The organism is Pseudomonas kulmbachensis (genome assembly GCF_963681935.1).
Classification (GTDB): domain Bacteria; phylum Pseudomonadota; class Gammaproteobacteria; order Pseudomonadales; family Pseudomonadaceae; genus Aquipseudomonas; species Aquipseudomonas kulmbachensis.
On record NZ_OY817088.1, the window covers coordinates 1820741 to 1936083 of the forward strand.

At 57.9% G+C, this 115343-nt stretch carries 84 protein-coding genes, 1 other RNA gene and 1 pseudogene (2 of these 86 running past the window's edge); 40 read left to right on the forward strand and 46 right to left on the reverse strand.

All coding sequences use genetic code 11. From position 1 onward, the window contains the following. The 12 genes from rfbA to U5A05_RS08475 form a co-directional block, all read left to right on the forward strand. Nucleotides 1-883: the 3' portion of a glucose-1-phosphate thymidylyltransferase RfbA gene (rfbA, locus tag U5A05_RS08420; RefSeq protein ID WP_321836098.1), read on the forward strand. The gene continues 14 nt to the left of window position 1, outside the view; the window shows 883 of its 897 coding nt (coding positions 15-897); its start codon lies off the left edge, out of view; it ends in the stop codon at nucleotides 881-883. Beyond that, nucleotides 880-1440 carry a dTDP-4-dehydrorhamnose 3,5-epimerase gene (gene rfbC, locus U5A05_RS08425; RefSeq protein ID WP_321836099.1) on the forward strand — a complete coding sequence of 187 codons (561 nt, stop codon included), beginning with the start codon at nucleotides 880-882 and terminating at the stop codon, nucleotides 1438-1440. Before rfbA ends, rfbC begins: the two co-directional genes overlap by 4 nt. 142 nt (nucleotides 1441-1582) lie before the next feature. Beyond that, nucleotides 1583-2146, forward strand: a complete 564-nt coding sequence (locus U5A05_RS08430; protein WP_321836100.1) for an acyltransferase — start codon at nucleotides 1583-1585, stop codon at nucleotides 2144-2146. A 219-nt stretch (nucleotides 2147-2365) separates the two neighbouring features. Further along, the gene (gene rffA, locus U5A05_RS08435) at nucleotides 2366-3514 is read left to right on the forward strand and encodes a dTDP-4-amino-4,6-dideoxygalactose transaminase (protein ID WP_321836101.1); all 1149 of its coding nucleotides are present in this window, start codon (nucleotides 2366-2368) and stop codon (nucleotides 3512-3514) included. A 4-nt stretch (nucleotides 3515-3518) separates the two neighbouring features. Further along, complete coding sequence (locus U5A05_RS08440; protein ID WP_321836102.1) at nucleotides 3519-4808, forward strand: O-antigen translocase; 1290 nt, start codon at nucleotides 3519-3521, stop codon at nucleotides 4806-4808. 11 nt (nucleotides 4809-4819) lie between these two features. Further along, nucleotides 4820-5707, forward strand: a complete 888-nt coding sequence (locus U5A05_RS08445) for a glycosyltransferase (RefSeq protein WP_321836495.1) — start codon at nucleotides 4820-4822, stop codon at nucleotides 5705-5707. Next, on the forward strand, nucleotides 5704-6924 hold the full coding sequence (locus tag U5A05_RS08450; protein WP_321836103.1) for a hypothetical protein: 1221 nt from the start codon (nucleotides 5704-5706) through the stop codon (nucleotides 6922-6924). Before U5A05_RS08445 ends, U5A05_RS08450 begins: the two co-directional genes overlap by 4 nt. A gap of 2 nt (nucleotides 6925-6926) precedes the next feature. After that, nucleotides 6927-8087 carry a glycosyltransferase family 4 protein gene (locus tag U5A05_RS08455; protein ID WP_321836104.1) on the forward strand — a complete coding sequence of 387 codons (1161 nt, stop codon included), beginning with the start codon at nucleotides 6927-6929 and terminating at the stop codon, nucleotides 8085-8087. Continuing rightward, nucleotides 8084-9073, forward strand: a complete 990-nt coding sequence (locus U5A05_RS08460) for a UDP-glucose 4-epimerase family protein (protein ID WP_321836105.1) — start codon at nucleotides 8084-8086, stop codon at nucleotides 9071-9073. The genes U5A05_RS08455 and U5A05_RS08460 overlap by 4 nt, the downstream gene beginning before the upstream one ends. After that, nucleotides 9067-10083 carry an MraY family glycosyltransferase gene (locus tag U5A05_RS08465; protein WP_321836106.1) on the forward strand — a complete coding sequence of 339 codons (1017 nt, stop codon included), beginning with the start codon at nucleotides 9067-9069 and terminating at the stop codon, nucleotides 10081-10083. The genes U5A05_RS08460 and U5A05_RS08465 overlap by 7 nt, the downstream gene beginning before the upstream one ends. Nucleotides 10084-10203: 120 nt before the next feature. After that, on the forward strand, nucleotides 10204-12195 hold the full coding sequence (locus tag U5A05_RS08470) for a polysaccharide biosynthesis protein (RefSeq protein ID WP_261741685.1): 1992 nt from the start codon (nucleotides 10204-10206) through the stop codon (nucleotides 12193-12195). Between the two features lie 109 nt (nucleotides 12196-12304). Beyond that, nucleotides 12305-12634 (forward strand): ComEA family DNA-binding protein, encoded by a 330-nt coding sequence (locus U5A05_RS08475; RefSeq protein WP_321836107.1) that lies wholly within the window; start codon nucleotides 12305-12307, stop codon nucleotides 12632-12634. A 67-nt stretch (nucleotides 12635-12701) separates the two neighbouring features. Here U5A05_RS08475 and U5A05_RS08480 read toward each other — a convergent pair whose 3' ends face one another. Beyond that, nucleotides 12702-13265, reverse strand: coding sequence for a TetR/AcrR family transcriptional regulator (locus tag U5A05_RS08480; protein ID WP_261741687.1), 564 nt, complete (start codon nucleotides 13263-13265; stop codon nucleotides 12702-12704). A gap of 139 nt (nucleotides 13266-13404) precedes the next feature. Beyond that, nucleotides 13405-13572: a DUF2897 family protein gene (locus tag U5A05_RS08485; RefSeq protein WP_019826736.1), complete on the reverse strand. Its 168-nt coding sequence runs from the start codon at nucleotides 13570-13572 to the stop codon at nucleotides 13405-13407. Between the two features lie 229 nt (nucleotides 13573-13801). Between U5A05_RS08485 and pyrF the strand changes: the two genes are divergently transcribed. Further along, the gene (gene pyrF, locus U5A05_RS08490; RefSeq protein WP_261742401.1) at nucleotides 13802-14500 is read left to right on the forward strand and encodes an orotidine-5'-phosphate decarboxylase; all 699 of its coding nucleotides are present in this window, start codon (nucleotides 13802-13804) and stop codon (nucleotides 14498-14500) included. A gap of 48 nt (nucleotides 14501-14548) precedes the next feature. Here the strand turns inward: pyrF and U5A05_RS08495 are convergent, their stop codons facing one another. Next, the gene (locus U5A05_RS08495; protein WP_261741688.1) at nucleotides 14549-15553 is read right to left on the reverse strand and encodes an NADP-dependent oxidoreductase; all 1005 of its coding nucleotides are present in this window, start codon (nucleotides 15551-15553) and stop codon (nucleotides 14549-14551) included. A gap of 195 nt (nucleotides 15554-15748) precedes the next feature. Here U5A05_RS08495 and U5A05_RS08500 point away from each other — a divergent pair, with 195 nt between their 5' ends. Beyond that, nucleotides 15749-16510, forward strand: a complete 762-nt coding sequence (locus tag U5A05_RS08500) for an SDR family oxidoreductase (protein ID WP_261741689.1) — start codon at nucleotides 15749-15751, stop codon at nucleotides 16508-16510. Nucleotides 16511-16514: 4 nt separating this feature from the next. Here U5A05_RS08500 and U5A05_RS08505 read toward each other — a convergent pair whose 3' ends face one another. Further along, nucleotides 16515-17705: a benzoate/H(+) symporter BenE family transporter gene (locus tag U5A05_RS08505; RefSeq protein ID WP_261741690.1), complete on the reverse strand. Its 1191-nt coding sequence runs from the start codon at nucleotides 17703-17705 to the stop codon at nucleotides 16515-16517. A 228-nt stretch (nucleotides 17706-17933) separates the two neighbouring features. On the opposite strand from U5A05_RS08505, the gene U5A05_RS08510 reads away from it, so the two are divergent. Further along, nucleotides 17934-18701 (forward strand): GntR family transcriptional regulator, encoded by a 768-nt coding sequence (locus tag U5A05_RS08510; protein WP_261741691.1) that lies wholly within the window; start codon nucleotides 17934-17936, stop codon nucleotides 18699-18701. Between the two features lie 197 nt (nucleotides 18702-18898). Here the strand turns inward: U5A05_RS08510 and guaD are convergent, their stop codons facing one another. The 4 genes from guaD to xdhA are packed head-to-tail and all read right to left on the reverse strand — an operon-like array spanning nucleotide 18899 to nucleotide 24957. Then, a complete protein-coding gene (gene guaD, locus U5A05_RS08515) occupies nucleotides 18899-20197 on the reverse strand; it encodes a guanine deaminase (protein ID WP_261741692.1) in 1299 nt (432 codons plus the stop codon). Nucleotides 20198-20205: 8 nt separating this feature from the next. Further along, a complete protein-coding gene (xdhC, locus tag U5A05_RS08520) occupies nucleotides 20206-21063 on the reverse strand; it encodes a xanthine dehydrogenase accessory protein XdhC (RefSeq protein WP_261741693.1) in 858 nt (285 codons plus the stop codon). Then, nucleotides 21060-23507 (reverse strand): xanthine dehydrogenase molybdopterin binding subunit, encoded by a 2448-nt coding sequence (gene xdhB / locus U5A05_RS08525; RefSeq protein WP_321836108.1) that lies wholly within the window; start codon nucleotides 23505-23507, stop codon nucleotides 21060-21062. The genes xdhC and xdhB overlap by 4 nt, the downstream gene beginning before the upstream one ends. After that, a complete protein-coding gene (xdhA, locus tag U5A05_RS08530) occupies nucleotides 23500-24957 on the reverse strand; it encodes a xanthine dehydrogenase small subunit (protein WP_321836109.1) in 1458 nt (485 codons plus the stop codon). The genes xdhB and xdhA overlap by 8 nt, the downstream gene beginning before the upstream one ends. Nucleotides 24958-25181: 224 nt before the next feature. Between xdhA and U5A05_RS08535 the strand changes: the two genes are divergently transcribed. The 8 genes from U5A05_RS08535 to recR all read left to right on the forward strand — a co-directional run bounded on the left by U5A05_RS08535 (nucleotide 25182) and on the right by recR (nucleotide 36691). Further along, on the forward strand, nucleotides 25182-25841 hold the full coding sequence (locus U5A05_RS08535; RefSeq protein ID WP_261741696.1) for a GntR family transcriptional regulator: 660 nt from the start codon (nucleotides 25182-25184) through the stop codon (nucleotides 25839-25841). Between the two features lie 2 nt (nucleotides 25842-25843). Next, a complete protein-coding gene (gene smc / locus U5A05_RS08540) occupies nucleotides 25844-29332 on the forward strand; it encodes a chromosome segregation protein SMC (RefSeq protein ID WP_321836110.1) in 3489 nt (1162 codons plus the stop codon). Between the two features lie 258 nt (nucleotides 29333-29590). Further along, complete coding sequence (zipA, locus tag U5A05_RS08545; protein WP_261741698.1) at nucleotides 29591-30469, forward strand: cell division protein ZipA; 879 nt, start codon at nucleotides 29591-29593, stop codon at nucleotides 30467-30469. A 94-nt stretch (nucleotides 30470-30563) separates the two neighbouring features. Continuing rightward, a complete protein-coding gene (ligA, locus tag U5A05_RS08550; RefSeq protein WP_261741699.1) occupies nucleotides 30564-32921 on the forward strand; it encodes an NAD-dependent DNA ligase LigA in 2358 nt (785 codons plus the stop codon). A gap of 257 nt (nucleotides 32922-33178) precedes the next feature. Next, nucleotides 33179-33275: signal recognition particle sRNA small type (ffs, locus tag U5A05_RS08555), an RNA gene on the forward strand. Nucleotides 33276-33499: 224 nt separating this feature from the next. Then, nucleotides 33500-35551 carry a DNA polymerase III subunit gamma/tau gene (gene dnaX, locus U5A05_RS08560; RefSeq protein WP_321836111.1) on the forward strand — a complete coding sequence of 684 codons (2052 nt, stop codon included), beginning with the start codon at nucleotides 33500-33502 and terminating at the stop codon, nucleotides 35549-35551. Nucleotides 35552-35631: 80 nt separating this feature from the next. Then, complete coding sequence (locus U5A05_RS08565) at nucleotides 35632-35970, forward strand: YbaB/EbfC family nucleoid-associated protein (RefSeq protein ID WP_019826710.1); 339 nt, start codon at nucleotides 35632-35634, stop codon at nucleotides 35968-35970. A 118-nt stretch (nucleotides 35971-36088) separates the two neighbouring features. After that, complete coding sequence (gene recR / locus U5A05_RS08570; RefSeq protein WP_261741701.1) at nucleotides 36089-36691, forward strand: recombination mediator RecR; 603 nt, start codon at nucleotides 36089-36091, stop codon at nucleotides 36689-36691. A 94-nt stretch (nucleotides 36692-36785) separates the two neighbouring features. Here the strand turns inward: recR and U5A05_RS08575 are convergent, their stop codons facing one another. The 18 genes from U5A05_RS08575 to ccoN (U5A05_RS08660) all read right to left on the reverse strand — a co-directional run bounded on the left by U5A05_RS08575 (nucleotide 36786) and on the right by ccoN (U5A05_RS08660) (nucleotide 53146). Further along, nucleotides 36786-37331, reverse strand: coding sequence for an adenine phosphoribosyltransferase (locus tag U5A05_RS08575; protein WP_261741702.1), 546 nt, complete (start codon nucleotides 37329-37331; stop codon nucleotides 36786-36788). Between the two features lie 53 nt (nucleotides 37332-37384). Next, complete coding sequence (gene fnr / locus U5A05_RS08580) at nucleotides 37385-38119, reverse strand: fumarate/nitrate reduction transcriptional regulator Fnr (protein WP_261741703.1); 735 nt, start codon at nucleotides 38117-38119, stop codon at nucleotides 37385-37387. A 119-nt stretch (nucleotides 38120-38238) separates the two neighbouring features. Next, a complete protein-coding gene (hemN, locus tag U5A05_RS08585; RefSeq protein WP_261741704.1) occupies nucleotides 38239-39621 on the reverse strand; it encodes an oxygen-independent coproporphyrinogen III oxidase in 1383 nt (460 codons plus the stop codon). Nucleotides 39622-39810: 189 nt separating this feature from the next. After that, on the reverse strand, nucleotides 39811-40494 hold the full coding sequence (locus tag U5A05_RS08590) for a sulfite exporter TauE/SafE family protein (protein ID WP_261741705.1): 684 nt from the start codon (nucleotides 40492-40494) through the stop codon (nucleotides 39811-39813). Next, entirely contained in the window at nucleotides 40487-40717 is a 231-nt protein-coding gene (gene ccoS, locus U5A05_RS08595) for a cbb3-type cytochrome oxidase assembly protein CcoS (protein ID WP_261741706.1), read from the reverse strand. Before ccoS ends, U5A05_RS08590 begins: the two co-directional genes overlap by 8 nt. Nucleotides 40718-40737: 20 nt before the next feature. Further along, complete coding sequence (locus U5A05_RS08600) at nucleotides 40738-43188, reverse strand: heavy metal translocating P-type ATPase (protein ID WP_321836112.1); 2451 nt, start codon at nucleotides 43186-43188, stop codon at nucleotides 40738-40740. An 80-nt stretch (nucleotides 43189-43268) separates the two neighbouring features. Then, nucleotides 43269-43811 (reverse strand): FixH family protein, encoded by a 543-nt coding sequence (locus tag U5A05_RS08605; RefSeq protein ID WP_261741708.1) that lies wholly within the window; start codon nucleotides 43809-43811, stop codon nucleotides 43269-43271. Nucleotides 43812-43822: 11 nt separating this feature from the next. Continuing rightward, on the reverse strand, nucleotides 43823-45238 hold the full coding sequence (ccoG, locus tag U5A05_RS08610; protein ID WP_321836113.1) for a cytochrome c oxidase accessory protein CcoG: 1416 nt from the start codon (nucleotides 45236-45238) through the stop codon (nucleotides 43823-43825). A gap of 215 nt (nucleotides 45239-45453) precedes the next feature. Then, the gene (locus U5A05_RS08615; RefSeq protein WP_261741710.1) at nucleotides 45454-45864 is read right to left on the reverse strand and encodes a type II toxin-antitoxin system VapC family toxin; all 411 of its coding nucleotides are present in this window, start codon (nucleotides 45862-45864) and stop codon (nucleotides 45454-45456) included. Next, on the reverse strand, nucleotides 45864-46115 hold the full coding sequence (locus U5A05_RS08620) for a type II toxin-antitoxin system Phd/YefM family antitoxin (RefSeq protein WP_321836114.1): 252 nt from the start codon (nucleotides 46113-46115) through the stop codon (nucleotides 45864-45866). Before U5A05_RS08620 ends, U5A05_RS08615 begins: the two co-directional genes overlap by 1 nt. A gap of 141 nt (nucleotides 46116-46256) precedes the next feature. After that, nucleotides 46257-47234 carry a cytochrome-c oxidase, cbb3-type subunit III gene (gene ccoP / locus U5A05_RS08625; protein WP_261741712.1) on the reverse strand — a complete coding sequence of 326 codons (978 nt, stop codon included), beginning with the start codon at nucleotides 47232-47234 and terminating at the stop codon, nucleotides 46257-46259. After that, nucleotides 47231-47422, reverse strand: coding sequence for a CcoQ/FixQ family Cbb3-type cytochrome c oxidase assembly chaperone (locus tag U5A05_RS08630; RefSeq protein WP_003447209.1), 192 nt, complete (start codon nucleotides 47420-47422; stop codon nucleotides 47231-47233). The genes ccoP (U5A05_RS08625) and U5A05_RS08630 overlap by 4 nt, the downstream gene beginning before the upstream one ends. A 5-nt stretch (nucleotides 47423-47427) precedes the next feature. Then, on the reverse strand, nucleotides 47428-48039 hold the full coding sequence (gene ccoO / locus U5A05_RS08635; RefSeq protein ID WP_261741713.1) for a cytochrome-c oxidase, cbb3-type subunit II: 612 nt from the start codon (nucleotides 48037-48039) through the stop codon (nucleotides 47428-47430). Continuing rightward, the gene (gene ccoN, locus U5A05_RS08640) at nucleotides 48039-49481 is read right to left on the reverse strand and encodes a cytochrome-c oxidase, cbb3-type subunit I (protein WP_261741714.1); all 1443 of its coding nucleotides are present in this window, start codon (nucleotides 49479-49481) and stop codon (nucleotides 48039-48041) included. The genes ccoO (U5A05_RS08635) and ccoN (U5A05_RS08640) overlap by 1 nt, the downstream gene beginning before the upstream one ends. Before the next feature lie 479 nt (nucleotides 49482-49960). Beyond that, nucleotides 49961-50899, reverse strand: coding sequence for a cytochrome-c oxidase, cbb3-type subunit III (ccoP, locus tag U5A05_RS08645; protein ID WP_261741715.1), 939 nt, complete (start codon nucleotides 50897-50899; stop codon nucleotides 49961-49963). Continuing rightward, entirely contained in the window at nucleotides 50896-51087 is a 192-nt protein-coding gene (locus tag U5A05_RS08650) for a cbb3-type cytochrome oxidase subunit 3 (protein ID WP_019826673.1), read from the reverse strand. The genes ccoP (U5A05_RS08645) and U5A05_RS08650 overlap by 4 nt, the downstream gene beginning before the upstream one ends. A 15-nt stretch (nucleotides 51088-51102) precedes the next feature. After that, the gene (gene ccoO / locus U5A05_RS08655; protein ID WP_261741716.1) at nucleotides 51103-51711 is read right to left on the reverse strand and encodes a cytochrome-c oxidase, cbb3-type subunit II; all 609 of its coding nucleotides are present in this window, start codon (nucleotides 51709-51711) and stop codon (nucleotides 51103-51105) included. A gap of 10 nt (nucleotides 51712-51721) precedes the next feature. Next, on the reverse strand, nucleotides 51722-53146 hold the full coding sequence (gene ccoN / locus U5A05_RS08660) for a cytochrome-c oxidase, cbb3-type subunit I (RefSeq protein WP_019826669.1): 1425 nt from the start codon (nucleotides 53144-53146) through the stop codon (nucleotides 51722-51724). A 73-nt stretch (nucleotides 53147-53219) separates the two neighbouring features. Here ccoN (U5A05_RS08660) and U5A05_RS08665 point away from each other — a divergent pair, with 73 nt between their 5' ends. Continuing rightward, nucleotides 53220-53915 carry an alpha/beta family hydrolase gene (locus U5A05_RS08665; protein WP_321836115.1) on the forward strand — a complete coding sequence of 232 codons (696 nt, stop codon included), beginning with the start codon at nucleotides 53220-53222 and terminating at the stop codon, nucleotides 53913-53915. A 364-nt stretch (nucleotides 53916-54279) separates the two neighbouring features. Further along, complete coding sequence (locus U5A05_RS08670) at nucleotides 54280-56613, forward strand: autotransporter outer membrane beta-barrel domain-containing protein (RefSeq protein ID WP_321836116.1); 2334 nt, start codon at nucleotides 54280-54282, stop codon at nucleotides 56611-56613. 46 nt (nucleotides 56614-56659) lie between these two features. Here the strand turns inward: U5A05_RS08670 and U5A05_RS08675 are convergent, their stop codons facing one another. The 3 genes from U5A05_RS08675 to acnA form a co-directional block, all read right to left on the reverse strand. Next, a complete protein-coding gene (locus U5A05_RS08675; RefSeq protein WP_261741719.1) occupies nucleotides 56660-58225 on the reverse strand; it encodes a methyl-accepting chemotaxis protein in 1566 nt (521 codons plus the stop codon). 113 nt (nucleotides 58226-58338) lie between these two features. Continuing rightward, a complete protein-coding gene (locus U5A05_RS08680; RefSeq protein WP_321836117.1) occupies nucleotides 58339-59130 on the reverse strand; it encodes a CPBP family intramembrane glutamic endopeptidase in 792 nt (263 codons plus the stop codon). Nucleotides 59131-59365: 235 nt separating this feature from the next. After that, nucleotides 59366-62110: an aconitate hydratase AcnA gene (gene acnA, locus U5A05_RS08685; RefSeq protein ID WP_321836118.1), complete on the reverse strand. Its 2745-nt coding sequence runs from the start codon at nucleotides 62108-62110 to the stop codon at nucleotides 59366-59368. 204 nt (nucleotides 62111-62314) lie between these two features. Here acnA and rlmM point away from each other — a divergent pair, with 204 nt between their 5' ends. After that, nucleotides 62315-63391 (forward strand): 23S rRNA (cytidine(2498)-2'-O)-methyltransferase RlmM, encoded by a 1077-nt coding sequence (gene rlmM / locus U5A05_RS08690; RefSeq protein ID WP_261741722.1) that lies wholly within the window; start codon nucleotides 62315-62317, stop codon nucleotides 63389-63391. Nucleotides 63392-63405: 14 nt separating this feature from the next. Next, nucleotides 63406-63654: a sulfurtransferase TusA gene (gene tusA / locus U5A05_RS08695; protein ID WP_261741723.1), complete on the forward strand. Its 249-nt coding sequence runs from the start codon at nucleotides 63406-63408 to the stop codon at nucleotides 63652-63654. 155 nt (nucleotides 63655-63809) lie between these two features. Here tusA and U5A05_RS08700 read toward each other — a convergent pair whose 3' ends face one another. Further along, nucleotides 63810-65210 (reverse strand): MATE family efflux transporter, encoded by a 1401-nt coding sequence (locus U5A05_RS08700; RefSeq protein ID WP_321836119.1) that lies wholly within the window; start codon nucleotides 65208-65210, stop codon nucleotides 63810-63812. A 175-nt stretch (nucleotides 65211-65385) separates the two neighbouring features. Between U5A05_RS08700 and pdxB the strand changes: the two genes are divergently transcribed. Beyond that, nucleotides 65386-66528 (forward strand): 4-phosphoerythronate dehydrogenase PdxB, encoded by a 1143-nt coding sequence (gene pdxB / locus U5A05_RS08705; protein WP_261741725.1) that lies wholly within the window; start codon nucleotides 65386-65388, stop codon nucleotides 66526-66528. A gap of 92 nt (nucleotides 66529-66620) precedes the next feature. Here pdxB and U5A05_RS08710 read toward each other — a convergent pair whose 3' ends face one another. Then, nucleotides 66621-66797 carry a PA1571 family protein gene (locus U5A05_RS08710; RefSeq protein ID WP_261741726.1) on the reverse strand — a complete coding sequence of 59 codons (177 nt, stop codon included), beginning with the start codon at nucleotides 66795-66797 and terminating at the stop codon, nucleotides 66621-66623. 249 nt (nucleotides 66798-67046) lie between these two features. On the opposite strand from U5A05_RS08710, the gene U5A05_RS08715 reads away from it, so the two are divergent. Further along, entirely contained in the window at nucleotides 67047-68804 is a 1758-nt protein-coding gene (locus tag U5A05_RS08715; protein WP_261741727.1) for an ABC transporter transmembrane domain-containing protein, read from the forward strand. 102 nt (nucleotides 68805-68906) lie between these two features. Here the strand turns inward: U5A05_RS08715 and ppnP are convergent, their stop codons facing one another. Both ppnP and U5A05_RS08725 read right to left on the reverse strand, forming a co-directional pair. Next, nucleotides 68907-69188, reverse strand: coding sequence for a pyrimidine/purine nucleoside phosphorylase (ppnP, locus tag U5A05_RS08720; protein ID WP_261741728.1), 282 nt, complete (start codon nucleotides 69186-69188; stop codon nucleotides 68907-68909). A gap of 79 nt (nucleotides 69189-69267) precedes the next feature. Further along, a complete protein-coding gene (locus tag U5A05_RS08725) occupies nucleotides 69268-69810 on the reverse strand; it encodes a 3'-5' exonuclease (RefSeq protein WP_261741729.1) in 543 nt (180 codons plus the stop codon). A gap of 189 nt (nucleotides 69811-69999) precedes the next feature. Here U5A05_RS08725 and U5A05_RS08730 point away from each other — a divergent pair, with 189 nt between their 5' ends. After that, entirely contained in the window at nucleotides 70000-70800 is an 801-nt protein-coding gene (locus tag U5A05_RS08730; protein ID WP_395247246.1) for a substrate-binding periplasmic protein, read from the forward strand. A 101-nt stretch (nucleotides 70801-70901) separates the two neighbouring features. Next, nucleotides 70902-71513: pseudogene (locus U5A05_RS08735) on the forward strand (GNAT family N-acetyltransferase); the annotation flags it as partial. 77 nt (nucleotides 71514-71590) lie between these two features. On the opposite strand, the gene U5A05_RS08740 reads toward U5A05_RS08735, so the two are convergent. Continuing rightward, nucleotides 71591-72139, reverse strand: a complete 549-nt coding sequence (locus U5A05_RS08740) for an RNA polymerase factor sigma-70 (protein ID WP_261741730.1) — start codon at nucleotides 72137-72139, stop codon at nucleotides 71591-71593. Nucleotides 72140-72465: 326 nt separating this feature from the next. On the opposite strand from U5A05_RS08740, the gene U5A05_RS08745 reads away from it, so the two are divergent. Further along, nucleotides 72466-73215, forward strand: a complete 750-nt coding sequence (locus tag U5A05_RS08745) for a thioesterase II family protein (RefSeq protein ID WP_321836120.1) — start codon at nucleotides 72466-72468, stop codon at nucleotides 73213-73215. Between the two features lie 71 nt (nucleotides 73216-73286). Then, a complete protein-coding gene (locus tag U5A05_RS08750; RefSeq protein ID WP_321836121.1) occupies nucleotides 73287-86261 on the forward strand; it encodes a non-ribosomal peptide synthetase in 12975 nt (4324 codons plus the stop codon). A gap of 121 nt (nucleotides 86262-86382) precedes the next feature. Here the strand turns inward: U5A05_RS08750 and dsbG are convergent, their stop codons facing one another. Genes dsbG through dsbD form a run of 3 tightly spaced genes read right to left on the reverse strand, consistent with a single transcriptional unit; the run spans nucleotide 86383 to nucleotide 89750 of the window. Next, nucleotides 86383-87156 carry a thiol:disulfide interchange protein DsbG gene (gene dsbG / locus U5A05_RS08755; RefSeq protein ID WP_321836122.1) on the reverse strand — a complete coding sequence of 258 codons (774 nt, stop codon included), beginning with the start codon at nucleotides 87154-87156 and terminating at the stop codon, nucleotides 86383-86385. Then, nucleotides 87135-88007 (reverse strand): TlpA disulfide reductase family protein, encoded by an 873-nt coding sequence (locus U5A05_RS08760; protein ID WP_321836123.1) that lies wholly within the window; start codon nucleotides 88005-88007, stop codon nucleotides 87135-87137. The genes dsbG and U5A05_RS08760 overlap by 22 nt, the downstream gene beginning before the upstream one ends. Then, on the reverse strand, nucleotides 88008-89750 hold the full coding sequence (gene dsbD, locus U5A05_RS08765) for a protein-disulfide reductase DsbD (protein ID WP_321836124.1): 1743 nt from the start codon (nucleotides 89748-89750) through the stop codon (nucleotides 88008-88010). A 146-nt stretch (nucleotides 89751-89896) separates the two neighbouring features. On the opposite strand from dsbD, the gene U5A05_RS08770 reads away from it, so the two are divergent. The 5 genes from U5A05_RS08770 (at nucleotide 89897) to U5A05_RS08790 (ending at nucleotide 95393) form a co-directional block, all read left to right on the forward strand. After that, nucleotides 89897-90577, forward strand: a complete 681-nt coding sequence (locus U5A05_RS08770) for a response regulator (protein ID WP_261741736.1) — start codon at nucleotides 89897-89899, stop codon at nucleotides 90575-90577. Beyond that, nucleotides 90577-91905, forward strand: coding sequence for an ATP-binding protein (locus U5A05_RS08775; RefSeq protein ID WP_261742403.1), 1329 nt, complete (start codon nucleotides 90577-90579; stop codon nucleotides 91903-91905). Before U5A05_RS08770 ends, U5A05_RS08775 begins: the two co-directional genes overlap by 1 nt. A 318-nt stretch (nucleotides 91906-92223) precedes the next feature. Next, entirely contained in the window at nucleotides 92224-93633 is a 1410-nt protein-coding gene (gene cycA, locus U5A05_RS08780; protein WP_261741737.1) for a D-serine/D-alanine/glycine transporter, read from the forward strand. A gap of 90 nt (nucleotides 93634-93723) precedes the next feature. Further along, the gene (locus U5A05_RS08785; protein WP_261741738.1) at nucleotides 93724-95112 is read left to right on the forward strand and encodes an aspartate aminotransferase family protein; all 1389 of its coding nucleotides are present in this window, start codon (nucleotides 93724-93726) and stop codon (nucleotides 95110-95112) included. A 59-nt stretch (nucleotides 95113-95171) separates the two neighbouring features. Further along, complete coding sequence (locus U5A05_RS08790) at nucleotides 95172-95393, forward strand: MbtH family protein (protein ID WP_261741739.1); 222 nt, start codon at nucleotides 95172-95174, stop codon at nucleotides 95391-95393. Nucleotides 95394-95454: 61 nt separating this feature from the next. Here U5A05_RS08790 and U5A05_RS08795 read toward each other — a convergent pair whose 3' ends face one another. The 9 genes from U5A05_RS08795 to U5A05_RS08835 form a co-directional block, all read right to left on the reverse strand. Next, nucleotides 95455-96366 (reverse strand): metal ABC transporter solute-binding protein, Zn/Mn family, encoded by a 912-nt coding sequence (locus tag U5A05_RS08795; protein WP_321836125.1) that lies wholly within the window; start codon nucleotides 96364-96366, stop codon nucleotides 95455-95457. Beyond that, complete coding sequence (locus U5A05_RS08800; RefSeq protein WP_321836126.1) at nucleotides 96367-97266, reverse strand: metal ABC transporter permease; 900 nt, start codon at nucleotides 97264-97266, stop codon at nucleotides 96367-96369. Further along, entirely contained in the window at nucleotides 97266-98018 is a 753-nt protein-coding gene (locus U5A05_RS08805; protein WP_321836127.1) for a metal ABC transporter ATP-binding protein, read from the reverse strand. The genes U5A05_RS08800 and U5A05_RS08805 overlap by 1 nt, the downstream gene beginning before the upstream one ends. Beyond that, on the reverse strand, nucleotides 98015-98953 hold the full coding sequence (locus U5A05_RS08810; protein WP_261741742.1) for a metal ABC transporter substrate-binding protein: 939 nt from the start codon (nucleotides 98951-98953) through the stop codon (nucleotides 98015-98017). Before U5A05_RS08810 ends, U5A05_RS08805 begins: the two co-directional genes overlap by 4 nt. Nucleotides 98954-98987: 34 nt before the next feature. After that, the gene (locus U5A05_RS08815; protein ID WP_321836128.1) at nucleotides 98988-99542 is read right to left on the reverse strand and encodes a DUF6162 family protein; all 555 of its coding nucleotides are present in this window, start codon (nucleotides 99540-99542) and stop codon (nucleotides 98988-98990) included. Continuing rightward, nucleotides 99539-99874 carry a hypothetical protein gene (locus U5A05_RS08820; protein WP_321836129.1) on the reverse strand — a complete coding sequence of 112 codons (336 nt, stop codon included), beginning with the start codon at nucleotides 99872-99874 and terminating at the stop codon, nucleotides 99539-99541. Before U5A05_RS08820 ends, U5A05_RS08815 begins: the two co-directional genes overlap by 4 nt. Next, a complete protein-coding gene (locus U5A05_RS08825) occupies nucleotides 99871-100413 on the reverse strand; it encodes a thiamine pyrophosphate-binding protein (RefSeq protein ID WP_321836130.1) in 543 nt (180 codons plus the stop codon). The genes U5A05_RS08820 and U5A05_RS08825 overlap by 4 nt, the downstream gene beginning before the upstream one ends. Beyond that, a complete protein-coding gene (locus tag U5A05_RS08830; RefSeq protein WP_261741746.1) occupies nucleotides 100410-101618 on the reverse strand; it encodes a PepSY-associated TM helix domain-containing protein in 1209 nt (402 codons plus the stop codon). The genes U5A05_RS08825 and U5A05_RS08830 overlap by 4 nt, the downstream gene beginning before the upstream one ends. A gap of 165 nt (nucleotides 101619-101783) precedes the next feature. Next, nucleotides 101784-102734, reverse strand: coding sequence for a siderophore-interacting protein (locus U5A05_RS08835; protein WP_321836131.1), 951 nt, complete (start codon nucleotides 102732-102734; stop codon nucleotides 101784-101786). Between the two features lie 385 nt (nucleotides 102735-103119). On the opposite strand from U5A05_RS08835, the gene U5A05_RS08840 reads away from it, so the two are divergent. Further along, complete coding sequence (locus tag U5A05_RS08840) at nucleotides 103120-114156, forward strand: non-ribosomal peptide synthase/polyketide synthase (RefSeq protein WP_321836132.1); 11037 nt, start codon at nucleotides 103120-103122, stop codon at nucleotides 114154-114156. Continuing rightward, a protein-coding gene (locus U5A05_RS08845) for a non-ribosomal peptide synthetase (RefSeq protein ID WP_321836133.1) crosses the window boundary here: on the forward strand, nucleotides 114156-115343 show its start. It continues 10524 nt past the right edge of the window; 1188 of the gene's 11712 nt are visible here — the first part of the coding sequence; its start codon is at nucleotides 114156-114158; the stop codon falls past the right edge of the window. The genes U5A05_RS08840 and U5A05_RS08845 overlap by 1 nt, the downstream gene beginning before the upstream one ends.

Sequence of the window (115343 nt, forward strand, 5' to 3'; positions counted from 1 at the left end):
ACGTAAAGGCATCATCCTCGCTGGCGGTTCGGGAACACGCTTGCATCCCCTCACGCTGGGCGTATCCAAGCAGATGCTGCCAATCTACGACAAGCCCATGATCTTCTACCCGCTGTCAGTATTGATGCTGGCGGGGATGCGCGAAATTTTGATTATCTCAACGCCAGAAGACTTGCCTTGCTTCAAAAAACTGCTGGGTGACGGCAGCCAGTACGGCATTGAGTTGAGCTACGCTGAACAGCCTAGCCCCGATGGACTGGCGCAAGCCTTTATCATTGGCGAAGAGTTCATTGGCAAAGACCCGGTCTGCCTGATCCTTGGCGACAACATCTTTTATGGTCAACACTTCTCGGACAACTTGCGCTCAGCCATGTCTCAAGAGATAGGTGCCACTGTTTTTGGTTATCACGTCTCAGACCCTGAGCGTTTTGGTGTGGTTGAGTTCGATGGCAGTGGGCGCGCGTTGAGTATTGAAGAAAAACCCGCAAAGCCAAAATCCAACTATGCAGTGACCGGTTTGTATTTCTATGACAATCAGGTGGTTGAAATTGCAAAAAATATCAAGCCATCCGATCGAGGAGAACTTGAAATCACCGATGTCAATCGAGCCTATCTTGAGCAAAAGACTCTAACTGTTGAAATGTTGGGCCGCGGTTTTGCCTGGCTGGACACAGGCACCCATGAGTCCTTGCTGGAAGCCAGTCATTTTGTGCATACCATCGAGCAGCGCCAAGGCTTGAAAGTGGCTTGCCTGGAAGAAATAGCTTTTAACAGCGGCTGGATTTCACCTGAGACCTTGGGAGAGCAGGCTGAAAAGTTGAAGAAAACAGGGTATGGGCAATACCTTGCCAAGCTGTTGTCGACTGAGCGAGTCGGACCATGAAATTTACTGAAGCTCAACTTCCAGGTGTCGTAATCATTGAGCCGGACGTTTATGAAGATGAACGTGGCTGGTTCATGGAAAGCTTTAATCAAAAGCGATTTGAGGAGGGATTACAGAGCCTTGGACAGCCCATTCCGAAGCCCTTTGTACAAGATAACCAGTCGTGTTCAAAAAAAGGGGTACTCCGGGGGTTGCACTATCAACTGGAGCCTTTCGCGCAAGGCAAGCTTGTCAGTGTGAGTCAGGGTGCAGCTTTTGATGTTGCGGTGGATCTCAGAACTGGCTCTCCTACATTTGGCAAATGGTTGGGTATTGAGTTAAACGCTACAAATAAAAAAATGTTGTGGATTCCTGCGGGGTTTGCGCATGGATTTCTTGCGTTGGAAGCTGGAACTTTATTTAGTTATAAAACAACAAATTTCTACAGTAAAGTCAGTGAAAGAAGTATTTGTTGGCAAGATGATTGTATCGGTATTGAGTGGCCGGAGTTAGAGAGTTATTTTATTAATGAAAAGGATCGGTCTGCACCTTTGCTGTCTCGTGCTGATTTATCGTGATGCAGCCTGCTCGTCCGGGGTGCGATAAAGTGTTAAGTTTGAGATTGCAGTGATGTGAGCTGGGCTTGAAACTTGGCATGTACCAATTGCTTTGTTCTTTTAAGTCTGTGCAGTCAGTACTTATTAAAAAGTTGAGGTTCCTTTGGCATATTACTCTTCAGAAGAACTCCAGTGTTTAGGGTTTAAAAAGGTCGGGTCAAACGTTAAGGTCAGTGATAAGGCAAGTCTCTATAATTTAAATGATATTGAGATTGGGGATAATTCCCGAATAGATGATTTTTGTGTAATTTCTGGCAAAATCAAGATTGGGAAAAATGTACACATAGCACCCTTCTGCTTGGTGGCAGGTGGTGAGTTAGGTATTACACTGGAAGATTTTTCCGGCCTTGCGTATGGGGTAAAGGTGTTTAGTCAGTCTGATGACTACTCTGGCGGCACCCTCACAAACCCGACAGTACCAGCTGAGTACAAAAAAGAAAAAAAATCTGCAGTTTATATAGGGAAGCACGTCATTATCGGTGCTGGTTCGATGGTGTTTCCTGGTGTCAAGGTGGCTGACGGATGTTCGGTTGGTGCTATGACCGTAGTTAATAAAGATACTGCGGAGTGGGGGATCTATTTAGGTAACCCGGCAAGAAGAATTAAAGAAAGAAAGAAGGACCTTCTTGAGCTAGAGTTACAATATATTAATACTCATCAAGTCTGATGTTGTTGCTGATTCTAAATAATGAATAGCTGGCTTTCGGTACGGTGCAGTCCTTAAAGTAACTGAGGGGCTCCCGTACATGTGCACCTTGGGCAGGATGAGTGTGGCGAAGGGTAGGCGCATCCAGATCCTTATAAATATGCAGGGGGCCACTGAGCGAGTCAGGGGCAAGAATGATACCCCAGCATTAGAAGCAAAATTCCGGGATAAGTTAAAATCATGATTCCATTCAACAAGCCTCCTTATACTGGCAATGAAGATAAGTACGTTATGGCTGCCATGCGCAGTCCTAAAATGTCAGGTGATGGTGAATTCACACTTAAGTGCCAAGCCTGGTTCGAGAATTATCTTGCATGCCCTAAAACACTGTTGACACCTTCTTGTACGCAGGCTTTGGAAATGGCTGCGATATTGCTGAATATAAAGGAAGGTGATGAAGTCATAATGCCGAGTTTTACATTTGTAAGCACGGCTAATGCATTTGTTTTAAGGGGGGCAAAGATTGTTTTTGTGGATGTTCGTCCGGATACCATGAATTTGGATGAGGCGCTCGTTGAGGCTGCCATTACAGAGAAAACGGTCGCTATTGTTGTAGTTCATTATGCAGGTATCTCCTGTGAGATGGACAAGATAATGGAAGTGTCAAAAAGAAGAAATATATTTGTCATTGAAGATGCTGCGCAAGGTATGCTTTCTACATACAAAGGTAGACCCTTGGGCTCTATTGGGCATATGGCAGCATATAGTTTTCATGAAACCAAAAACTATACCAGTGGGGGAGAAGGTGGCCTCTTGATAATCAATGATGCACAGTTTGTCAATCGTGCAGAGGTTATTAGGGAGAAAGGAACCAACAGAAGTCAATTCTTCAGAGGTATGATCGATAAATATACGTGGGTAGATATAGGTAGCAGCTATTTGCCGAGTGAACTTCAAGCCGCCTATCTATACGGCCAGCTGGAGCGCGTGGATGTTATTAATACGGCGAGAAATGACATCTGGAACACTTATTTTGACGGTTTGAAAGATCTAGCTCCAGATTTTATTGAGCTTCCATTCGTTCCGGAGTCCTGTGTCGGCAATGCACATATGTTTTATTTGAAATTACCTGACATAAAAGTGCGCAGCGCTGTCCTTGAATATCTGCGTGACGCAAAAGTTGGTGCGGTCTTTCATTATGTTCCCTTGCACTCGTCGCCTGCGGGCAAAGAACTGGGGCGCTTCAATGGTGTTGACATGTACACTACGAGAGACAGTGAGAGATTGATTAGGCTGCCCGTTTGGTTCGGTATGACGACAGAAGAAGTCCAGCATGTAATAGATTGTGTTCGATCCGCTATTCGCGAAACCGCTTGCAAGAAGGATTAAGCGCGTGGCTAGGGTTACCGGGCGTAATATATTTTACGGTGCTGTACTTACAACAGCAGCACAGTTATCTAAAATAGGTGGGGGTTTTTTACTTTTAAAGTTGATCGCGGTGTATTTAGGTCCTGAGGGTATGGGCCAGATTGGTAACTTTATGAGTGTGGTTACCATTCTTTCTCTGATTGCAGGAGGCGGCGTTGTAAACGGTGTAATAAAATATGTGGCTGCACTCAAGCATGAGAAAAAAGAACTGCTGATATTTGTCTCTTCGGTGAAGATATATTCATTTGTATTTAGTTTTATAATTGCGCTAGTGGGTTGTCTTTTATCTGAAAAAATAGCGTTCTACCTGTTTGGTGATTCTTCAAAATACTGGCTGATTATTGTGTTGGCATTGGCCCAGATAGGGTTTGGATTTACAAATCTGGTGACAGGTGTCGCCAATGGTTTGATGGACACTAGAAGCTATGCACTTATCCAGGTAAGCGGAAACTTGCTGGTACTTCCGGTGGCCTGGATACTGGTTTCAAATTTCCATTTTGCAGGGGCCGCGCTGTCAATTGTATTGTTTTATCTGTCGTATGCATTGCCCGCCTATTATTTTTATAGAAAATCTGTGTTTTTTAACAGAACACTGATCTTTGGTTCGTTACGTGCTAATGCGAGCCGATTGTCTGTATATACACTCATGGCTTGTATTGGGGCAATTAGTGTTCCGTTGGTTGAAATCATAGTCAGAGCACAGTTGATAAGCGGTGCAGGGCTGGATGCTGCGGGAATCTGGCAAGGCTCTATCAAGTTGTCCAGCGCTTACATGGGGTTCTTCACGGTATTCCTGGCGGTCTACTTTATGCCCCTTATTGTAAAGATGGAGGGGAAAAAAGAGATATCGTCTACGGTTGTCCGATTTATAGCAATTGTCATGGCAGTATTCCTGATTGGAGCTTCAGGGCTTTATTTGTTTCGGGGGATATTTATTCCCTTGTTATTGTCCAGTAATTTTTCCGCGCTTGAGGAACTGATTCAATATCAATTGATAGGGGATTTTTTCAGAGTCTCATCTTATGTCGTAGGCTTTATTGTTATTGCGCGATCTTCGCTAAAGATTTATATCTTTGGTGAGGTGGCTCAAGGGCTGTTATTTATGGGCTTGAGCACTTTTTTCCTGAGTCAGGGCATGGCATTGAAAGGCGTATATATGGCTCATATTATTATGAACATGATTTACTTTTTGGTGTCCATGGTGGGTTTTTGGGTGTATTTAAATTGTTATTTAGGTGAGAAAAAGTGCAGTTAGTTAGTGTGGTCGTGTCCTGCTATAATCAAAAGGATTACATTGTCGAGTGCCTCGATAGTATATTGTCTCAAGAGGTGGATTTTGATTATGAATTGATCATCTCAGATGATTGTTCAACGGATGGTACTCGGGAGATTTTACAAACCTACAGTTGTATCGCTGATCCTCGAATTAATCTTTTGTTAAGAGACGTCAATGTTGGCGCGGCGGCCAACTATCATGGGCTGCATAACATGGTCAAAGGTGATGTGGTTTTTCACTTTGATGGCGATGATGTCATGTTGCCTGGAAAGTTGCAGGCTCAGTATGACGTGTTTGTGGAATATGCAGATGTCAATATCGTGATGCATAAGGCTATCTATTTTTCGGATGACGATAAGTACCAATCCGAGACGCAATTTCCAGGTGCATCTGCAAAGGACTTACTTTTTTTTAGTCGTTCCGAATTAGCCCGTTGGGGAACGATTGCTGTCCATGGGTCGTATGCATACAGGCGGTCCTCTCGCAAGGCTAAAATCGATCATGAAGTGATGGAGTGGTTTTTTGCAATGGACTCATTGATGACGGGCGGTAGAGGGGTATTTCTGAATAAATCGTATGTAAAATACCGATGCAATTTTGAAAGTACATCGTACCTTTCAAGTAAAAAAGGGAAAATCAAAGCTTACAATCTGTATCTGGCAGACTTGTATGGTTATTTTGAAAGTAATAAAGATTTACAGATTGATTTGTACGCCAATTTTCTAGTGACTGCGCTTGCTATGTGCAAGTCAGTGCGTATGCTGCCTGCAAGTGCAGTTCACTTCTTGTTTAGTAATATCAAGTGCTTCAGGCCATCAGTATTTATAGAGACTTTTAAGGTTCGAAGAATGATTGGCCCTAAGCAAAGCATTAGATGAAAATGAAGAAAAATCGGTTCAAGGTCGATTTTTTGAATGCCAAAGTATGCGTGGAAAGCAGATCGCTGCTAGTAGCAGTTTTTGTATTGCTCGTCGTAATAGGTTTTCCGCGCATCTATGCGACTGAAGTACCGATGGCGATACTGCTTGTGCCATTTTACTTAATGGGGTTCTTGCGATTTCAAGCGAAGAATTTATTTTTTTCCTTGGTTTTTGTAACGCTGTTTAGTTGTTGGTTGCTAGGTGGAGTAGTTGCATTTTTGATGGGGGACGGGACAATAAAGGATCTTGCTTTCCATTTTATTGTTTCTGCTAAAATTTTGCTTAATGTTTTTTTTGGCTATGTGGTGTATGTGGTCGTAAGGGAGCAAAGTGCTGCATTGCTTCTATGGTTGTTGATCCAGCTTTTAATTATCTGCGCTTCAATGCTGAGTGCTGATATTTACAGTTTTTTACTTGGCTTTATCTCGCCACGATCAGCGGATGTGTTCCAGCATATTTTTGGACTCAGAGCTATAGGGTTTGGGCTGTTTCATGTTGGTGGTGCGCTGACGCTTGTCACTGCCACTTTTTATTATTTACTGATTGTGCAGAATTCGTTTTCTAGAATGTTACTGCTCTTGCTGATATTGCCCATATCAATGGCTGTGGCCAGAAGCGCCATTATTCCGTATTTGGTGTTGGGTGTGTTAAAGCAAGGAGTGAAGTCAAAAATATATCTTGCTATTTCGATGTTGGTTATGTGTGTGTTGAGTGTGCTTGTCAACAGTGGGCCACTCTATGAAGCAACTGAGATTTTTCGAAATTTTTTAAGTCGTGGCAGTTTTCATAGTGCCAGCGTCGACGCATTGGCAAGTATGTATGTGCTTCCTGATAGTCTGAAAGTCTATGTGCTGGGTGTGGGGCAGTATTTTGACTCTGGCGTATCCGGATTAAGGTATTATATGGGGACCGATGTAGGATACTTGCGGTTGCTGTATTATTCTGGTGTGGGATCTGTTTTTGTTTTTATGGCCCTTAATATATTTGGGCTTGTAGGGCTCATGATTTCTCATCGCTATCCCGGTAGCTATAATATAAGAGCCTTTGCCTTGGCGCTCGTCTGTATTTTTCTAGTGGTTAATTTTAAAGGTTTGCAAGTGATGCCGATTTTTGGGTTCGTGTTCTATTTTTATGCTTCCGCTCAAAAATCCAATACATGTCTTCAGGGAGATTGAGGGTGCAGATCGATAAGCTTAAAATTGCTCGAGTTTCAACTGTTCCGTTTTTTGTTTTGACTCAGTTGAAAGCGCAAATCGAAGCGCTGAGTTCGTCTGGTATGGCTGTGACTGTAATAACCAGCCTTGATGAGATGAGTGATAAATTAGCGTTGGATAAAAGTTTCACGTACCGCCCTGTTAATATTGAACGCGCCATCAACTTATCAAAAGATTTTTTCAGCTTGCTGGCGTTGAATCGTGTTTTTAAAAAATGCAAATTTGATATTGTCCATTCAACAACGCCCAAGGCCGGACTGCTTAGTGCAATAGCCGGTTGTGTTGCAAGGACACCTGTCAGGCTACACACATTTACGGGCCAGCCCTGGGTGACAACAACCGGGGTTAAACGCTCCATCTTGAAGTTCTGCGACAAAGTTATTGCCCGCTTGAACACGCATTGTTATGCAGACAGTGCGAGTCAGAGAGAGTTTTTGGTGTCCAGTGGGATTATCAAGGCTGAGAAGATATCCGTTATCGGTGCAGGTTCATTGGCGGGGATTGACCTTGAGCGATTCGATCCACAGCGATACAGCGCGGATGAGTTACAGACACTGCGGGCTGATTTGAATATTCCAGAGACTGGAAAAGTATTGTTATTTGTCGGGCGAATTACACCTGATAAAGGTGTCCACGAACTGATCTCGGCGTTCAGTGCCATCGTCAAGGAGAATCATGAGGTTTTTCTGGTTCTGGTCGGTCCCTTTGAGTCTGTAGGGGAAAGTATTGTCAATCAGGTCAATGATGCTCAAGTGCGTGACAGGATAAAAACAGTGGGTTTCTCCAGCGAGCCGGAGAAGTATATGGCACTTGCGGACTTGCTTTGCCTGCCCAGCTATCGCGAAGGATTCGGCACTGTAGTTATTGAAGCGGCGGCAATGGGAACCCCTGCGATAGGTACCGATATTTATGGGTTGTCCGATGCGATTGTGAATGGTGAAACGGGGGTTTTAGTACCCGTGAAAGATTCTGCCGCGCTTAAAGCAGGAATTCTTGCAGTGTTGAGCGACGCCCAACGGCTTTCTGCAATGGGTGTTGCTGCTCGAGATCGTGCAATTCGCGATTTTGGATCGAACATCTGTTCTGAATTGCTGATAAAAGAATACAAGAGGTTTTTTAATTGACTATCGAAACAAGTCCTGAGGCTCTGCGTGTCCTGATTACCGGAGCTACGGGTTTTGTAGGCTCTGCATTGGTCAAGGCCCTGGATAATGATGTGCGCTATGTCCCGCTTTCAGTGGTGCGGTCAAAAGCACAGAGCTGTGAGTCCAGTGCAGGGACTTTTTATATTTCGGATTTATCCTCTACAACCGACTGGCGTGATGGTTTAAAGGATTGTGCTGTGGTCGTCCACACTGCCGCACGAGTTCATGTCATGAACGAGGTTGCTTCGGATGCGTTGGCCGAATTCCGAAAGGTTAATGTTGCCGGCACTCTTCGCCTTGCGCGTCAGGCCGCTGAAGCCGGGGTCCGGCGTTTCGTATTTATCAGCTCTGTAAAAGTGAATGGTGAGAGCACTGACGGCGGCCGCCCTTTCACCGCGGAAGATTTGCCTGCTCCCTCTGACCCGTACGGTGTTTCCAAACAAGAGGCAGAAGAAGCCCTGCGAGTTGTTTCAGCTGAAACGGGGATGGAAGTCGTCATAATACGCCCGACGTTGGTATACGGACCCGGTGTGAAGGCAAATTTTCGAAGCATGATGGGCTGGATCAAGAAAGGTGTTCCCCTGCCTTTTGGAGCTATTCATAACAAGCGCAGTCTGGTAGCCATCGATAATCTTGTCAGTTTGATCACTGTTTGTTTGAGCCACCCCAAAGCGGCCGGTGAAGTTTTTCTGGCCAGCGACGGTGTTGATCTATCGACCACGGAACTGCTAAGGAAAACGGCTGCAGCGCTAGGTGTGAAAAGCCGTTTGATCCCCGTTCCTGCTCGATTATTGATTGCCTGTGCGATTATTACCGGGCGTCGCTCATTGTCACAAAGGCTGTGTGGTTCATTACAAGTTGACCCTCAAAAGACTCAGTCAGTTCTCGGTTGGTCTCCTCCAGTCTCAGTAGACGATGCTTTGAATAGAACCGCCGAAGAATTCCTGGGATGTCACTCATGTTGAGTTTGTATTGGTTTTTACCATTAGTTTTGCTGGGGGCTCTGATCGGCACTGCGGGATTGCGACGGTATGCTCTGTCCAATAGTTTGATTGATATTCCCAATGCTCGGAGCTCCCATGTACTTCCCACCCCAAGGGGGGGAGGCGTTGCCATTGTTTTTTCATACCTGTTTGGCGTGCTCATCTTGGCCTTGATGGGGTTTGTTGAATGGCGCGTAACCTGGGGTATTGTTGTTCCGGGTGCACTGGTGGCAGTAGTTGGCTTTCTCGATGATCATGGTCATATTCCCGCACGCTGGCGGTTATTAGGGCATTTTACTGCTGCGATAATCGCCATGAGCCTCCTCAATGGGTTACCGGCGATTCATTTCTTCGGTATGGCTGTCGATTTCGGCTGGGCGGGTTACTTGCTGGGCAGCGTGTATCTGGTCTGGTTGTTGAACTTGTATAATTTTATGGATGGGATCGACGGGCTTGCCAGTATGCAGGCAATTTTTGTTTGCCTTGGTGGTGCGCTTCTTTACGCTCTTTGCGGGTACACCAGTTTTGTATGGGGACCTGTCACTCTGGCCTTCGCAGTTGCTGGTTTCCTGTATTGGAACTTCCCGCCAGCCCGTATTTTTATGGGAGACGCAGGCAGTGGCTTTCTGGGCATCACTCTGGGTTTTCTGTCGTTACAAGCCGCGTGGGTCAGCCCTGAATTGCTCTGGGGCTGGTTGATTCTGTTGGGTGTGTTCATTGTCGACGCAACCTGTACCTTGCTTGTCCGATTGTTCAAAGGTGACAGGGTTTACGAGGCTCATCGCAGCCATGCATACCAGTTTGCGTCACGTCAATACCGTAGCCATTCAGTTGTCAGTTGGGCAGTGACGGGTATAAATGTGGTTTGGCTGTTACCGATTGCTGTCGTGGTGGCTTTGGGGAAAATCGATGGCTTTACCGGTTTATTGGTAGCCTATGTACCGCTGATTCTCTTGGCGTTGCGTTTCAAGGCCGGTCAACGCGAGAGTTAATCAGCGCGTTCTCACTCCATTTTTATGTTGCTATGGAGATAAATGCGTTCTTTAAGGTTTTTGGTATGCAACGCTTAAGTTTTGAACGCGTTGCTCGCTTTATTTGAAAAGGATATTTAAATGCTTCGCCAATGGTTACTCCAACTTCCTCGGCGGCAAAAAAGGCTGATACAGGTTGCAACGGATGTAGTGCTGGTCTGGGCTGCCCTGTGGCTGGCGTTCGTGGTGCGCCTGGGCATTGACGATGTGCTGGGCCTCGTTAAACAGCACTTTTGGCTATTTGTAGCAGCACCAATAGTAGCCATCCCCTTTTTCATCCGTTTCGGCATGTACCGCGCAGTGATGCGGTATTTTGGCAACGATGCGCTGATCGCAATTATCAAGGCCGTTAGCCTTTCTTCGTTGGTTTTGGCCGTGGTGATGTACTGGTACAGCACGCCTGCGAATGTCGTCCCGCGCTCGATCATTTTCAATTACTGGTGGTTGAGCCTGGTCATGCTCGGTGGTTTGCGGCTTGCCATGCGTCAATACTTTTTGGGCGACTGGTTTACCGCCGTTCAGCATGTGCCCTTCACCAGTCGCGACGATGGCTTGCCGCGCGTTGCCATATACGGTGCCGGCGCCGCAGGTAATCAGTTGGTCGCAGCCTTGCGCATGGGGCGCGTCATGCGGCCTGTGGCGTTTATTGATGATGATGAAAATATTTCTGATCGCATCATCTCTGGCTTGCAGGTATTCAAGCCCGAACACATTCAGCAGATGATTGGTCGTACGGGCGCGCAGGAAGTACTGTTGGCGATTCCTTCCTCGTCCCGTGGCCGTCGTCGTGAAATCCTGGGTTTGCTTGAAGGTTATCCGCTCCACGTTCGCAGTGTTCCAGGCTTTATGGATTTGGCCAGTGGCCGGGTCAAGGTTGACGATATTCAGGAAGTGGATATTGCCGATTTGTTAGGCCGTGATCCGGTACCTGCGCAAGGTGAGTTGCTGGAGCACTGCATTAAAGGCCAGTGTGTGCTGGTGACGGGGGCAGGTGGGTCTATTGGTTCAGAACTGTGCCGTCAGATCCTGGCTCTGAGACCGACTACGTTACTGCTGTTCGAACATAGCGAATTTAATCTTTACAACATTCTTGGTGAGCTGGAGCAGCGGGTTAATCGCGAGTCGCTTTCGGTGAAGGTCTTGCCGATTTTGGGTTCGGTGCGTAATTCACACAAATTGCTGGATGTGATGAAGACCTGGCATGTCAACACGGTGTACCACGCGGCAGCCTATAAGCACGTCCCCATGGTTGAGCACAATGTTGCCGAAGGTGTGCTGAACAACGTTATAGGCACGCTCAATACCGCTCAGGCCGCGTTGCAGGCGGGTGTCGCAAACTTCGTTCTGATTTCCACCGACAAGGCTGTGCGGCCGACCAATGTAATGGGCAGCACTAAACGTCTGGCCGAGATGACGCTTCAAGCTCTCAGTCGCGAAGTAGCGCCAGTACTGTTTGATGATGCAGCCAATGTGTCGCGGGTTAATAAAACCCGATTCACCATGGTTCGTTTTGGCAATGTACTGGGTTCTTCCGGGTCTGTGATTCCGTTGTTTCACAAACAGATCAAGGCCGGTGGGCCGCTGACAGTGACTCATCCCAAGATCACCCGTTACTTCATGACTATTCCTGAGGCGGCTCAGCTAGTGATTCAGGCCGGGTCGATGGGGCAGGGCGGCGATGTGTTTGTTCTCGATATGGGGGAGCCTGTGCGCATTGTCGAGTTGGCAGAGAAGATGATCCACCTCTCCGGCTTGAGTGTTCGCTCCGAAAAAAACCTGCATGGTGATATTGAGATCGAATTTACGGGCTTGCGGCCCGGCGAAAAGCTTTACGAAGAGTTGCTGATTGGTGACAACGTAGTGGCTACGCAACACCCGATGATCATGTGTGCGAATGAAGACATGTTGTCTTGGGATGAACTTAAGCAGCGGTTGTCGCAACTGCTTGATGCCGTTGATAAGGACGATTACGTCCGGGTTCGCCAATTGCTACGCGAGACGGTCAGTGGCTATGCCCCCGAGGGCGAAATTGTGGACTGGATCTATCAACAACGTCGTGCTGAGCCATCTTGACTACACACGCTGCAATGTACTGATTTTTGACACTCGATACCCATCGCCTACGTTTGGAATACAGCTCAGGAAAGCTGTTTCCACTTAACGATGTATTGGAGTGTCACTTATGCGTATTGCCTTTCTTTCTTCGATTTTTTTGGCTTTGATGGCAGGTGTTTCCAGCGTGGCTCACGCTGCGCCCTCAACCACAGCAGTTGCACCGGTGGTGGCTGCGCAGGTTGCGCCAGATGTGCCGGTGATGACAATCAACCTCAATACTGCAGATGAGGCGACGCTTCAGCGTGAACTCTCTGGAGTCGGTGCGGCTAAAGCCAAGGCGATTGTGGCGTACCGTGAAGCCAATGGTAGCTTCACTTCGGCCGATGAACTGCTTGAGGTCAAAGGCATAGGGAAAGTTATTTTTGAGAAAAATCGGAATAAGTTAGCGGTTAACTAAGCCGAGCAGTTGAGCGCAAAAAGCCAGTCATTGACTGGCTTTTTTGTTTTTTATCCAGCGGGAATATTCAAGCCTCTACTGCCGCTTGCTTTAAAACGTCACGCGTTGCGTTGAGTATTTTTTCTTTGAGTTCTGTGCTTTCTGCTGCACGCGCAAGAACCAGTGCCCCAACCAGGGTTGCGAATATCACAACACTTTGGTCGTCTGCGTCTGGCCCTTCTAGTGTGGCCTGGATCTGTTTCAGTCTGGCATCGATTACGTAGTCAGTGGTCGCGCTGGCTTGCCCTTGTTGTGCCATCTCGCTAGACATGGTCGGCAAGGGACAACCTTCATGGGGAGAATTGAGGTGCCAGTCAGATAAGTAGGCGTCAATAAAGGCATGCAGCGGTTGTGGCTGACTGAACAGTTCGGCGCAGAGGCCGTCAACTTCGCCTGCGGCGTGTTGCAGTGCCTTTTCTACCAAGTCGTTCTTGGATGAGAAATGAGCGTAGAAACCACCGTGTGTCAGGCCCAGGGATTTCATCAGGGGCTGTAGGCCCGTTGCGCCAATGCCATCCCGTCTAAACAGCCCGGATGCTTCTTTAACGATGCGCTGATGGGTATTGGCTTTATGATCTTGTGAGTAGCGCATGGCAGGTGTCTCTATGTGTAATGGGCCATCATAACGGTGAGTTCCAAGGATATGCATGGGGTGATTTGTTCAAAAACGTGTAGGCATTTACCCTTGGGAACTCATCCTTTCGGAACGCTGGCCCCAACTGCTGAGCTGATTACCTGTCCTTGGATTCCTTGGCGTCCATTTCTGCGTTGCGCTCGGCTACGCGTTTACGTTGTTCGTCGGTCAGCTCAACCTTGTTAGCCGTGTCGCGCAGGGTCATCAGCCCACCCACGATGGCGCCAATAGCGACGATAAGAATTAACCAGGCATACCAGGGCATAGTGTTCTCCTGAACTTGGAAACTCACGGGGCAGGATTTGCGTAGTGGGTTGCCGTGAATCATATTGAGTGAGTCTGTTTGCATTGCTTCCATTGTAGGACGGTTATCCCGTAGCGCGCGTTATTCCCTTGGGATTGACTAAAAACGTGAATTTACGATCATCGGGTGCCGGTGAGCGGCTGGTTCCGCTACAATGCGCGCCGATTTCGACCAGCCTGAGAACCCGCTAATGTCCGACTGCCAGACTCCTATTATCGTCGCCCTGGATTTCCCAACGCGTGACGCCGCACTGAAACTGGCTGATCAGTTGGACCCCAAGTTGTGCCGCGTGAAAGTGGGCAAAGAGCTGTTCACCAGCTGTGCTTCGGAAATTGTCGGCACTCTGCGTGACAAAGGCTTCGAGGTGTTCCTGGATCTCAAGTTCCACGATATTCCCAATACCACAGCAATGGCGGTTAAAGCTGCTGCTGAAATGGGCGTGTGGATGGTTAACGTTCACTGTTCGGGCGGTTTGCGCATGATGGCTGCCTGCCGCGAAGTGCTCGACAAGCGTAGTGGCCCGCAGCCGCTGCTGATTGGCGTCACTGTGTTGACCAGCATGGAGCGCGAAGACCTTGCCGCCATTGGCCTGGATATCGAGCCTCAGGAGCAGGTGTTGCGCCTGGCAGCCTTGGCGCAGAAGGCCGGGATGGATGGGTTAGTGTGTTCCGCTCTGGAGGCGCAAGCGCTGAAAGCGGCCCACCCGACTCTGAAATTGGTAACCCCGGGTATTCGTCCAGCCGGCAGCGCTCTGGATGACCAGCGCCGTATTTTGACTCCGCGCCAGGCGTTGGATGCGGGTTCTGATTATCTGGTGATCGGTCGTCCAATCAGCCAAGCGGCTGATCCGGCCAAAGCCCTGGCTGCTGTGGTCGCTGAGCTGGCTTAAAGCGATCTGTGGGAGCTGCTCTGTCAGCTCCCACAGAATGTTCAAGTGTTAGACCTTCAAAACCAGCTTGCCGTGGTTTTCCCCGTTAAACAGTTTCATCAAGCTTTCCGGGAAAGTTTCAAGCCCTTCGACAATATGCTCTTTGCTTTTGAGTTGGCCTTTGGCCAGCCATCCCGCCATTTCTTGACCTGCCGCTGCATAGCGATCGGCATAGTCCATCACTACAAAACCTTCCATACGTGCGCGATTGACCAGCAGTGACAAGTAGTTGGATGGGCCTTTCACGGCTTCCTTGTTGTTGTACTGGCTAATTGCACCGCAAATTATGACCCGGGCCTTAAAATTTAGACGGCTGAGGACTGCGTCGAGAATATCGCCGCCAACGTTGTCGAAAAACACATCCACGCCTTTAGGGCATTCACGTTTAAGCCCCGCGATTACATCCTCGCTCTTGTAGTCAATCGCGCCGTCAAAGCCCAGCTCTTCGGTGAGCAATGCGCACTTCTCTTTCCCGCCTGCAATACCGACAACACGACAACCTTTAAGCTTGGCAATTTGACCGGCAATGCTGCCCACCGCTCCGGCTGCACCCGAAATCACTACGGTATCACCGGCTTTCGGTGCGCCTACTTCCAGCAATGCGAAGTAGGCGGTCATGCCGGTCATGCCCAGCGCGGATAAATACACAGGCAAAGGCACCAGTTTCGGATCTACCTTGTAGAAACCGCGTGGTTCACCGACGAAGTAATCCTGTACACCCAGTGCACCGTTCACGTAATCACCGACAGCAAAGCCTGGGTGTGCAGACGCTATGACTTTGCCGACACCCAAGGCGCGCATCACCTCGCCAAGCGCCACTGGCGGGATGTAGGATTTGCCTTCATTCATCCAGCCACGCATAGCCGGGTCGAGGGACAGGTACTCGTTCTTGACCAGGATTTGGCCGTCTTCCGGTTGTACGACCGGGACTTGCTGAAAGGTAAAGGCGTCGCGGGTTGCTGCGCCGACTGGACGTTTAGCGAGCAGGAATTGGCGGTTTGTCTGGTCAGTCATTGCAGTAACTCTTTTCAAATGGATGACTGTTGATAGTCCTTCTTGCGTTTTAGAGCAAGTGAATGAGCCTTCACGAATAGGCTTTTATCATTTTTGGTGATGGTTGTAGGCGGTCTTTTATCACTACGATAAATAAGCAGAATGCCGCGCCTGAACTGTTCCGGGCGCAGTTGCACTCACCTGAGGGTTACAACAATGGGCATCACGTTTGCTGGGCAAGTGGCAGTGGTCACGGGTGCTGGAGCAGGGATCGGCCGGGCCACGGCTCTGGCGTTTGCTGGCGAGGGCTTGAAAGTGGTGGTGGCTGATCTGGATGTGACAAGTGGCGAAGGCACCGTTGAACAAATTGAAGCAGCAGGTGGATCCGCAGTTTTCGTACGCTGCGATGTCACTATTGAAACTCAGGTAAAACATCTGATGGAGATGACGATCAGCACCTACGGTCGTCTGGACTATGCCTTCAATAATGCAGGGATAGAAATCGAACAAGGTCGACTGGCTGACGGCACGCAAGACGAGTTTGACGCGATCATGGGGGTAAACGTCAAAGGCGTCTGGTTATGTATGAAGTATCAGTTGCCATTGATGCTGGCCCAGGGTGGCGGGGCGATCGTCAATACGGCGTCCGTAGCGGGGCTGGGCGCCGCGCCGAAGATGAGTATTTATTCGGCGTCCAAGCATGCGGTGATTGGACTGACTAAATCTGCTGCCATTGAATATGCCAAGAAGCATATTCGGGTGAATGCCGTATGCCCTGGGGTGATCGATACCGATATGTTTCGCCGAGCCTATGAGGCCGATCCGCGCAAGGCCGAGTTTGCCGCAGCGATGCACCCTGTGGGGCGTATCGGTAAGGTCGAAGAAGTAGCCAGCGCCGTCCTGTACCTGTGCTCGGACGGCGCCGCGTTTACCACCGGCCATGCGCTGGCTGTGGATGGAGGGGCGCTGGCGATTTGATCGGTTAGCGTGCTTTGAAATTCAAGATCATCAAGGTCAGCACGCCCGCCACAATTCCCCAAAAGGCCGAGCCAATCGAGAACAGGGTCATGCCCGATGCGGTGACCATAAAGGTGACCAAGGCTGCTTCACGCTCCTTGGCTTCGCTCATGGCAATGCTCAAGCCGTTCATGATCGAGCCGAACAGTGCCAGTGCCGCAATCGACAGCACCAGTTCTTTGGGCAAAGCTGCAAACAACGCGGCCAAGGTGGCGCCAAAAACCCCGGCAATACCATAGAAAATCCCGCACCACATGGCTGCGGTGTAGCGTTTCTTCGGATCTTCGTGAGCATGCGGGCCGGTGCAGATGGCGGCACTGATCGCGGCAAGGTTAATCCCGTGGGAGCCGAAAGGGGCGAGCAGCAATGAGGCCACGCCGGTGGTGGTGATCAGTGGCGAAGCCGGGACGTTATAGCCATCGGCGCGCAGTACGGCGATTCCTGGCATGTTCTGCGAGGTCATGGCGACCACAAACAGAGGGATGCCGATGCTGATGGTCGCAGCCAGTGAGAATGAAGGCGTAGTCCACACCGGGACGGCCAGTTCAAGGGCGAAACCGCTGAAGTCCAATAATCCGAGCATGCCTGAAAGCAGAGTGCCAATCAGTAACGCCGCCAGTACGGCATAGCGTGGCAACAGGCGTTTGACGATCAGGTAGGTGAAAAACATCCCGAGGACCAAGCCGGTACGATGCTGCGCGGCGACAAAGATTTCGCTGCCGATCTTGAACAGGATGCCCGCCAGCAAGGCGGCAGCCAGTGACGAGGGGATGCGTTTGACCAGACGTTCAAAACTGCCGGTCACGCCGCAGATAATCACCAGTACCGCACAGGTGATATAGGCACCAATGGCCTCGCCGTAGCTGACACCGCCCAGGCTTGTAATCAGCAGCGCGGCGCCAGGTGTTGACCAGGCGATGGTAATCGGTGTGCGGTAACGTAAAGACAAGCCTATGCTGCAAACAGCCATGCCGATCGACAGCGCCCAAATCCACGAAGAAATCTGCCCGTTGGTAAGCCCTGCAGCCTGGCCCGCCTGAAACATCAGGACCAGGGAGCTGGTATAGCCGGTCATCATGGCGATAAAGCCTGCGACTACAGCTGAGGGAGAGGTGTCTGCCAGTGGGTGCAAGCGCGTCTGCGTGGCGTCGGTCATGGAATGGTCTTCCTTGGTTTTGATAAGAGTTCGAGCAAGGCGCAAGCCTAAACGTAAAGGTTACATTTCATTGCGATACAGACGGGCTCGTATATGACCGTACAGTCGTACTGGCACTCTGGCTTGTGTACAATGCGACCTGTTTTTTTGCTTTAATTCCCAGTCAGCGACGCCCGTTTACGTATTTACGTAACGCCTTATTCGCCGCCGCTTCCCACACGAGTGCCCATGAACGAACAGTTGCAGCCTCTCAAGAAACAAACCCGCGCAGGCAAGGCCGGCCGCAGTGGGACCCAGGACGATATCGTCTACGCGCATATTTTTGAGGCGATCCTCGAACAGCGTCTGGCGCCGGGCACAAAGTTGAGTGAAGAGGCTCTGGGCGAAATTTTCGGTGTGAGTCGCACCATCATTCGTCGTGCATTGTCGCGCCTGGCCCACGAAGGGGTTGTGCTGTTGCGCCCCAATCGTGGTGCCGTGGTTGCGAGTCCGAGCGTAGAAGAAGCGCGCCAGGTATTCCTGGCCCGGCGATTGGTTGAAAAAGCCATTACCGAGTTGGCGGTGGTGCATGCCACGGCTGAAGACTTGCTGCAGTTGCGCAAGATGGTGCAGGACGAGCGCGACAGCTTTTCGCGCGGTGATCGTGGTGCCGGGATCCGGCTATCAGGCGAGTTCCACCTGAAGCTGGCTGAGGCGGCAAAAAATGCGCCGTTGATCAGTTTTCAGCGCAGTCTGGTGTCGCAAACTTCGTTGATCATTGCCCAGTACGAGAGCGGCAACCGTTCGCATTGCTCCTATGACGAACACATGCAGTTGATCGATGCCATTGAAGCGCGTGATGCGACCCAGGCGGTGCACTTGATGATGCATCACATGGATCACATCGACAGCAAGCTCAACCTCGACGAAGAAAGCGCCTCAGATGATTTGCACGCAGTGTTTTCGCACTTGCTGCAAACCAAAGGCAAAAGCACTCGGCCTTCAGCCAAGCTTTAACATTTGCGTGGTCATGTGGCTGCAAGGCGAGCCAAATCCCTGTAGCAGCTGAGGAGCAGCGCGAGGCTGCGTCCGGCTGCGCAGCAGTCGTAAAACCATTCAGCCTGGGTGTTTCAGATACAACACGCTTACCGGGTTTACGACGATTGCATCGTCGAACGCAGCCTCGTTCCTTCGGCAGCTGCTACGAGATTTTCTCAGCGCTGGTGCACCAGATTGCCCGCCGCATAGGTCTGCTGAACGGTGCGGTCATCGCCCAGAGTCATCAAAACAAACAACGTTTCGGCGATGTTTTTTGACTGTTTGAGGCGATAGCTCATCAGCGGTGTGGCGTTGTAATCAAGCACCAGGAAGTCTGCGTCGCTGCCCGGCTGCAGATTACCGATTTTGTCTTCCAGGCGCAGTGCCCGCGCGCCGCCCAATGTGGCCAGATACAACGACTTGAACGGATCAAGGCGTGCGCCTTGCAACTGCATGACCTTGTAGGCTTCGTTCAGGGTGTTAAGCAGCGAGAAGCTGGTCCCCGCGCCAACGTCCGTTCCCAGACCGACATTGAGTTTGTGTTTCTCGGCCATCGGCAGGTTAAACAGGCCGCTACCCAGGAACAGGTTGGAAGTCGGGCAGAATGCTACTGCCGAGCCTGTCTCAGCCAGTCGCGCACATTCCTCGTCACACAGATGCACACCGTGGGCAAACACTGAGCGTTCGCCCAGTAACTGGTAGTGGTCGTACACATCCAGATAGCCTTTGCGCTCTGGGAACAGCGACTTGACCCACTCGATTTCCTGAAGGTTCTCGCTGATATGGGTATGCAGATACACATCCGGGTATTCGCCCAGCAACTTGCCCGCCAGAGTCAATTGCTCCGGGGTGCTGGTCGGTGCGAAGCGCGGGGTGACGGCGTAATGCAAGCGACCTTTGCCGTGCCAGCGTTCAATCAGCGCCTTGCTCTCGCTGTAGCCGGTTTCGGCGGTGTCTGTCAGATAATCGGGTGCGTTGCGGTCCATCATTACCTTGCCGGCGATCAGGCGCAGGTCCAGGCGCTGTGCGGCTTCGAACAAGGCATCAACCGATTGCGGGTGTACGCTGCCAAATACCAGGGCAGTGGTGGTGCCATTGCGTAGCAGTTCTTTCAGAAAAATATCGGCGACTTCGTCCGCATGGGCCTTGTCGGCGAACTGGTTTTCACACGGGAAGGTGTAGGTGTTGAGCCAGTCGAGCAGTTGCTCGCCGTAGGCACCAATCATCCCGGTTTGCGGAAAGTGGATGTGCGTATCGATAAACCCGGGGGTGATCAGCGCATTCTGGTACTCGGTGACTTCAATGTCGGTGGCCAGTGTTGCGAGCAGTTCGCTGGCAGGCCCCACGGCTTTGATCTGGCCGTTGTCGACGACCAGCAAGCCGTCTTCGAAATACTCATAGGAAGCCTCGATCCCGACTTCGGCGGGGTCGGCGATGCTGTGCAAAATGGCGGCGCGATAGGCTTTACAGGTCATGGCAATTCTCAATGTGTGGCATGGCTGCGTCGTGAAGACGGCAGCAATTGTTTAATGGTGTCAGATGAGGCGCTTTCGGCACCGGCGATGTGCTGGCCGAAGTGGGTGTTGTAAGTGGCGATAATTTCGCCTGCGATGGAAATCGCGATTTCGACAGGCAGTTTGCCTTTTACTTCGCTCAAGCCCATCGGGCAGCGCATGCGCTGTAAATGTGACGCACTGATACCCCGCTCACGCAGACGATGTTCGAACTTCACGCGTTTGGTTTTTGAGCCAATCAAGCCGAAGTAAGTAAAGTCGTTGCGTTTGAGCAGGGCAGCGCTGAGTTCCAGGTCCAGGGCGTGATTATGCGTCATGACGATGCAGTAGCAACCCACGGGCAGTGCATCTACCTCGTCGACGGGCTCGTCGGTGACGATTTTTTGCACGCCTTGTGGCATGAGCGCGGGAAACTCCTGTTCCCGTGAGTCGATCCAGCGCACGCGACACGGCAGGCTGGCGAGCAGCGGCACCAGTGCCCGGGCCACATGCCCGGCGCCAAATACGGCGATTTGCGCCTGCACCTGGCCCATGGGTTCAAACAGCAACACGGCCACGCCGCCGCAGCACTGGCCCAGGCTGGCGCCGAGGCTGAAGCGTTGCAGATGAGTGTCGTGTTTGCCGCTGCTGAGCATCTGTCGGGCAATCTCCATCGCTTTGTATTCCAGGTGACCGCCGCCGATAGTGTCGAATATTTGGTCGGCGCAGATCACCATCTTTGAGCCAGCATTGCGTGGAGTTGAACCTTGCTCTTCGATGATGGTGACCAGCACGCAAGGTTGTCCTTGTTGCTGCAACTCGGCCAGGGCGCTGATCCAGTTATTCATGGCTGTGCCCCAGGTTTTTTTGTAACCGCGGCAAGGCCTTCAAATAACGGGTTGCTGCGCAATTCATCGCAGTCTGTGGCAACGGCTACAGAGAGTTTGCGCATTTGCTCACAGCCCCACAGCACTCGTTCCGGAGTGGCCGGTGCGTCGATGGCAGGTTGCACGCGGTAGTCGGCCAAACTCGCCACAGCGTCCTTGATCGCGCACCAGGCGGCAATGCCGAGCATAAACGGTGGCTCGCCGACTGCCTTGGAGTGGAACACGGTGTCTTCGGGGTTTTTGCGGTTTTCCACCAAGGTCACGCGCAGATCCAGTGGCATGTCAGCCACCGCCGGAATTTTGTAGCTGGCCGGGCCGTTGGTCATCAGCTTGCCTTTGGCATTCCACACCAGTTCTTCCATGGTCAGCCACCCGGCACCTTGGATATAACCGCCCTCGACCTGTCCGATATCAATGGCCGGGTTCAATGAGGCGCCGACGTCATGGAGGATGTCTGTGCGCAGCATCTTGTATTCACCGGTCAAGGTGTCGACGATGACCTCGGCGCAAGCAGCGCCAAAGGCAAAGTAGTAGAACGGCCGTCCGCGTGCCTGAGTGCGGTCATAAAAGATTTTCGGGGTTTTGTAGTAACCGGTACTCGACAGTGAAACCTGGCCGAAATACGCCTGCTGGATCAGGCTTTCAAAACTGATGATCTGTTCGCCCACCCGCACTTGGCCGTTATGGAAAACCACGCTCTGTGGTTCGACCTGATACTTGTCGGCAGCGAACTCCACAAGTCGTTGCTTGATGGTTTCAGCCGCGTTTTGTGCCGCCTTGCCATTCAGATCCGCTCCGCTGGAGGCCGCGGTAGGTGAGGTGTTGGGCACCTTGTCGGTGTTGGTGGCAGTGATCTGTACCCGGCTGATTTCAACCTGAAACACTTCGGCCACCACTTGCGCGACCTTGATGTTCAAGCCCTGGCCCATCTCGGTGCCGCCGTGGTTAAGGTGGATGCTGCCATCGGTGTAGATGTGAATCAGTGCTCCGGCCTGATTGAGGAAGCTGGCGGTAAAGGAAATACCGAATTTGACCGGGGTCAGCGCCAGGCCTTTCTTCAGGATCGGGCTCGTGGCGTTGAACACCTTGATCGCTTCGCGGCGCTCGGCGTACTGGCTGCTGAGTTCCAGGTCGGCAGTCATTTCTTCCAGCAGGTTGTGCTCCACGGTCTGGTAATAGTGGGTCACGTTGCGTTCGGTTTTGCCGTAGTAGTTGGCCTTGCGCACAGCCAGCGGGTCGAGGCCCAAGTGGCGGGCGATATGGTCCATGACTTCTTCGATGGCGACCATGCCTTGCGGGCCGCCGAAACCGCGATAGGCGGTATTCGACGCGGTGTTGGTTTTGCAGCGATAGCCATTGATCGTTGCATCGCTCAGGTAATAGGCGTTGTCGGCATGGAACATGGCTCGGTCGACGATGGAGTTGGACAAGTCCGGCGAGCAGCCGCAGTTGCCCGCCAGGTCCAACTGGATGCCCTGCAGTCGGCCACTGGCATCGAAGCCGACGTCGTACTCGATGTAAAACGGGTGGCGCTTGCCGGTCATCAACATGTCTTCGACCCGTGGCAGGCGCATCTTGGTCGGTTGCCCGGTCAGGCGCGCCACCACTGCACACATGCACGCGGGGCTTGCGGCCTGGGTCTCCTTGCCGCCAAAGCCACCCCCCATGCGACGCATATCGACGACGATTTTGTTCATCGACACATCGAGCACTTCAGCCACCAGTTTCTGCACTTCGGTGGGGTTCTGCGTGGAGCAGTAAACGATCATCCCGCCATCTTCGGTGGGCATTACCGATGAAATCTGGGTTTCCAGATAGAAGTGCTCTTGGCCGCCGATATGCAGGCTGCCTTGCAGGCGATGCTCGGCGCCGGCCAGCGCGCCGGTCGAGTCGCCGCGTTGATGGGTATGGGTGTCGAGCACAAAGTGTTTTTGGCGCAGTGCCTGAACCACGTCCAGCACCGGCTCCAGATCTTCGTATTCGATAATAGCGGCCATCGCCGCCTTGCGCGCGGTGTCCAGGTCACGGGCGGCAACGGCCAGCACCGGTTGGCCGACAAACTCGACCTTGTCGATGGCCAGCAGCGGGTCGCCGGGCAGCAATGGGCCGATATCCTTGAGGCCAGGAATGTCTTCGTGGGTGATGACCAGACGCACGCCCTCAAAGGCGTAGCAGGGCGCGGTGTCGACCCGGATGATTTTGGCATGGGCGCGGTCGGACAGGCGTGCATAAAGATGCAGCTGGTTGGGGAATTCCAGTCGGTCATCGATGTACTGCGCTTCGCCCGAGACGTGCTTTTCGGCACTGTCATGCTTGACGCTGCGACCCACTCCGGTCTTCAGGTCTTGCTGGAAGAGGGCGGTCAGCTCGGCCTGGGTCGGCTCAATCTTGTGATGGTTAGACATAAGCAGTTACCCGCGTCTCAAGGTGTGGCGTTTGCAGTTCAATGAAATATTTGCGCAGCAGGTTTTGCGCACTCAGCAGGCGGTATTCCTTGCTGGCACGAAAATCCGAGAGCGGTGTGAAGTCTGCCGCCAATGCCGCACAGGCACGCTCAATGCTGGCGCTGTTCCAATCGGCGCCGAGCAGGGCGGTTTCGCACGCCTTGGCGCGTTTGGAGGTAGCTGCCATGCCGCCGAATGCCACGCGTGCCTCGGTCACTACGGCGTTGTCGATGCGCAGATTGAACGCCGCGCATACGGCGCTGATGTCGTCATCCAGGCGCTTGGAGATTTTATAGGCGCGAAATAAATGCCTGGCGTCCGCGCGGGGGATGAGGATCTTTTCGATAAATTCGCCTTCCTGGCGAGCCGTCACCCGGTAATCGATGAAGTAGTCCTCAATCGCCAACGTACGGCGGGTTTCGCCCTTACGCAGGACCAGCTGTGCGCCGAGGGCAATCAGCAGCGGCGGCGAGTCACCGATTGGCGATGCATTGCCAATATTGCCGCCCAGGGTTCCCTGATTGCGGATTTGCAGCGAGGCGAAGCGTTGCAGCAATTCGCCGAAGTCCGGGTACTCAGCCTTGAGTGTGCCGTAGGCGTCTGTCAGCGAAACCGCTGCGCCTATTTCAAGTCGATCATCGAAGTGTTCTATACGCTTCATTTCGGCCACGTTGCCGACGTAGATCATGACCGGCAATGGGCGGTGAAACTGGGTGACTTCCAGCGCCAGGTCGGTGCCGCCAGCCAGCAGGCGGGCCTGGGGATGGGACTCATATATTTCGGCCAGATCGCTGATGGTCAAGGGCAGCAAGCAACGCTTGTCGCCGCTGTTGAGTTCACCGGTCTGCGTTGGAGCGATAGCTTTGAGCAGGGCGATGGTCTCACCCTGGAGCGCATCAAACTGATCTTGCCGGGGGGCGCCGCAAGCTTGTTCGGCGGCGGCCAGAATCGGTCGGTAACCGGTGCAACGACACAGGTTGCCCGCCAGCGCTTCATGGGCCTGATGGCCGTTATGCGACCCTGTGCTGTTTTTTTGCAAGGCAAACAGCGACATCACAAAACCCGGGGTGCAGAAGCCGCACTGTGAGCCGTGGCAATCGACCATTGCGCGCTGCACGCTGTGCAATTGGCCCTGGTGCTTCAAGTCTTCGATACTGATCAGCTGTTTGCCGTGCAGCGCAGAAACAAAGGTCAGGCACGAGTTGATGCTGCGATAGCGCAGGCGTTCAACGCCTTGATCGTCCGTGTGCAGTTCACCGACCACCACCGTGCAGGCGCCGCAGTCGCCACTGGCGCAACCTTCTTTGGTGCCGGGTTTGTGCAGGTGTTCGCGCAAATAATTGAGCACAGTCAAATTCGGGTCCAGCGTGTGCTCGCTGCGTAGCGTCTGATTGAGTAGAAACTGGATCACGGAAGGCCTCGCATAATCATTATTGTTGTAACGCGGGATGTACTGAATTTAGCTAAAGCTGACCTTGGGGTCAAGAAATAGAGATCAGCCATCCCTGTGATTGATCTTCGAGGGATTTATTTGCTTATTTCGTGCCATATTCAGCTCTCTGGGCTCTGCGCGAGCGCACATCAAGTGCGTTACACTGCGCCGCTTGTACTGATCAAAGATTTTGAAGGTAAAACATGACGTTCAAGGCGCCGGACAGCCTCGCCGAGCAAATCGCTCACCACCTCGCCGAACGCATCATTCGCGGCGAGCTAAAGCCTGGGGAACGCATTCAAGAACAGAAAGTGACGCTGGCGCTAAATGTCAGTCGCGGCTCTGTGCGCGAAGCGTTGTTGATCCTTGAGCGCCGACATCTGATCGCCATCCTGCCGCGCCGTGGCGCCCATGTGACCGAGCTCACGCCGCACAAGGTGCAGAGCCTGTGCACGCTGATGAGCGAGATGTACATCCTGCTTGGCAATGCGGTTGCGCAGCGTTGGGCTGTGCCGGCCGATCTGGGGCCGTTCCTGCAAATCCAGCAGCGCCTGATCGCAAGCTTCGAGCGACAGGACATCAGCACCTTCGTTGAAGACAGCTTCAATGTGATGCGTGCGGCGTACCCGTTTGCCGACAATCCGTATTTGCAGGAAACCGTCGAGAACCTGCATCCGTCCATGAGCCGTGCCTATTACCTGGCACTGGATCAGCGCAAGACTGAGATGAGCGAATTTCTGGCCCTGTTTGCGCAGTTGCTCGAAGCCGTGCTGGCGCGAGACCTGGCGCAAATTCGTGTAGTGCTGAGCAGTTATGCCCAGCGCAGTTGTGCTCTGGTGCTATCTGCCTTGACGGTTGCCTGAGCGTGCGCCTGACGTGCATCAAGCTGGCTGGCTTCAAGTCTTTCGTCGATCCGACCACGGTTAACTTTCCGAGCAATATGGCGGCGGTTGTAGGCCCTAACGGCTGCGGAAAGTCCAATATCATCGACGCCGTGCGCTGGGTAATGGGCGAAAGTTCGGCGAAAAACCTGCGCGGCGAATCGATGACAGACGTCATCTTTAATGGCTCCACCACGCGCAAGCCAGTGAGCCAGGCCAGCATCGAGCTGGTTTTCGACAACTCTGACGGCACGCTGCTGGGTGAGTACGCGGCTTACGCCGAGATCTCCATCCGCCGTAAAGTCACCCGTGACAGCCAGACCACCTATTACCTCAACGGCACCAAGTGCCGTCGGCGTGACATTACCGATATCTTCCTCGGCACTGGCCTTGGACCACGCAGCTACTCGATTATCGAGCAGGGCATGATCTCCAAGCTGATTGAATCCAAGCCTGAAGACCTGCGTAACTTTATCGAGGAAGCGGCGGGCATCTCCAAGTACAAGGAGCGGCGCCGCGAGACCGAAAACCGAATTCGCCGGACTCACGAAAACCTCGCCCGCCTGACGGACTTGCGAGACGAGTTGGGGCGCCAGCTTGAACGCTTGCACCGCCAGGCTCAGGCCGCTGAAAAGTATCAGGAATACAAGGCTGAGGAGCGTCAGCTCAAGGCCCAGCTGTCGGCCTTGCGCTGGCAGGCGCTGAACGAACAGGTGGGCCAGCGCGAAGCGGTCATTGGCAACCAGGAAGTCAGCTTCGAAGCCCTGGTGGCCGAGCAGCGAAACGCCGATGCCAGCATCGAACGCTTGCGTGACGGGCACCATGATCTGTCAGAACGCTTCAATTTGGTGCAAGGTCGTTTCTACTCCGTAGGCGGTGATATTGCCCGCGTCGAGCAGAGCATTCAGCACGGCCAGCAGCGTTTGCGGCAGTTGCAGGATGACCTGCGCGAGGCCGAGCGCTCGCGTCTCGAAACCGAGTCGCACCTGGGTCATGACCGCACCATGCTTGCGACCTTGGGCGAAGAGCTGCAAATGCTTGAGCCAGAGCAGGAGCTGGCCAGCGCCTCGGCCGAGGAGGCGGGCGCCGCGCTTGAGACTTCCGAGCACACCATGCACGGCTGGCAAGAGCAGTGGGACAGTTTCAACCAGCGCTCGGCCGAGCCGCAGCGCCAATCCGAAGTCTTGCAGGCCCGTATCCAACAGCTGGAAACCAGCATGGAACGCGTGGCCGAGCGTCAGCGGCGTTTGGCTGAAGAGCGCGCCTTGTTGGCGGCGGACCCTGAAGACGCGGCCATTCTCGAGCTGAGTGAGCAGTTGGCCACCAGCGAGTTGACCCAGGAAGAACTGCAGGCCAGCGAAGAACTACTGGTCGAGCGCCTGGAGCAGGTGCGTCATGACTTGCAACAGGCGACGCAGAACCAGCAGCAGGCTCAGGGTGAACTGCAGCGACTTAACGGTCGTCTGGCCTCGCTTGAGGCCTTGCAACAGGCTGCGCTCGATCCTGGCACCGGTGCAGGCGAATGGTTACGCGAACAGCAACTTGCCGAGCAGCCGCGGCTGGCCGAAGGCCTGCGCGTTGAAGCAGGCTGGGAGTTGGCCGTCGAGACCGTGCTGGGCGCCGATTTACAGGCGGTATTGGTCGACGATTTTTCACAGCTGGACCTGGCCGGTTTTGCCCAGGGCGATTTGCGCCTGTTCAGTGGCGCAGCCCAGGGATCCCGTTTGGCGGGCAGCCTGCTCGACAAGGTCGAGGCCGACTTTGACCTGGCGCCCTGGCTGGGTCAGGTCAAGCCGGTAGAGACTCTGGAGCAGGCGCTGGCCTTGCGCGGGCAACTGGTGGATGGCCAAAGCCTGATCAGCCGTGATGGCTATTGGGTCGGGCGCAACTTCTTGCGTGTTCGCCGCGCCAGTGAAGCTGAAAGTGGCGTTCTGGCCCGTGGTCAGGAAATCCAGCGCCTTGGGCTTGAGCGCGAAGAGCGTGAGGCCACCCTTGCGACGCTGGAAGAACAACTGCAACGTCTGCGCGAGCAACAGCTTACCCAAGAAGACTCGCGTGAGCAGGTTCGACGTCGCTTGCAAGACGAAGCCCGTCAGCAGGGCGAGATCAAGGCCAAACTATCTGCCAGCAAGGCCAAGGTCGAGCAATTGACCCTGCGCCGTCGGCGCCTGGATGAAGAGCTGGCCGAGTTGGGCGAACAGCGTGCGCTTGAGCATGAGCAAGTGGGCGAAGCACGCCTGCTCTTGCAAGATGCGCTGGACACCATGGCCACCGACACCGAGCAGCGTGAGTTGCTATTGGCTCGGCGCGACAATTTGCGTGAGCAACTGGACCGGGTCCGCCAGGATGCTCGCCAGCACAAGGATCACGCACACCAGTTGGCGGTTCGTCTGGGCTCGCTTAAAGCGCAGCACGACTCGACTCGTCAGGCGCTTGAGCGTCTTGAAATGCAGGCCGAGCGGCTGGCTGAAAAACGCGAGCAATTGAATCTCAATCTGGAGGAGGGTGAAGCCCCTCTTGAAGAGCTGCGCCTGAAGCTCGAAGAGCTGCTCGACAAGCGCCTGAGCGTGGACGAGGAGCTCAAGATTGCCCAGACCGCACTTGAAGATGCAGATCGCGAATTGCGTGAGGCTGAAAAGCGGCGTAATCAGGCTGAGCAACAATCGCAGCTGATTCGCGGTCAACTGGAACAGCAGCGCATGGAGTGGCAAGCGCTGACCGTGCGTCGTACGGCATTACAGGATCAATTGCTGGCAGACGGCTATGACTTGCACGGGGTGCTTGCCACCTTGAGCACCGAGGTCAATGAGCAGCAGGCCGAAGAGGAACTGGAGCGTATTGCGGCGCGGATTCAACGTCTGGGCGCGATCAACCTCGCGGCTATCGATGAGTATCAGCAGCAATCTGAGCGCAAGCGTTATCTGGATGCTCAGGATGCTGATCTGGTCGAAGCGCTCGATACCCTGGAAAACGTTATTCGCAAGATCGACAAAGAGACCCGCAGCCGCTTTAAAGACACCTTTGATCAGATAAATGGTGGATTACAGGCACTTTTCCCAAAAGTTTTCGGTGGAGGCAGCGCTTACCTGGAACTGACGGGCGAAGATTTACTCGATACAGGAGTAACAATTATGGCGCGGCCGCCGGGCAAGAAGAACAGCACCATTCATTTGCTGTCCGGTGGCGAGAAAGCATTGACGGCTCTGGCATTGGTTTTTGCCATTTTCAAACTCAATCCTGCGCCGTTTTGCATGCTCGATGAAGTCGATGCGCCGCTGGATGATGCCAACGTAGGCCGCTATGCGCGCCTGGTTAAAGAGATGTCGCAAACTGTGCAGTTTATCTATATCACCCACAACAAAATCGCCATGGAGATGGCGGATCAGTTGATGGGCGTGACGATGCATGAGCCCGGTTGTTCACGTCTGGTGGCGGTTGATGTTGAGGAGGCAATGGCAATGGTCGATGCTTGAGCTATAAGCATGTAGGGCTAGTTTTTTCTTCTTGTAAGAAAAATATCTAGGATTTGACCGATATCACACGTAGGTCGAAGGCTACATGGGCATAACTCAATGCGACAGACGGTGTAAAGTTATCTTTGGTCGTGTTAATTTAACGTCTAATTTTTTTGTACGTGGGTAAAACGCCATTCAGAACATAGAGTTGGCGCCACGTTTTAAAGGGCTTTAGGCTCTTCTTCATAGAATCATTTTTTAGGGGCACGGGATTACATGGAAATCGGTCTGCGCGAGTGGCTGATCGTCATCGGCATAGTGGTCATCGCCGGTATTCTTTTTGATGGCTGGCGCCGCATGCGCGGTGGTAAAGGCAAGCTCAAGTTTCGTCTTGATCGCAGCTTTTCCAACGCCCCTGACGACGAGAGCAGCCCTGAGTTGCTGGGCCCTTCACGGGTACTGGATACGCCAACCCATAAAGAGCCCCAGCTTGATGAGCAGGACCTGCCATCCGTGAGCATGCCGGCACGCGACAAGGGCTCCAAGCGCGGCAAACGTGGTGGTGAGCCAAGTCAGGGCGACCTGAATCTCAATCTTGATCTGGATGACGGCCCGAGCATCAGCGCCCGTGATGATGATTTTGTAGCGCAAGCCAAGCCGCGTGGGCGTTCAGCTGCGAGCGTGGCTGCGGTTGAGGTGAAAGAACAGCAACCACAGCCGGCCGCTGAAGAAGTCCTGGTGATCAGCGTAATTTGTCGTGACCCGGCCGGGTTCAAAGGCCCGGCACTGTTGCAGAACATCCTGGAAAGCGGTTTGCGTTTTGGCGAGATGGATATTTTCCATCGCCACGAAAGCATGGCCGGCAATGGCGAAGTCCTGTTTTCCATGGCCAACGCGGTCAAGCCGGGTGTGTTTGATCTGGACGATATTGACCTGTTCAGCACCCCTGCCGTCAGCTTCTTCCTTGGTTTGCCGGGCCCGCGTTATCCCAAGCAGGCTTTCGATGTGATGGTTGCCGCTGCACGCAAGCTGTCCCAGGAACTCAATGGCGAGCTCAAGGATGATCAGCGCAGTGTTTTGACGGCCCAGACCATCGAACACTACCGTCAGCGCATCGTTGAGTTCGAGCGTCGTGCCCTGACCCAAAAACGTTAAAAATGCCGGGAGCAGGCTTGCTCCCGCGCAGTGCAAAACGATTTAACACATTGAGCAGCCACGGCTGCTCTTTTGCTTTGTGAGAGAACACCCCATGACCGCCGCCAATACCCGCATTCTAGAGCTGCGCGCTGAACTGGATCAGCATAACTATCGCTACCACGTACTCGACGAGCCGAGTATTCCGGACGCCGAGTACGACCGCCTGTTTCACGAGTTGAAAGCGCTCGAAGCCGAACATCCAGAGCTGGTTACTGCTGATTCGCCGACCCAGCGCGTTGGTAGCGCGGCGTTGTCAGCCTTCACCCAGGTGCGTCACGAAGTACCCATGCTGAGCCTGGGTAATGCTTTCGACGAAACCGATATGCGCGAGTTTGATCGCCGTGTCAGTGAGGGTCTGGATTTGCCCGCAGGTGATCTGTTCGGTGGCGGCGCCGAAGTTGAATACAGCTGCGAGCCCAAGCTTGATGGGCTGGCGGTGAGTTTGCTGTATCAGGACGGTAATTTGGTGCGTGGCGCTACCCGAGGTGATGGCACCACGGGCGAAGACATCAGCGTCAACGTGCGCACCGTGCGCAATATCCCGCTCAAGCTGCATGGCAGCGGCTGGCCCGCCGTGCTGGAAGTGCGTGGCGAGGTGTTTATGTCCAAGGCCGGTTTTGAGCGTCTCAATGAGACTCAGCTTGCCGCCGGTGGCAAGACCTTTGCAAATCCGCGAAACGCGGCTGCGGGCAGCTTACGCCAGCTGGATTCGAAGATTACCGCCAGCCGCCCGCTGGAGTTTTGCTGCTACGGCCTGGGGCAGGTATCCGAGGAATTCTCGGATACCCATATCGGCAATCTCAAGCAGCTGCAGCAATGGGGCATGCCGATCAGTCACGAGCTGAAACTGGCCAAGGGGATTGCCGAATGCCTGGACTACTACCGTGATATTGGCGAGCGCCGAGCCTCGCTGCCGTATGAAATCGACGGCGTAGTGTTCAAGGTCAATAACCTGGCTTCGCAGCGCGAGTTGGGCTTTCGGGCTCGCGAGCCGCGCTGGGCCATCGCTCACAAGTTTCCGGCGATGGAAGAGCTGACCGAGCTGCTGGATGTCGAGTTTCAGGTCGGACGTACCGGTGCAGTAACCCCTGTGGCGCGCCTTAAGCCGGTCAAGGTAGCTGGTGTGACCGTGTCCAACGCGACCTTGCACAACATGGACGAAGTGGCGCGTCTGGGCCTGATGATTGGCGATACGGTGATTATTCGTCGTGCTGGCGATGTAATTCCGCAAGTGGTGCAAGTAGTGCTGGAGCGTCGTCCTGCAGATGCGCGCCCGGTGCAGATCCCGCAAAACTGTCCGGTGTGCGGCTCCCATGTCGAGCGCACACAACTGATCAAGCGCAGCAAGGGCCGCGAAACCATCACCGAAGGCGCGGTGTATCGCTGTGTCGGGCGTTTGGCCTGCGGAGCCCAGCTTAAACAGGCGATTATTCATTTTGTGTCGCGCCGAGCGATGGACATTGAAGGCCTGGGCGAGAAAAGCGTCGAACAGTTGGTGGATGAGGGCCTGGTGAGTTCACCAGCCGATCTTTATACCCTGGCGTTTGAGCAGATCGTCGACCTCGAAGGCTTTGCCGAACTGTCGAGCAAGAACCTGCTGCAGGCCATTGCCGACAGCAAGCGTCCGACCTTGGCCCGTTTTATCTATGCATTGGGGATTCCTGATGTAGGCGAAGAGACTGCCAAGGTGCTGGCGCGTTCCCTGGCCTCGCTGGAGCGCGTGCAGCGTGCCTTGCCGCAAGTGCTCACCTACTTGCCTGACGTCGGGCTGGAAGTGGCGCACGAGATTCACAGCTTCTTTAGTGATGCGCACAACCAGCAGGTGATTGCACAACTGCTGGAGCGTGGCCTGGAATTGCAGGATCAGGGCGAGCTGGGTGCCGAGTTTGCGGCCAGCACCACGTTGGGCGGGCTGATCGACAAGTTGCACATCCCGTCGGTAGGGCCGGGCGGGGCGCAGAAGCTGGCCGAGAAATTTGGCTCGCTTGCAGGCGTGATCGATGCAGACTGGCTCGATATGCGCCAGGCCTTGCCCGAGAAGCAGGCCAAGGCGGTGCGCGAATTTTTCGACAGTTCTGAAAATGCCCGTATAGCGCTGGAAATCGAAGCCCAGCTACGCGACTTCGGCATGCACTGGCAGAGCGAGAAAAAGGCTGTCGAAGGCTTGCCACTGGCTGGTCAGACCTGGGTGCTGACCGGGTCGCTGGAGTTGATGAGCCGCGACGTCGCCAAGGACAAGCTGGAGAGCCTGGGAGCCAAGGTCTCGGGCTCGGTTTCCGGCAAGACCCATTGCGTGGTGGCGGGGCCGGGAGCGGGTTCCAAGTTGGTCAAGGCCAATGAGCTGGGGCTCAAGGTGCTGGATGAAGAAGCCTTTGTGGTGTTTTTGAAAGAGCAGGGCATTTTGATCTAGTTCCCTGTAGATACTCTGTTCCAGGTCAGCCCCTGGTGGGAGCGAGCCTACTCGCGAATAATCTTCGCGAGCAGGCTCGCTCCCACGGCTGAAGTATCTCTGCAGCCCGCGGTAGCGGCTAGCGGGCGTTATTGTTCTTCTCAATCCAAGTGCTTGAGCCCATTCATTTTTTTATTCTTGCAACAGCGGTTGTAAGTTTTTCTCAGACAGGTACAATGGCGCCGTTCGCTGCTAGGCGGATGTTGTTATGGTGACCCTATCGGTCCCTCCGCAACGATTACCCGTTAACCTGGTCAGATCCGGAAGGAAGCAGCCACAGCGGGAACATTGTGTGCCGGGGTGTGGCTGGTGGGGTTGCCTCCATTTTTAAAACCCGCAGTTCTGTCGGGTTTGGTCAAAATCAAAATCCAGTGTTCAAATCGTTTTTCGGCGTTCAACTGAACTGTCGGCGTATCGCCGTGCCTGGATAAAACCTGGATTGCAGCGGTGCCGAGCAGTTTAAAGTGCGCATCGGATGCAATTTTGGCCTTGCTCCGCTAGCATTAGCCCCTTCCGCTTTTCAGACGCGACGGTTATCAATGAGTTATCAGGTTCTTGCACGTAAATGGCGTCCGCGCTCGTTCCGCGAAATGGTCGGCCAGACCCATGTGCTCAAGGCTCTGATCAATGCCCTGGACAGTCAGCGCCTGCACCACGCCTACCTGTTTACCGGTACTCGTGGCGTCGGCAAGACCACCATCGCGCGGATCATCGCCAAATGCCTGAACTGTGAAACAGGTATCACCTCGACCCCGTGCGGCGAGTGTTCGGTGTGTCGCGAAATCGATGAAGGGCGTTTTGTCGACCTGATCGAGATCGACGCCGCCAGCCGTACCAAGGTCGAGGACACCCGTGAACTGCTCGACAACGTGCAGTACGCCCCGAGCCGTGGGCGCTTCAAGGTCTACCTGATCGACGAAGTGCACATGCTCTCCAGCCATTCGTTCAATGCGCTGCTCAAGACCCTCGAAGAGCCGCCGCCCTACGTCAAATTCATCCTGGCAACCACTGATCCGCAGAAATTGCCGGCCACGATCCTGTCGCGCTGCCTGCAGTTTTCGCTGAAAAACATGACGCCTGAGCGTGTGGTCGAGCATTTGAGCCATGTGCTCAGTGTCGAGAACGTGCCGTTTGAAGACGACGCACTGTGGCTGTTGGGCCGTGCGGCCGATGGTTCGATGCGTGATGCCATGAGCCTCACCGATCAGGCGATCGCTTTCGGCGAAGGCAAGGTGCTGGCTGGCGACGTGCGGGCGATGCTCGGCACCCTCGACCATGGCCAGGTGTTTGACCTGTTGCACGCCTTGATCGAAGGCGATGCCCGGGCACTGCTTGAAGCGGTGCGCCATCTGGCCGAGCAAGGTCCGGACTGGAGCGGCGTGCTGTCCGAGATCCTCAATGTGTTTCACCGGGTTGCCATTGCCCAGGCGTTACCGGATGGCGTCGACAACGGTCACGGTGACCGCGACCGCGTGTTGGCCCTGGCCAAGGCGTTGCCCGCCGAAGACGTACAGTTTTATTACCAGATGGGCCTGATTGGCCGGCGCGACTTGCCGCTGGCGCCAGACCCGCGTGGTGGCTTTGAAATGGTCATGCTGCGAATGCTGGCCTTCCGCCCGGCAGATACCGTTAACGCGCCGAGTCAGCCGCTAAAGCCAGTGGGGATCAGCCAGGCCACAGTTGATTCCGCCCCAACCGTGGCTGACGCTGCTCCTGTAGCGCCAGTAGTAGTTGCACCTGTTGCCGTACCGGTTCCGGTTGTTGAAGAACCGGTAGTCGAGGCCGTTCCTGCGCCTGTAGAGGCCCCCAAGGCGCCTGCAGTGCCAGAAAAGGACTTGCCCTGGAATGCGCCGTCTGTCCCGGTAATCGAGGATGAGGCTGTACCTGAGCCGGTGCTGGATACCGTTGGCGAGCCGCCCGAGCTACCGCCGATGCCTTTGCCGACGCCAGACAGCGTTGTGCCGGATGCACCGCAGTGGGCAGCGGCGCCAATCCCCGAGCCTACCGTTGAACAGGTGGGTGCGGCTTTGTCCGGCATGGATCGCGATGACGAGCCGCCGCTGGATGAAGACTACATCGAACCGGACATGGACTCGGCGGCCTACAGCTACCTCGACGAGCTGGCCAGTGAGCATGCGGCCGAGCCTGCTCCGGAACCCGAGCCGTTGCCTGCTGCAATGCCGGCGACCGGGTTAGCCCTTGAATGGCTGAACATGTTCCCCAAATTACCGGTATCGGGCATGACCGCCAGTATTGGTGCCAACTGCACCTTGATTGCGGTTGACGGTGATGACTGGCTGTTGCACCTGGACCCGGCGCACAGCGCACTGTTTAACCTGACCCAGCAGCGCCGACTCAACGATGCACTGAACCAGTACACTCAGCGCACACTCAAAGTAACCATTGAGCTGGTCAAGCCGGAACAGGAAACCCCGGCCCAGGCTGCTTCGCGCTTTCGTGCAGAGCGCCAGCGGCTGGCCGAGGAGTCGATCCATGCTGATCCGCTGATCCAGCACATGATCGAGCAGTTCGGCGCGGCAGTCCGCGAAGATTCGATTCAACCTGTAGACGTTGTTGAAGCCCAGGCTTAGCAGCGCCAGGATAGAAACTTACAGCCCGGGGCCGTTTTGATCCCGGGAGCATTGTCCAAATAACGTTTGAGGTGATTCCCATGATGAAAGGTGGCATGGCCGGCCTGATGAAGCAGGCGCAGCAGATGCAGGAAAAAATGGCCAAGATGCAGGAAGAACTGGCCAATGCTGAAGTCACCGGCAAGGCGGGTGGCGATATGGTCACCGTGGTCATGACTGGCCGTCACGACATCAAGCGTGTGAGCATTGATCCGGCTCTGCTTGAAGGCGTCAGTGAAGATGACCGCGAAGTGCTGGAAGATCTGTTTGCCGCTGCTGTCAACGACGCCGTTCGCAAGATCGAAGCCAACAGCCAGGACAAAATGTCGGGCGTGACTGCCGGCATGCAACTGCCGCCGGGCATGAAGCTGCCGTTCTAAGGCGCTCAAAAATGCCAGGCCTTGAGCCTGGCATTTTTTTGCCTGTTTTACGGGCATTTGACGCCACCCCATACCGCGGGTATAAACCGCGTCTCGTTGTTTTGTCGGACCTTTCCCTATGAGCTTCAGCCCCCTGATTCGCCAACTGATCGATGCCTTGCGTACCTTGCCGGGTGTGGGTCAAAAGACCGCGCAGCGCATGGCTCTGCAACTGCTTGAACGTGATCGCAGTGGCGGTTCGCGCTTGGCTTTGGCCTTGACTCAGGCGATGGAGGGCGTGGGACATTGCCGTCTGTGCAGAACCCTGACGGAAGACGACTTGTGCCCGCAGTGTGCCGACGTGCGCCGTGATGACACCTTGCTCTGTGTGGTCGAGGGGCCGATGGATGTGTATGCCGTCGAGCAGACGGGCTATCGCGGGCGTTATTTCGTGCTCAAGGGGCATTTGTCGCCGCTTGATGGTCTGGGGCCGGAGGCGATTGGCATTCCGCAATTGATGACGCGTATTGCCGAACAGGGCACTTTTACAGAGGTGATTCTGGCGACCAACCCTACGGTTGAGGGTGAGGCCACTGCGCATTACATTGCTCAACTGCTCAGCAATAAAGGCCTGATCGCTTCACGGATCGCTCATGGTGTGCCGCTGGGGGGTGAGCTGGAGCTGGTCGATGGTGGCACTCTGGCTCATTCGTTCTCTGGGCGTCGGCCGATTATTTTGTAAGCCCAGTCTGTAGTCGCTGCCGCAGGTCTTTCAAAGTGGCGGGCCTGCTGCGCAGTCCATCGCAGCCTGCGGCAGCGGCTACACAATGAGATGATTACTCTGTCAGCGAAAACTCGGTCAGGCAGAAGGTAGGCACCCCCAAGTCTTGCAAGCGCTTTGAGCCACCCAGCTCGGGCAGGTCAATGATCGCAGCCGCTTCAAATACCTGGGCGCCCATGCGTCGTACCAGGTTGGCCGCGGCGATCAGCGTGCCGCCGGTGGCGATCAAGTCATCGACGATCAGCAATGAATCGCCTTCACACAGGCTGTCGGCGTGAACTTCCAGAAACGCTTCGCCATATTCCGTCTGATAGCCTTCGGCCAAAACGTCAGCGGGCAATTTGCCTTGTTTGCGAAACAGGATCAGTGGTTTGTTGAGCTGATGTGCCAGTACCGAACCAATCAAAAAGCCCCGGGCATCCATGGCACCGATGTGGCTGAAGTCGGCCTCGACATAGCGCTCGATAAAGCTGTCGGCGATCACGCGCATGGCGCGGGGCGATTGATACAGGGGGGTGATATCGCGAAAGATGACTCCCGGCTTGGGGAAGTCAATGACCGGGCGGATCAGGGATTTGAGGCAAAAATTGTCGGAGACCATATCGGGCTGTCCTGGCGTGCGTTAAGCGCGCCAGTATAACCCGGTAAGCCGTCTTAGACTTCCAGCGAACCACCGGCCAGGGCGCACAACTTGATGGGGTCAAGGATATGCACTTCCTTGCCTTCAGCTGTGATCAACTGGTTTTCCTGCAGGCGGGTAAAGACCCTGGACACCGTCTCAACGGCCAGGCCCAGATAATTGCCGATCTCGTTGCGCGACATGCTCAGGCGGTACTGATTGGCCGAAAAGCCACGAGCGCGAAAGCGTGCAGACAGGTTGACCAGAAAAGTTGCAATACGCTCGTCAGCCGTTTTTTTCGACAGCAGCAGCATCATTTGCTGGTCGTCACGAATTTCGCGGCTCATCACGCGCATCAGCTGGCGGCGAAGCTGTGGCAGTTGCACCGAGAGTTCGTCGAGACGCTCGAAAGGAATTTCGCACACAGGTGTAGTTTCCAGCGCTTGGGCTGACACCGGGTAAGTCTCTGTGTCCATCCCGGAGAGGCCGACCAGTTCGCTCGGCAGATGGAAACCGGTAATTTGCTCTTCACCGTTGTCGCTTAGGCTAAACGTTTTCAGCGCGCCAGAGCGTACGGCGTAAACCGAGCCAAAGGTGTCGCCCTGACGGAACAGGAACTCGCCTTTTTTCAGTGGGCGACCGCGCTTGACGATTTCTTCCAGCGCATCCATGTCTTCCAGGTTCAACGAAAGTGGCAAACAGAGAGGCGCCAGACTGCAATCCTTGCACTGCGCCTGATTGTGAGCGCGCACTTTTACTGGCTCGGACATTTCTTAAATCCTTGTGAGAAAACACACATAAGATGCAAGGGTAACCCAGCGCGGAGGGCTAGGCCAGCCGCACCACGCCGGTGCACGCATCTCATGCTCTAGAGGCCGTGTCTGAGGCCTTAAATTACCCGCGAATAACGCTGGCGGGTTTGTTGCTCCAGATAGGCATCGAACACCATGCACACAGAGCGCACCAGTAACCGTCCGGCAGGCAGTACGGTCAACTGCTGGTCGTCCAGGGCAATCAGGCCGTCGGCGGCCATGGTCTTGAGCATTGGCCACTGCGGGGCAAAATACCCGCAGAAGTCGATATTGAACGCCTGCTCTATGCATGCAAACGGCACATGTAAATTGCAAATAATCTGCTGGATAACCTCGCGGCGGATACGATCGTCCTGATTGCACAACAGGCCGCGGCCGGTGGCGAGCTGGCCGCTGGCCAGGGTGCGCTGGTAGCTCGCCAGGTCGCTGTCATTCTGGCAGTACAGGTCGCCAATCTGGCTGATGGCCGAGACGCCAAGACCGATCAGGTCGCAATGGCCGTGGGTGGTGTAGCCCTGAAAATTGCGTTGCAGGGTGGATTCTTCCTGGGCGATCGCCAGTTCGTCGTCCGGCAGTGCGAAGTGGTCCATGCCGATATAGCGATAGCCCGCGCCGGTCAGTTGTTCGATGGTGCGCTCCAGCATCTGCAATTTGGCGGCAGGCGAGGGGAGTTCGTTGGTGTTGATCCGGCGTTGAGGCATAAAGCGTTCAGGCAAGTGGGCGTAGTTGAACACTGACAACCGGTCCGGTTGCAAGCTGATCACTTCGTCAATGGTGCGCGCAAAGGCCTCCGGGGTTTGCTTGGGCAAGCCGTAGATCAGGTCGATATTGATCGAGCGAAATTGCAGGGTGCGTGCCGCGTCGATCACCGCCCGCGTTTCCTCCAGGCTTTGCATCCGATTGACCGCTCGCTGTACGTCTGGGTCGAGGTCCTGCAGGCCTATGCTGACACGGTTGAAACCCAGTTCACGTAATAGGCCCATAGTCGACCAGTCGGCTTCCCGCGGGTCGATTTCGATGCCGTAATCGCCTGAGTCGTCGTCCAACAGGTTGAAGTGCTGGCGCAGCTTGGCCATCAATTGGCGCAGTTCATCGTGACTGAGAAAAGTCGGTGTGCCGCCCCCGAAGTGCAGTTGCTCGACCTTTTGCTTCGGATCGAGGTGGCAGGCAATCATCTGGATTTCCTGCTCGAGCTTTTGCAAATAAGGCTGTGCTCGGCCACGGTCTTTGGTGATGACTTTGTTGCAGGCGCAGTAGTAGCAAATATTTGCGCAGAACGGCACGTGGACGTATAGCGACAACGGACGCTGCGCCTTGCGGCTTTCGCGCAGGGCGTGCAACAGGTCGAACGGGCTGACCTGACTGTTGAACTGCATCGCTGTGGGATACGAGGTGTAGCGTGGTCCGGCCAAGTCGTAGCGGCGGATCAAGTCTGGGTCCCAACGAATGGCGTCGAGCATGCGGGCATTCCCCTGGGATGGCTGGCAATGCGCAGGAGTCTAGGGGGTGGGGCGTTGTGGCATCTTGATTTGCATCAACGGCTATGATTGGCAGCATTTTGGTAGATACACTGTTCCCGCTCAAGCGGGGTCCGCAAATCCTCGTAGCAGCAGCCTCGTTCCTTCGGCAGCTGCTACGAAGTATTAAGTCTAATGCCCCATCAGCCAATGCTGATGCGGGCCGGGCAGGGTCCAGATGCCGAACAGGATCACCAGCAGTCCTCCGGCCATGCGCACGCTACGTTTGCGCAGCAGTGCAGTGACACGTTCGGCAGCGAGGCCGGTAGCCAGCAATACGGGCCAGGTGCCAAGACCAAACGCCAGCATCAGCAATGCGCTGTCGATGGCGCTGCCCTGGCTGGCGGACCAGATCAGCGTGCTGTACACCAACCCGCATGGCAGCCAGCCCCAGAGCGCGCCCAGCAGCAAGGCGCGGGGCAGGCTCGACACCGGCAGCAGGCGGTTGGCTACGGGCTGGATATGCCGCCACAGGCCGCGGCCCAGGCTTTCAATACGGGTCAGGCCGCTCCACCAGCCCGCCAGGTACAGGCCCATGCAAATCAGCAATAACCCGGCCAGAATGCGCATGTACATGGCGCCGGGGCTGTTGGCCACGGCCCAGCCTGCCAGCCCCAGCAGTAATCCCGCCGTGGCATAGCTGAGTATTCTGCCGAGGTTGTAAGCCAGCAGCAGCCTGAAGCGTCGGCTGCGTTGCTCTTTTGGGATGGCCAGAGTCAGCGCGCCCATCAGGCCACCACACATGCCCAGGCAATGCCCGCCTCCGAGCAGGCCTAAAATCACGGCGGAAACCAGCAGTGGCGCTAGCTCAAGCATGGGGAGGGTTTTTGGTGTCGGTGTCGGTAATCGACTCCGGGTGTTGGCTCTTGGCTTCTTCGACGGCAGCGGTGTGCTGTGGGTCTTGATCGTCGAACAGGATGCTGTGGGCAGGGCTGTCCAGGTCGTCGTACTGGCCACTGTCAACCGCCCAAAAGAAAATGAAAATGCAGATGGCGACAATCAGCAGGGCCGCAGGAATCATGACGTATAGCGCTGGCATATGGGCTCCAGGCGACCGGTTCAGACCGGCAGCGGGCGGGTGTGTGGCATGACTGGAGTATGCGCCTGATGGGGCATGCGAGTCAGGCGCAAGGCATTGAGCACCACAGTCAATGAGCTGATCGACATGCCGATGGCGGCCCAGATCGGCGTGATCCAGCCCAGCGCGGCAAATGGCAGCATAAGGCCATTGTACAGACCGGCCCACAGCAGATTTTCGATGATCACTCGCCGGGTTCGGCGTGCCAGGCCAAAGGCTTGTACCAGGGCATCCAGGCGATTGGACAGCAGCACGGCATCGGCACTGGTTTTCGCCAGGTCAGTGGCCGAGCCCATTGCCACGCTGATATCGGCGGCGGCGAGTACCGGGACATCGTTGACCCCGTCACCCAGCATCAGCACCTTGCGCCCCTGTGCGTGCAATTGTTGCAAGACCCGCAGTTTGTCATCCGGGCGCAAGCCACCCTGAGCTTCATCAATTCCCAGTTCGGCGGCCACGCTGGCGACCATTGGCGAGCTGTCGCCCGAGAGCAGCAGTGTGCGCCAGCCGCGAGCCCTGCAGGCGGCGAGCAACGCGGGAGCATCGTCGCGAAGGCAGTCATCCAGAACAAACCAGGCCAGTACGCCCGTGGTGTCGCCCAATAGCAGCCATTGGCCGGGTTCGTCCGGCATGTGGGGGATTTGACACTGGCTCAGCTCGCAGACAAATCCCGGCTGACCAATGCGCACACGTTGCGTGCCGACCAGGCCTTCAAGGCCCAGCCCCGGAGTACTGTGGACTTCCTCTGCGGCTTGTGGGGCGCGACCAAAGGCGCGGGCGATCGGGTGCTCGGAGCGGTTTTCGAGCGCCGCGGCGAGGGCCAGGCACTGATCGCTGTCCAGGTCGCGCAACGGGCGAATGGCGCGCAGGGCCAGACGACCTTCGGTCAAGGTGCCGGTCTTGTCGAAGATCACCGTGTCGATCTGGTTCAGGCCCTCGATCACGTGGCCGCGAGTCAGAAGCAAGCCCAGCTTGTGCAGGGTGCCGGTGGCGGCGGTGAGTGCGGTAGGCGTCGCCAGAGACAGTGCGCAAGGGCAGGTGGCCACCAACATCGCCAGGACAATCCAGAACGCCCGTGATGGGTCAAGTTGCCACCACAACAAGCCGATCCCGGCGGCCGCGATCAGCGAGAACAGCAAGAACCATTGCGCGGCCTTGTCGGCAATTTCTGCCAAGCGTGGCTTTTCAGTTTGCGCGCGGTCGAGCAAGCGCACGATGGCGGACAGGCGGGTATCCTGGCCCAGCGCCATGACTTCAATGGTCAGCGCGCCTTCGACATTCAGGGTGCCTGCCGTTACTGCGTCGCCGATGCGGCGTGGTTGTGGCAGATACTCGCCGGTCAAAAGGGACTCATCGATGCTTGACTGGCCATCAAGTATCTTGCCGTCCGCCGGAAGGATTGCACCGGGGTGGACCAACACGTGGTCGCCGACTTTAAGCTCGGTCAGCAGGATACGTTCGCTTTGGCCGTCGGCACTCAGGCGCAGGCAGGAGGCAGGCAGCAGATTGACCAACTGCGCGGTAGCGGCAGCCGTGCGCTCGCGGGCGCGGCGTTCGAGGTAGCGCCCGGCCAGCAAAAACAGGGCAAACATGCCGACAGCATCGAAGTACAGCTCGCCGATCCCGGTGATGGCAGTCCAGATCCCGGCAATATAAGCGCCGCCGATGGCCAGAGACACCGACACGTCCATGGTCAGGTGGCGGGTGCGCAGGTCGCGCATGGCGCCCTTGAAAAAGGGTGCGCAACTGTAGAACACGATTGGGGTGGTCAGGAACAGCGCGACCCAGCGCAGGATGGTGTGCATCTCGGGGCTGAGGTCGATATTGAATTCGGGCCAGGTGGCCATGGTTGCCATCATTGCCTGAAACCACAACAGCCCGGCAACTCCAAGCTGGCGCAAGGCCAGACGGTTTTCGCTGGCCAGTTGTTCGGTGGCGCGATCGGCCTGGTAGGGGTGCGCGGCATAACCGATGTGGCGCAGCTCACTGAGGATTTCGCTTAACGGTAACTGGCTGTCGTCCCAGCGCACGTGCAAGCGATGGTTGGACAGGTTGAGCCGTGCTTCGCTCACGGCAGGCAGGCGGCGCAGGTCTTTCTCAATCAGCCAGCCACAGGCCGCGCAACTGATGCCTTCTATCAACAGGGTGGTTTCGGCTTGTTCGCCTTCGTGTCGGACAAAGGGTTTTTGTACGTCGGGGCGGTCATACAGCGCCAACTCCTCAACCAGTTGCACGGGCAGTGCTTCAGGGTTGGCACAAGGTTCACTGCGATGCTGGTAATAGCTTTCGAGGCCGCCGGCCACGATGGCTTCGGCCACCGCTTGGCAGCCCGGGCAGCAGAACTCGCGAACCTCGCCCAGAACAACGGCGGTGAACCGGCTGCCAGGCGGGACGGGCAGGGCGCAGTGATAGCAGGGTACGGGAGAGGTCATGGAGATCTATCGCGATGGAAGTACGCCATCGCGAGCAAGCCCGCTCCCACGAATGAGGAGCGGGCTTGCTCGCGACAAGGTTACTTCTTGTTGTGGTCTTCAGCGCCTTGAATCGGCTCGTCGCCCAGTAGCAGGTCCTTGTCGTGGCCGACCAGTTCCTCTTCGAAAAGGCGCCAGGTCTTGCCGTCTTCAACGCCCAGCAATTCGACAAAGCGGCGGCCTTCGATCTTGTCATCCAGTTGGCCGATGTAGCGCCCTGGTTCCGATGCGCTTTGGCTCAGGCTGACTTTACGGTCTTTTTCAGGTTGGGTCGGGGAGATCAGGTTGAGCTCCAAAGCTTGCGGCTTGCTGTTGCCCTCCAGCAGCAGCACAACTTCGCCGGTCATCTCGTCCAGACGCAGCTTGGCTTTCAATTGCAGAGTCTGGCCCAGCAGCTCACGGTCCAGCGCGCGGTTGATACCTTTGCCAGCCTCGTAGTAGTTGTCGTTAACCAGGTTGTCCGGGTTCTTTACGGCAATGGTGACCATGGACAGGGTCAAGGTCACTGAGCAGGCCAGGATAGCAATGATGATCCATGGCCAAAGATGCTTGTACCAAGGGCTGGAGGCGTTTGCTGCGGGCATGGCTGGCTCTCTTATCTGATTTGTGGGCCGATGAATCGGCTCTTGGCTTTAACATTAATGTCGTTGTTGTCGGCATCCTTGAGGATAAAGAACACCTCGTTGGTGCTCGACGGCAGCTTCTCGGGGGCAATCGACAGCTCGACCGGCAGGCTGACGATATCGCCTGCTGCAACCTTGATTTCGCGTTTGCCCTGCAGCTTGAGGTCCGGCAGGCCAGTGGCGTCCAGCACGTAGGTGTGGTCTTGCTGGTCCTTGTTCATGATCTTCAGGCTGTAGACGTTTTCAATCCGGCCCTCAGCGTTTTCGCGGTAGAGCACGCGGTCTTTGCTGACGTCGAAACCGACCAGGGTACGGGTAAAGAATGCGGCTGCCAGCAGCCCCATCATGGTCAGCAACACCAGCGCATAGCCAATCAGGCGCGGGCGCAGTTTGTGGGTGACCTGGCCCGAGAGGTTGTGCTCGGTGGTGTAGCTGATCAGGCCGCGAGGGTAGTTCATCTTGTCCATGATGCTGTCGCAGGCATCGATACATGCGGCGCAGCCAATGCACTCGATCTGCAGGCCGTCGCGGATATCAATGCCGGTCGGGCACACCTGTACGCACATGGTGCAGTCAATGCAGTCGCCCAGGCCTTGAGCCTTGTAGTCTGCATCTTTTTTGCGCGGGCCACGGACTTCGCCGCGGCGCGGGTCGTACGACACGATCAGGGTGTCTTTATCAAACATCACGCTCTGGAAGCGCGCATACGGACACATGTAAATGCATACCTGTTCGCGCAGCCAGCCAGCGTTACCGTAAGTGGCGAGGGTGAAGAAGCCGACCCAGAAATAGGCCCAGCCATCAGCCTGGCCGGTAAAGAAGTCGATGACCAGTTCTCGAATCGGTGAAAAGTAGCCGACAAAGGTCATGCCGGTGACAAAGCCGATCAATAGCCACAAGGAGTGCTTGCTGAGTTTGCGCAGGAACTTGTTGGCGCTCATTGGCGCCTTGTCGAGCTTGATGCGCTGGTTGCGATCACCTTCAGTGACTTTTTCGCACCACATGAACACCCAGGTCCAGACGCTTTGCGGGCAGGTGTAGCCGCACCACACGCGCCCGGCATACACCGTAATAAAGAACAGGCCAAAAGCGGCGACGATCAGCAGCCCGGACAGCAGGATGAAGTCCTGTGGCCAGAAGGTGGCGCCAAAAATAAAGAATTTACGCTCGGGAAGATTCCACCAGACGGCCTGGTGCCCGCCCCAGTTGAGCCACACCGTACCGAAATACAGCAGGAACAACACAGCGCCGCCTGCGATACGCAGGTTGCGGAAAAGTCCGGTAAAGGCACGGGTGTAGATTTTTTCCCGGGCTGCGTACAAATCGGTACTTTCAGTGGGTTTTTTGGCAGGTGGCGTAACGTTGTGTACAGGAATCTGATTGCTCATTAGTGCGTCCCACGGCAGTGGAAAATGCCTCGGTCAGTACATGCCGACCGCGGTCAGAAGGTGTAGCAGTGGCGTAATGATACGCCTGTGACTCTAGCTCAAGGGTGCGACCTTTGGTCGCGTTCCGGAAAAGAAGAAGTTGGTATAAGAGTTGTAACAACTCATGACATGGATCAATTGACTTAAGCGCTCAAGTCAGTTGTGTTCTGCCTGAGTCAAAGCTCCCAGGGATTGAGCACAGGGGCGCCGCTAAAGGCAAAGTCCCGGGTATTGCGGGTAACCACGGTCATGTCATGCACCAGTGCGGTGGCTGCGATCAGTGCGTCGCATTCATTGCTGCGGTCAGGCACATGCAGGCGGGCACAGCGCCTGGCAACAGCGCCGTCAATTGACAGGACGCGCCCGGCAAAGGCGGGTATCACATGGGCTTCGAGCCAGTTGCGCAGTGGTGAGGCTTGCTCGGGGTCGCGGCGCTCAAGGCGCAGGATCCCGGTTTCGATTTCAAGCAGGGTAATGGCCGAGATATACAGCCTGTAGGCGGGGACGCTGCGGGCCCAGGCTACCACTGCAGGGTCGGCCTGGGCTTTGCGCAGTTCTGAAACCACGTTGGTATCGAGCAGGAACATTAGAAATCCACTGGGCGCGGCGTGATGACTGCGCGTTCGGGTTCGAATTCAACCGGCGTTGTTTCGGGCATGACGAGCAGGTCGACAATGCTGGTGTTCAGGCCGGTCAGCCGTTGGTACTCCTCCATGCATAGCAGTACATGGGCTGGGCGGCCACGGTCAGAGATGTAAACAGGCCCTTGTTGCGATGCTTTTTTGGCACCGCTTGTGTCCTGGTTGAATTCACGGCTGGAAATAGTGGTGATGGTCATAGGGATGATCCTCCCGATATTTAATGTAGAAACGTTACTACTTTTGGCTGACTCCCGGCAATTTAAAACACCGACTGAAACAAAATGGCCCCGCCAACTTTCGTTGGCGGGGCCATTTTTTGTAGCTTTCAGACGACTGCGTTACTCGTCTGCCTTGGCGTCATCGCCATGGGACAGGCTGTAAACGTAGGCGGCCAGCAAGTGAACCTTGTCGTTCCCTTGCAGGTCGGCCTGTGCAGGCATCTGGCCCTGACGGCCGTAGCGGATGGTCTGCTGCAGTTGAGCAAAGCTCGATCCGTAGATGAACGCTCCCGGGTGAGTCAGGTTCGGTGCGCCCATCAGCGGGTTACCCTTACCTTCAGGCCCGTGGCAAACCGCACAGTTGGTAGCGAAAAGCTCCTTGCCCTTGGCAGGGTCGGCCTTTGCGCCTTCCGGCAATTTACGGCCATCGAGACTGGTCAGTACGTAGGCAGCTACGTCGCTGACACCTTGCTCGCCGATCACTTCAGACCAGCCTGGCATGACGGCGTGACGGCCGGCCATGATGGTGGTCTTGATGTCTGCTGGCGTACCACCCCAGCGCCAGTCGGCGTCGGTCAGGTTCGGGAAGCCGTAAGCGCCCTTGGCGTCGGAACCGTGGCACACCGAACAGTTGGACGCGAACAGACGGCCACCCATTTTCAGTGCTTGCGGGTCCTTGGCTACTTCTTCAATCGGCATGGCTGCGAATTTGGCGAAGATCGGACCAAATTTGGCGTCCGATTTGGCCATTTCCTTTTCCCACTCGTGAACCCCGGTCCAGCCTGTCTGGCCATTGGCAAACGGGGTTTGCTCTTTGGTGTCCAGGTACTGGTAGCCCGGCAGCAGGCCTTTCCAGTTACCCAGGCCCGGGTACAGAACCAGGTAGCCGAGGGCGAAAATGACGGTGCCCACAAACAGCATGAACCACCATTTCGGCATTGGGTTGTCGTACTCTTCGATCCCGTCGAAAGCGTGACCGACTGTTTGGTCGGTCTGCTCGCTGCGCTGGCCCTTGCGGGTGGCCAGCAACAGCCAGGTCAAGGCGAAGATGGTACCCAGAGTGAGGACTGTAACGTACAGACTCCAGAACGTAGTCATTCTTTGTTACTCCTAGAAGCTTGCTCTTGCTCGACGTGCTTGATGGCTTCGGGATCATCCTTGAATGGCAACAAGGTAGCGTCGTCAAATTCTGACTTGCGTCGCGGGCTGAATACCCACAATGCCAAACCGATAAAAGCCACCATCACGACGACAGTGCCCAGGCCACGAATCATCCCGATATCCATCCAGATCACCGTTTGCTTTTGATGATGGTGCCCAAGCCCTGGAGGTAAGCCACCAGTGCGTCCATTTCAGTTTTGCCCTTCACAGCATCCTTGGCACCGGCGATGTCTTCGTCGGTATAAGGGACGCCGAGCACGCGCAAGACTTCCATTTTTTTCGCGGTGTCCTTGCCGTCCAGCTTGCGCTCTACAAGGAACGGGTACGCTGGCATGATCGACTCGGGAACCACGTTGCGCGGGTTGTATAGGTGCGCACGGTGCCAGTCATCAGAGTAACGGCCGCCAACACGGGCCAGGTCCGGGCCGGTACGCTTGGAACCCCATAGGAACGGGTGGTCCCACACGCTTTCACCGGCGACCGAGTAGTGGCCATAGCGTTCGGTTTCGGCGCGGAACGGACGGATCATCTGCGAGTGGCATTGCACACAGCCATTGGCGATGTAGATGTCACGGCCTTCCAGTTCCAGCGCGTTACGCGGCTTCATGCCTTCGACCGGGGTGTTGGTCACGTCCTGGAAGAACAGCGGAACGATTTGAGTCAGGCCGCCAATACTGACGGCGATCACCATGAAGAAGGCCATGAGGCCAATATTCTTCTCGATTGTTTCGTGCTTGATCATCAGTGGGCTCCAACTACAGCGATCTTGGTCGCCGCTTCAGCTTCTACCGGGTTCGAGGCACGCACGGTGCGGAACACGTTGTAGGCCATGAACAGCATGCCGCTGGCGAAAATTGCACCGCCAAGGGCGCGAACGATAAAGCCCGGGTGGCTGGCTTGCAGAGCTTCCACGAACGAGTAGGTCAGAGTGCCGTCGTCGTTGATTGCACGCCACATCAGGCCCTGGGTGATGCCGTTGACCCACATCGAAGCGATATAAAGCACAGTACCAATAGTCGCCAGCCAGAAGTGCACGTTGATCAGGCTGGTGCTGTACATCTGCTTTTGGCCATAGACTTTCGGGATCATGTGGTACATGGCGCCGATCGAAATCATCGCAACCCAACCCAGTGCACCGGCGTGTACGTGGCCGATGGTCCAGTCGGTGTAGTGCGACAGCGAGTTGACGGTCTTGATTGCCATCATCGGGCCTTCGAAGGTCGACATGCCGTAGAAGGCCAGAGACACAACGAGGAAGCGCAGGATCGGGTCGGTGCGCAATTTATGCCAGGCGCCCGACAGGGTCATCATGCCGTTGATCATGCCGCCCCAGCTTGGAGCCAGCAGGATGATCGACATTGCCATGCCCAGCGACTGAGCCCAGTCCGGCAGAGCGGTGTAGTGCAAGTGGTGCGGACCGGCCCAGATATACAGGGTGATCAGCGCCCAGAAGTGCACGATAGACAGGCGATACGAGTAGATCGGACGCTCGGCCTGCTTGGGCACGAAGTAGTACATCATGCCCAGGAAGCCAGTAGTCAGGAAGAAACCTACCGCGTTGTGGCCGTACCACCACTGAATCATGGCATCTGTCGCACCGGCGTAAGCCGAGTAGGACTTGAAGAAGCTCACCGGCAGGGACGCGTGGTTGACGATGTGCAGCATTGCCGTCACGACAATGAACGCACCGTAGAACCAGTTACCTACATAGATGTGCTTGGTTTTACGCTTGGTAATGGTCCCGAAGAACACAATGCCGTAGGTCACCCAGACGATGGCCAGCAGAATAGCCAAAGGCCATTCCAGCTCTGCGTATTCTTTGGTCGTGGTGTAGCCCAGCGGCAACGTGATGATCGCGCCGACGATGACGGCCTGCCAACCCCAAAAGGTAAACGAGGCCAACGTGTCGGAGATCAGTCGCGTTTGGCAGGTGCGCTGTACGACGTAATAAGAGGTGCCAAACAATGCACAGCCACCAAAGGCAAAGATCACAAGGTTGGTATGCAAGGGGCGCAGACGGCCGAAGGTCGTCCATTCAAGGCCAAGGTTCAATTCAGGCCACACAAGCTGTGACGCGATGAAAACCCCGAGCCCCATGCCAAGGATCCCCCAGACCACCGTCATGATGGCGAACTGGCGGACTACCTTATAGTTATAAGCAGTCGGACTGATTGCTGTGCTCATTCTAAGGTTCCACGGTTTAGGTGTTTTATTAGGATAAAAATCGGTCGCAAGTATGTATAAAGCGTAGGGCTATTGCAACGAAGCATGACCCCGGTCAATGCTTTCCAAGGCTTATTCTGCGGCCTTTCCATGCGGGAAGTAAGGTCAAAGTGACCTCGACAAAAATGCCGCATGGGGGGCAAAACCGGAGGGGGTGATGCGGGCAAATTCAGGTGGGGGCAAGGCGTGGCAAGAGCATGGCGAAGATCGCAATGGACGATAGCCGGTGTAAACCCACTAGTGTGGCCCGTAACAGTGCCCTTCAACTTACCGATTAATTTCACTTGACGTGAGCCCGGGAAAATCCGGATCGCGCAAGAGAAGAGCTTAGCCCTGAATAGCGGGAGAGCAATGAGGGACTAAAAAGAGGTGCGACACTTGGTCGCGCTTTGAGGCGGGAACTGCCGCACCAAAATGATGCGGCAGGAAATGTCCGGTAATTATTCGGTTGTGTTTTCCTCTTGATTACCGTGCGACAAGCTGAACACGTAGGCCGCAAGCAGTTGCACCTTGTCGTTGCCCAGCAACTCGTTTTGCGCAGGCATATGGCCCTGGCGACCATGGCGGATGGTTTGCTGCAATTGGGCCAGGCTGGTGCCGTAGATAAAGCCGGCAGGTTGCGTCAGATCCGGCGCGCCCATCATGGGCATGCCTTTACCTTCGGCGCCGTGGCACGCCACGCAGGTGGTATCAAAGGCTTGCTTGCCAGCAGCCAGATCCACCGTGGTGTCCTGTGGCAATGGCAGTCCCGCTAGGCCATGACGCACATAAGCCGCGACGTTTTTGACCCCGGCTTCGCCCAGCACCTCACCCCAGGCTGGCATTGCCGCGATGCGGCCGCCCATGATGGTGGTCTTGATGGTGTCGGCATCACCGCCCCAGCGCCAGGTGTTGTCGGCGAGGTTCGGGAAGCCGAAAGCACCCTTGGCATCCGAGCCGTGGCACACCGAGCAGTTGGAGGCAAACAGGCGACCGCCCATTTTCAGTGCGGCCGGGTCTTGCGCTACTTGTTCCACAGGCATGGCGGCATATTTGGCGAAGATCGGTCCGAACTTGGCGTCAGCCTTGTCCATCTCCTTTTCCCACTCATGAACCCCGGTCCAGCCATTTTCATAGCCGGGCAGCAGGCCTTTCCAGTTGCCCAAACCCGGGTAAAGGATCAAGTACCCCACCGAAAACACCAGCGTGCCAACGAACAGCATGAACCACCACTGCGGCAGCGGGTTGTCGTACTCCTCGATGCCATCGAAGCTGTGGCCCATGGTCTCGACGGTGTCGCTCTTGGTTTCACCCTTGCGCGTACCGACCAGCAGCCAGGTCAGGCCGATCAGCGTGCCAATGGTCAGCACGCATATATAGAGACTCCAGAAGGTGGTCATGCTTTGTTACTCCTAGACGCTTGTTCTTGCTCGACGTGTTGAATCGCCTCTGGATCGTCCTTGAATGGCAGTAAGGTCGCGTCTTCAAATTCCGACTTGCGCCGTGGGCTGAACACCCACAGCGCCAGACCGATAAACGCCACGGCCACCACCACGGTGCCCAGGCCGCGAATCATTCCACTACTCATCTCGAAGACCATGACTCACCTCTTGCTCTTGATGGCAGTGCCCAGCACTTGCAGGTAGGCCACCAGCGCGTCCATTTCGGTCTTGCCTTGTACCGACTGCTTGGCGTTGGCGATGTCTTCGTCGGTGTACGGCACGCCCAGGGTGCGCATCACCTCGAGTTTTTTCACGGTGTGGCTGTCATCTACCGGGGTTGCAACCAGCCATGGATACGCTGGCATTTTTGACTCGGGCACTACGTTGCGCGGGTTGTACAAGTGCGCACGGTGCCAGTCATCCGAGTAGCGACCACCGACGCGGGCCAGGTCTGGCCCGGTACGCTTGGAACCCCACAGAAACGGGTGATCCCACACGCTTTCACCGGCTACCGAGTAGTGACCATAACGCTCGGTCTCGGCGCGGAATGGGCGGATCATCTGCGAGTGACACTGCACGCAGCCTTCGCGAATGTAGATGTCGCGACCTTCCAGTTGCAGCGCGGTGTAAGGCTTCATGCCCTCCACCGGAGTGTTGGTCACGTCTTCAAAGAACAGCGGGACGATTTGCGTCAGGCCGCCAACACTCACGCACAGAATCATCAGCAACAGCATCAGGCCGATATTTTTTTCAACGACTTCGTGTTTCATTGCCAACTCCTCAGGCCATCTGCGCGGCGGCTACGACTTCAGCGGGCTCGGCGTTACGCACGGTGCGCCAAGTGTTGTAAGCCATCAGCAACATGCCGCTGAAGAAGATCGCACCACCAACCAGTCGCACGACATAGCCTGGATGGCTAGCCACCAAGGTTTCGACGAAGGAGTAGGTCAGCGTGCCGTCTTCGTTGACTGCGCGCCACATCAGGCCTTGAGCGATGCCGTTGACCCACATCGAGGCGATGTAAAGCACGGTGCCAATGGTGGCCAGCCAGAAGTGCGCGTTGATCAGGCCCAGGCTGTACATCTGCGGGCGGCCGAAAATTTTCGGGATCATGTGGTACAGCGCACCAATCGAAATCATCGCTACCCAACCCAGCGCCCCGGCGTGTACGTGGCCGATGGTCCAGTCGGTGTAGTGGGAGAGGGCGTTCACGGTCTTGATCGCCATCATCGGGCCTTCGAAGGTCGACATGCCGTAGAAAGCCAGGGACACCACGAGGAAGCGCAGAATCGGGTCGCTGCGCAACTTATGCCAGGCGCCCGAGAGCGTCATCATGCCGTTGATCATGCCGCCCCAGCTTGGCGCCAGCAGAATCAGTGACATCACCATGCCCAGCGACTGAGCCCAGTCCGGCAGTGCGGTGTAGTGCAAGTGGTGAGGGCCGGCCCAGATGTACAGGGTGATCAGCGCCCAGAAGTGCACGATGGACAGGCGATAGGAGTAGATCGGACGTTCGGCCTGTTTCGGCACGAAGTAGTACATCATCCCCAAAAAGCCCGCCGTCAGGAAAAAGCCCACAGCGTTATGTCCGTACCACCACTGGACCATGGCGTCAGTGGCGCCACCGTAGAGTGAGTACGACTTGGTGAAGCTGACCGGGATTTCCAGGTTGTTAACGATGTGCAAAATGGCCACGGTCACGATAAATGCGCCGAAGAACCAGTTGCCCACGTAAATGTGCTTGGTCTTGCGCTTCATGATCGTGCCGAAGAACACGATGGCGTATGCGACCCAGACGATGGTGATCAAAATGTCGATCGGCCACTCCAGCTCGGCGTACTCCTTGGAGCTGGTGTAGCCCAGCGGCAGGCTGATGGCCGCCAGCACAATCACCAGTTGCCAGCCCCAGAAGGTAAACGCCGCGATTTTCGGCGAAAACAGTGTGGCCTGGCAGGTGCGTTGCACCGAGTAGAACGAGGCGGCGAACAGAGCGCAGCCGCCGAAGGCGAAAATCACGGCGTTGGTGTGCAATGGGCGCAGGCGCCCGAAACTGGTCCAAGGCAAATTGAAGTTGAGTTCTGGCCAGACCAACTGCGCGGCGAGAAAAACGCCGAGCCCCATGCCGACGATGCCCCAAACCACCGTCATAATGGCAAATTGGCGGACCACCTTGTAGTTGTAGGCGGTACTTGTAGAAGTGTTCATGGTTCCCCATCCACGGTTCAGGCGCATACACATGCACGCCTGGAGTTATAGGCAGACTAAAAGCGAGGCAAGCATGGGTGTAACAGGCAGTGTCGGTATTGACAGGGATCAATGGGCGCAGTGCGTGCAGGCACGGGGCTGGCTGTGGAATCCTGCCACCAGCGGGGCCCAGGGCGATCAAGCGTGCACCCTGATACTGGCCCACGGTGCCGGTGCTCCCATGGACAGTCACTGGATGACAGGTATGGCTGAGCGCCTTGCGGCACGCGGGGTGAGCGTGTTGCGCTTCGAGTTCCCGTACATGGCTCAACGGCGACTGGATGGTGGCAAAAGGCCGCCAAGTCAGCAGGCCAAATTGCTCGATTGCTGGGGTGAAGTGTTTACTGAGGTGCGACGCTATGTCGCTGGGCCATTGGCCATTGGTGGCAAATCAATGGGTGGGCGCATGGCCAGCTTGCTGGCTGATGAACTGGGGGCTGATGCACTGGTGTGCCTGGGTTATCCGTTCTACGCGTCCGGTAAACCGGAAAAGCCCCGTGTGGCGCACTTGGCTGAACTGCAAACGCCGAGCTTGATCGTGCAAGGCGAACGCGATGCCCTGGGCAACCGCGAAGCGGTAGAAGCCTACACGCTGGCGCCGGGCATTGAGGTGTTCTGGCTGGTATCAGGGGATCATGACCTCAAGCCGCTCAAGGTATCGGGGTTTACCCATGAGCAGCATCTGGAGGCGGCGGCGGACAAAGTGGCGGGGTGGTTGTCAGAGCGCTAACTCCTTGTAGCCGCTGCCGAGGCACGAAGGCTGCGATGGGCTGCGCAGTGGCCCCGCGACGACTATGCGCTTAGCGGTTAAACCGCTCCACCAGCGAGTACTGGATATTCACGGTCTGGGTCAGTTCTTCGCTTAACTGCACTGTTCGTCACCAGAAAGCACCGGTAATTTTTCTGGCGTCAACGTAAGTTAATTCCTACATATACGGATGACTTTTTCGATATTTTCCTGTGATGGTTACTTTCAAGATGAGTGCCATTTTCCGTAGATGGGCTCAGCAATGGGGTTGAGTTCAGCTTCAGAATTCAACAGCAGAGTTCTCATCTTGATGCCACATTTCCCTTTATCGCGTCAGTCAGCTCTTATGCTGGCTGTCAGTCAGGCGTTGCTCTTCTCGTGCGTGCAAGTACAAGCGGCAGACGCAGATGCCGTGATCGCACAGAGCGCAAATATCACGATCAATGACAGACATATCGAAACCACCGGTGACGGTGTAGCGGCAATGAATGCTGATTCCGGCGGTAAAATCGAGGCCTCGGGGGTGAGTGCAACGACCTCCGGTAAACTTGCCCACGGGGTGTTGGTCTACGGTTTCGGTTCGCAGTTCAACGGTACCGATGAGCTAACTGTGACGACATCAGGCGAAGGCGCGGCCGGACTCAAGGTGCATATTGATGGCAAGGCCAGTGTGGAAAAAGTCAAGATTGCCACGAGTGGTCAAACGGCCCATGGGGTCGACGCGGATAGCCTGGTAACGATCAACCTGGGTGGAGGATCAATCACCACCACGGGAGATAAAAGCTATGGCATTCGAGGTTGGAATGGCATTGTCAACGGCAATGATCTGGCGATTCGAACCGAGGGCGCAGGCGCTATTGGTATCTTGGCCGTCAGTGGCTCGGCGATTGATCTGCGCGCCAGCTCGATTAACACTTACGGGGCAGGGGCGGCGGGGATACAGGCCGGAGGCAAGGGCCAAATCGAGCTTAAGGATTCCCACGTAAAAGCCCATGGCGCGGGTGCTGTCGGGGCGCTGCTTAGCGGCGGTAGACTGGCTATCACTGGTGGCTCAATACAATCTCACGATGCGGCGGCATTGAGTATCAGTGGCTCAGGCAACACAGTCGACATCGACGGCGCTTACATCGGGAGCACCAATGGACCCGCGATCAAGGTGGATGCCGGTGCCGAGGCAATCATTACCGTGAGCAACGGCTCTACCCTGTCAGCTGGCGACGGTAAGGGCGAGTTGCTTGATGTGCAGTCTGACAGCGTGCTGGATCTGGTGATTGATGGCAGTTTTCTGCACGGTAGCCTGACTGTTCCTGAGGGCGGTCTGGTGAATGTCCGCTTGCAAAATGGCACTTCCTTTACTGGCCAGATGACTGATATCGAGAAATTGCAGCTCGATTCGGACGTTAACTGGAACATCACTGGCGACAGCAGTGCCGGCTCACTGGTGCTCAATGGTGGCACGGTCGATTTCGCTGGTTCCGAAGACTTTCATCGGCTAGCCATGGGCGAGTTGTCGGGTAATGGTTCGTTTGGTTTGAAGCTCGACATAAACAACCGCCAGATCGACTTCCTGGATGTAAGCGGTCAAGCCAGTGGCAACCATATTGTTCGTGTTCAAAATACAGGCGCTGAGCCAGCGCCGGGTTTTGATCCTTTGCAGGTTATCCATACCGAAGGTGGCAATGCGAACTTTGCCCTGTTGGGAGGGCGTGTTGACCTTGGTGCGTTTTCTTATGCGATGGAACGCGAGGGCGACGACTGGTTCCTGACCAGCTCAAACCGTGAAGTAAGCCCGGCAACCCGAAGCGTTCAAGCTTTGTTCAATAGTGCGCCGACCGTATGGTATGGCGAGATGAGCACGTTGCGCAGCCGAATGGGCGAGGTACGTAGCAGTGGGCAGGGCGGAAGCTGGATGCGCAGTTACGGTAACAAATATCAGGTTTCGGGCAGCGACGGGCTGGGCTATCGGCAAAATCAAACAGGTCTGTCACTGGGCGTTGATGCGCCGCTGGTGAGTGCCGATGGCGTGCTTTTGGTCGGCCTGCTCGCGGGCTACAGCAAATCTGACTTGTCGCAGTCGCGAGGTTCGTCGGGCACTGTCGATAGCTTTTATGTCGGGACTTACGGCACCTGGATGCGTGACGACGGCTACCACGTCGATGGCGTGCTCAAACTTAACCAATTCCAGAACCGGGCGCACGTCGTGATGAGCGACTTCAGCAAGGCTAAAGGCAATTATCGCAATTATGGTGTGGGTGCTTCGCTGGAGGTGGGTCGCACTATTCAGCTGACAGAACACCTGTTCGTCGAGCCTTTCGCTCAAGCTTCCGTAGTCGCGGTGCAAGGCAAGTCTTTCAGTCTGGACTCCGAACTGCAGGCCGAAAATGCGATGACCCGCTCTTTGCTCGGCAAAGTGGGCATGACCCTTGAGCATCGTAACGAATGGGCGAGCCCTTACATCAAGGTTGCGCTGGCCCAGGAATTTGCCCGTGACAATGAAATCAAGGTCAATGGCAACCGCTTCAAGAATGACCTGCATGGTACTCGGGGTGAGTTGGGTGTTGGCCTGGCCCTGTCAGTTGCTAGTAATTTGCAATTACACGCTGACTTCGAATACATGAATGGTCAAAGTATTGAACAGCCTTGGGGCGCGAACGTTGGTCTTCGATACGCGTTTGACTGAAGGATAAAACTAAAAAGCCAGCGAGTTGCTCGCTGGCTTTTTTACATCAGCGGTTAAACCGCTCCACCAGCGAGTACTGGATATTCACGGTCTGGGTCAGTTCTTCGCTCAACTGCGCGGAATGCTGCGCCTGTTCCGAGGTTTGGTCCGCCAGGTCGGCGATGGTGCTGATGTTACGGCTGACTTCTTCTGCCACCGCACTTTGCTCTTCGGTCGCCGCTGCGATCTGGGTGGTCATGTCGGTGATGTTGGCCACCGCTTCGCTGATGCCCACCAGCGCCTGATCGGCTTCCAGTACGCGCGCCACACCTTCTTCGGCCTGACGGTGCCCGGCGTTCATGGTCTGCACGGCAGTGGCGGCAGTCTGTTGCAGCTTGGCAATCAGGCTGTGAATCTGCCCGGTCGAGGTGCTGGTGCGTTGTGCCAGTTGGCGCACTTCATCAGCCACCACAGCGAAGCCACGGCCCATTTCACCGGCCCGCGCCGCTTCGATCGCCGCGTTCAGGGCCAGAAGGTTGGTCTGATCGGCAATGCCCTTGATCACATCAACCACGCCGCCGATCTCATCACTGTCCTTGGCCAGTTGCGTGACCGTGGCCCCGGTTTCTCCTACCACCACCGACAGGCGTTCAATGGCTTCACGGGTTTCCCCGGCAATATCGCGACCACGGCTGGTCAGGCGATTGGCCTCTTGGGTGGCGTCCGCAGTGCGTTGCACATGGCTGGCAACTTCTTGAGTGGTCGCGGCCATCTGGTTGACCGCAGTTGCCACCTGCTCGGTTTCGACGCGCTGGCGTTCCAGCCCGGTAGAACTCTTGTGCGCCAGGATGTCCGATTGACGGGCCTGTTCACTCAGGTGCTCAGCGGTGTCCTGCAGGCGTGTCAGGCAGGTTTTCAGGCGGGCTTCCTGACTGAGGATGGACATTTCCAGACGCGCTTGCGGGCCACGACTGTCGGTGTACATCTGTGCGATCAACGGGTCGGAGGTGGTTTGCTCGGCCAGGCGCAACAGGCGCTTGATTCCGCGTTGTTGCCAGCTCAAGCCAAGCAGCCCCAGCGGAACCGACAGCAAGGCGGCGAGGGCAAAACCCCAGCTGGAATTGAGCAGGGCGCCAATGGTGAAGCTCAACTGGCTGACCAGAATAAAGGGCAGCCAATCCTGCATCACCGGCAGCCACTTGTCCCGCTGAGGCACTGGCGATTTGCCGCTATTGATGCGTGAGTACAGGGCTTCGGCACGGCGGATTTGTTCAGCGGTCGGTTTGACCCGTACCGACTCATACCCCACCACGCGCTCGTTCTCGAAGATCGGGGTTACGTACGCATTGACCCAATAATGGTCGCCGTTCTTGCAGCGGTTTTTCACGATACCCATCCATGGCGCGCCCTTTTTCAGGGTGCTCCACATGTGCTCAAACACTGCGGACGGCACATCAGGATGGCGCACAAGGTTGTGCGGTGCGCGTATCAGCTCCTCACCCGAGAACCCGCTGATTTCGATAAAAGCATCGTTGCAGTAGGAAATAACGCCTTTGGCATCGGTTGTGGAAATCAACCGTTGTTGCGCAGGAAATGTGCGTTCGCGTTGAGTGATGGGCTGGTTATTACGCATGTCGTTTCAATCCGCAAGACTTTGACAGGCTTTCGGCACACGTAAGGAATTGTTTAATTTATATTTCAGATGCCGGGCTGGCACTGCACAGCCCGGCGAAGAGATGCAGCGCTTTAGGGGGCGAGCATCGGATAGGTGAAGAACACGAAGTGCAGCACGTTGAGCCCAAAGTGTGTGGCAATTGCCGCACCTAGACCGCCAAAGCGGTACGCCAGGCCATAGCCGACCCCCGCCAACCCGGCCAGCAACATCCATTGCCAGCCCGCTGCGGCATGGGCCAGGCCGAACAGCAGCGAGGCGGTCACCAGCGCAATGGTCTGGCCATAGGGCAATAACTTGAGCCTGCGACTCAGGCCGCCCTGGATATAGCCGCGAAACAGTGCTTCTTCAACCAGGGTCACCAGCAGCAGATTATTCAACAACCAGATTGTGCTCTGGTGCGGCCATTTCGGCGCCCAGGCAATCATGCCCAGCAGCATCGCCCCGCCCAGCGCCACAATGGCGGCCAGTCCCAGCCCCATTACAGTGGCACCAAGCGATGCGCGCCAGGCAAACCGGGGGGCAATCCACGGGCACACCAGCAGCAGCCAAAAACCAATCAGCGGCTTGTCCAGGTTGAAGTACATAGAGAACGGCACGGCATCCGGTGTCAGCCAGGTAGGACTGATGGCTCGACCGTTATGGAAACCGGGTAGCCAATGCAGTGCAAGTGCGAGGGCCAGCAGTACAAACAATCCGTGGCCGGCATAACGCAGGTAATGGTTTTTACGCTGGAGTACGGCGAGCCCGCTGACAGTCAGCAGGGCGAGCGCGATCAGGGTTTGCAGGCCCAATTGCCCGTAACTCAGGGCAAGGCCGTAGCCGAGGGTCAGAAGTGCCAAATAAGGCCATGGCAAAGCAATCATGAAAATCCTTTGAATCGTTAAAAAGCACCCCGGATTCAGTCCAGGGTGCGCAAGTATAACGATTCGAATGAATCCACGGGTTCTTGTGGGAACGACGGTTGTCTTCATCCTGCAACCTGTAGCCGCTGCCGAAGGCTGCGATAAGGGCCGCAGGACCTTCGCTCCCGGTCAAGGTTCGGGGCTGCTTCGCACCCCATCGCAGCCTGCGGCAGCGGCTACAAAAAACAGCTTATGGCTAAGAAGCAATCAGCTGACGCAACACATAGTGCAAAATTCCCCCCGCCTTGAAGTATTCCACCTCGTTGAGAGTGTCGATCCTGCACAGCACCTCGATTTTCTCCTGGCTGCCATTCTCGCGAGTGATCACCAGTGTCAGATTCATCCGTGGTTGCAACTCGGCATCCGTTAACCCGAGGATATCCAGGGTTTCCTTGCCTGTAAGGTTCAGGCTTTTGCGGTTCTGATCCAGCTTGAACTGCAATGGCAGAACGCCCATGCCCACCAGGTTTGAACGGTGGATGCGCTCGAAGCTCTCGGCAATCACTGCCTTGACCCCCAGCAGATTGGTGCCTTTGGCCGCCCAGTCACGGCTTGAACCGGTGCCGTATTCCTGACCGGCAATCACCACCAGTGGCGTACCGGATGCCTGATAGCGCATGGCCGCATCGTAAATCGGCAGTTTTTCGCCACTAGGGATGTAGATCGTATTGCCGCCTTCTTCGCCGCCGAGCATTTCGTTGCGAATGCGGATATTGGCAAAGGTGCCCCGCATCATTACTTCATGGTTGCCGCGACGTGAGCCGTAAGAGTTGAAATCCCGTGGTTCGACGCCTTTTTCGCGCAGGTAGCGCCCGGCAGGGCTGTCGGCCTTGATGTTGCCGGCCGGGGAGATGTGGTCTGTGGTCACCGAGTCGCCCAACAGCGCCAGAATATTCGCGCCTTTAACGTCAGCAATCACCGGCAGCGGCCCGCTGATTTGATCAAAGAACGGCGGATGCTGGATGTAGGTCGAGTCTTCCTGCCAGACATAGGTTGCAGCTTGCGGCACCTCGATGGCTTGCCACTGTTCGTCACCGGCAAACACTTCGGCGTATTCCTTGTGGAACATTCCGGTGGTGACTTGTGCCACGGCGTCGGCGATCTCTTTCTGGCTTGGCCAGATATCACGCAGGTATACAGGCTGTCCGTCTTTACCTGTGCCCAGCGGATCTCGGCTGATATCAATGCGTACCGTGCCAGCCAAGGCATAGGCCACCACCAGCGGCGGGGAGGCCAGCCAGTTGGTTTTCACCAGGGGGTGTACGCGACCTTCAAAGTTGCGGTTGCCCGACAGCACTGAAGCCACGGTCAGGTCGGATTGGGTAATGGCCTTTTCAATCGGCTCAGGCAGTGGCCCCGAGTTACCGATGCACGTGGTGCAACCGTAGCCCACCAGGGCAAAGCCCAATTGGTCGAGGTACTGGGTCAGACCTGCGGCCTTGTAATATTCAGTCACCACCTTGGAGCCCGGTGCCAGTGAGGTCTTGACCCAAGGCTGGCGCGTCAGGCCCTTCTCGACGGCTTTTTTTGCCACCAGTCCGGCGGCCATCATCACGCTGGGGTTGGAAGTGTTGGTGCACGAGGTGATGGCAGCAATGACCACCGCACCGTTTTTCAGGCGATAGGTGTGGCCTTCAAAACTGTAGTCCGCTTCGCCGATCAAGTCCGCATTGCCCACGGCCACGCCGCCACCGCCTTCACTCTCAAGTCGGCCTACTTCTTTCTTGTTGCTCGGCTGGAACTGCAAACTGAGAAAGTCTTCGAAGGCTTGCGCCACGTTGGGCAGCGAAACTCGGTCCTGCGGACGTTTTGGTCCGGCCAGACTGGCTTCGACCGTGCCCATGTCGAGTGCCAGGGTTTCAGTAAAGATCGGCTCCTGGCCTGCGTTGCGCCACAGGCCCTGGGCTTTGCAATAGGCCTCGACCAGTTTCACGGTGGCGTCAGGGCGCCCGGACAAACGCAGGTAGTCCAGGGTGATGTCATCAACTGGGAAAAAGCCGCAGGTCGCGCCATATTCCGGTGCCATGTTGGCAATCGTGGCACGGTCTGCCAGCGGCAAATCCGCGAGGCCATCGCCATAAAACTCAACGAACTTGCCGACTACCCCCTTGCTGCGCAGCATTTGCGTGACCGTCAGCACCAGGTCTGTGGCGGTAATGCCTTCTTTAAGCTTGCCGCTGAGTTTGAACCCCACTACTTCCGGGATCAGCATCGACACCGGCTGGCCGAGCATTGCGGCTTCGGCTTCAATCCCACCCACGCCCCAGCCCAATACACCAAGACCATTGATCATGGTGGTGTGGGAGTCGGTGCCTACCAGAGTGTCGGGGAAGGCATAGGTGCGGCCGTCTTCATCCTTGGTCCAGACCGTACGGCCCAGGTATTCCAGGTTTACCTGATGGCAAATCCCGGTGCCGGGCGGTACGACGCTGAAGTTGTCGAAGGCATTCTGCCCCCAACGCAAGAACGCATAGCGTTCGCCGTTGCGTTCCATCTCGATATCGACGTTTTGTTCAAAAGCGCTGGCGCTGCCGAACCGGTCGACCATCACCGAGTGGTCAATCACCAGATCCACGGGGGACAGCGGGTTGATCCGCTGCGGGTCGCCGCCTGCCTTGGCCATCGCGGCGCGCATGGCCGCCAGGTCGACCACGGCCGGTACTCCGGTAAAATCCTGCATCAGCACCCGGGCCGGGCGGTACTGGATTTCCCGGTCGCTGCTCCGTTCCTTGAGCCAAGCGGCCAGGGCCTTTAGGTCGGGCTCGGTGACCGTTTTACCGTCCTCCCAGCGCAGCAGGTTTTCCAGCAGTACTTTGAGCGACATCGGCAACTTGCTCAAATCGCCCAGTGACTTGGCGGCGAGCGGCAGGCTGAAATAGTGATAAGTCTTATCGTCGACTTTTAGTGTGGCCAGGGTGTTCAGGCTATCGAGGGAGGACATGAAATGACTCCTTTAGACGGATCACGGGGTTAAAGCAGAGCTTCTAACCTAGCTCTGATTCCGGGCTGTGGCTAATAACTGGACTGTCTATGCGGGTTCAAGGTTCCGAAGTCAGTTATCATGCCCGCCTTTTCGTGACACGCCTTGCTCCAAAGCAAGGTTGCGCAGCAGGCCAATTCCCGCCAGTTGCCCAGGAGTAATTCAATGAACACCCTTTTTATGCACTGCCGCCCCGGTTTTGAAGGCGAAGTCTGCTCGGAAATCGCCGAGCATGCCGCTCGCCTTAACGTGTCTGGCTATGCCAAGGCCAAGCCGAGCACTGCCTGCGCCGAGTTTGTGTGCACCGAAGAAGGCGGCACTGCACGCCTTATGAACAATTTGCGATTTGCCGAGCTGATCTTTCCGCGCCAATGGGCCCGGGGCAGCTTTGTCGATCTGCCGGAAACCGACCGGATCAGCGTCATCCTTGAGCACATGGCCGATTTTCCGGTGTGTGGCAGCCTGTGGCTGGAAATCGTCGACACCAACGATGGCAAAGAGCTGTCCAACTTCTGCAAGAAGTTCGAAGCGCATTTGCGCAAGGCGTTGATCAAGGCTGGCAAACTGGTTGAAGACGACGCGCACAAGCCGCGTCTGCTGCTGACCTTTAAAAGCGGCCGCGAAGTGTTCCTCGGCCTGGCGGAGTCCGATAACTGTGCCATGTGGCCCATGGGCATCCCGCGCCTGAAGTTCCCGCGCGAAGCGCCGAGCCGCTCGACCCTCAAGCTCGAAGAAGCCTGGCATCACTTTATCCCCCGTGATCAATGGGATGAGCGCTTGCACAGTGACATGACCGGCGTTGACCTGGGCGCCGCCCCGGGTGGCTGGACCTGGCAGTTGGTCAATCGCGGCATGATCGTGACCGCCATCGACAACGGCCCGATGGCTGAAAGCCTGATGGATACTGGTCTGGTGCAGCACTTGATGGCCGACGGCTTTACCTTCAAGCCCAAGCAGCCAGTGGACTGGATGGTCTGCGATATCGTCGAGAAACCGGCGCGCAATGCGGCGATGCTGGAAGAGTGGATCGGCGAAGGCCATTGCCGTGAAGCGGTGGTTAACTTGAAATTGCCGATGAAACAGCGCTATGCCGAAGTGCGACGTTTGCTTGATCGCATCGCTGACGGCTTCAAGGCACGGGGCATCCAGGTTGAAATCGGCTGTAAACAGCTGTACCACGACCGTGAAGAAGTGACCTGTCATCTGCGTCGACTGGACGTTAAAAAACCTAAATCTCGCTGATTCGGGAGTTACTGATGAGTTTTACTGACCTGCCGGTTGACGGCACTCTGGACGCCACCGGCCTCAACTGCCCTGAGCCGGTGATGATGTTGCACCAGCACATTCGCGACCTGGCGCCGGGCGGCTTGCTGAAAGTCATTGCCACAGACCCTTCGACCCGCCGCGACATTCCCAAGTTCTGCGTGTTTCTGGACCATGAACTGGTGGGGCAGCAGGAAGAGGCGGGCAAGTACCTGTACTGGATCCGTAAAAAGCTGGATTGAGATTTGTGTAGCCGCTGCCGAAGGAGCGAGGCTGCGTTCGATTGCGAAGCGATCGTAAAACCTGAGTCCACGGTCTGTCAGTTAAACTGCGGACTCAGGTTTTACGACGGCTGCGCCGCCGAACGCAGCCTCGTTCCTTCGGCAGCTGTTACAGGTTACCCGGCGCGGCGAATATGCTTTTTCGCACTACGCGCCAGCCGTACGCCGAGCATCAGCGCGGCGCAGGTCAGGCCCACGATCAAACCTTGCCATAGCCCGCTCGGGCCATTGGCTGCGCCGAACCAGTCGGTCAGCCCCAAGGCATAACCCACCGGCAAACCAATCCCCCAGTAAGCAAACAAGGTCAGAATCATCGTCACCCGCGTGTCCTGATAGCCGCGCAGTGCACCGGCTGCAGTCACCTGGATCACATCCGAAAACTGATACAGCGCGGCAAACATCAGCAACATGGTCGCCACCTCGATCACCATTGGGTCTGCGGTGTAGACGGTCGCGATCTGCTCGCGCAGCAGCAGGATCAGGCTGGCGGAAATCGCCGCCCAAATCAGTGCGGTGCCCATCCCAACGCCCGCCACAAACCGCGCTTCCCTTGGTTGCTGACGGCCCAGTGCCTGCCCCACGCGTACGGTAATCGCCATACCCAGCGAATACGGGATCATGAACACCAGCGAGCTGAAGTTCAGGGCAATTTGATGGCCCGCCACCACGGTTGCGCCCAGGCTGCCAATCAACAGGGCAATCACCGCAAAAATGCTCGACTCGGCAAATACCGCGATCCCGATGGGCAAACCCACGCTGAGCAAGCGCTTGAGAATCGCCCATTGTGGCCATTCAAAATGGCTGTAGACCTTGCTTGACCGGTAGATCGCCCCGCGATAGGTCCAGACCACCATGCCGAGTGCCATAAACCACATCACAATCGCCGTGGCCCAGCCACAGCCCACGCCGCCCATGGCCGGAACGCCAAAGTGGCCGTAAATGAAGATGTAGTTGATCGGGATATTGAGCGCCAGGGCGCACAGCCCCAGCACCATGCTTGGCCGGGTTTTGCCCAGGCCATCGCTGAAATTGCGCAATACGCAATACAGCCCTACAGCAGGCATGCCACTGGCGATCCCGTGCAAGTACCCCATGCTCGGTTCGATCAGGTCAGGATCGACTTTCATCAAATACAGCAGCGGTTCGGCAGCGATCAGGATCAGGGCCGCACACAGGCCGGTTATCAGTGCCAGCCACAGCGCCTGGCGAACGATGGGGCCGATTTCGGCGTGAGCATCTGCGCCAAAGCGTTGTGCGACTTTGGGCGTGGTTGCCAACAAAATGCCTGACATCAGCAAAAACACCGGCACCCAGATCGAGTTGCCCAGCGCCACGGCAGCCAGGTCTCGCGGCCCGACGCGCCCAGCCATCACCGCATCGACAAAACCCATGGCCGTGGTGGCGATCTGCGAAATGATGATCGGAAACGCCAGCGTCAGCAGCGCGCGAACTTCTGTGCGAACCCGGGCCGGGCGGCTGACAGCGATAGGGGGAGAGTCATGAGTTACAGAGTTCACAGTCGTGCATCCACAGTGTTTAACGCGCAAAGCCGGAGATTGTACGCCTGACCAAATGGTCAGAAAACACTGAGTTGTAGGATGTTTGTAAGCGTGACTGTGAGTACCTTCCACACCCGGCTGGCCCATTCATCGCAACAACGCCTACACTGCCTCTCCGCGAAAGGAGCCTGCCATGTTGATTGTTGCTGACGAAAATATTCCGTTGATCGAAGAATTTTTTGCTGACTTCGGTGAAATACGCCGCTTGCCGGGGCGCCAGATCAACCGCGCAGACGTACATGACGCCGATATCCTGCTGGTACGCTCGGTGACCAAAGTAGACCGCGACTTGCTCGAGGGCAGCGCGGTGCGGTTTGTCGGTACATGCACCATCGGCACCGATCACCTGGCGCTGGACTACTTTCAGCAAGCCGGTATCCAGTGGTCCAGCGCCCCCGGCTGCAATGCCAGGGGTGTGGTCGATTACGTGCTCGGCAGCCTGCTGACCCTGGCCGAAATTGAAGGTGCCGATCTGACGCAGCGCACCTATGGCGTGATTGGCGCCGGTGAAGTGGGCGGGCGACTGATTAACGTGCTGCGCTCGCTGGGCTTCAATGTGCTGGTTTGCGACCCCGTGCGTGAAGCGTCAGAAGGTGGCGATTACGTCAGCCTCGAGCAGATCATCGAGCAGTGCGATGTACTCAGCCTGCACACCCCGCTGAGCAAGACCGGCGACTTCCCGACTTGGCACCTGCTCGATCAGCAGCGCCTGGAGCAACTGCAATCGGGCACCTGGCTGATCAACGCCAGCCGTGGCCCGGTGATCGACAATGCCGCACTGCGCGACGTGTTGACCCGTCGCGATGACCTGCAAGCAGTACTGGATGTGTGGGAAGGCGAGCCGCAAGTGGACGTCGAGCTGGCTGACTTGTGCGTGCTGGCCACCCCGCATATCGCTGGCTACAGCCTGGATGGCAAGCAGCGGGGCACCGCGCAGATTTATCAGGCGCTGTGTGATTTTCTTGGCCATACCCCGCAGGTGCAGCTCGCCGACCTGCTGCCGGCGCCTTGGCTGGCGAAGGTCGAATTGAGTGCCGACACCGATCCCGCCTGGGCCCTGGGCATGCTTTGTCGTGGTGTGTACGACCCGCGCCGTGACGATGCCGACTTTCGCCGCAGCCTGATTGGCAGTGTCCAGGAGCAGAAGCTGGCATTCGACGGTTTGCGCAAGCATTACCCGCTGCGCCGCGAAATCGAAGGTTTGCCGGTCCACATCGAAGGCGAGTCCGTGGCTTTGAAGCAACTGGTAAAGGCCCTGGGCGCTGTGCTGGTATAAGCCTGCGCAGATAAAAAAACCGGCCTTACGCAGTAAGGCCGGTCAGTGAAGCGAAAGCTGTTTGATCATCGGGAAAGTCTTGTATGCAGGGATCAGTCCTTGCGTGAAGGTTTGACCAGACGTTGCTCCAGCTCGTGGCAAGCGTCCTGAATCATCTCTTCGGTGATCGAAATTTCCTGACCATTTTCATCGATGATTGCGCACCCCAGAGACTGGTGTGTCTGGGTGCGAATTACGGGTACGGCTTGAGCGTTCTGTTGCAAATCCATGGCCTGTCTCCTCATCAGGGGGTAGCGCTACTGTAGATCCGTTTAATGACTGAGCTGTTACAAACACAGTGTCCATCCCAGTCCAACAGAAATATTCTGAAACTTCCAGCCTCACTTTAGAACTTTACAGCCTAGGCCTTGTAGATCTTGGTCATATTCAAAACGACTGAGAAAGGTTTACCGGTTTAAACCGAACTTCGTTGTAGGCTGGTGGCTTTTCACCCTTGTCCTCTTTCTGGATACCCTCGCATGCTTTCTTCCCGGCACCGTCGGGCCATTCGTTTGGCCACCCATTTTCTTGCGCCATATCGTTGGCAGGCCTTTGGTGCACTGCTGGCGCTGATTGTTACGGCGGGCATCACCTTGTCGATGGGGCAGGGCATTCGCCTGTTGGTCGACAAGGGCTTCATGACTCAGTCACCGCATTTGCTCAACCAGTCGATCGGTTTTTTTCTAGTGCTGGTGCTGGGATTGTCAGTGGGCACCTTTGTGCGTTTTTACCTGGTGTCATGGATCGGTGAGCGGGTGGTCGCCGACATTCGGCGCCAGGTGTTCAATCACCTGATCGGCTTGCATCCGGGGTTTTATGAAAACAACCGCAGCTCGGAAATCCAGTCACGCCTGACCACCGACACCACTTTGCTGCAATCGGTCATCGGCTCTTCGCTGTCCTTGTTCTTGCGCAACAGCCTGATGGTGATTGGCGGTGTGGTGTTGTTGTTTGTCACCAACCCCAAGCTCACCAGTATCGTGGTGGTTGCCCTGCCACTGGTGCTGGTGCCCATCCTGTTCTTTGGTCGCCGGGTGCGCAGTTTGTCGCGTCAGAGCCAGGACCGAATCGCCGATGTTGGCAGTTATGTCGCCGAAGCCTTGGGGCAGATCAAAACGGTTCAGGCCTACAACCATCAACAGCAAGATCAGCAGCGCTTTGCCAGCACTGTGGAGCAGGCCTTTGCTACCGCGCGCAAACGCATCCTGCAACGGGCCTGGCTGATTACCTTGGTTATCTTGCTGGTTCTAGGGGCAGTGGGGGTGATGCTGTGGGTTGGCGGCATGGACGTGATCGCAGGGCGTATCACCGGCGGCGAGTTGGCGGCGTTTGTGTTTTACAGCCTCGTCGTCGGCAGCGCGTTTGGCACCCTGAGTGAAGTGATTGGTGAGTTGCAACAGGCAGCGGGTGCGGCAGAGCGTATTGCCGAACTGCTGCAGGCGAAAAGCCTGATTTTGGCGCCGAGCACGGGGTTGCGCGTGTTGCCTACGCGGGTTGAGGGTAATTTGCAGCTTGAAAACCTGCATTTTTCCTACCCGTCACGGCCTGAAAGCTATGCAATTGACGGCCTGAGCCTGTCGGTCAAGGCGGGCGAGACCCTGGCCCTGGTGGGGCCATCAGGTGCGGGCAAGTCGACGTTGTTTGACTTGTTACTGCGCTTTTACGATCCGCAGCAAGGGCAGATTCTGCTTGAGGGGCAGCCGATCACTCAGCTTGACCCGCAAGACCTGCGTCGTTGCTTTGCCCTGGTGTCGCAAACCCCGGCACTGTTTTTCGGCACCATCGAAGACAACATCCGTTATGGCAATGCCCAGGCCAGTGATGCGCAAGTTGAAGCTGCGGCGCGCATTGCCCATGCCCACGACTTTATCCTGCAAATGCCCGAGGGCTATAAAACCCATTTGGGGGACGGCGGTCTGGGGTTATCGGGCGGTCAGCGCCAGCGTTTGGCGATTGCCCGGGCGTTACTGGTCGATGCGCCGATCCTGTTGCTGGATGAAGCCACCAGTGCGCTTGATGCCCAGAGCGAGTATTTGATCCAGCAAGCCTTGCCCAGCCTGATGCAAGGTCGCACGACGCTGGTGATTGCCCACCGCCTGGCCACCGTACAAAACGCCGATCGGATTGCGGTGATGGATCAGGGCAAGTTGGTTGCCATCGGCACCCACGCCCAGTTGATCGCCAGCAATCCGCTGTATGCGCGGTTGGCGGCGTTGCAGTTCAATGTGGGGGGGTGAGGTCTGATGTTCTGTAGCCGCTGATGAGGAACGAAGGCTGCGACTCAAACACCTCGCAGCCTCGCTCCGCTCCTCCGCGGCTACAGAGCAGGGGTGCCGGATTTAGCGGTACTCACACAGGTAAGCAGTATCTACTGCAACCTTGAGCTGGAACTTGCTGTTGGCCGGTACATTGAACTGGCTACCGGTCTTGAAGGTTTCATACTCGCTACTGCCCGGCAGTTTGACGCTCAGCTCACCCGACACCACGTGCATGATTTCACGCTCGGCCGTACCGAACTCGTATTCACCCGCAGCCATGACGCCAATGGTGGCCTTGCCTTCGGTTTGTGTGAAGGCAATCGACTTGACGGTGCCGTCGAAGTATTCGTTGACTTTAAACATGGCGATTCCTCGGAATGGGCTAAAAATGGCTGGCCAGTATGCAGAAGCGGTTTTATCCCGTCACGCCCTTTTATGGGCGCTAACCCTTCAACACCAGCGGCAATAAACGGGCTGTATTTCGCGCATCTTCCAGGGCCCGGTGTTGTTGCCCGTTGAACTGCATCCCGGCCAGTTGCAGCGCGCTGTTAAGCCCCAGCGGACGCTTTAGCTGGCGGGCCTGGGCGAATTGCTGCTTGAGGTTCATGTGCGGCAATTGCAGCAGGGCACTGTCCAGCTGGTTTTGGCGCCACTCCTGCTCCAGCTGTTTGCGGTCGTAGTCGCCCCAACTGGCCCAGCCTTCAAGCCTGGGCAGATGCTGGCCCAACCAGCGTTCGAACTGTTCCCAGACCTGCACCATGGGCGCCCCGGCATCAATATTGGCCTGGGTGATCCGGGTTAGTTGCCGACAAAAAGGCGTTAACAACGGGCGCCGTTGCGGGCGAATAAAACGCTGAAAATGGCCCACTTCGCGGCCCGTGCGGGTGACCACACTGGCGCCGATTTCAATCACTTCCATTTCTTCCAGAGGCCAGCCGCCATCATCGGTCGTGGCTTCCAGGTCAATTACCAGCCAGTGAGGCATGTGCAGCTTCCTTGAACAGCATCGGCGTTGAGGTTGCAGCGTAGCTAAAGCACAGGCCCTGAGACTAAATTTGTAGTGGGCCAGTCAACTGCTTGCTTGCTAGTCTATATACGCTTTAATTGTGTGCGTGCTCGATCTCAGGTCGTGTGTCGATCAATAAGTTCCAGCCATGGGCGCCGCCAGATGTGTATGGTTTTGAAGTGTTTGCCAATGCAGGTGGTCCACAGCCTGCTGCTGGTCCTTGGCATGGTCTGGTTGACACCGGTTTGGGCCGTCCAGGAAATCAGGGTCGGTGCCGCACACTTTCCGCCGTATACCGTGCGCCCGGAACGCGGCGCCGATATTGGCCTGTTGTCACAATTGCTCAACGCCCTCAACCAGTTGCAGAGCGACTACCGTTTTGTCCTCGTGCCTAGCTCCATACCGCGCCGGGTGCGCGATTTCGAGCGCGGGCGGGTGGACATGATGATGTTTGAAAACCCCGCCTGGGGTTGGCAGGGGCTCTCTTACATTGCTGTCGACATGGGCCTTGAAGACGCTGAAGTGTTTGTCGCCAAGCAGTACCCTGATCGCCAACAAAACTATTTCGACGACCTCAAGGGTAAACGTCTGGCGCTATTCAGCGGTTATCACTACGCCTTTGCCGGGTTCAACCCCACGCCCAAATTTCTCACCGAATCGTACAACGCAATGCTGACCTACTCCCACGAGAGCAACCTGTTGATGGTCTTGCGCGGGCGGGCAGATATTGCATTGATGACCCGCTCCAACCTGATCGACATGCTGCGCTACGCCCCGCAGGCCAAGTCGGAGCTGATCGTGTCCCAGCGTATCGATCAGACCTATCGTCACTACGCGCTGCTGCGCCCGCAAGCACCGATCCAGAGTCAGCATTTTGCCCAAATGATGCAAAAGCTTCGTGACAATGGTCAGTTGATGGCTATTTTTGCACCTTACAAAATTGCAGTAGTCGCGGTCGAGCCTTCCTAGGCTAAATTTTTCGCCACGGTTCACGTTCTCTGCGTAACTGTTGACGATAAACGTGAGCCCGAACCATGACTGCAATTACCCCGACTCCACCGGCGATGACCATCACCGCAGGCACTCGCCATCCGCTGCGAGCGCCAAAACCCCAAGGTGAAGTCTATCGACGTTTCGATGCGCAGCTTGGCGCCTGGATTTCATTGCGGGCGCTGGACATCGAAATCGACCTTGAGCGTTTCAGCCGCTGGCAAAACACCCCGCGGGTGATGGATTTCTGGGAAGAGGGCGGCACCCTGGAAAAGCATCGCCAGTACCTGGAGAAACTCGCGGCAGACCCGCATACCCTGACCCTGATCGGTTGCTTCGATGATCAGCCATTTGCCTATTTCGAGGCCTACTGGGCCAGGGAAGATCGAATTGCGCCGTTCTACGACGTGGATGACTACGATCGTGGGATTCACATGCTGGTGGGAGAGCAGGCGCATCGTGGGCCGCACAAGGTTGCCAGCTGGCTGGTAGCGCTGACCCATTACCTGTTTCTGGATGACCCGCGCACTCAGCGCGTAGTGGCTGAACCCCGGGCCGACAACGCGAAAATGATCGGCTACATGCAGAGTCAGGGCTATCACCGCTTGAAAGAGTTCGACTTTCCGCACAAGCGAGCGGCCCTGATGATGCAGAGCCGGGAGCAGTTTTTTGCAGGGCGGGAGTTGGTCTGACGCACGCTAAGCAGATCTTTGTGGGAGCGAGCCTGCTCGCGATGGCATCAGCGCCGCCCCCCAGAGGTCGTGCGAGCTTAGCGTCGGGCAAAGGTATCGGCTTGCGTTCCCGATACCTTGCGGCAATGCACCAGCGCATCGCGAATCATGAAGTTGACCAGGGTTGGCGAAACGCCCAACTCCTTGGCAATGTCCTTTTGCTGCACGCCGTGCAGGCGATACATCTCAAACGCATAGCGGGTACGGCTCGGCAGCTCAGTCAGCGCCGTAGCGATGTGTTCCAGGGTCGAGAAATTGATATGCGAGGTTTCCGGAGACGCGCCGTGAATGACCACATTCAAGCCTTCCTCTTCCGTGCCCGAGTACTTCTGCTCGAGCGCCTGCTTGCGGTAGTGATCGATTGCCAGGTTGCGCACGATCTGGAACAGATAACTCAGCTGCGCCTTGAATGAAGAGGTGATCTGCGGCGCGGACTGCAAGCGGAAGTAGGCATCCTGCACCACATCTTCAGCCCTGGATCGACAACCGGTGATGCGTGCTGCGATCTTGACCAGGATAAGTCGGTTATCGACGAAAGCTTGAAGTAAGGGTGAGTCGCACTTGCTTGTGGACATTTGTTCCGTCATGGAGATCACCTGATGCGATTGAATGAGTGAGGGCCACGGCAAGGGAGGCGACCTACACAGCTGGTCACAAATTAGGCTTAATGATAATGATTGTCAATTGAGAAACAGAATTAATACCGATTCAGGCGACAGACTGAGACATGTCTCACAACGCCCGCGAATGACTTTAAAAGGCCATCACTGCAATGGCTAATTAATTGCCTGGCTCAACCGTTTTCAATGCACGAACGCCGGATACAGAGGCCGGCAATGAATGGTTTGAGGCAGGAGGGCGAGATGTTTTTTGAGCGTAAACCGTCGTTATTTCTACGCAATGGCAGCCTGGCATGAGCGACGTGATCAAGTTGCGTCTGTTCTGCCTGCCTTACTCGGGCGCCAGTGCAATGAGCTATAGCCGCTGGCGCCGTTCCATGCCCGAGTGGTTGCAAGTGCGCCCACTGGAACTGCCGGGGCGCGGCATGCGGATGGACGAACCGCTGCAAAGCGATATACGCCGTCTGGCCTGCCAGTTGGCCGATGAAATCAGTGCCGAACTCGACCGTCCTTATGCCTTGTTTGGGCACAGCCTGGGCGGGCTGCTGGCTTTCGAGCTGGCCCATGCTCTGCGTGAGCGCGGCCTGCCTGCACCGCTCGCGTTATTTGCTTCGGCCACGGCCGGGCCTGCCCGGCGCGATGTCAGCGAATACACCGTGGCGAAAACCGATGAACAGTTGATTGCCCGTTTGCGCGAGCTTAAAGGCACCGGCGAAGAGCTGCTGGCCAATGCCGAACTGATGCAGTTGATGCTGCCGATCCTGCGCGCCGATTTCCTGTTATGTGGCAGTTTCAGCTATGGCCAGCGTTCGCCGTTGCCCATTCCCATCCACGTGTTCGGCGGCAAGCAGGACAGTGTGCGCACCGAACAACTGCTCGATTGGCAAACCGATACCTGCAACAGGTTTTCCCTCGACATGTTTGAGGGCCATCACTTCTTTCTGGTGCAGCAGGAAGTTGCGCTGTTGCGCAGCGTTCGTCGTTACGCCGAAGAGCATCTGACACGCTGGCGCAATCAGCAGGCCCGACAGCCTGGCGGGTAAAGCCGCGCGCTGTTGCCTCGTATTTCAAGCACACCGATTTTCTTTCAAGCCGACCCCAGGCAGGAAACCCCATGATGGACGCGTTCGAACTCCCCGGTAACTTGGCCCAAGCCCTTCAACTGCGTGCAGCAAAGACCCCGGATCGACTGGCGCTACGGTTCCTCGCCGACGACCCGCTGGACGCGGTGGTGCTCAGTTATGGTGAGCTGGATCTGCGTGCGCGCACCATTGCCGCCGCCTTGCAGGCCAATGCTGGCGTGGGCGAGCGAGCGGTCTTGCTGTTCCCCAGTGGCCCGGATTACGTCGCGGCATTTTTTGGCTGTTTGTATGCCGGGGTGATTGCCGTGCCGGCCTATCCACCGGAGTCGGCACGCCGTCATCATCAAGAACGCTTGTTGTCGATTCTGGCCGATGCCGAGCCGCGCCTGCTATTGACCAGCAGCGCTCTGCGCGAGCCCTTGCTGCAAATGAGCGAACTGGTTGGCGCTGATGCGCCGCAATTGCTCTGCGTCGACAGTCTCGACCCGCACCAGGCCAGCGCTTGGCAGCCGGTTGCCTTGCAGGCCGACGATATTGCCTTTTTGCAGTACACCTCAGGCTCCACTGCGTTGCCCAAAGGCGTGCAGGTGACCCACGGCAATCTGGTTGCCAATGAGATGTTGATCCGCCGCGGATTTGGTATCGACCTCAACCCGGATGACGTGATTGTCAGCTGGTTGCCGCTGTATCACGACATGGGCCTGATTGGTGGTTTGCTGCAACCGGTCTTCAGCGGCGTGCCCTGTGTGCTGATGTCACCGGCCTATTTTTTGACCCGACCGTTGCGTTGGCTGGAGGCCATCAGTGAGTACGGTGGCACCATCAGCGGCGGGCCGGACTTCGCCTATCGGCTATGCAGTGAGCGGGTCAGCGACACGGCCTTGGCTGCGCTGGACCTGAGCCGCTGGCGCGTCGCCTATTCGGGGTCCGAGCCGATTCGGCAAGACACCCTTGAGCACTTTGCGGATAAATTTGCGCCTTGTGGCTTCAGCCCAGACAGCTACTTTGCTTCCTACGGTTTGGCCGAAGCCACGCTGTTTGTCACTGGTAGTCAGCGCGGTCAAGGCATCCCGGCTCTGTGCCTGGATGACCTGGCATTGGCCAACAACCGGATCGTGGCGGGCGACGGTAGCCCGGTGATGAGTTGTGGCTTCAGTCAACCCGAACACTCAGTGCTTATTGTCGACCCGAAAAGCCTTGAGGTTCTGCCTGACAATTGCGTTGGTGAAGTCTGGGCCAACGGCCCGAGCATCGCCCACGGTTACTGGCGCAACCCCGAGGCCAGCGCCAGCACCTTTGTCGATTTTCAAGGCGGTATCTGGCTGCGTACTGGCGACCTGGGCTTTATGCGTGACGGCGAGCTGTTTATCACAGGTCGGCTGAAGGACCTGCTGATCGTCCGCGGCCACAACCTCTACCCACAGGACATCGAAAAAACCATCGAGCGTGAGGTCGAAGTGGTGCGCAAAGGCCGGGTCGCGGTATTCGCGGTCAACGCCAAAGGCGAGGAGGGGATAGGCGTTGCCGCTGAAATCAGCCGCAGCGTGCAAAAAATCCTGCCCCCGGAAACGTTGATCAACAGGATTCGCCAGGCGGTGGCTGAAGCTACTCAGCAAGCCCCGAGCCTGGTGGTACTGCTCAATCCTGGAGCACTGCCGAAAACCTCCAGTGGCAAACTGCAGCGTTCGGCCTGTCGTAGCCGGTTGGCCGCTGGCAGCCTCGACAGTTATGCGCAGTTCCCCCATGAGCACGGCGCGCCAGTTCCGGCCGATGCGGTGCAGCGTGGGAGCGAGCTGGAGGCCCTGATCGCCTGGGTCTGGTGTGAGCATTTGCAGGTTGAGCAAGTGGCGCCAGACGATCACTTTTTTCTGTTGGGCGGCAACTCGATTCTAGCCACCCAAGTCATCGCCCATCTGCGCCAGGAACTCAAGCTTGAGTTGAACCTGCGCCTGTTGTTCGAGGCCCCGACCCTGAGCGCTTTCGCAGCCGGGGTAGGCGCCTTGCAGCAGGATGGCGGGCTGGCCCAGGGCGCAATTGCAACCTTGCCCCGCGATCAGGAATTGCCCCAGTCGCTGGCGCAGAACCGTCTGTGGTTTATGTGGCAGCTCGACCCGCAGAGCAGCGCCTATACCATTCCGGGTGGCTTGCGTCTGCGCGGTGAACTGGACGAAGCAGCGTTGTGCAACAGCTTTGCGCGATTGATCGAACGTCATGAAGCTTTGCGTACACGTTTTTATGAACGCGATGGCCAGGCCTTGCAGTGCGTTGATGCCGCGAGCGACTTTGCTCTGCAAGTGGTCGACCTCAGCAACTTGGCGAGCCCTGAGCGTGAAGCCCGGGCACAGCAAGTTCGTGAGGAGCAAGCCCGCACCCGATTCGACCTGGAGCACGGCCCGCTATTTCAGGTCACGCTGGTCAAGCTCGATGATCAAGAGCATCAGCTGTTACTGACCTTGCACCACATCATCGCGGACGGCTGGTCGTTGAATCTGTTGATCGACGAATTTTCCCGGTTCTACGCGGCAGCATGCCTGGGCCAGCCGCTGGAGCTGGCGCCGCTGACACTGCAATACGCCGACTACGGCAGTTGGCAGCGCCAATGGCTGGCGCAAGGCGAGGCCGAGCGTCAGCTCAACTACTGGAAGCAGCAGTTGGGCGATCAGCACCCGAGCCTCAGCCTGAGCACCGATCACCCGCGCTCGGCGCAGCGTAAACACAGCGCTGCGCGTTACAGCCTGAAGCTCGATGCGGCCCTTGGCAGCGCCATCCGGCAAACGGCGCAGGCCCACGAGTGCACGCCATTTATGCTGTTGCTGGCGAGCTTGCAGACTCTGCTTCATCGTTACACCGGCCAGCGTGATATTCGCATCGGCGTCCCCAGTGCCAATCGCCCGCGACAGGAAACCCACGGTCTGATCGGCTTCTTTATCAACACCCTGGTGCTGCGCGCCGAGCTGGATGGGCGCCTGGCATTTGCTGACCTGCTGCATCAGACCCGTCAAGCTACCCTTGATGCCCAGGGGCATCAGGACCTGCCGTTCGAGCAACTGCTCGAAGCCTTCCCGCAAGCCCGTGAGCAGGGCCTGTTTCAAATCATGTTCAACCACCAGCAGCGTGATCTTGGCGCCTTGCGCCGTCTGCCGGGCTTGCTTGCCGAAGAGCTGCAATGGCACAGCCGCGAAGCCAAGTTCGACCTGCAACTGCACAGTGAAGAGGACCGTCATGGGCGCCTGACTCTGGCGTTCGACTACGCTGATGAACTGTTTGACGCTGGCACCATTGCGCGGTTGGCCGAGCACTATGTCAGCCTGCTGGAGCAGGTCACCGCCTGCAGCACCCGGCCCCTCGGCGATCTGCAACTGCTCAATGCACAGCAGGTGAGCGAGCAGCAGCAGTGGAGCGCCGCCCCCTGTGCCCCTGCCGAACGCTGGTTGCCCGAGTTGCTGGAGCAGCAGGTTCAGCAGGCGCCGGACGCCATCGCCTTGATGTGGGACGGTGGCAGCCTCGACCTGGCCAGCTTGCATGCCCAGGCCAATCGTCTGGCGCACTACCTGCGCGACAAAGGCGTTGGCCCGGATGTACCGGTGGCGATTGCTGTCGAGCGTTCGCCGCAGTTGCTGATCGGTTTGCTGGCGATTATCAAGGCCGGTGGCGCCTATGTGCCACTGGATCCGGACTACCCGCCGGAGCGTCTGGCCTACATGCTGCAAGATTGCGGCGCGACAATCCTGCTCAGCCAGAGCCATCTGCTGGGCAGGCTACCCGCTGGTAAAACCCTCAGCGTGATTGCCATGGACAGCCTCAAGCTGGACAACTGGCCAAGCCATGCGCCGGGCTTGCATTTGCACGGTGATAACCTCGCCTATGTGATCTACACCTCCGGCTCCACCGGCCAGCCCAAGGGCGTGGGCAATACCCATGCGGCACTCGCCGAGCGTTTGCAGTGGATGCAGGCCACCTACGCGTTGCAGGTCGACGATGTACTGATGCAAAAAGCTCCGATCAGCTTCGATGTGTCGGTGTGGGAGTGCTTCTGGCCGCTGATAACCGGTTGCCGTCTGGTCCTGGCAGAGCCCGGCGAGCACCGCGACCCGCAGCGTATTGCACAGTTGGTGGAGCAATTTGGCGTCACCACCCTGCACTTTGTGCCCGCGCTGTTGCGCCTGTTTGTCGACGAGCCGCAAACCCGGCAGTGCAGCAGTTTGCGCCGGCTGTTTGCGGGCGGCGAGGCCTTGCCCGCCGAGTTGCGCAATCATGTGTTGCAACAGTTGCCTGCGGTGCAGTTGCACAACCGCTATGGCCCGACCGAAACCGCGATCAACGTCACCCATTGGCAATGCAACCTGGCAGATGGCGAGCGTTCGCCCATCGGTCGGCCATTGGCCAACGTGCTGTGCCGGGTACTCGACAGCGAACTCAACCCGCTGCCGGCTGGAGTGCCAGGCGAGCTGTGTATTGGCGGTAGCGGTCTGGCGCGGGGTTATCTCGACCGGCCTGGGTTGACCGCAGAACGCTTTGTTGCCGACCCCCTGGGCGAGCCGGGTGCCCGTCTGTATCGCACCGGTGATCAGGTGCGCTGGAACGCGCACGGGGTGCTGGAATACCTCGGGCGTCTCGACCAGCAGGTCAAGCTGCGTGGCTTTCGCGTCGAACCGCAGGAAATCGAGGCCTGCTTGCTGGCCCAGCCCGCTGTGGCGCAAGCGGCGGTAATGATCCGCGAGACGGCCGCCGGGCCGCAGTTGATCGGCTACTACACGGCGCTGCCGGGGGCGGCGTGCGAAGACCAGCTCAAGGCCGCACTGGCTGAGCAACTACCGGAGTATATGGTGCCTGCGCAACTGCTGCGGCTGGACGCCATGCCCTTGAGCCCCAGCGGCAAACTGGATCGCCGGGCCTTGCCCGAGCCCGTGTGGCAAGCCCGTGAACACATCGCACCGCAGACCGCACTTGAGCAGCAAATAGCGGCAATCTGGAGTGCAGTCCTGGGGCTGGAGCGCATTGGTTTGCGCGATGATTTCTTCGCCCTGGGCGGGCACTCGCTGCTGGCCACGCAAATCGTCTCGCGGGTGCGTCAGGCCTGTGATGTGGAACTGGCCTTGCGCACTCTGTTTGAAGCCAGTGAACTGGGTGAGTTTGTCGCCCAGGTGCAGGCGATTCAGGCGGCAGGCCAGCGCAACACGCAATTGCCCATCGCTCTGGTCGACCGTAACCAGCCGGTGGCACTGTCGTATTCGCAACAGCGCATGTGGTTCCTCTGGCAAATGGAGCCTGACAGCCCGGCGTACAACGTCGGCGGCATGGCGCGACTTAAAGGCGTGCTGGATGTCGAGCGCTTCGAAGCCGCTTTGCAGGCCCTGATCCAGCGCCACGAAACCCTGCGCACCCGCTTCCCCAGTGTGGATGGCGTGGCCTGTCAGCAAGTCCACCGTGAAACCCTGCTGAACATGGCCTGGCTGGACCTCAGTCTGCTGGACGAAGCCACCCGCCAGCAGCGTCTGCAAGCGCTGGCCGACAGTGAAGCGCATCGACCGTTTGATCTTGAACGCGGTCCGCTGCTGCGCGCGTGCATGGTCAAGGCTGCTGACCGCGAACACTACTTTGTACTGACCTTGCATCACATCGTTACCGAAGGCTGGGCGATGGATATTTTTGCCCGTGAACTGGGCGTGCTGTACGAAGCGTTTGTCGATGATCGTTTGTCGCCACTGACGCCGCTGGCCGTGCAATACCTCGACTACAGCGTATGGCAGCGCCAGTGGCTGGAGTCAGGCGAGCGCCAGCGCCAGCTCGATTACTGGACCGCCAAGCTCGGCAACGAACACCCGCTGCTGGAGCTCCCCGCCGACCGTGTGCGGCCTTCGGTGCAAAGCCATCGGGGCGAGCTGTACCGTTTTGATCTCAGCGCCGAACTGGCGGCACGGGTGCGGGCGTTCAATGCCGAGCACGGTTTGACCCTGTTTATGACCATGACCGCAACCCTGGCGGTGTTGCTCTATCGCTACAGCGGCCAGACCGACCTGCGCATCGGCGCACCGGTGGCCAACCGCATTCGCCCGGAAAGCGAAGGGCTGATTGGTGCGTTTCTCAATACCCAGGTGCTGCGCTGCCAACTGGACGGGGCGATGCGCGTTGGCGAATTGATCGAACAAGTGCGCCAGACCGTGATCGAAGGCCAGTCGCACCAGGACTTGCCGTTCGACCATCTGGTCGAAGCGCTGCACCCGCCACGCAGTGCAGCCTACAACCCGCTGTTTCAGGTGATGTGCAACGTGCAGCGCTGGGAATTCCAGCAAAGCCGCGAGCTGGCGGGCATGACGGTCGAGTACCTGGCCAATGATGCCAGGGCGACCAAGTTCGACCTCAACCTGGAAGTCACTGACCTGGACCACCGCCTGGGCTGCTGCCTGACTTACAGCACTGACCTGTTCGACGAACCGCGCATCGCGAGCATGGCCGGGCACTGGCGCAACCTGCTGGAGGCATTGTTGGGCGATCCCGAGCAGCGTCTGAGCGAGTTGCCGCTGTTGCACGCCCCGGAACAACAGCGGCTGTTGGCCGGCATGGCGCCGCCAGAGGCCGAGTACAACCTTGAGTCGTGCATTCACAGCCTGTTCACCGAACAGGCGCTGGTACGTCCCGATGCCATTGCCCTGACTTTTGGCGGGGAGCACTTGAGCTATGCCCAGCTCAATGGCCGCGCCAACCGGTTGGCCTGGCGGCTGCGCGAACTTGGGGTCGGTCCTCAGGTGCGTGTAGGGCTGGCGCTGGAGCGCTCACTGGAGATGGTGATCGGCCTGCTGGCGATTCTCAAGGCTGGTGGCGCCTACGTGCCACTGGACCCGGAGTACCCGCTGGAGCGCCTGCACTACATGATTGAAGACAGTGGCATTGGTTTGCTGTTGAGTCACCGCACCCTATTTGCCGAACTGGGCGAGTTGCCCGAGGGCGTGGCTCGCTGGAGCCTGGAAGACGACAGCCCGCAACTGGCGGCTTATCCGTGCAGCGAACTGCCGTTCATCACCATGGCGCAGCATCAGGCGTACCTGATCTACACCTCGGGCTCTACCGGACAGCCCAAGGGCGTGGTGGTGTCCCACGGTGAAATTGCCATGCATTGCGGCGCGGTTATCGAGCGTTTTGGCATGCGCCCGGATGACTGCGAGTTGCATTTTTATTCGATCAACTTCGACGCCGCCACCGAGCGCTTGCTGGCACCCCTGCTGTGCGGCGCGCGGGTGGTGTTGCGCGCCCAAGGGCAGTGGGATGCGCAGGAAATCTGCCAACTGATAGCACAGCAGCAGGTCAGTATTCTGGGCTTTACCCCCAGTTATGGCAGCCAATTGGCGCAATGGCTGGAGACCCAACAGCGGACCCTGCCAGTGCGCATGTGTATCACCGGTGGCGAGGCACTGACGGGCGAGCATCTGCAACGCATTCGCGATGCATTCCAGCCGGATGTGTTTTTCAATGCCTATGGCCCGACCGAAACCGTGGTTATGCCGCTGGCCTGTCTGGCTCCGCAACATCTCGAAGAGGGCGCAGCCAGCGTACCCATTGGCCAGGTAATTGGCGCACGGCTGGGGTATATCCTCGACGCTGGGCTGGCCTTGGTGCCGCAAGGTGCCACCGGCGAGTTGTACATTGGCGGGGCGGGGCTGGCGCAGGGTTATCACCGGCGTCCGGGCATGACGGCCGAGCGCTTTGTCGCCGATCCTTTTGCATGCAACGGTGGGCGCCTGTACCGCACCGGCGATCTGGTGCGCCAGCGCGTCGATGGTCTGGTCGAGTACCTGGGGCGTATCGACCAGCAAGTGAAAATCCGCGGTTTCCGTATCGAACTGGGGGAAATCGAAACTCGCCTGCTGCAACAGCCCGGCGTGCGTGAAGCCGTGGTTCTGGCGCTGGATCTGCCCGCTGGCAAGCAACTGGCAGCGTATCTGGTAGTAGATACCGCGAAGCAGGATCGGGCGCAATTGCGCGCAGCACTCAAGGCGCAACTGCCGGACTACATGGTGCCCAGCCACTTTATCCTGCTGGCCAGCATGCCGCTGACGGCCAACGGCAAGCTCGACCGCCGTGCCTTGCCAAGCCCGGACCCTGAGCTTGAGCGCCAGCAATACGTGGCCCCGAGCGACCCGCTGCAACAAAGCCTGGCGGCGGTCTGGTGCGACGTACTGAACCTGAAACAGGTGGGCCTGGACGATAACTTTTTTGAGCTGGGCGGCGACTCGATTCTGTCGATTCAAGTGGTCAGCCGCGCCCGGCAATTGGGGATTCACTTCAGCCCCCGGGACCTGTTCCAGCATCAGACCGTGCAGGCGCTGGCCAATGTCGCCACGCGTACTGAACAGAATCGCGCCGAGCAAGGACTGCTTCGCGGCGAGTCGGCGTTGACGCCGATCCAGCACTGGTTCTTCGACACCGACATGCCCAACCGCGAGCACTGGAACCAGTCGCTGCTGCTGGCGCCAACCCTTCGTCTTGAGCCGCAGCCACTGGCCCGCGCGCTGGCTGCATTGTTGGAACAGCATGACGCCTTGCGTCTGAGCTTTGGTGAAAAGGCCGGGCAATGGCGGGCCGAATACCGCACCGAGTTCGATCAGCCGTTGCTGTGGCACGAGACAGTTGCGCACATGCAGCAATGCACTGGGCTGTTCGCTGATGCCCAGCGCAGTCTCGATCTGCAACAGGGCCCGCTGCTGCGTGCGGTACTGGTAGATGGCCCGGATGGCGAGCAACGCTTGCTGCTGGTGATCCATCACCTGGCGGTGGATGGCGTGTCCTGGCGCGTTCTGCTCGAAGACCTGCAAACCCTCTATCGGCAAGCGGCTGCGCAACAAGCGCTGCAATTGCCGGGCAAAACCAGCGCCTCAAGTGCCTGGGCGGCACGTCTGCAAGCCTATGCTGGTAGCGATTCGCTGCGCGAAGAACTGAGCCTGTGGCAACGGCAACTGAACGGCCCGCGGGTCGAATTACCGTGTGCCAACCCGCAGGGCGGGCGGCAAAATCTGCACGCCCATACCGTCAGCGTGGGCCTGGGTTGCGAGCACACCCGCCAACTGCTGCAACAGGCACCGAGTTCCTATCGGACCCAGGTCAACGACCTGCTCTTGACCGCTCTGGCACGCGTACTGTGCCGTTGGACCGGGCAACCCTCGGCCCTGGTACAGCTCGAAGGCCACGGTCGCGAAACCCTGTTTGACGAGATCGACCTGAGCCGCACCGTGGGTTGGTTCACCAGTGCCTATCCACTTCGGCTGACACCCTCCAGCGCAGGGCAGGGCGCCTCGATCAAGGCGATCAAGGAGCAACTGCGCAGCGTGCCGCACAAGGGGCTGGGCTATGGCGTGCTGCGCTATCTGACCGATAGCGCGACCCGTGAGGCATTGGCCGCCTTGCCTGAGGCTGCGGTCACCTTCAACTACCTCGGTCAGTTCGACCAGAGCTTTGCCGATGATGCGCTGTTCCACCCTCTGGACGAGCCGACGGGTGCGGCCCATGACCCGCTGGCACCGTTGGCGAACGAGTTGAGTATCGACAGCCAGGTGTATGGCGGTGAATTATTGCTGCGCTGGACCTTCAGCGCCGAGCGTTATACCCCGCAGATCATCGAGCAATTGGCGCATGCCTATGTCAGCGAACTGCAAGACCTGATTGGCCATTGCCTGAGTACCCCCGCGGGCGGTTTTACGCCGTCGGATTTTCCCCTGGCCAGGCTCGATCAGGTCCAGCTTGATGCCTTGCCGGTTGCTGCCGAGCTGATCGAAGATCTGTACCCGATGACTCCGATGCAAGAGGGCATGTTGCTGCATACGCTGCTGGAACCGGGCACCGGCTTGTACTACATGCAGGACCGTTATCGGATCAACAGTGCCCTTGACCCGCAGCGTTTTGCCGATGCCTGGCAGGCGGTGATTGCTCGCCACGAAGCACTGCGTGCCTCGTTCTGCTGGAACGTCGGCGAGCAGATGCTGCAAATTATCCATCGTCCCGGTGCTGCACCAATCGACTATCTGGACTGGAGCGCCGAGCCCGAAGACGACCATGAAGCGCGCTTGCAGGCACTGCACAAACGCGAGCGTGAAACCGGCTTTGATTTGCTCAATCGGGCACCGTTCCACCTGCGCCTGATCCGCCTGGGCGAGGCCCGTTACTGGTTCATGATGAGCAACCACCACATTCTGATCGATGCCTGGTGCCGCTCACTGCTGATGAGCGACTTTTTTGAAATCTACAGCGCCCTGGGCGAGGCCCGAACCCCGCTACTGAGCGCGGCACCCCGTTATCGCGACTATATCGGCTGGCTGCAACAGCAAAATCTGGAACAGGCCAAAAACTGGTGGCAACGCAACCTGCAAGGCTTTGAGCAGACCACCCATATCCCCAGTGATCGTCCGTTCCTGCGTGAGCATGCGGGCCAAAGCGGCGGCATGCTGGTGGGTGACTGTTACACTCGCCTTGAGGCACGCGATGGTGTGCGTTTGCGTGAACTGGCGCAGCAGCACCAACTGACCATCAACACCTTCGCCCAGGCGGCGTGGGCTCTGGTGCTGCGTCGCTTCAGCGGTGAGCGCGACCTGGTATTTGGGGTCACTGTGGCCGGGCGGCCGGTGGAGCTGGCGCATATGCAACAGACCGTCGGGCTGTTTATCAACAGTGTGGCGCTGCGTGTGCAAATGCCCCAGGACGGCCAGCCGCTGGGGGTTGCTCAATGGCTCAGAGCCTTGCTTGAACACAATATCGAACTGCGCGAATACGAATACCTGCCGCTGGTGACGATCCAGGAGCGCAGCGAACTGCCCAAGGGCCAGCCACTGTTCGACAGCCTGTTCGTGTTCGAAAACGCGCCGGTGGATATGTCGGTCATGACCCGCGCCCAGCACCTTAATGCGACCTCCGATTCGGGCCGTACTCACACCAACTTTCCGCTGACTGCGGTGTGTTATCCAGGTGATGACCTGGGCTTGCACCTGTCCTATGACCAGCGCTTTTTCGAGCATGGCAGCGTTGAACAGATGCTTGGGGAGTTCAAGCGCCTGCTGTTGGCCTTGATGGACGGCCTCGATGGCGACATGAGCGAGTTACCGTTGTTGGGCGAATTGGAACAGCAATTTTTGCTCGACAACTGCAACCGCAGCCAGCGCCAATACCCGCTGCAACAGAGCTACGCCGAGCTGTTTGAAGCGCAGGTTGCAGCGCATCCGCAGCGCATCGCCGCCAGTTGCCTCGAACAGCGCTGGACTTACAGTGAACTCAACCAGCGCAGCAACCGCCTGGGGCATGCTCTGATCGCGGCAGGCGTGGGGCCAGATCAACCGGTGGCGTTGCTGGCCGGGCGCGGGCTGGACTTGCTGGGCATGATTATCGGCAGCTTCAAGGCCGGGGCAGGTTACCTGCCGCTGGACCCGGAGCTGCCCGGCTCACGTCTGCTGCGCATTATCGAACTGAGCCGCACGCCGTTGCTGGTGTGTACCGAAGCTTGCCGCGAGCAAGCCGAGGCGTTGCTCGACGCCGCCGGGTGCGCAGTGCGTCCGCGCCTGCTGGTTTGGGAGTCGGTGCAAGCGGCCGGGTTGGCAGAACATGACCCGCAGGTGTACAGCCAGCCGGATAACCTGGCCTATGTGATTTACACCTCGGGCTCTACCGGACTGCCCAAGGGCGTGATGGTGGAGCAGCGCGGCATGCTCAATAACCAGTTGAGCAAAGTGCCGTATCTGCAACTGACTGAGCACGATGTGATTGCTCAGACCGCCTCGCAAAGCTTTGATATTTCGGTGTGGCAGTTCCTTGCGGCGCCGCTGTTTGGCGCTCGGGTCGATATTGTCCCCAATACCGTGGCCCATGATCCGCAGGCGTTGCTGGCGCAGGTCAATGCGCAGGGCATTACGGTGCTGGAAAGCGTGCCGTCACTGATCCAGGGCATGCTGGCCGAGGCCCCGGTGCAACTCGACGGTCTGCGCTGGCTGCTACCGACCGGGGAGGCCATGCCCCCCGAGCTTGCTTTGCAATGGCTGCTGCGCTACCCCGATATCGGCCTGGTGAATGCCTATGGCCCGGCGGAATGTTCGGATGACGTGGCCTTCTTTTGTGTCGACCATGCTTCGACCCAGGGCAGTTATTTGCCGATTGGCACCCCGACCGACAACAACCGTCTGTATCTGCTGGATGGCGCCTTGCAACTGGTGCCGTTGGGCGCCGTGGGTGAGTTGTGCGTGGCGGGCACCGGAGTGGGCCGCGGTTATATCAGTGACCCGTTGCGTACCGCGACGGTCTTTGTGCCCAACCCGTTTGGCGCGCCGGGCGAGCGTTTGTACCGCACCGGTGACCTGGCACGGCGGCGCAAGGATGGCGTGCTGGAGTACGTGGGTCGGATCGACCATCAGGTGAAAATTCGCGGTTACCGTATCGAGCTGGGTGAAATCGAGGCACGTCTGCACGAACAGGCACATGTCCGAGACGCGGCGGTCAGCGTCCAGCAAGGTGTTAACGGAAAGTATCTGGTGGGCTACCTGGTGGGGGCGCCTTCGGCCCTTGCTCAAAGCGAACAGCTGGAGCAGATCAAACAGCACCTGCGCGCTGAACTCCCCGAGTACATGGTGCCGCTGCACTGGTTGTGGATGGAACGATTGCCCTTGAACGCCAACGGCAAACTGGACCGCAAGGCGTTACCGCCGATTGAAATTGGTCAATTGCAGCGCGAAAACTTCGTCGCCCCGCGCACTGAGCTGGAACAGACCCTGGCTGATATCTGGGCACAGGTGCTGAACCTGGAGCAGGTCGGGGTGAGTGACAATTTCTTCGAACTGGGCGGACATTCACTGTTGGCGACGCAAATCGCCTCACGGGTGCAAAAAGTATTGCAGCGCAACGTGCCGCTGCGAGCGATGTTCGAATGCAGTTGTGTTGAACAACTGGCGCTGTATATCGAAGGGCTGGAGAGCAGCGAAATCAACGAAGAAAAAGTCGATCGCCTGAGTGACCTGATGGCAGAGCTGGAGGGGTTGTAGGCGGTGATGTGAAGCCCGCTCCCGCAGTCAATGCAGGAGTGGGCTTGATCGCGTTGTTAGCGCCACGGTGAATCTGAGCTGCCGCGTCTCAGCATCGCAAATAACCCCTGGCGCCTGTCGCCTACTTTGGCCCCAGAATCTGCACCAGTTTTTCTGGCGACGGAGCACCTTGCTGTTGTTGCAAGTTGCCTTGTTCGTCCAGATAGAAAATCGCCGGAGTCGCGGCAACATCCAGTTCTTCCATCAACTTCGCGTTGGCATCCAGTTTGGCCTGGATGTCCGCCGGGATTTTGCTCAATGGCTTGAGGGTGCTGGCCTTGCCGGCTTTCTCATGCTCGTGCAGGGCTTGCTGCGGGTCCTTGGCACCCAGCAGGGCGGCAGATTTGGCCGGGCTGTCTTCGCGGATGATCCCTACCATGATGTGGCGCAATTGCACTTTGCCCGAGTCGACCCAAGGACGAGCCTGCTCCCAGAACATGTTGCAGTACGGGCAGTTCGGGTCGCTGAACAGGTAAACGGTGCGCGGTGCATCCTTTTTGCCATCGGCAATCCAGTTGCTCTTTTCCATCTCTGTCCAGACCTGCTTGGCCATCGGCTCGTACACCAGCTTTTGCAGCGGGGCCAGGCTCAGGTCCTTGCCGTCGGCGTCATACAAATTGCCCACCAGCACGTTGCCGTCCTTGGTCAGGTACAGCGCCATGCCACGGTTCTGGTACTGGGCGGCATAACCACGCAAACCGCCGGGAGCGTCAAAGCTGCCGATGATCTTTGCGCCCTTGGCTTCAATCTTCTTGATTGCCGGTGGTAACTCTTCGGCCTGCAACACAGGGGATTGCAAGAGCGCCGCGCCCAGCAGGGCGGTCATGCTCAGGGTTAGCAGTTTGCGGTTAAACATTTTTGCTGATTCCTTGCAGGGTCGGCCTGTTGGGCCGACATTGAATTGTTCAGATTGAAGGGCTCCATGGCCCGGGCCAGACTGGCTTGCGACAGCTCGCCCAGATGACTGCCCAGCAGACGGCCTTCAGCGTTATAGAACAGGGTAGTCGGCAGTGCCATTGAGCCGACTTTTTGTGCCAGTTGGCCGCCGCTGTCGAACAGCACGTTGCTCAGGTTCAGGCCCTGGGTTTCAAGAAAGGTGCTGACGCTCTGCATGCTTTCGCCCTGATTGACGAACAGGAAGGTCACGTTCTGATGCTGATGCTGGGCGTTTTGCAGTACCGGCATTTCGCGTCGGCAAGGCGGGCACCAGGTGGCCCACAGGTTGATCACCAGCGGGCCGCCCTGATAGCTGCTCAACTGCACTGATTCGCCGTTGGCGTTACGCAACACCAACTCCGGCAGGCGCGTGCCCTGTTCGTAAAGGCTGGACGAAAGACTGGCCAGCAGCCAGAACGCCAGCCCGCTACCCAGTCCCCAGCCCAATGGGCGGCGCAACCCGACGCGGCGCCAGCTGAAAATGACCGCACCGACCAGTACCGCCGCCAGCCCCGGCCATAGCAAAAACCCGCCGTCGCGCAAATCGAGGACCTGCAGCGGGTCGTCCTTGAAATAGCGCCAGTAGCTGAGGACAAAACCGATGCGCGCGGTCAGCAAACCCAGCAAAAACAAGGTGAACAATACGGACTCGGGGTTTTCGCCACCGCGTTTGGCTACGCGCCAACCCACCAGTGTCGCCAGGGCAAGGGCCAGGATCAGCAGCAAGTGGTTGATGGCCAGCGCAAACGAACCGATGGTCAGGGTAAGCATTTATAGGAGTTCCCGGGTGGCGTTCCAGTTATTCAAAAAGGTCTGGGCGTTGACTTCGCCAGTGATACGTTGCCCGCGACGCTCAACGCCATTGGGGCCGATCCAGACAAAGCTGGGCGGGCCCGGTACCTGATAGCGGCTGAGCAGCTCGCGGCTGGCGACATTATCGGCGGTCACGTCAAGACGCAACAGGCGCACGCCTTGTAAGGCATCCATCACTTGGGGTTTAGCGAATACCTGCTTTTCCATAACCTTGCACGATACGCACCAGTCGGCGTAGTAATCGAGCATGACCCACTGCCCGTCAGCCTTGGCGCTGGCCAGTTCACGGTCCAGACTGGTGGGGTCCTTGATGGTGATAAAGGCGTCGTGGGCAGTGCTTGCGGAACTGCTGCCCGCCACTGTTTTTGCGGTATACACCTGCAAGGGTTGCCACAGCTCGGTGCTGCCACCGGCAGCACCCACCAGTAACAGACAGCCCCACAAACCGGCCAGCAGGCTTAGTGGATTGAACAGCGCTTTGGCGCGCAGAAATGTCTGCGCCTGCTGCCACAGGCTGCATCCCAGAATGATCAGCAGGACACCCCACAGACCGATCCACAAGGACTCATCGAGTACCGGGCGGACCAGCAGCAACGCGGTGCCCAGGAACAGAAAGCCAAACAGGCCTTTCATCAGGTTCATCCAGGCGCCGGGCTTGGGCAGGAAGCGGCTGCCCACGGTAACCAGCAGCAACAGCGGCACGCCGATCCCCAGGCCCATCACAAACAGCACCAGGCCACCTTCAAGCGCATTGCCGCTTTGCGCGATATACAGCAAGGCACCGGCCAGTGGCGCCGTCATGCAGGGCCCAACCAGCAAGCCGGACAGGGCGCCAAGAATACCCGCGCCGATCAGGCTGCCGCCCTTGCGCCCACGCCCGGCGCTTTCCAGGCGGTCACGCAAGCCAGCGGGCAATTGCAGTTCAAAAAAACCGAACATCGGCAGTGCCAGCACCACAAACAATGCCGCAAAACTGCCCAGCAGCCAGGGTTGTTGCAGCAACGCCTGCAAGTTGGCGCCCAGCAGGGCCGCCAATACGCCCAGCCCGGCATACACCAGCGCCATGCTGATCACATAGCTGCCGGCCACGGCGAAACCGCGTCCGGCAGTGGCACCACTGCCCACGACCAGCCCGGCCAGAATCGGCAACATTGGCAGAGAGCAAGGGGTAAAGGCCAGCAGCAGCCCGAGGCCGAAGAACAGCAGCAAACTCCAGCCCAGCGAGCGCTGCTGCAAACTCGCGGCCAGTGACTGGTCCTGTGCCTGATCTTGTGCGGCCATTGGCTGTGCACCGCCCAAGTCAACCGTCTGGCTTTGCGGCGGGTAGCACAGCCCCGCATCGGCGCAGCCTTGCCAACTGACCTTGACCTGACCGCTGGCGCCTGCCGGGATGACTATCGCAACGCTATCGCGGTAGACCTGGGTGGCGCCAAAAAACTCGTCGCTGTGTTCCAGCCCTTGCGGCAATACAGGGTTTTTTGCTGGGTCCAGCCCGTCAAATTTGAAACGTTTTTGATACAGATAGTAGGTGTCGGCTATTTTCCACTGCAGGCGGGTTTCACCTGAGGGCAATGGCTCGGCACTGAATACAAAGGCCTTGTTGACCGGCAGAAAGTCGGGCTGTGCGAATGGATTGTTCGCGGTCTGGGCCTGGGCCACACCGACCAAACACATCAATAGCAAGGACAGCAGCAAACGCATGGATAAAGCCTTGGGCAAGTTCAAGTACCGCTACAGTGTGTTCCTGCGATTAACCGATCATTAACCGATGCATATCGCGGTGTACACGGCATAATCGGCCCTTAATCCCATGACCTTTTAATTGGCTCATTTACGCGGGTATCAGCATGCATGTACTGGTTTGCGAAGACGACGAACTGATCGCCAGCGGCATCAAGGCCGGGCTGACGGCCCAGGGCCTGACGGTCGAGCATGTGGGTACGGCCAGTGCGGCGCGGGCGATGCTCAAGGCCGCCGAGTTCGATGTGATGGTGCTTGATCTGGGTCTGCCCGACGAAGATGGCCTCAAACTGTTGCAACAGTTGCGTCAGCAGGGGCTGGAGTTGCCCGTGCTGATTCTGACTGCCCGCGACTCGGTGACCGACCGTGTCGACGGTCTGCAAGCCGGTGCCGATGATTACCTGCTCAAGCCTTTTGACCTGCGCGAACTCGCTGCCCGCCTGCACACGTTGCTGCGCAGAGTGGCAGGGCGCAGCGTCAACCTGATCGAACATGGGCCCTTGAGCTACGACCCGAGCAGTCGCGTGACTCTGCTCGCGGGCCAACCGGTCGACTTGTCCCGCCGCGAGCAGGCGCTGCTGCAAGCCTTGCTGCATAACCGCGGGCGGGTGCTGTCCAGTGAGCAACTGAAGGACAGCATCTACGGCTTTGGCGACGAACTGGAGAGTAATGCCCTGAACGTACATATCCATCACCTGCGGCGTAAATTGGGCAACGGTATTGTTGAAACCGTGCGTGGCCTGGGGTATCGCCTGGGCCATGCCGATGGCGCAGAGTCCGAGGCATGATGAGCCTGCGCCTGCGCTTGAGCCTGACCATTGGCTCGGCGTTTGTTCTGGTCTGGGCCCTGGCTGCGGCCTGGATGCTCAGCGATTTGCGTCAGCAAATGATGTTTTCCCTCGATCAGCGCCTGGTGGCTTCGGCGCGCATGGTCGCAGGGTTACTGGAGCAATTGCCGCAATTGCCGGTAAAAGGCGCGGGTACCCATTTCAGTGCCGAAAAACTGACCATTCCCGGCGGCATGGCTTGCCAGGTCAGTTCGCTGCGCGGTGAGATTCTGGCCCGCAGCCACAATAATCCGGACCAGCCGATGCAGTCGCAAGCGGCGGGTTTCCACGACCAGATCATCGACGGCGCCGCCTGGCGCACCTTTACCCTGGATCGTGGTGATCTGCGTATCACCACAGCTGACCGTCAGATCGAACGCGAGGCCTTGAACCTTTCGGTATTGTTAGCCGCATCGGTGCCTGTGGGCATGGCGCTGATGGTCTGTTTGCTGCTGCTGTGGCTGGGCATCGGCCAGGGCCTGGCGCCGCTCAACCGGATGCGCGATGCCTTGATGCGCCGTGATGCCGACTCATTGCAACCGCTGCAAATCGCGCCACTGCCCAGCGAACTGAAGCCATTGCTCGATTCGCAGAACCAGCTGTTTGCGCGCATCGCCAAGGCTATTGAGCGCGAGCGACGGCTCACCGGTGATGCCGCCCACGAACTGCGCAGCCCCCTGACCGCGATCAAAACCCACCTGCAAGTAGCGCGCATGACCGATGGCGAAGCCCGCGAACAGTCACTGGCCCATGCCGAGGCCGGCGCCGACCGTTTGCACCGTACCCTCGAACAATTACTGCTGCTGGCGCGGGTTGAAGGCAGCCTGTCGTTTGACGACGGGGTCAATTGTTCGGCCGAGCAAGTGGCGCGCCTGGCGATCCATGATGCGGCCGGTGACGCTGATGAGTGCATCCGTTTGCACCTGCCGGAAGACTTGCCGGCCACGGCGCTTGAGGTCCCGTCGGTATTGGCCATTGCTGCGCTGCGCAACCTGCTGGACAACGCCTTGCGCCATACCCCGGCGGGCACTCAGGTCGAGTTGACGGTTGCCGTTGAAGGTCCGCAGGTACGCTTCGTGGTGCGCGACCACGGCCCCGGCATTCCTCCTGAAACCCTGCAGCATATGACCCAGCGTTTCTGGCGCAATGGCAACAGCAATGGCTGTGGTCTGGGCTTGGCAATTGTGCAGGCGATAGTCGAGCGCTGCGGCTGCGAACTGATCTTCGACAGCCAGCCCGATGGCTTGCGGGTTGAGTTGCGGATGCCGTTGAAAGGCACAGTTGCCTGACCCTGTGGGAGCAGGGCAAGCCTGCTCCCACCTGTTCCCGATGCGGCAGCCGGTGCGAATACGCTCCAGTGGACTGATTTCGTTACAGCTTCAGTTGGGTCATGGTCTACAGTAACCGCGCTCTATTGAACCACCCACAGAAGGCTTTTTGTGGAGTGATTCCATTCCAGTTAAACAGACTCCACGGCGCATAAACGGCCCACTTGATCGCTTGTACGGGACTGGCACAGAACGTGCTGCTGTCCTTGATCCGCACCGGATGAGCATGATGTTTGTCTGGTTTAAGGACCCCGTACAAGAACAATAAAAGGATGATTCATGCAAAATCACCGACCTGTCACAGAAGAACCAGAACTCAAGCGCAGCCTTTCCAATCGCCATATACAGCTGATCGCCATTGGCGGTGCCATCGGTACGGGTCTGTTCATGGGCTCGGGCAAGACCATCAGCCTGGCAGGCCCCTCGATCATTTTTGTCTACATGATCATTGGTTTTATGCTGTTTTTCGTGATGCGCGCCATGGGCGAGCTGCTGTTATCCAACCTCAAGTACAAGTCCTTTATCGATTTCGCGGCCGACCTGCTGGGTCCCATGGCCGGTTACTTTACCGGGTGGACCTACTGGTTTTGCTGGATCGTGACCGGCATCGCCGATGTGATTGCCATCTCCGGTTATACCCACTTCTGGTTCCCTGATATCCCGCTGTGGCTCCCGGCAATCGGTTGCGTGGCGCTGTTGCTGTCGCTGAACCTGATCACGGTGAAAATGTTCGGCGAGCTGGAGTTCTGGTTTGCCATGATCAAGATCGTGGCCATTTGCGCGCTGGTCTGTACTGGGCTCTATATGGTGACCACCGCTTTCCAGTCCCCGACCGGCAACTCGGCATCGCTGACCAACCTGTGGAATGACGGCGGGATGTTTCCCCACGGGGTGATGGGCTTCTTCGCCGGTTTCCAGATTGCAGTCTTTGCCTTTGTCGGCATTGAGCTGGTGGGCACTACCGCCGCAGAAACCAAAAACCCGGAACGTAACCTGCCACGGGCGATCAACTCGATTCCGTTGCGCATCATCATGTTCTACGTGTTCGCGCTGATTGCGATCCTGGCCGTTACCCCGTGGCGCGATGTGGTGGCTGACAAGAGCCCCTTCGTTGAGCTCTTCATGCTCGCAGGCTTGCCCGCCGCCGCTGGCATCATCAACTTTGTGGTGCTGACCTCTGCGGCGTCTTCGGCCAACAGCGGCGTGTTCTCAACCAGCCGCATGCTGTTCGGATTGGCGATGGATGGTGACGCTCCGAGCAAGTTCAAGAACCTGTCCCGGCGCGCAGTGCCCTCCAATGGCCTGATCTTCTCCTGTATCTGTCTGCTGGCGGGGGCGCTGGTGATTTACGTAGTGCCGAACCTGATGGAGGCGTTCACCCTGATCACCACGGTCTCGGCGACCTTGTTCATGTTTGTCTGGACCATGATCCTGCTGTCCTACCTGGCGTATCGCAAGAAACGCGATCACCTGCACCGTGCCTCGAAATACAAAATGCCTGGTGGCAAGTTCATGGTCTGGGTCTGCCTGACCTTCTTCGTGTTTATCCTTGTATTGCTGGCCCTGGAAACCGATACCCGTCAGGCGTTGTACCTGGTGCCGGTCTGGTTTGTGCTGTTGGCCGTGGGGTATCGCTTGGTGCGCCGCAACAAACTGGAGGTGGCGAACCTGGCCTGTGAGGCAGATTAATCCGCTTTCGATGTAAATCCTCACTGCGCTGATGCGTTTCCAAGGCAGGAAGTTTTGGTCAATCTCATCTGCGTATTGAGGGTCCCAGAAATGTCAGTTGCTATCAGTCTTGTCGAACAACAGCCCCAGGCACTTTACGAGTTTGAAGAGTCAGCGCTGCTGGCCCGACAGAGCCGTCAGGAGTCCAATGCCCGCAGTTACCCTCGACGCATTCCCCTGGCCCTGAAGCGGGCCAGGGGTCTGTATGTCGAAGACGTCGAAGGCCGCCGTTTTATCGACTGCCTGGCGGGTGCGGGGACCCTTGCGCTGGGGCACAACCACCCGGTGGTCATTGCCGCCATTCAACAGGTGCTGGCCGATGAGTTGCCGCTGCATACCCTCGACCTGACCACCCCGGTCAAAGACCAGTTTGTCCAGGACCTGTTCGGTCTGCTGCCGCCAGCCTTGGCCTGTGAAGCGAAAATCCAGTTTTGCGGCCCCACCGGCACCGATGCGGTAGAAGCCGCCTTGAAACTGGTGCGCACCGCCACTGGGCGCAATACCGTGATCTCGTTTTCGGGCGCTTATCACGGCATGAGCCAGGGCGCGCTGAGCCTGATGGGCAGCTTGGGGCCGAAAAAGCCCTTGGCTGCCTTGCTCGGCAACGGCGTGCAGTTCATGCCGTACCCCTACGATTACCGTTGCCCGTTCGGGTTGGGCGGCAAGGCGGGGGTGCAGGCCAATTTGCACTATCTGGAAAACCTCTTCGCCGACCCCGAAGCCGGGGTGCAGTTACCGGCTGCGGTGATTGTTGAAGTGGTGCAGGGCGAGGGCGGCGTGATTCCGGCCGACCTTGACTGGTTGCGCGGTTTGCGGCGCATCACCGAACAGGCTGGTGTGGCGCTGATCGTCGATGAAATCCAGAGCGGCTTTGCCCGCACCGGCAAGATGTTTGCCTTTGAGCATGCAGGCATTGTTCCCGATGTCGTGGTGTTGTCCAAAGCCATCGGCGGCAGCTTGCCGCTGGCCGTCGTGGTGTACCGCGAATGGCTCGACACCTGGTTGCCGGGTGCCCATGCCGGGACCTTCCGTGGCAACCAGATGGCGATGGCCGCAGGCTCGGCGGTGATGCGCTACCTGCAGGAGCACAACGTTGCTGCTCACGCGACGGCCATGGGTGAGCGCCTGAGCGAACACCTGCACATCCTGCAGCGTGACTTCGCGCAGTTGGGCGATATTCGCGGGCGCGGGCTGATGCTGGGTGTGGAACTGGTTGACCCGGCTGGCAAGCTTGATGCGCAGGGCCATCCACCGGCCTTTGGGCGCCTGGCGCCATTGGTGCAACGCGAATGCCTCAAGCGCGGATTGATTCTGGAGCTGGGCGGACGTCAGGGCGCCGTGGTGCGCTTCTTGCCTCCGTTGATCATCACCGCCGCTGAAATCGATCAAGTGGCGGCCATTTTCGGCAATGCCATGGCGGCAGCCATCACCCGTTTGTAATTCCGGGCCGCGACCAATCGTTTGTTTCTTGTATTCCTTAACTGCACGGAGACCCGGACATGAGTTCAGTATTTGACCGCGATGACATCCTCTTCCAAGTGGTGGTTAACCACGAAGACCAATATTCGATCTGGCCCGATTACAAGGCCATTCCCGAAGGTTGGCGCGCCGTGGGCAAAAGTGGCCTCAAGCCTGAATGCCTGGCCTATATCGAAGAAGTCTGGACCGATATGCGGCCCTTGAGCCTGCGTCAGAAAATGGATGCAGTAACGACGCACTGACAATCACAGAGAAAAAAGCCAACACTCGGTTGGCTTTTTGTGGTTCTCATAAAGATCGATATTACCCTTGGCTCTTGTTCAGAACCTTGACGATAGCGTCGATATTGCCCTGCAATTCAGCCACCGGATCGGCGCCTTCAGCACCGATCACCACCAGTTCACTGCCACCTTCGGCAATCGCTGCCTTCACTGGCGCAGCCGGTTCACGATGGTCCAGCACCAGGGCCACGTCATTGTCCTTGAGGGTTTGAGTCAGTGCTTGCAGTGACTCGGGCGTCCAGCGCTCATCACCTTTGTGATCCACCTCGACCCGTTCCAGATTCAACCCGCCAATCAGATAATCCAGCCGGTCCGACAAGCTGACCACACTCAAGTTGTCAGCCTTGGCCAACTGCGCTTCGCTGTCAGCACTGAGTTTGAGCAGGCGCTGTTTGAGGGTCGCTAGATTGGTTTCGATTGTGCCCTTGGCTTGCGGCGCCAGGCGTACCAGATCGGCGGCGATTACATCTGCCATGCGCCCCATATTGTTACTGGTCAGCCAGGGCTGGCTGTTCAGGCCATCGATGTGCGCGCCTGGCTGCACGGCAATCCCCGGCAGGCTGCCGTCCACGGGGCGCGCCGCGTCCACTTCAACAATGCGGATATTGCTGCGCCGCGCCATCGGGTACAGCGGGTCGTCACTCCAGACCGAGCGCAGACCAATCACCGCGTCTGCGTTTGTGGCCAGCTTATGCAAGGCCGGAGCGCCGCGGCCACTGAAGTAGGCGCTTTGCCGGCTGCCGGGCAGGTTGGCGGCTGCTGCGCGCTCCAGAGTCACGTTGCTGTCCTTGAGCAGTAACTCGCCCAGCCCGTAAGTGATCGGCAGGCTGGCGAGGATGCGTACCGGTTGCGTTGCTGAATCGGCGGCCAGTACTGAAGTGCCGAGAAGCCCGGTGATGGCCAGGGCCAGCGAGAGTTTGCGCAGAGTGAACATTTATCCAATATTCCCTTTCAGGCTGGGGACTACGCCCCGGGCGATGGCGGCAAGAGCGAAGGCGATACCGGCCATCAGAATGATTGCGGCGCCGGACGGAATCGGCAGGTCAAACACAATGGGCAGCAGGATGCCGCACAAGGTGCTGACTGTTGCGATCAACACCGAAATCCAGAAAAAGCCCTTCAGTGACTGGCTGAGCAAACGTGCCGCCGCTGCTGGAATCACCAGCAGCGCGCCGACCAGAATTGCACCGATGACCTTGACTGCCGCCACGGTGATCAGCGTTACCAGAATTACAAACAGGTAATCCAGTGACTTCACCGCAACCCCGCGGACCGCGGCCAGTTGTGGATTGAAACTGGCCAGCATGATGCGGTTGTACATCGGCAAACTGAGGCCCAGTACCAGCGCACCGACCACCGCCAGCACCAGCAAGTCGTTGCCGTTGACCGTCAACACCGAGCCGAACAGTACGTTTTCGAGGATATGCACGTTGATCTTGCCCGCCAGAATCAGCAGCAGGCTGGCACCCAGGGCCAATGACACCGACAGAAAAACCCCGATTAACGTATCCGGTGCCAGCCCGGTACGGTTGCGCAGGTAATTGAGCGAGATCCCGAACAGCAAGCAATAGCCGAAGAGGCTGCCATAAGGCCCGGTGTAGGGTTCACCCAGCAGGATGCCGATAGCTACGCCGGTCAGTGCGGCGTGGCCCACGGCTTCAGAGAAAAACGCAAAACGCTTGACCACCACCAGCGTGCCCAACCCGCCCAGCACCGGGCCAATCAGCAGCCCTGCGAGCAGGGCATTGACCACAAAACCGTAAGCCAGCACTTCGGGCAAATAGCCCGCAGAAGCCCAGCCCTGAACCATCAAACGGAACGCTTCGTAACTCATTAAAGGGCGCTCCCGTGAGCCTTGGGATGGGTTGAGAACAGCGTCAGCAAACGCTCGGGACTCAGGGTCTGCTCAGGCGGGCCGTCGAACAGTACCTGACGGTTGAGCCCGGTAACGCGTTCGGCCAACCGCTTGACGGCTGCCAGATCGTGCTCGATCCAGACCACAGTGACCCCGGCCTGGCGCCAGTCGGTCAGCAAGCGTTCGAATACCCGCGCCCCGGCCTCGTCCAGCGCCGACATGGGCTCATCCAGCACCAGCAATTGCGGTGCCGGGATCAAACCCTGAGCCAGCAGCACACGCTGGCGTTCGCCACCGGACAGTGCGCCCATGCGCCGCTTGCGTTTGTCCTGCATGCCAACCCGCTCCAGCGCTTCGCCGATGGCCGGGGCCACCTTGCGCGACAGGCCCATAAAAGCAGGGCGGCGCTGACACATGGCGGCCATAAAATCATCCACGGTCATCGGCAGCCCGCGATCGAATTCCAGCGCTTGCGGCACATAGCCGATCAGCCCAGGTTCGCCGGGCCAGTTCAGGCACAGTCGACCCTGATGGGGCATTTGCCCCAGCAGCGTCTTGATCAGCGAGCTTTTACCGCCGCCATTAGGCCCGACCAGCGCATGCACGCTGCCGGGGCGGATGCTGAAGCTGACGTGATCCAGAATGGGCGTGCGGCCCAGGGTCAGCGAAACCTGATCAAACTCTACGCCGGGGCCGCAGACCTTTACTGACAATCGTTCAGCAGCAGTCATGCGCCGGCCTCCTGAATTGCCCTGACCACGGTATTGAGGTTGCCGGTCATTTCTTTTTCGTACTTGTCGGCGCTGTAGTCGCCATAGGAAATATGTGACAGCGGGTACAACTTGACCCCGGACTCGCGCTGGATGGTCTCGACATAAGTGGAAGGGAAGTCCATCTCGGAGAAGATCACCTTCACGTCCAGTTCGCGCAGTTGGTCGATGGTTTTTTTCAGCTGGCTGGGGCTCGGTTCGATGCCGTGGGCCGGTTCAACCACTGCGGTGACTTCCAGGCCGAATTCACGCAGCAGGTAGTCGTAAGCTGCGTGTACCGTGGCTACGCGCAGGTCGGCGTTGGGTGCCTGGGTCAACTTGGCCAAGGCATCGGCGCGCATTTGGCGCAAGCGCTTGCCGTAGGCGCGGGCATTGGCGGTGTAGGTCTTGGCGTTGGCCGGGTCCAGCTTGCCCAGTTCGCGGGCAATGTTGTTGACCTGAGCAATCGAGGCGCTGATCGACAGAAAGGTGTGCGGGTTGACCACCTTGCCCGCGCCACGTGCCGCGTTGCCGGTGGCGGCCAGCAGCGGAACATTGCGGTTGGCCTCAATCACCGGGATATCCGGCTTTTCGCTGGCCTCGATCATGCGGTCGGCAAAGTCATCATGGCCGACGCCATTGAGCACGATCACATCCAGAGTGCCGATGCGCTTGATGTCCTCGGCGCGTGGCTCATAGGCGTGGGGGTTGAAGCCTGCAGGAATCAGCGGCACCACTTCGGCCTTGTCGCCGACAATATTGGCCACGTAGCTGTAGTAAGGGTGCAAGGTGATACCGATGCGCAACGGCTTGGCCAGCGGTGTCGGGGTGTCGGCATGCACCAGTGGTGACAGGCAAGCGGCAAACAGGGCGGCCAGCAACAAGGTGCGGCGACGCACAACAGATGAAATCGACATGGCGAGCAGTCTTCTCTCAGGTCAAGCGGTGGGTTCAGTGCCGATGCTGACGAGTCACTCCAGCATCGAATTGCGCGATCACTTGCTGCCAGCCACTCTGGTTCAGGGCCGCATCGCTCAGATCAACGGGTGGGCTGACGGCATGTTGGCGGTTGAGCCAGATGTCCGGTTGATCCGCGATACGCATCAAAAACGAGCCCGCCACTTCGGGGTTAGGGCTCACTCCCAGATACGCCTGCTGGCCCAGCAACTGCCAGGCATGGTTGCCACGGCTGACTGAGCTGGCATCGCTGGCGAAGGGTGCGAAGCCTTCTTCGGCCAGTTGTGTTGGTTGGGGCAGGGTGCTGGACTCTTCGCGCAGCAACTGGATCTCGTCCAGGGTGACCCGCAAGTCGGCGTAGATGCCTTGCTCGGCCGCGGTCAGGTCGCGTCGCGCATCCAGTTGATGGGTGGCCACCGAGGTCACTTCCTGGGATTCATGACGCCAGGCCACCACGGAACCGGCCACCGTCAGAATCAGCAGGCACAACAGCAACACATACAGGGTTTCATGCCCGGCCCCGGCCGGGCGCACGACTTGAGTACTCATGGGACCTCGATATCGGCTTGGTCAATCTCAACGATATGACCGGGGCCTGCGTCGAACAGCACATAAAACTCAGAATCCGGGCGTTTGAAGGTCATGGTCGAGTCCGCTCCCAGCTTGCCGGGCACCAGGATGGTTTCGTCGTAGCCGATGACGTCCAGGGTCACCCCTGGTGCGCCGCTGCCATCGGAAAACCCGCCGGTGCAACGGATTTGCCCGTCTTCGACAGCCTTGCACTCACACATCGGGTTGTGGGCCAGTGCCTGACCGCAAAAACCGATCAATGCAAACAGTCCTGCCGCCAAGGCAGGTTGTTTAAACAGGCGCGAACTCATGGCTTGCCTCCTTGTTTGGTCAGCCAGGCCACGGTTGCCGGTGATGCCTGACTCAGGGGAATGGATGCCTGATGCATGGAACCGTCCCACCCTTCAAGGGTGATCCACAGTTCTGCGTCGGCCTTGGTGCGCTCAGGGATTGGCAAGGTGGCGCCCATGCGGTACGGCGTGCCGAAAAAAATCACCCCGGCGGCGCGCAGACTGCGCGGCTTGCCGATACGCAGATAGGCGGCCTTGACCTGATCGATACAGGTGTCGCACAGGGCCGCGTTAAAGCTCTTCATGTACCCGGCCGGGCCGTCGGGGCGTGGGGCCTCGTTGCGCAACTCGGCCAGTTGCAGGCTCCAGGGGCCGACCTGCACGGTGCCGATGTCTCGCTCGCCCAAGCCGCTGTCACCACGAAACAGCGAAGCATCGGCAAAGTACTTGGGCATAAAGCCCAGCGGCACCAGCAATAGCAGGATGTTTATGTGAAAGCGCCATTTGTGCCACAGCCTGCTCAGGCTGGACGCTGGCTGTGCAGCCACTGCCTTGCTCATACATTGACCTCTTCGGGCTGTGGGCTATGCGCCGTAACGGTCTGGGTTTTTGGCGCGCGCTTGGGTTTTTCACTGCGTTTGAGGGCGTTGGCGGTGGCCAGGGCGGTGCGCTTGGTCCAGATCAGCAAGCCGCTCAAGACCATCATGCTCAGGATCAAACCGAAGAAGAACCAGATCAGCTTGACCCACAATCCGCCAAAATCACCGGTGTGCAGCGGGCGCATCGACTCGGTGACCAACTCCAGCCCGGAGCGGTCGGCGATCATCCGCGAGCCTTCAATTGCACCGTTGTAGGGGTTGATCTCGGCGGTCTGGAACAACAACGGATACCAGCCGGGACCGCCGACTTCGATATGGCCGTAGGCATTGCTTGGCAGGCTGACAAAGCTCGCTTCCAGCCCCGGGATGTTTTCGGCGGCAATCTTGACTGCCTGATCGAGGCTGATCTGCGGCGCGGGTTTGCCGTCCGGCATGATCGGCACATCCTGGCGCGCCACAACGGGCGGGTTACCTGCGGTTGAAATGGAAATCTGGTTATCGAACATAAAGGCCTGAATCAGGAACCACAGGCCGGTGATAGAAATTACCGCGATAAACCAGATCGACCAGATGCCGCACAGACGATGGAAATCGCCCCAGAAAATCCGCGCACCGTGCTTGAAGCGCAGGTTGGGTTTGAAAAAACCTTTCCAGAACTTCTTGTAGACCACCAATCCGGTAACCAGCGATGCCAGCAAAGGCAAGCCGAGGAATGACACCAGATACCAGCCCCAACTGTAGCCATTGGTAAAGGGCACCAGCCACCAGCCGTGCAGGGCGCGGGTAAAGGCCTTGAAGTCGAAGCTTGGGCTTTCACCCTGAATTGCCCCGGTGTAAGGGTTGATATACAGCGCTGGCGAGCGGCCGTCCGGGTACACCACATCGGCTACCAGGGCAAAATGCGACTCGTCCGGACGGCTGATCGACTGCACGGCCAGTGTCGGTTCGGCCTTGTGAATGGCGCTGAGCACTTGCTCATAAGTCAGCAGTGGCGCGTCATCCGACGGCTGAGTGGCACGGGCCTCGGGGGTAGCCAGCCACACAATTTCCTGGCTGACCACCGCCAGGGTACCGGTCACACAGACAATCAACACAAAGAACCAGATAGGCAGCGTCAACCAGCTGTGCACCAGAAACCAGAGTTTAGAACGGGACTTTTTGGACATGGGGAACGGCAAACTCGCGGCTGGGCGGGTGTCTAATCGCCATTGAGAAGCGATTGCTTATCCATGTAGGACGAATGAGACGTTCAAAACCCGAAGCCAGAGTTGTAAAAAAATGTTTCGCACTCCCGTATGCCTGCAGCCGTTGATGCAGGAACGAGGCTGCGTTCACCCCAACGACTGCCCCAGTTTCCAGTACCCCATAAAGGTCAGCCCCTTGCGGTCCATGCCGCACTCATTGACGAAAAACCTTCTGATCGCCATCACAGCCGTCGATTCCCCGGCCACCCAGGCATAAAAGTCGTTGTGTTTGGCGCTCGCCCGTTCCCATAGGCGCTGGTTGTCCAGGTCAAGTTCTTGCAGCGCCGCGCAGCCTTGAGCTTGACTGCGCCGGGGCGGCAGGCTGGCCAGTTCGCGGGCGGCGAGGAGCATGCCGTCGCCGTGTTGTTTGCCCAGGCTGGCGCGGGGTAGCCAGTGAACTTTGGCGTTAAGGCCGCAGACCAAAGGCAGGCAGTCAGACTCTTCGGGTACTTCGACAAAGGCTTGTACCTGGGGCGGGTCGGGGTGATGTGCAAGTTGTTCAAGGATCCCGGCAATCGCCGGGAGGGCGGTTTCGTCGCCGATCAACAGCACTGTGCGCACGCCCTGAGGTGGTTGCCATTCATAACCACCGGGGTCCTCTTGGCAGGCGCCGTTGGGAGCGATGATTTGCAGTTGATCGCCGATCTCGGCTTGCAGCGCCCAGCGCGAGGCGGGGCCGGTTTCGCCGTGCAGGACAAAGTCGATGTCCAGCTCGGCCGATTCCACGCGCAGGTCGCGAATGGTGTAAGTGCGCATGGGTGGGGTCTGTTCGGAACCAAGGTCGCGTATGTGTGCTCGCCAGTCGCCCTGCTTGGGCAGGTTGGGAGCGATACCGTCGACGCTCGGGAAGAAAAGTTTGACCCGCTGGTCCGGTGCCAGGGTGCGCATAAGTGCCACATCGCTGCCGCTGAACACAAAACGCATCAGCGACGGACTCAAGGCAATTCGATGCTTGAGCCGGATATCGAACACCTGGTAAGCGGTGGGTTTATTGAGTCGATTACGCAGGTTTTGTACCAGAGAGGTGACGGCGGACATAACAGCACCTTAGTGAACAGGAGTCGTTTATATAACGACTAGTCGGAGCCTGAATTTAACGGCGACTTGTAGCCGCTGAGGAGCGCAGGTGAACCAAGCGGTTTAGCGAGAGCCCTTCGCTAGTGCTTGACCGGGAGCAGAGTATCTACAGAGATACTTCAAGCGTGGGAGCGAGCCTGCTCGCGAATGTTCTTTGCGAGCAGGCTCGCTCCCACTGGGGGCTTGACCTGGAACAGAGTATCTACAACTTTCGGGTGTTGGTGTGTTCGCGGTGTCCCTTGCCTGTTTCTATCAAAAGCGGCAGGTTAATTTTCCCCTGACTTCATCCGTTCCGTAGGGATAGCCGAGCCAACGCTCGATAGCCAACACGTACGGAAGAAGTCAGATGAATGCTGAGAAGTCCCTCAAACTTGCCCGCCGATTCATCGAGTTACCGCTGGAAAAACGCCGGTTATTCCTCGACGGTCTGCGGGCAGAAGGGATCGACTTTTCGCAGTTTCCGATTCCCGCCGATGTGCCCGCAACCGACCGTCAGTCGTTGTCGTATGCGCAGCGGCGCATGTGGTTTTTATGGCAACTCGCCCCCCACAGTGGTGCCTATAACCTGCCGGGCGCGGTACGCCTGACCGGCGCGCTGGATAGCGCCGCGCTGGAGCAGGCCTTTGCCCACCTGGTGCAGCGCCACGAAACCCTGCGCACGGTGTTTCGTCAAAATCCCGATGACAGCCTCGAACAGGCGCCGCTCACGGTTCCCCTCCAGGTCGAGCAGCTGGATTTCAGCCTGCTGCCCGTCATTGAGCGTGAACAGGCGGTCGCGGCCGAGGCTCAGCGCCAATCGCTGCAACCCTTTGATCTGGCCAACGGCCCGCTGTTGCGAATCAAGCTGCTCAAGCTCGCCCCACAGGAGCATGTACTGCTGCTGACCTTGCATCACATCGTGTCTGATGGCTGGTCGATGAATGTGTTGATCGACGAATTTATCCGCAGCTATGACGCTTTCGAGCGCGGCGAGTTGCCCGCGTTGGCTCAGTTGCCGATTCAATACAGCGATTACGCGTTGTGGCAACGCCGTTGGCTGCAGGCCGGTGAGCAGGCCCGGCAACTGGAATACTGGCAGTCACGGCTCGGTGACGAGCATCCGGTCATGGCCTTGCCCACGGATTATCCGCGCCCGGCGATGCCGAGTTATCGCGGCACCCGGTATGAATTTGCGGTTGCCCCGCAACTGGTCGAGCAATTGCGCGCCTTGGCGCAACAACACAATGTCACCCTGTTTATGCTGCTGTTGGGCGCGTTCAATATCCTCCTGCACCGCTACAGCGGCCAGGACGATCTGCGGGTCGGGGTGCCGATTGCCAATCGTAACCGGCGCGAGGTCGAGGGGCTGATCGGGTTTTTCGTCAATACCCAAGTGCTGCGCACACAACTCAATGCCCAGACCTCGGTGGCCGAGTTGCTGGGCGCGGTGAAAGAGACCGCGCTCGGCGCCCAGGCACATCAGGAGTTACCCTTCGAGCAACTGGTTGAGGCGCTCAAGCTTGAACGTAACCTGAGTCATAACCCGCTGTTCCAGGTGATGTACAACCACCAGCCGCAGGTCGCGGATATCGATACGGTGAATACCGCCTCCGGCCTGAAGTTGAGCCTGGTGGAGTGGGAAGGGCGTACCACCCAATTTGACTTGAGCCTGGATACTTACGAAAAAGCCGGCCAGCTGCACGCTGCCCTGACCTACGCCAATGACCTGTTTGACGGTGCGACCATCACCCGCATGGCTGGGCATTGGAGCAACCTGCTGCGGGCGCTGGTAGACAACCCTGAACGCCGGGTTGGCGAGTTGCCGATGCTCGATGCCAGCGAGTGGCAGACCCAGGTCCATGACTGGAACCGCACCCAGGTCGCTTACCCGACCCATACCTGCCTGCAGCAATTGATCGAAGCGCAGGTCGAGCGTACGCCGAATGCCATAGCCCTGGTGTTTGGCACGCAGTCCATGACCTTTGCGCAACTCAATGCTCGCGCCAACCAGCTGGCCAATCTGTTGCGCGAGCAGGGCGTGGGCCCGGACGTGCTGGTGGGTATCGCGCTGGAACGCTCGCAGGAGATGGTGGTGGGTTTGCTGGCGATCCTCAAGGCCGGTGGCGCCTACGTGCCGCTGGACCCGGAGTACCCGCAAGAGCGGCTGGCGTACATGATCGACGACAGCGCCATTGCGCTGTTGCTGACCCACAGCCGCTTGTTGGCGACGCTACCGGTGGCCGATGTGAAGGTCATCACTGTGGATCAACCTTCGGGTTGGCTGGACGACTACAGCGCCAGCAATCTCAACCTGGCCCAGGATTCGCAACACCTCGCCTACGTGATCTACACCTCGGGTTCTACCGGGCGCCCCAAAGGTGCGGGCAACACGCATGCGGCGCTGGTCAACCGCCTGTGCTGGATGCAGCAGGCTTACGCTCTGGGGGCAGACGATGCCGTGCTGCAAAAGACCCCGTTCAGTTTTGACGTGTCGGTGTGGGAGTTTTTCTGGCCGCTGCTCACCGGGGCCCGGCTGGTAGTAGCCCAGCCCGGCGAACACCGCGAACCGCTGCGCCTGATCGAGACCATTCGTCAGCAGCGCATCACTACGCTGCATTTTGTGCCGTCGATGTTGCAGGCGTTTATTCACGAAAGTGCAGTCGAGCACTGCACCAGCCTGCGCCGGATTGTCTGCAGTGGTGAAGCATTACCGGTGGACGCCCAGCAACAGGTGTTCGCCAAACTGCCCGCTACCGAGTTGTACAACCTGTATGGGCCGACCGAAGCCGCCATCGACGTGACGCACTGGACCTGCCTGGAGGAAGGTGCAGCCAGCGTGCCGATTGGTTTGCCGATTGCCAACCTGCGCACCTGTGTCCTCGACGCGAATCTGTCGCCCGTGGCGTTGGGGGTTGCCGGTGAGCTGTACCTGGGCGGTGCCGGATTGGCCCGCAGCTACCATCGACGGCCGGCCCTGACCGCCGAGCGCTTTGTGCCGTGCCCGTTCAACCAGGGCGAGCGCCTGTATCGCACCGGTGATCTGGTTCGGCAGCGGGTGGACGGGGTGATTGAGTATCTGGGGCGCCTCGACCACCAGGTCAAGTTACGTGGGTTGCGCATTGAGCTGGGGGAAATCGAAGCGCGTCTGGTCGAGCACGCGGCAGTGCGCGAAGCCGTGGTGCTGGTGCTCGATGGCAAGCAACTGGTGGCGTATGTGGTACTGCAAGATCCATTGCAGGCCGACTGGCAGGCCGCACTCAGCGCGCACCTGCAACTCGCGTTGCCGGAATACATGGTACCCGGCCTCTGGCTCAGCCTTGAGCGCTTGCCGCTGTCGGCCAACGGCAAGCTGGAGCGCAAGGCCCTACCGCGCCCGGACCTCAGTGCGCTGCAACAAGGCTATGCCGCACCGGCCTGCGAGCTGGAGCAGCGCTTGGCCGATATCTGGCAAAACGTACTGGGCGTGGCGCAGATTGGCGTGGATGACAACTTCTTCGCCCTGGGCGGTGACTCGATTATCTCGATTCAAGTTGTCAGCCGAGCTCGTCAGGCCGGGATCGCGTTCAGCCCGCGAGATCTTTTCCAGCATCAGACCATTCGCAGCCTGGCCCGGGTCGCCGAGCTGAGCCAGCAAACCAGCATCGATCAGGGGCTCGCCAGTGGCGCTGTGGCATTGGCACCCGTGCAGCAGTGGTTTTTTGCGCAGCCAATGCCTCAACGTCACCACTGGAACCAGTCGCTGCTGCTGCACCCGCGTCAGCCGCTTGAGGGCGCTGTGCTCGAGCTGGCGCTGCGCTCGTTGCTGACGCATCACGATGGTCTGCGCTTGCGCTTCGAACAGCGCGACGGTCAGTGGCAGCAGGCCTATGCCGAACTGCCGACGGACAGCCTGCTGTGGCACCGGCAGGTGACTGGTGTGCAAGAACTCAATGCGCTATGCCAACAGGCTCAGCGTAGCCTTGACCTGCAACAGGGCCCGCTGCTGCGCGCGCTGTTGGTGGACATGCCCGATCACAGTCAGCGCCTGTTGCTGGTGGTCCATCACCTGGTGGTGGACGGCGTATCGTGGCGTGTATTGCTGGAAGATCTGCAGCAGTTTTATAGGGCTCCGAGCCAGCCGCCGCAGGCCAAGACCAGTGCCTATCAGGCCTGGACTGCACGCCTGCAAGGCGAGGCTTTGGCACGGGTCGATGAGTTGGCCTGGTGGCAGGCGCAGTTGGCCGGTGCCTGCAGCGACTTGCCCTGTGACCGTCCTGATGCGGGTTTGCAAAACCGCCACGGGCGCAAGCTGGAGCTCAAACTCGATGCCGAACTTACCCGCCAGTTGTTGCAAGTGGCCCCTGCAACCTATCGCACCCAGGTCAACGATTTGTTGCTGACGGCGCTGGCACGGGTGATTGGCCGCTGGAGTGGGCAGGCCAGCAGCTTGATTCAGCTCGAAGGCCACGGTCGAGAACAGCTGTTCGATGACCTCGATCTGTCGCGCACCCTGGGCTGGTTTACCAGCCTGTTCCCGGTACAACTGACTGCGCAAGGTGACTTCGGCACCTCGATCAAATCGATCAAGGAGCAACTGCGCAGTGTTCCGAACAAGGGCGTCGGTTACGGCCTGTTGCGCTACCTGGCAGGTGATGAGGTGGGCGCACAGTTGGCGGGTCTGGCCACGCCGCGCATCACCTTCAACTACATGGGGCAGTTCGACCGTCAGTTTGACGAGCAGGCGCTGTTCGCCCCGGCTGCTGAAAGTGCCGGGTTGGCACAGGACGAAAACGCGCTGCTGGCCAACTGGCTGAGCATCGAGGGGCAGGTCTACGGCGGCGAACTGAGCCTGCAATGGAGCTACAGCCAGCAGATGTTCGATGATGCGACGGTGCAGGGGCTGGTTGACGATTACCGGCACGAGCTCAGCGCTCTGATCGAACACTGCGTGGGCTGTGAGGCGGGCGGCATGACCCCGTCGGACTTCCCTCTGGCATCGTTGACCCAGGCACAACTGGACAACCTCAAGGTGCCTGCCAGCGCCATTGAGGATATTTACCCACTGTCGCCGATGCAGCAGGGCTTGCTGGTGCACACCCTGCTGGAACCGGGCTCGGGTATCTATTTCATGCAGGACCGTTACATCATCGACAGCGAAATCGACCTGCCGCGCTTTACGGCTGCCTGGCACGCCGTAGTCCAGCGTCACGATGCACTGCGCGCTTCGTTCAGCCTCGACGAAGACGGCCAGATGCTGCAAATCATCCACCGCGATGCTGCGCCTAAAGTGCAACTTCACGACTGGACCGAACGCCCGCAGGCTGAGCACGAAGCGGCGTTGCAAGCGCTGCTGGCCGAGGACCGGGCGCAGGGTTTCGATCTGCTTAACAGCCCACCGTTCAGCTTGCGCCTGATCCGCCGCAGCGCAGGGCATTACTGGTTTATCCTCAGCAACCACCACATCCTGATCGATGCCTGGTGCCGCTCGTTGTTGCTGCAAGACTTCTTCACCCTTTACAGCGGCCAGCACAGCCTGCCGCCCGCGGCGCGTTATCGCGACTTTATCCAGTGGCTGCAAGAACAGGGTGAGAGCGCTGCGCTGAATGCCTGGACGGTTGAGCTGGAAGGTTTTGAACAACCCACGCCGTTGCCGTTCGACCGCCCTGTGCGCCGCCAGGGCGGGTTCTCCGAGATCGGCGATTGCTACGCCGACCTTGAACCGGCGCAGGGCCGTGCCTTGCGTGAACTGGCGCAGCGTTATCAGCTGACCGTCAACACCCTGACTCAGGCTGCCTGGGCGCTGGTTTTGCAGCGTTACAGCGGGCTGGATCAAGTGTTGTTCGGCGTGACGGTGGCTGGTCGCCCGATCAATCTTGCGCAAATGCAGGACACAGTGGGCCTGTTTATCAACAGCATCCCGTTGCGTGTGCGCTTGCCTCGCGCCGGGCAAAGCGTCAGCGTGCAAAGTTGGTTGCAAGACTTGTTCGAGCACAACCTGGCGCTGCGCGAACACGAGCATTTGCCGCTGCTGAAGATTCAGGCATGCAGCGGGCTGGAAAAAGGCCAGTCGATTTTCGACAGCCTGTTCGTCTACGAAAACGCCCCGGTAGAAAGCGCGGTGGTCAGCGGTGCGCAGCAGATCAGCGCCAGGTCCGACAGCGCCCGCACTCACACCAATTACCCGATGACGGTGGTGGTGTACCCCGGCGATGCGCTGGGCTTGCACTTGTCTTACGACAAACGCTTCTTCGATGAGGCTACGGTCGAGCGCTTGCTGGCGGATTTCAAGCGCCTGCTGTTGGCAATTGGCGAGCATGCCGATGGCCAGTTCGCCGACCTGCCGGTGGTCGACGCCGCCGAACGTGGGCAACTGTTGCAGGCCGGTAACCAGACCGCCCGCGACTACCCGCTGGATCAAGGGTATGTACGCCTGTTTGAGGCGCAACTGGCGGCGCACCCCGACCGCGTGGTCGCCACCTGTCTTGAGCAACGCTGGACCTATCGCGAGCTGGACACCCGGGCCAATCGTCTTGCTCAAGCGTTGATCGCAGCCGGTATCGGCGTCGACCAACCGGTTGCGCTGCTGGCCGAGCGCAGCCTGGAGCTGCTGGGCATGATGCTTTCCAGCTTCAAGGCTGGCGCGGCTTACCTGCCGCTGGACCCGCAGTTGCCGCAGCAACGTCTGCTGGATCTGCTGCAACTGGGTCGGGTTCCGGCGCTGGTGGCCAGTGCTGCCTGTGGTGAACAGGCGCAGGCTTTGCTTGCGCTGCTGGCGCCTGAACAGCGGCCCATGCTGTTGATCTGGGATGAGGTGCAAACCGCGGGCGGCTCTTGCGCCCAACCGCAGATCTACAGCGCGCCGAATAATCTGGCCTATGTGATCTTCACCTCGGGCTCGACCGGAACCCCCAAAGGGGTGATGGTCGAGCAGGCCGGAATGCTCAATAACCAATTGAGCAAGCAACCGTATCTGCACCTGACTGGCGCTGATGTTATTGCCCAAACCGCGTCCCAGAGTTTCGATATTTCGGTATGGCAGTTCCTTGCCGCGCCGCTGTTTGGCGCCCAGGTCGATATCGTGCCCAACGCCATCGCCCACGATCCGGCAGCGTTGTTGGCCCATGTGGCGGCGCGGGGCATCAGCGTTCTCGAGAGCGTGCCGTCACTGATCCAGAGCCTGCTCGACGAACCACAGGGTTCGCTCGCTGCACTGCGCTGGATGCTGCCAACCGGCGAAGCCATGCCGCCGCAACTGGCGCGGCGCTGGTTGCAGCGCTATCCGCAGATCGGTCTGGTCAACGCCTACGGCCCGGCGGAATGCTCGGACGATGTGGCACTGTTTCGGGTCGATGCGGCTTCGGTCGATGGCGCATATCTGCCGATTGGCCTGGCCACCGACAACAACCGTCTGTATGTGCTCGATGGCGGTTTGCAGCCCGTGCCAACCGGTGTGGTGGGCGAGTTGTATGTGGCGGGTACTGGCGTGGGGCGCGGCTATTTCAGCGATCCGGCGCGCAGTGCGGCGGTGTTTATGCCCAACCCTTACGCGCAACAACCGGGCGAGCGCCTGTACCGTACCGGCGACCTGGCGCGGCGCCGCGCCGACGGCCAGCTGGAGTACGTGGGCCGCATCGACCAGCAGGTAAAAGTGCGTGGTTTTCGCATTGAGCTGGGTGAAATCGAATCCCGTCTGCGCGAGCTGGATGGCGTGCGCGAAGCCGCGGTGGTGGTACAGGAAGGTCCGACCGGCAAGGCGTTGGTCGCCTTTGTGGTGGCCGACGACGAGGCGCCGCACTGGAGCCAGTTGCGCGAGCAGCTCAAGGCCGGGCTCAAGTCCCGCTTGCCCGACTATATGGTGCCGCTGCAATGGCAGGTGCTGGACAGCCTGCCGCTCAATGCCAACGGTAAGGTCGACCGCAGGGCGTTGCCCCAGGCGGGTGACTGGCAACGCGAGGTGATTGCCCCGCTGGCCGGGATCGAAACCCGGATTGCCGCCATCTGGCAGCAGGTGTTGAAACTCGATGCAGTGGGCCGCGACGACAATTTCTTCGAGCTGGGCGGGCATTCATTGCTGGTCGCGCAAGTGGTGTCCCGCGTGCGTCAGCAATTGAATATCGAACTGCCCCTGAGCAGCCTGTTTGAAACCGCCAGCCTCAGCGACTTTGCCAGCCGTTGTGCGGCGCAACCGCCAACTGTCAGCCAGCCGCCATTGCGCCCGCTGGTTGGCGGTCAAGCAGATGTGTTGTCGTATGCGCAACAGCGCCAGTGGATCCTCTGGCAGCTTGACCCGGACAGTGCGGCGTACAACATTCCCGCAGCGCTACGGCTTAAAGGTGCGCTCAATCGTGATGCACTGCTGCGCAGTTTCAATGACCTGCAGGCACGCCACGCAACCCTGCGTACTACCTTCTCCCAGGATGGCGAACAGGCCCGTGGCGTGCTGCACACCAGTTTGCCGTTGGCCTTGCGTGAGTTGATCCTCGATACCGTCAGTGAGGCGCAGATTGAAGCCCTGGTCAGCGAAGAAATGCGCCAGCCGTTCGACCTGCGCCACGGTCCGCTGCTGCGCGTGTTGCTGCTCAAGGTCGCGGCCGATGAGCATGTGCTGGTGCTGACTGTGCACCATATCGCCGCTGATGGCTGGTCGATGCAGGTGATGGTCGATGAGTTCAGTGCACTGTATGTGGCCCATGTTCAGGCGCAGGCACCGAACCTGGCGCCGTTGGTTGTGAGCTACGCCGATTACGCGGCATGGCAGCGCAACTGGCTGCAGGGAGGCGAGGGCGAACGCCAGTTGAATGCCTGGCGCGAAAAGCTCGGCACTCATCACGCGCCGCTGGAACTGGGCAGTGAGCTGACCCGCCCGGCGATTCGCAGCGAGCGCGGCGCACGTATCGAGTTGACGGTTGAACCGCAATTGGCCAGCCAATTGCGGCAGTTGGCTCAGCAGCAAAATGTGACCCTGTTCATGTTGCTGCTGACCAGTCTGCAAACGCTTTTGCATCGCTACAGTGGTCAGTCGGCAATCAGTGTTGGCGTGCCGAACGCCGGGCGGGGCCGGATCGAAACCGAAGGCCTGATCGGCTTCTTTATCAATACCCAGGTGCTGCGCGCCGAGATCGACGGTCAGCAAACCTTTGCCAGCCTGTTGCAGCAGGTCAAACAAACGGCGCTATGGGCGCAGGCGCATCAGGAACTGCCGTTCGAGCAACTGGTAGAGGCGCTGCAACCGCAGCGCAGCCTCAGCCACACGCCGCTGTTCGACGTGCTGTTCAACCATCAACGCCAGGTCGGTGACAGTGTTGAACGCACGCTGCCGGGCTTGACCGTGCAACGCATGGACTGGCAACAGCACAGCGCCCAGTTCGATCTGGCACTGGACACCGAAGAGCAGGGCGAGCAACTGCACGCCAGCCTGACCTATGCCAGCGATGTGTATGACCCTGCCACTATCGAACGTCTGGCCGGGCACTGGTTGAACCTGTTGCGCGCCGTGGTGCGTGAGCCGCAACAACGTATCGCTGGGTTGCCGATGCTTGATGAAGTCGAGCAGCAGGCGCTGATTGCGCAGTGGAACCCGCAGGTGCTGAGCCAGCCGCTGGCGCCGAATCTGCATCAATTGTTTGAGGCGCAAGTGGCCTTGCAACCTCAGGCCGTGGCGCTGCGCTGCGACGGCGATTCGCTGAGCTATGGCGCGCTTAACGCGCAGGCCAATCGCCTGGCGCACAAATTGCGCGAACTGGGAGTGGGTGCGGAAGTACGGGTGGGGATTGCCACCGAGCGATCCATGGCGCTGGTGGTCGGGGTGTTGGCGATTCTCAAGGCCGGAGGTGCTTATGTGCCGCTCGACCCGCAATACCCTGCGGAGCGCTTGAGTTACATGATCGAAGACAGCAGCATTCAACTGCTGCTGACCCAGGAACATCTGCTGGAAAACCTGCCGCCACGGGTCGGGGTACAGGCCTTGTGCATGGAGCATCTGGGGCTGGATGCCTTTAGCCCCGAAAACCTGGGCAACCTCACGCAGCCCGATAACCTGGCGTATGTGATTTACACCTCGGGCTCCACCGGTCGGCCCAAAGGCGCACTGCTCAGCCATGTCAACGTCACTCGTTTGCTGGGCGCCACGGCAGATCAATTCGGGTTTGGCCCGAGTGATGTGTGGACGCTGTTCCACTCTTATGCGTTCGATTTTTCGGTTTGGGAGCTGTTTGGTGCGCTGTGTACCGGCGGTCGTCTGGTGATCGTGCCGTATTACATCAGCCGTGAACCTGAGGTGTTTCACCGGTTGCTGTGTGATGAACACGTGACGGTGCTCAACCAGACACCTACAGCCTTCCGGCAACTGCTGCCGATTGTCTGCAGCAGCCCGCACCCGCTGGCGTTGCGTTGGGTGATCTTCGGTGGCGAGGCGCTGCAAGCGTCGAGCCTGCGTCCGTGGTACGAACGCTTCGGTGATCGGCAAACCACGTTGGTGAACATGTACGGCATCACCGAAACCACGGTGCATGTGACGTACCGCGCCATCAGCCCGACTGATCTCGATGCCAGGGTGCAAAGCCCGATTGGTCGTCCGCTCAGTGACCTCAGCTGGTACTTGCTCGACAGCCAGTTGCAACCGGTGGCTGCGGGTTGCGCGGGTGAGCTGTATATCGCCGGGGCTGGGCTGGCGCGTGGGTATCACGGCCGCGCCGGGTTGACGGCCGAACGCTTTGTGCCAAGTCCGTTTGAACCGAGCATGCGGCTGTATCGCAGTGGCGATCTGGCTCGCCAGCGGGCCGATGGCAATATCGACTATCTGGGTCGGGCCGACCAGCAAGTGAAGATTCGCGGTTTCCGTATCGAACTGGGGGAAATCGAAGCCTGCCTCAAGCAGCAAGTCGGCGTCAGCGACGCGGTGCTGAGCGTGTATCAAGAGCAACTGTGCGCCTATGTGGTGGCCGACCAGCCCCCTGCTGACCCGCTTGCCTGGCGCGAGCAATTGCGTGCTGCGCTCAAGGGCGAGCTGCCGGATTACATGGTGCCCACACATTGGTTGCTGCTCGATGCGCTGCCACTGACCGGCAACGGCAAGCTTGATCGCAACGCCTTGCCGCTGCCCGACGCCGAACACTGGCAACGGCCTTACACCTCCCCCGTGGGTGAACTGGAAACGCAACTGGCGGCTATCTGGGCCAGCGTGCTGGAAGTCGAGCGGGTGGGGCGTCACGACAACTTCTTTGAATTGGGGGGGCATTCGCTGCTCGCGGCCCAGGCCAGCGCCAGGGTCGAACTGCAACTGGGCATCGAGTTGGCGCTACGGGCGCTGTTCGAAGCCGCTGACCTTCAAGCCTATGCCGCTCTGGCACAGGCGCAAACGCCTGCGGATAACGATGTTCGTCTGAGCGCACTTGAGTCGCTGCTCGACGAGATGGAGATCAACTGATGGAAAACTCTACCGCCTGGCGCATTGCCAACCGTTTCGCCAGCCTCGCGCCGCAGCAGCGTCGCGACTTTCTGCAAAAAATGCAGGAGCAGGGCGTCAGCTTCGGCCAGTTGCCGATACCGCTGACGGCACCTGCCGCTGAACCGTGCGAGCTGTCTTATGCCCAGCAACGTCAGTGGTTCCTGTGGCAACTTGACCCCGAAGGTGCGGCCTATCACATCCCGGCGGCCCTGCGTTTGCGCGGCGCGCTGAATGTGCCTGCGTTGCAGCACAGCTTCGATGCGTTGCTGGAACGCCATCACAGCCTGCGCAGTGTGTTTATTGAAACCGATGGTCGGGTTCTCCAGCAGTTGCAAACCCCTACCGACCTTTCACTGACTTTGACCCAGCATGATCTGCGTGATCAGCCCCAGGCCGAACGCCTGAACATGGCCATGCAACTGCTGGAGCTGGATATAGCCCGGCCGTTTGATCTGCAACACGGCCCGTTGTTGCGAGTCAGCCTGTTGCAACTGGACGCCGACGATCATGTGCTGGTGCTGACCTTGCACCATATTGTTGCTGATGGCTGGTCGATGGGGGTACTGGTCGACGAGTTCTCCCAGCTGTACGCGGCCCATGTCCAGGGCAAGCCCCTTGAGCTACCCGCCCTGGCGATCCAGTACAGTGATTACGCGTTGTGGCAGCGCCGCTGGATGGAAGCCGGTGAGCTGGAGCGCCAGTTGGACTGGTGGCGCGGGCAATTGGGCAGCGAGCAGCCTGTGCTGGAGTTGCCCGGCGACCGTTCGCGCCCGGCGCAGCCCACGCAGCAGGGGGCGCGGCTGGACTTTGCACTGCCACCGGCGCTGGCCAAAGGCTTGATGAGCCTGGCCCGCCAGCGTGGCGTGACCCCGTTCATGCTGTTGCTGGCCAGCTTTCAGGTGTTGCTGCACCGCTACAGCGGTCAGACAGACCTGCGCATCGGCGTGCCGGTGGCCAATCGCAGCCGTGCAGAAACCTGTGGTCTGATCGGCTTTTTCGTCAACACCCAGGTGCTGCGCGCCGAGCTTGACGGGCGCTTGCCGTTTGCCCGGCTGCTGGAGCAAACCCGTGACCGTGCGCTGGATGCCCAAGGCTATCAGGACCTGCCGTTCGAACGTCTGGTGCAAGCGCTGCAAGGTGAGCGCAGCCTGAGCCACAGCCCGCTG

What these genes read in the sequence shown, in the direction of transcription:
- U5A05_RS08670 (WP_321836116.1), top strand. Translation starts at nt 54,280, where the DNA reads ATGCTGGCTGTCAGTCAGGCGTTGCTCTTCTCGTGCGTGCAAGTACAA.
- U5A05_RS08535 (WP_261741696.1), top strand. Translation starts at nt 25,182, where the DNA reads ATGACGTTCAAGGCGCCGGACAGCCTCGCCGAGCAAATCGCTCACCAC.
- U5A05_RS08500 (WP_261741689.1), top strand. Translation starts at nt 15,749, where the DNA reads ATGGGCATCACGTTTGCTGGGCAAGTGGCAGTGGTCACGGGTGCTGGA.
- U5A05_RS08620 (WP_321836114.1), bottom strand. Translation starts at nt 46,115, where the DNA reads ATGACCATCACCACTATTTCCAGCCGTGAATTCAACCAGGACACAAGC.
- guaD (WP_261741692.1), bottom strand. Translation starts at nt 20,197, where the DNA reads ATGACCTGTAAAGCCTATCGCGCCGCCATTTTGCACAGCATCGCCGAC.
- U5A05_RS08615 (WP_261741710.1), bottom strand. Translation starts at nt 45,864, where the DNA reads ATGTTCCTGCTCGATACCAACGTGGTTTCAGAACTGCGCAAAGCCCAG.
- U5A05_RS08830 (WP_261741746.1), bottom strand. Translation starts at nt 101,618, where the DNA reads ATGTCCAAAAAGTCCCGTTCTAAACTCTGGTTTCTGGTGCACAGCTGG.
- U5A05_RS08760 (WP_321836123.1), bottom strand. Translation starts at nt 88,007, where the DNA reads ATGCTTACCCTGACCATCGGTTCGTTTGCGCTGGCCATCAACCACTTG.
- tusA (WP_261741723.1), top strand. Translation starts at nt 63,406, where the DNA reads ATGAGTTTTACTGACCTGCCGGTTGACGGCACTCTGGACGCCACCGGC.
- U5A05_RS08770 (WP_261741736.1), top strand. Translation starts at nt 89,897, where the DNA reads ATGCATGTACTGGTTTGCGAAGACGACGAACTGATCGCCAGCGGCATC.
- U5A05_RS08825 (WP_321836130.1), bottom strand. Translation starts at nt 100,413, where the DNA reads ATGAGCAAGGCAGTGGCTGCACAGCCAGCGTCCAGCCTGAGCAGGCTG.
- rffA (WP_321836101.1), top strand. Translation starts at nt 2,366, where the DNA reads ATGATTCCATTCAACAAGCCTCCTTATACTGGCAATGAAGATAAGTAC.
- ppnP (WP_261741728.1), bottom strand. Translation starts at nt 69,188, where the DNA reads ATGTTTAAAGTCAACGAATACTTCGACGGCACCGTCAAGTCGATTGCC.
- U5A05_RS08810 (WP_261741742.1), bottom strand. Translation starts at nt 98,953, where the DNA reads ATGTCGATTTCATCTGTTGTGCGTCGCCGCACCTTGTTGCTGGCCGCC.
- U5A05_RS08815 (WP_321836128.1), bottom strand. Translation starts at nt 99,542, where the DNA reads ATGAGTACTCAAGTCGTGCGCCCGGCCGGGGCCGGGCATGAAACCCTG.
- fnr (WP_261741703.1), bottom strand. Translation starts at nt 38,119, where the DNA reads ATGTCCGAGCCAGTAAAAGTGCGCGCTCACAATCAGGCGCAGTGCAAG.
- U5A05_RS08710 (WP_261741726.1), bottom strand. Translation starts at nt 66,797, where the DNA reads ATGGATTTGCAACAGAACGCTCAAGCCGTACCCGTAATTCGCACCCAG.
- rlmM (WP_261741722.1), top strand. Translation starts at nt 62,315, where the DNA reads ATGAACACCCTTTTTATGCACTGCCGCCCCGGTTTTGAAGGCGAAGTC.
- U5A05_RS08840 (WP_321836132.1), top strand. Translation starts at nt 103,120, where the DNA reads ATGAATGCTGAGAAGTCCCTCAAACTTGCCCGCCGATTCATCGAGTTA.
- U5A05_RS08575 (WP_261741702.1), bottom strand. Translation starts at nt 37,331, where the DNA reads ATGGTCTCCGACAATTTTTGCCTCAAATCCCTGATCCGCCCGGTCATT.
- pdxB (WP_261741725.1), top strand. Translation starts at nt 65,386, where the DNA reads ATGTTGATTGTTGCTGACGAAAATATTCCGTTGATCGAAGAATTTTTT.
- ccoN (WP_019826669.1), bottom strand. Translation starts at nt 53,146, where the DNA reads ATGAACACTTCTACAAGTACCGCCTACAACTACAAGGTGGTCCGCCAA.
- U5A05_RS08775 (WP_261742403.1), top strand. Translation starts at nt 90,577, where the DNA reads ATGAGCCTGCGCCTGCGCTTGAGCCTGACCATTGGCTCGGCGTTTGTT.
- U5A05_RS08565 (WP_019826710.1), top strand. Translation starts at nt 35,632, where the DNA reads ATGATGAAAGGTGGCATGGCCGGCCTGATGAAGCAGGCGCAGCAGATG.
- rfbC (WP_321836099.1), top strand. Translation starts at nt 880, where the DNA reads ATGAAATTTACTGAAGCTCAACTTCCAGGTGTCGTAATCATTGAGCCG.
- ccoO (WP_261741713.1), bottom strand. Translation starts at nt 48,039, where the DNA reads ATGATCAAGCACGAAACAATCGAGAAGAATATTGGCCTCATGGCCTTC.
- ccoP (WP_261741715.1), bottom strand. Translation starts at nt 50,899, where the DNA reads ATGACCACCTTCTGGAGTCTCTATATATGCGTGCTGACCATTGGCACG.
- acnA (WP_321836118.1), bottom strand. Translation starts at nt 62,110, where the DNA reads ATGTCCTCCCTCGATAGCCTGAACACCCTGGCCACACTAAAAGTCGAC.
- U5A05_RS08795 (WP_321836125.1), bottom strand. Translation starts at nt 96,366, where the DNA reads ATGTTCACTCTGCGCAAACTCTCGCTGGCCCTGGCCATCACCGGGCTT.
- U5A05_RS08465 (WP_321836106.1), top strand. Translation starts at nt 9,067, where the DNA reads ATGTTGAGTTTGTATTGGTTTTTACCATTAGTTTTGCTGGGGGCTCTG.
- xdhC (WP_261741693.1), bottom strand. Translation starts at nt 21,063, where the DNA reads ATGAATAACTGGATCAGCGCCCTGGCCGAGTTGCAGCAACAAGGACAA.
- U5A05_RS08745 (WP_321836120.1), top strand. Translation starts at nt 72,466, where the DNA reads ATGAGCGACGTGATCAAGTTGCGTCTGTTCTGCCTGCCTTACTCGGGC.
- ccoP (WP_261741712.1), bottom strand. Translation starts at nt 47,234, where the DNA reads ATGACTACGTTCTGGAGTCTGTACGTTACAGTCCTCACTCTGGGTACC.
- U5A05_RS08805 (WP_321836127.1), bottom strand. Translation starts at nt 98,018, where the DNA reads ATGACTGCTGCTGAACGATTGTCAGTAAAGGTCTGCGGCCCCGGCGTA.
- U5A05_RS08485 (WP_019826736.1), bottom strand. Translation starts at nt 13,572, where the DNA reads ATGCCCTGGTATGCCTGGTTAATTCTTATCGTCGCTATTGGCGCCATC.
- U5A05_RS08750 (WP_321836121.1), top strand. Translation starts at nt 73,287, where the DNA reads ATGATGGACGCGTTCGAACTCCCCGGTAACTTGGCCCAAGCCCTTCAA.
- U5A05_RS08675 (WP_261741719.1), bottom strand. Translation starts at nt 58,225, where the DNA reads ATGCGTAATAACCAGCCCATCACTCAACGCGAACGCACATTTCCTGCG.
- U5A05_RS08800 (WP_321836126.1), bottom strand. Translation starts at nt 97,266, where the DNA reads ATGAGTTACGAAGCGTTCCGTTTGATGGTTCAGGGCTGGGCTTCTGCG.
- U5A05_RS08785 (WP_261741738.1), top strand. Translation starts at nt 93,724, where the DNA reads ATGTCAGTTGCTATCAGTCTTGTCGAACAACAGCCCCAGGCACTTTAC.
- U5A05_RS08475 (WP_321836107.1), top strand. Translation starts at nt 12,305, where the DNA reads ATGCGTATTGCCTTTCTTTCTTCGATTTTTTTGGCTTTGATGGCAGGT.
- U5A05_RS08680 (WP_321836117.1), bottom strand. Translation starts at nt 59,130, where the DNA reads ATGATTGCTTTGCCATGGCCTTATTTGGCACTTCTGACCCTCGGCTAC.
- ccoS (WP_261741706.1), bottom strand. Translation starts at nt 40,717, where the DNA reads ATGCCAGCGCTATACGTCATGATTCCTGCGGCCCTGCTGATTGTCGCC.
- U5A05_RS08605 (WP_261741708.1), bottom strand. Translation starts at nt 43,811, where the DNA reads ATGCCCGCAGCAAACGCCTCCAGCCCTTGGTACAAGCATCTTTGGCCA.
- U5A05_RS08790 (WP_261741739.1), top strand. Translation starts at nt 95,172, where the DNA reads ATGAGTTCAGTATTTGACCGCGATGACATCCTCTTCCAAGTGGTGGTT.
- recR (WP_261741701.1), top strand. Translation starts at nt 36,089, where the DNA reads ATGAGCTTCAGCCCCCTGATTCGCCAACTGATCGATGCCTTGCGTACC.
- U5A05_RS08590 (WP_261741705.1), bottom strand. Translation starts at nt 40,494, where the DNA reads ATGCTTGAGCTAGCGCCACTGCTGGTTTCCGCCGTGATTTTAGGCCTG.
- U5A05_RS08495 (WP_261741688.1), bottom strand. Translation starts at nt 15,553, where the DNA reads ATGACTGACCAGACAAACCGCCAATTCCTGCTCGCTAAACGTCCAGTC.
- hemN (WP_261741704.1), bottom strand. Translation starts at nt 39,621, where the DNA reads ATGCTCGACGCCATTCGTTGGGACCCAGACTTGATCCGCCGCTACGAC.
- U5A05_RS08505 (WP_261741690.1), bottom strand. Translation starts at nt 17,705, where the DNA reads ATGACCGACGCCACGCAGACGCGCTTGCACCCACTGGCAGACACCTCT.
- U5A05_RS08470 (WP_261741685.1), top strand. Translation starts at nt 10,204, where the DNA reads ATGCTTCGCCAATGGTTACTCCAACTTCCTCGGCGGCAAAAAAGGCTG.
- U5A05_RS08630 (WP_003447209.1), bottom strand. Translation starts at nt 47,422, where the DNA reads ATGGATATCGGGATGATTCGTGGCCTGGGCACTGTCGTCGTGATGGTG.
- U5A05_RS08480 (WP_261741687.1), bottom strand. Translation starts at nt 13,265, where the DNA reads ATGCGCTACTCACAAGATCATAAAGCCAATACCCATCAGCGCATCGTT.
- U5A05_RS08450 (WP_321836103.1), top strand. Translation starts at nt 5,704, where the DNA reads ATGAAAATGAAGAAAAATCGGTTCAAGGTCGATTTTTTGAATGCCAAA.
- dnaX (WP_321836111.1), top strand. Translation starts at nt 33,500, where the DNA reads ATGAGTTATCAGGTTCTTGCACGTAAATGGCGTCCGCGCTCGTTCCGC.
- xdhB (WP_321836108.1), bottom strand. Translation starts at nt 23,507, where the DNA reads ATGTCTAACCATCACAAGATTGAGCCGACCCAGGCCGAGCTGACCGCC.
- U5A05_RS08600 (WP_321836112.1), bottom strand. Translation starts at nt 43,188, where the DNA reads ATGACCTCTCCCGTACCCTGCTATCACTGCGCCCTGCCCGTCCCGCCT.
- ccoN (WP_261741714.1), bottom strand. Translation starts at nt 49,481, where the DNA reads ATGAGCACAGCAATCAGTCCGACTGCTTATAACTATAAGGTAGTCCGC.
- dsbD (WP_321836124.1), bottom strand. Translation starts at nt 89,750, where the DNA reads ATGCGTTTGCTGCTGTCCTTGCTATTGATGTGTTTGGTCGGTGTGGCC.
- U5A05_RS08715 (WP_261741727.1), top strand. Translation starts at nt 67,047, where the DNA reads ATGCTTTCTTCCCGGCACCGTCGGGCCATTCGTTTGGCCACCCATTTT.
- U5A05_RS08740 (WP_261741730.1), bottom strand. Translation starts at nt 72,139, where the DNA reads ATGACGGAACAAATGTCCACAAGCAAGTGCGACTCACCCTTACTTCAA.
- U5A05_RS08820 (WP_321836129.1), bottom strand. Translation starts at nt 99,874, where the DNA reads ATGAGTTCGCGCCTGTTTAAACAACCTGCCTTGGCGGCAGGACTGTTT.
- pyrF (WP_261742401.1), top strand. Translation starts at nt 13,802, where the DNA reads ATGTCCGACTGCCAGACTCCTATTATCGTCGCCCTGGATTTCCCAACG.
- ligA (WP_261741699.1), top strand. Translation starts at nt 30,564, where the DNA reads ATGACCGCCGCCAATACCCGCATTCTAGAGCTGCGCGCTGAACTGGAT.
- ccoO (WP_261741716.1), bottom strand. Translation starts at nt 51,711, where the DNA reads ATGAAACACGAAGTCGTTGAAAAAAATATCGGCCTGATGCTGTTGCTG.
- ccoG (WP_321836113.1), bottom strand. Translation starts at nt 45,238, where the DNA reads ATGAGCAATCAGATTCCTGTACACAACGTTACGCCACCTGCCAAAAAA.
- cycA (WP_261741737.1), top strand. Translation starts at nt 92,224, where the DNA reads ATGCAAAATCACCGACCTGTCACAGAAGAACCAGAACTCAAGCGCAGC.
- U5A05_RS08835 (WP_321836131.1), bottom strand. Translation starts at nt 102,734, where the DNA reads ATGTCCGCCGTCACCTCTCTGGTACAAAACCTGCGTAATCGACTCAAT.
- U5A05_RS08725 (WP_261741729.1), bottom strand. Translation starts at nt 69,810, where the DNA reads ATGCCTCACTGGCTGGTAATTGACCTGGAAGCCACGACCGATGATGGC.
- dsbG (WP_321836122.1), bottom strand. Translation starts at nt 87,156, where the DNA reads ATGTTTAACCGCAAACTGCTAACCCTGAGCATGACCGCCCTGCTGGGC.
- U5A05_RS08665 (WP_321836115.1), top strand. Translation starts at nt 53,220, where the DNA reads ATGGGTGTAACAGGCAGTGTCGGTATTGACAGGGATCAATGGGCGCAG.
- U5A05_RS08510 (WP_261741691.1), top strand. Translation starts at nt 17,934, where the DNA reads ATGAACGAACAGTTGCAGCCTCTCAAGAAACAAACCCGCGCAGGCAAG.
- U5A05_RS08650 (WP_019826673.1), bottom strand. Translation starts at nt 51,087, where the DNA reads ATGAGTAGTGGAATGATTCGCGGCCTGGGCACCGTGGTGGTGGCCGTG.
- U5A05_RS08730 (WP_395247246.1), top strand. Translation starts at nt 70,000, where the DNA reads ATGGTTTTGAAGTGTTTGCCAATGCAGGTGGTCCACAGCCTGCTGCTG.
- zipA (WP_261741698.1), top strand. Translation starts at nt 29,591, where the DNA reads ATGGAAATCGGTCTGCGCGAGTGGCTGATCGTCATCGGCATAGTGGTC.